Raw genomic sequence first — 115,000 nt, forward strand, 5'->3', positions numbered from 1 at the left:
ACACCCACCCCAAACGACAACGTCGGCCTTCAAGACCACAACCGGGTCTTGCCGGCCGACGTCACGCGAGCCCCCGAATTAGCCAACAGCATCCCGATGGTACCGGGGTGGTTGTCGTGCTCGCTTCGGCACCGCCTCGCCCCGGTCGAGTCCAGATGAAGGAAGGCGTGATGACAAGTGCGGGGCAGGCATGGCGAGGTGGGTTCGGCGCTGGCGATACCCGAAGCGTCTACGACACGCTGCCCAGCCACGGCGATACGGGAACCGACGCGGAGCGACCACGACGGGCTGAGCCACCGCGCGGCAGCAGCTGCTCCCCTCCCGCCATATCCGGGGCAGCGCATCTGCTCACGCAGCCGCATGCGTGACGGGGACAGTACGGCGGCCGGCCACATCGAGCCGGGGCCGACGACCGACATGCCTGTCCCCCGGCCACCCCTCCCTCGCCGCTGGCCGTTCCTGCGCGCACAACAGCGATGGACGCAGTCGGCAGGCGGCTGGCCATGTAAACCGCCTTGCGTAGCCGCCGCTCGGCAGCCGCCCGGTCGGGCACGTGGGCCTGGCCGTGCCGCTGCCTCTGCGCGTCCGTTGCGATCGCCGGAGCGTACGAAGACGGCCGTTCTCGATGTTGACTGTGTCTGTTGGCTCGCTGATGCGGGGTGGCGCGCTGAGCGGCCCGGGGGCGCCACTGAGACGGCGCCGCTCTGTCTGCTCCGGCAGGGCGGCCACAGGGCCCGAACGCCCCCGCGACCGTCGTCGTCGCCGACTGCGCCATGCCTTCCGTCGCCCGGTCGCTCCCGCACCCGGCGACGGAAGGCAGCTGAACAAACAGAGCACCGCGCCCCTTCCCTCTCGCCACTGGCTGCAGCGGACGTGGCTACGCGTGCCATGCGGCGATTGCCGTTCTAGGGCCCGCGCCTGAGGACGAGTCGAGTCACTCTGTCGTGGCATTGTCGGGGGATTCCCGAGCCCAGTACGTTGCGCATCTGACTGGACACAATATGTGACCAGCCCGAAGGGGAGGAAATCCTTCATGCGCATTCGATCTGCGGCCGTCATGGTCACCGTAGCGCTCAGTGCGACCGTGCTCGGGGTGGGCACCGCCGACGCGGTGGGGCCGTTGAGCGGCACCAAGGTCCGCGCCTGGCAGAGCGGTTACGTCCTCGGCGTCGCAGGCAACTCGACGGTCGGCGGTGCCACCGTCCAGTACCAGACTGACACCGACGACTTGGCCCAGAAGTGGGCCATCGACCCGGTCACCAGCGACACCTTCATGCTGCGCAACCTGAACAGCGACATGTGCGTCACCGCTGTCGACGGCGGCGCCACGGAAGCCCTCCAGCAGCGTCCGTGCGATTCCCGGTGGCAGGAGCAGACCTTCACCATGGCGGCCTCCAGCAAGCCCAACCGGCACCTGCTGCGCAACCTGGCCCACAACAAGTGCATGCAGCAATACAACACCACCACGCCCACCTTCGCCTTCGTGAGCGGCTGTAGCACCGCCAACAACTACCAGGCCCACTCGTTCGACGTCCGCTGACCCCACATCAGGGCGGGGCCGCACAGCAAACCAGCGCCATCTGAGCAGGCCCGGCCCGAAGAAGGGTGCCCGAAGCCATATGAGGTGGCTTCGGGCACCCCTTTCGACTCCAGCAACGGGGCACGGCCCGTCAGGGCCTTCCTCCGAGGAGAGGCCCAACGACTCCACCAAGCTGCTTCCTCGCGCAGCCAATAAGCGGGCGTCCCACACATGGCCCAAACCGCCTGGTGAGAGACCTGGTGCGGGCAGCAATCTGGTCCACACCTGGTCCACACGCGCTGGTCAACGGTGGGATTCCGGCGGCACAGGGTGAGACAGCGGACATGCGGAAGGGGTGCCCCTCAACTCAGGGCACCCCTTCTGACCAGCTAGTTCGCTGACCTCGGCGGAGGCTGAGGGATTTGAACCCTCGGTGACATCGCTGCCACGACGGTTTTCAAGACCGTTCCCTTAGGCCGCTCGGGCAAGCCTCCCCGCGCCACCTTGGTGGCGCGGGGATCAGCCTAGCGTGTCAGCTGTCTCCCTTGCGCTGGCCCAGGGTGACGTCGACCGTTGACGTCTTGCCGTCGCGCTTGTAGGTGAGGGTGACCTTGTCGCCGGGCTTGTGGGTCCAGATCTCGCTGATCAGGGTCGGGCCGCTGTCGATCACGGTGTCGTCGAGCTTGGTGATCACGTCGCCGGACTTGAGGCCCGCCTTGGCGGCCGGGCCGTTGGGGACGACGGCGGGGCTGCCGCCGGTGCCGTTGGCGGCGATGGTGGCGCCTGCGCTGCTGTCCTTCATGCTGACCGTGGCCTCGATCACCGGGTAGACCGGCTGGCCGGTCTTGATCAGCTGCTGGGCGACGTTCTTCGCCGTGTTGATCGGGATGGCGAAGCCGAGGCCGATGCTGCCGGACTGCTGGGATTCGCCGAGGCCGCTGCCGCTGCCCGCGGACTGGATGGCCGAGTTGATGCCGATGACGCCGCCGTCGGCGTTGAGCAGCGGGCCGCCGGAGTTGCCGGGGTTGATGGAGGCGTCGGTCTGCAGGGCGCTCATGTAGGAGGCGTTGCCTCCGCCGCCGTCGCTGGAGGCGACCGGCCGGTTCTTGGCGCTCACGATGCCGGTGGTGACGGTGCCGGACAGGCCGAAGGGGGCGCCGATGGCGACCGTGGCGTCGCCGACGACGGTCTTGTCGGAGTTGCCGAGCGGCAGCGGGTCGAGCTTGGCGCCGGAGGCGTTCTTGAGCTTGATGACGGCGACGTCGTAGCCCTGGGCCTTGCCCACGACCTCGGCGGCGTACCGCTTGCCGTTGGAGAAGGTGGCGGTGAGCTTGCCGTTGTCGGCGGCGGAGGCGACGACGTGGTTGTTGGTGAGGATGTGGCCCTGCTTGTCGTAGACGAAGCCGGTGCCGGTGCCGCCCTCGCCGTTGTTGCCCTGCGCCTCGATGGTGACGACGCTGGGCAGGGTCTTGCCCGCGATGTTGGACACGGAGCCGGGGGCGCGGCTCTCCGCCTTCGGGTTGCCGACGGCGGAGACGGTGGTGGTGTCGCCGCTGTTGTTCTCCCGGTCGGCGGCCCAGAAGCCGACACCGCCGCCGATGCCGCCCGCGACCAGCACGGCGGCCAGGGCGGCGGCCACGAGCCCGCGGGGCTTGCGCTCCGGTGTGCCGGGGGGCGGCGGTACGGGGGCGCTGCCCCACGGGCCGCCGGGGCCGCCGGGGCCGCCGCCCTGGGGGCCCGGGCCCGGTCCGCCCGGCTGTCCGCCGTCGGAGGGCCACGGTCCGGCGCCGGAGCCGGGGGCTCCGTATCCGGGGGCACCGGCGGGGGCGCCGTAGCCGGGGGCACCACCCGGGGCGCCGTAGCCGGGGGCACCGCCGGGGTCGCCCGCGCCGGTCGACGCGAACGCCGCCGGGGGCTGGGTGGGGGCCGGGGGCTGGGCCGGAGGGGTGGGGGCCGGCGCGGGGTCGCCCGCCTTCGCCATCCGGTCCGGTGCCGACTGGTCCGGCGCCGTCTGGCCCGCGGCCGGGCCTATCGGCGCGTCCGGGGCGGCCGGTGCGGTCGGCGCGTCCGGCTTCGCGCCCGCCGTGGGCTCGAAGTCCGGCGCGGGGGGCACCGCGGGGTTCGGGTGCGGCGCCGGAGGGGCCGGGTGCGGCCCGGCCGCAGGCGGTACGGCAGCGCCCTCGTTCTCGGTGCTCACAGCTGTCTCCTCAGGTGCACGACAGTTTTTCCATGACGGCCCACGCGTACGTATTACCGTTGTCAGCTTTTCCCACGGCGCGTCAGACCGCCGTAAGGAGCGGCGGCCGTGTGGACTACCACCCTTTATCCCGGACAATTCGCCCTGCCGCCATTCCGGGCAACGGCCGGAAGAAGAACCTTCCACCGAGGGACACCGGGCGGTGGCACCATAACGCGGTGACCTATGCGCGTTCTGACCGGGACATCCGCCCGGGGCCGCACACCGTGTCCGTCGTGGCCCACCGCGGGGCCTCCGAAGACGCGCCGGAGCACACGCTGGCCGCGTACCGCAGAGCGCTCGAGGACGGCGCTGACGCCCTTGAATGCGATGTCCGGCTGACCGCCGACGGCCATCTCGTCTGCGTCCACGACCGGCGCGTCGACCGCACCTCCAACGGCCGCGGCGCGGTCTCCGGGCTGGAGCTGGCCGATCTCGCGGCCCTCGACTTCGGCTCCTGGAAGGGGCAGGCCACCGACAAGGAGGCGCCGGACCGGAAGAGCCGCGACAGTACGTCCGTCCTCACCCTCGAACGGCTGCTGGGGCTGATCGCCGACGCCGGACGCCACGTCGAACTGGCCATCGAGACCAAGCACCCCACCCGGTGGGCGGGCCAGGTCGAGGACCGGCTGATCCAGCTGCTGCGCCGGTACGGGCTCGACGCGCCGCCGCCCGGCGAGCCGCCGCCGGTGCGCGTCATGAGCTTCTCGGCGCGCTCGCTGCACCGGGTGCGGATCGCGGCGCCCGCCATCCCCACCGTCTATCTGATGCAGTTCGTCCTGCCGCGCCACCGGGACGGACAGCTTCCGCCGGGGGTGCGCATCGCGGGGCCCAGCATCCGGATCGTGCGCAACCACCCGGCCTATGTGGCGCGGCTGCGGCGCGCGGGGCACCGAGTGCACGTGTGGACCGTCGACGAACCGGCCGATGTCGAGCTGTGCGTGCGGCTGGGGGTCGACGCGCTGATCACGAATCGCCCCAAACAGGTACTGTCCCAACTCGGGCGCTCATAGTGGGCATTACAAGGCGTGCACCGGCGCGTTCGTTACGTATTCGATCGTGACGAGTGCGTCACACGATGCCACTTGGCCGGTTTCCGCTCCAGCCCATCGGGGCATTCATCCCCTGGCGTGGGGCTAAGGAGGTCTCGGGGGTGGCGTTGGTGGTGGCACAGAAGGTGCCGACGTCGTCGACCATGGCCGTACCCCATGGTCCTGCGGGCGTCCGCGCGGCACGACACTGGATGCGCGGCGATCTGGGCAGGACTGGGGTATCGGATTCGGTCATAGACGACGCAGTGTTGATCCTTTCGGAACTGCTCAGCAATGCGTGGCGGCATGGCAGCCCATGGCGCTCCGGCCCTGGCGGCGGGACGGTCCATGCGGCGTGGCGCGTCGATGAAGACGATCGGGTGACGATCGAAGTCACGGATGGCGGTGGCCCGACAAGGCCACTTCCGGCCAAACCTTCCGTCACGGCCCGTGGTGGCCGCGGACTGAACATCATCAGGTCCCTGGCGGACGACTGGGGCGTACGGGACGGCACGGGCGAGGTCACCGTATGGGCGCTCCTCCCCGCCGACACCGGCTTCTCCGGCCGGGTCGTGCTGGCGCCCGATATCGGCACGGAGCTGCGCACGGGCGCCGGGGCGGACCTCGTGACGAATGTGACGAATATGTCGAATGCAGCGAATATCGATACGAATATCGATCCTGATTTCGACCGTGAGCTGGGCTTCGCCGATCTGGACGAGCTGGCGTGAGCGACGCGGCGCATCTGGCCGACGACGTACGGCCGACGGGCTAGGCTCCCGCCCGTACGTGAAGCCGTACGACGGCGTACGTGCCGATACGAGGTACGTGCCGATACGAGCCGTAGCCGACACGAGTTGTAGCCGACACGAGTCGGATACGCGCCGTATACGGGCCGTACGCACGAAGCCCTGAGCCGCCACGATCGGGAGACAGCCACATCATGGCCAAGAAGCGCCGCCCCCAGACCAAGGCCGCAGGATCACGGGGCGCCACGGGCGACATCCCCGTGGTGAGCGCGCGGGAGCCCTGCCCGTGCGGTTCGGGCCGCCGCTACAAGGCCTGCCACGGCCGCGAGGCCGCCCACGCCGTCACCGAGCTGGTGCAGCGGCCCTTCGAGGGGCTCCCCAACGAATGCGACTGGGTGGCGCTGCGCGAGCTGGTGCCCGCCGCCACCGTCCACCTGACCCTCGCCGAGGGGCTGCCCGAGGGCGTGCCGTCGGTCACCCTGGCGACCGTGCTGCCGATGGCGTGGCCCGCGCTGCGCCGGGACAGCGGCGCCGTGCTGGTCGGGCTGCAGAACGACACGGCCTCCGGCGACCTCAGCCGCGATCTGGCCGACACCCTGCGGCGCGCGCTGATCGCCGACCCGGGCACGCCGGTGTCGGCCGAACGGGCGCCCGGCGACGGTCCGCGCCTCCAGGATCTGCTCGACCCGAACGGCGCTTTCACGCCGACCCTGCACGAGGGGTTCGAGTTCTGGCTGGAGGACGCCACGAACGCGACCGGGGAGGTCGCCGCGTCCCTGGAACGGGCCAACGCCGCCGCGATCCCCACCGCCCGGCTCACCGGTGTGGAGGCCGCCTACTGGTGCGAGACGCCGGAGAAGAACCACCTGCGCTGGGTGATGTCCCACCCGGAGGAGAAGCTGCTCGACGCGCTCGCGCGGCTGCACGCGGCGGGGGCGTCCTCGCTGGGCGAAGACACCCGTCTGGTGGGCTCTTTCCGGGCCCACGGGCTCACCGTGCCGGTGTGGGACCTGCCCCGCGGCATGGGCGCGGAGGACGTCGAGAAGCCGGCCGCGGAGCTGGCGGAACGGCTGGGCGAGGCGCTCGCCTCGGACGAGCCGCTCACCTCCGAACAGCGGCGCGCCCGGGGTGGTCTCACCAACCGTCAGGTGACGCTCAGCTGAGCTTCCGGGCGGGTTCGGCCGGGCGCCCCGGCCGCGTGACGCTGCTCACAACTCGCGGTTACGCCCTGGAAGTACGCGTCCGGAAATCCGCGATCGAATTTGCTTAGGGCCGATCTCTTGTTACGGTTCTAAAAGCCCGGTCGCTGGTGCATCCCCCGTCGCCAGCGACCGGGCGCTTCCATGTCCGGTACCGGAACGCACGAGTCCGGTACCGACCAACCGGCCGCGGTGCCGCGGGAGTTGCCCCACCCGGGCCCCCGCCGCAGACCCCGGCCGCAGGACCCCGCCGCAGACCCCAGCCGGGCCGCCACCGAAGATCACCCGAACGCACGACACGCGGCGAGGCCGTGGGCCCCGCCGCGTGTGGCGTTCGCAAGCGTTTCGTTGACAAGGCTGACAAGCGTGACGACGCCCGCCCGGGTCGGTCAGTAGGCGAGCCGGCTGCCCCCGTCTGGCGCGCTGCTGCTCGCCTCGACGAGCGCGTCCACCACGGTGGCCACCTCGGGCAGCCAGGGCTGCCCGCGGCGCTGCGGCGCCCGCTCCCAGCGCACCCGGCCAAGACCCGTCTGCGACGGCGGCAGCACCAGATAGCCGCCCTCGCCGTGGAACCGCAGGGAGCTGGGCACCCAGTCCTGGCGGTTGAGGAGCTCGCCCAGCTCTTCGAGGGAGTACGGGGCCACCAGCAGCGACCAGCGGGTGGGCGTGGCGACCACCGGGCCGAGCCGGACGCCCGCCCGGTCGAACGCGGCCAGCGCCCGGGCCCCGGCGACCGCGGGCAGGCTGAGCGCGCAGGGCGCCGTACCGCCGGTGGCCAGGAGGAGCGGCGCACCGGGGCGGTTGGTCCACCACCAGCGCACCATGCGCGGATCGGTGGTGGCCGCGAGGAGAGCGGGGTCGAAGGGGTGCCCGCCCGGCACCGCGCAGTCGGGGTCCGGGCAGCCGCACACCCGCATGCGTCCGCCGCCCGTCTGGAGGCCGATGCCCGGCAGGACGGGCCACTGCCACTCGGTGGCGCAGGTGAGCGCCGCGCGGAGCAGCGGCGAGCGTGCGCCGCGCCGCAGCGAGAACTTGCGTCGCCTTCCGAGGATCTCGCGCATGAGCGCTCGTTCCTTTCCGTTAACGCCGAGGGCTGTATCCGTTCGCACTACATGGCACTTCGTGGCACTTCACATGGCACTACGTGCGCGCTGCCGGGCGTCGTTCGGCCACTCACAGCACGTGGATCACAAGTCACTGCGCGTACAAGGCAGCGCATCACGCCGCGGGCCGAGCGTGGAACGTGGCGAGGGGTGGCGCGCACCTGGCGCTTACCGTCCTGGATGGTGCGCTTCCTCGCCACCCGAAGAGGGGCGCGGCCGTTGTGGTCTATGACGCCTGGACCGGCCGCGGGGTTCCGGGGCGGTCAGAACTGCCCCAGGCCCTCTCCGAATGTGTACCCGCCGCGATGGAGACGACGCGCTGTCGAATGACGTCAGTCGACCTCAAATTGGCAGCGTGGCGACTTTTTTTCGGCCAAGTTCAATTCCCCCCAGACACTAACAAGACCACCGGGACAATGCTGGACATCGGCTCTCCCGTGCGTGTACATCTTGAGACAGTAGCGGCACAGTAGCGGCGCAGCATGACAGGGGGTTTGCGATGCTATTGAGCAAGCTGGGCGCAGCGGGTGAAGGCAGCGGACCATGAACTCGGCCTATCCGCCGAAAGTGGCTGGAATCGATTCTTCCCTCCCCGCACCCACGCAAACTGCCGATCCCATCAGCCCGCCCCTCGCCGCGCCGGAACCCGGCGTTCAGGACCGGCTGGCGGGGTGGGTATCGGATCTCACCACCCTTCACGAACTCACCGAGCGGCTGGTCCATACCAGCGCTCTCGATGAGGCGCTGAGGGAACTGCTGCGCGCGGGCGCCGCGCTCGTGGGCGCGCAGCGCGGGCTGGTCGCGCTCGAACCGGCGGACGGGCAGGGTCCGGTGACCACCGTCGGACTCGGCCTCGGCCGCGCCGACCTCGGCCAGATCGAGACGATCCCGGGCGGCTCCGCCCCCGCGGGCCATCTCCTCGACGGGCTGCCCGAACCGGGCGGCGAGCGGCGCCCCGATGTCACCCACCCCGACATCCCGGGCGAGCCCGGTCTCCATCCCCGCCATCGTGAGGTCGCCGCCCGTCTCGGCTTCGCCGCCAGCTACGCGGTCCCGCTGGACCCCTTCCCCGGCCCCGGCCCGGGCCCCGGGCTCACCGGCGTGCCCGCCCCCGCCGCCGAGGACGCGTCCCCGGGCGCGGGCTCGGGTGACCGTACGGCGCGGGGCGCACCGGGCACACCGGGCACACCGGGCGGCGCGGGGCAGGGCGCGGCGCAGGCGTCCGTCCCGGCAAGTGCCCCCGGCATGCCGGATGTGCCCGCCGGGCGGCTCGGCGCGGTCGCCTGGCTCTACGACGAACCGGCCGAGCCCGAGGAGCACCAGCGCCATCTGGTGGCCCTGTACTGCCGTTACGCGGCCGCCCACATCACCCGGCTGATCGAGCTGGCCCGCGCCCGCGCGACGGTGGCGACCGTCCGGGAGGAGCTGCTGCCCACCCGGCTGCCGCGGCTTCCCGGGGTGCGCCTCGCCGTCCGCCACCGCCCCGGCTCGCGGGGCGGCGGGGACTGGTACGACGCGCTGCCGCTGCCGGACGGCGCCCTCGGCCTCTCGGTCGGCGCGGTCACCGGTTCCGGGCCGAGCACCATCGTCGCGATGGGGCGGCTGCGGGCGTCGCTGCGCGCGTACGCCGTGATGGAGGGCGAGGACCCGGTCGCCGTGCTCTCCGACCTGGAACTGCTGCTGCGGCTCACCGAGCCCGCCCGCTCCGCGACCGCCCTGTTCGCGTACTGCGAGCCCGGGGCGCGCCGGGTGCTGCTGGCCGGGGCGGGGCACTGCCCGCCGCTGATCACCGGGGAGCGGCGTACGGAGTTCGTGGAGACCACGCTGTCCGCGCCGCTGGGCATGCTCTCCTGCTGGGAGGCGCCGAGCGTGGAAATCGAGCCCGCCTGCGGAGAAACGCTTTTGTTCTACAGCGACGGGCTGCTCCACCGCACCGGTGAGCCGACGGACCGCGCCTTCGCCCGGCTGCGCGCCGCCGCGGCGGGTGCCCCCAGGGCGGTGCGCGCCGATCCGGACGCCTTCGCGGACCATGTGCTGCTGGCGATGCTCCCGGACCACGCAGCCGACACCGGCGGCACGGGCGAAACCCGCGTGACCGGCGTGACCGGGGGCGGCGCGGGGGACGCCGCGGAGGATGTCGTCCTGCTCGTCGCCCACTTCGACTGATCGGCGGCGCCCGGGACGCCTCCCGGGCGCCGCACCCCCGGACCTACGATGGAGAGGTCCAGTTCGAGGAGGATGACGTGACCGAGGAGCCCACTCCTGACGCCCTGGAGACCCCGGAGGCCGAGGAGCAGCCCATCAAGCAGCGGAAGAACGGCCTCTACCCGGGTGTTTCCGACGAGCTTGCCGAGAGCATGAAGTCCGGCTGGGCGGACACCGAGCTGCACGACCTGAGCCCCATCGAACAGGCCCCGGACACCGCCCGCCGCCGCGCCGCGCTCTCCGCGCGCTTCCCCGGCGAGCGCCTGGTCGTCCCCGCGGGCAGCCTCCGCACCCGCTCCAACGACACGGAGTACGGCTTCCGCGCCGCGACCGAGTACGCGTACCTCACCGGCGACCAGACGGAGAACGGCGTCCTGGTGCTGGAGCCGGACGCGGGCGGCGGCCACCAGGCGACGGTGTACCTCCTGCCGCGCTCCGACCGGGAGAACGGCGAGTTCTGGCTGGACGGCCAGGGCGAGCTGTGGGTCGGGCGGCGGCACAGCCTCGGCGAGGCCGAGCAACTGCTGGGCCTGCCCGCCAAGGACGTGCGCGAGCTGGCCGGCCGGCTCGGGGACGCGACCGGCCCGGTGCGCGCCGTACGCGGCCATGACGCGGGGATCGAGGCGGCGCTGACCGACAAGGTCACCGCCGAGCGCGACGAGGAGCTGCGGGTCTTCCTCAGCGAGCAGCGCCTGGTCAAGGACGAGTTCGAGATCGCCCAGCTGCAGCGGGCCGTCGACTCGACCGTGCGGGGCTTCGAGGACGTGGTGAAGGTCCTCGACAAGGCGGAGGCGACCTCGGAGCGCTACATCGAGGGGACGTTCTTCCTGCGCGCCCGCGTCGAGGGGAACGACGTCGGCTACGGCTCGATCTGCGCGTCCGGTCCGCACGCCACCACCCTCCACTGGGTGCGCAACGACGGCCCGGTCCGCTCCGGCGACCTGCTGCTCCTCGACGCGGGGGTCGAGACCACCACCCTCTACACCGCCGACGTCACCCGCACCCTGCCGGTCAGCGGCACGTACACCCCGCTCCAGCGGAAGATCTACGACGCGGTGCACGAGGCGCAGGAGGCGGGCATCGCGGCGGTCAAGCCGGGCGCGAAATACCGCGACTTCCATGACGCCGCCCAGCGCGTCCTGGCCACCAGGCTGGTCGAATGGGGCCTGGTCGAGGGCCCGGTCGAGCGCGTCCTGGAGCTGGGGCTGCAGCGCCGCTGGACGCTGCACGGCACCGGCCACATGCTCGGCCTGGACGTGCACGACTGCGCCGTGGCCCGCACCGAGACCTATGTGGGGGGCACGCTGGAGCCCGGTATGTGCCTCACCGTCGAGCCCGGCCTCTACTTCCAGCCGGACGACCTGACCGTGCCCGAGGAGTACCGGGGCATCGGCGTCCGGATCGAGGACGACATCCTGGTGACGGAGGACGGCAACCGCAATCTGTCGGCGGGGCTGCCGCGGTCCGCCGATGACGTCGAGGCGTGGATGGCCCGGATCGTCGCACAGCGGAGCTGAGACGGGGCGTGACGGCGGGGGAGCGGCTGGACCGCTCCCCCGTCGTCATGTCCGTCACCACACCCCGGGCGCCTCGCTACGACGCCCTGAGCAAGGAGTCCTCACGCCACTTGAGGATCTTGTCGAAGCTCACCACCACCCCGCCGCGGCCCGGTCGGTCGCGGTAGCGGACGTGATCGGTGAGCGCCTCGATGAGAAAGAGCCCCCGTCCGTGCTCCGCGTGTGCGGGAGCCGGACTCTGCGGGTGCTGCGGCCTCGGCGCCGACGCCGGACGCCGCTCGCTGCGGGTGCGCGACTCGCGGCGCACGGTGCCACGGCCGGAGAAACCGGGACCCGAGTCGGTGACCTCGATACGGCAGGTGTCGCCGTCGATGAAGGCCGTGACGCGGTAGTCCCCGCCCGTACCGTCGCTGCCGCCGTGCTCCACCGCGTTGGCGCATGCCTCGGAGAGGGCGACCGACAGGTCGTAGGAGATTTCCGGATCGACTCCGGCCGTCTCCATGGTGCCGAGGAGCAGTCGCCGTGCGAGCGGAACGCTCGCCGCCTCGCGGGGCAAATGGAGTGACCACCAGATGCTCATGCTCCAGCCTCCCGGCCGCGGCTCGACATACCGTTACGTATTGCCTGGGTCCATGGTCCGTAAGCGTCCGATTGACGTGACTCCGCTCATTCGGCGGACGCGCGCGGTAGGCGCATCGGTGTATAGGCCTGTCCCGGTGTGCGCCGGTACGCCCTACCCGCCGTGGGGAACGCGTTTACCCAGTGGGATGATGGCGCGGCCATGGCTTCCCCTGTCGCCCGTGCGGCTGCCGATCTGCGCATGTTGCGGGCCGCGGTGTTCACCGCGGTCTGTGTCGTGCTGTCCGCGGCGGGGCATGTACTGGCGTCCTGTACGACGGTGCCGCTGTGGACGCTCGGCGCGGGGGCCGCGGCGATGTTCGCGGTGGTGCTGCCACTGGCCGGGCGGGAGCGGTCGCTGCCCGGGATCGCGGCGGTGCTGGCCCTGGGACAGCTCGCGCTGCACAGCCTCTTCGGCTACGGACAGCAGCAGGCGGCCGCCGCCGCGGAGGCCGCCCATCGCGCGGACGCCGACGGCCGCGTCATCGGCATGGCGGCCAAGCTGCTGTGCACCACACTCCCCGGCCGCCTCGACGCGGCCATGGCGCACCGGATCGTCGCCCGGTCGGGCATCGACCCGGCGTCCCTCCACTCCGCGCCGTCCGCACAGTCCGCACCGGCGACGGGGATGACCGGCCCTGAGCACCACATGGGTCTGACGGCCCTGCTGCCGTCGCTGCCGATGACGCTGGGGCATCTGCTGGCCGCGCTCGCCGTCGGCTGGCTGCTGCGGCGCGGCGAGAGGGCCGTATGGCGGGCGGTACGGCTGTCGCTGGACGGGGCGCGCGGGGTCGCGGAGGCCGCGCTCGTACGCTCCCTGCGCGCCGCCCTGGGGCTCGTACGAACGCTGCTCACCGGGCTCACGGACGCCGCGGCCGGTACCGGGCCGCCCCGCCCGCGCCCGGACGGGGCGGACGAGGGCGGGACGACGGCCGTCGTCCTCCAGCACAGCGTGATCAGGCGGGGACCGCCGTCTTACGACCTCGCGGCCTGACCGACGCGACACTCCTCCAGCGGGAACGGAGGGTGGCCGTGCCGGAGCCGCACGCGCGCCCACCCCATCGTTCACTCCTCATCTGGAGCGTTTGACATGAACGCCACGCGTCTTCGTCGTCTGCCGGTTCTCGGCGGCCTCACCGCGGGTGCCCTGGTGCTGCTCGCCGCGGGCCCCGCCTTCGCGCACGTCACCGTGCAGCCGGAGCAGGCCGAGAAGGGCGGCTACAGCACCGTCGACTTCAAGGTGCCCAACGAGCGGGACGACTCCTCGACCGTCAAGGTCGAGGTCAACCTGCCCACCGACCATCCGCTCGCCTCCGTGATGCCCGAGGCGGTGCCCGGCTGGGACGTGAAGGTCACCAAGTCCAAGCTCGCCAAGCCCATCGAGACCGACGACGGCAAGGTGACCGAGGCGGTCACCAAGATCACCTGGACCGGCGGCAAGATCGAGCCGGGCATGTTCCAGCAGTTCCCGGTCTCGGTCGGCCCGCTCCCCAAGGACGCCGACCAGCTCGCATTCAAGGCGCTCCAGACGTACGACGACAAGCAGGTCGCGCGCTGGATCGAGGAGCCCGAGAAGGGCGCGCCCGAGCCCGAGAACCCGGCGCCGGTCCTCAAGCTCACCGACGCGGCCGAGGGCTCGGACGGGCACGGCAACGGCTCGGCGAGCGCGGGCGCGGGCGACGCCAAGGGTACGAAGGCCACGGCGTCCGGCGACACGGCGAAGACCGCCTCGGCGTCGGATGACGACAGCACCGACACCACCGCACGGGTGCTGGGCATCGTAGGCATCGTCATCGGCGCCGCCGGAGTCACCTTCGGGGTGCTCGCGGGCCGCCGCCGCTCCGCCTGACCAGCCGGAACCCCGCGTGACGGCACGGCGTGACCGCGCGTCCCGACCGGGCGCCGCGGTCACGCCGGGCGGCGGGCCCCCGGGTCCCCGCCGCCGTCACGCACCACCGATCCGACGATCTCTTTTGGAGAACAGCTCCATGCGCACCAAGATTCTGGTCCCCGTCCTCGTCGCCACCGCCGCGCTCACCCTCACCGCCTGCGGCGGTTCCGGCGACGGCGGGGACAAGGGGGACAACAGCGCCGCCAGCGTCTCGGGCGGCCGGAAGACGGGACAGGCGATCGTCCTGAACGGCGACGCCAAGACCAAGCCCGACCTCGTCCTCACCGACACCGAGGGCAAGAAGTACGACCTGCTCAAGGAGACCAAGGGCCACCCGACCCTGGTCTTCTTCGGCTATACCCACTGCCCGGACGTCTGCCCGCTGACCATGAGCAACCTCGGCATCGCCGTGTCCAAGCTGTCCAAGGCCGAGCGGGAGAAGCTGCGGGTCGTGATGGTCACCACCGACCCGGAGCGCGACACCCCGCAGCGGATGCGCAAGTGGCTGGACGCCCAGGGCGGCAAGGACTTCGTCGGGCTGACCGGCGACTTCAACACCATCCAGGCCGGAGCCAAGCCGCTCGGCATCTTCATCGAGAAGCCGAAGAAGGAGAAGGACGGCAGCGTCACCGTCAACCACGGCGCCCAGGTGATGGGCTTCTCGCCCAAGGACGACAAGGGGCACTGGATCTACACCACGTCGACCTCGCCCCAGCAGTACGCCAAGGACCTTCCGAAGATCATCAAGGGGGAGAACCCGTGACCGCCCGGCACCGGGCCGCCGCCGCGGCCGCACTCGCCCTCGGACTGACCGGCGCGCTCACCGCCTGCGGCGGCGACGACGGCGGCAGCGGGGACCGCCCCGACCTGTCCGTCGGCGGCGCGTACATCCCGCGGCCCGCGATGGCCGACATGGCGGCGGGCTTCCTGACCGTGACGAACAAGGGGGGCGGCGCCGACAAGCTGACGTCCATCACCACCCCGCTCGCCCGCGACGTCACCCTGCACACCACCAAGGGCACCCAGATGAAGCAGGTCAGCTCGCTCGACGTGCCCGCGGACGGCGAACTGAGGCTGAGCAGCGGGGGCGATCATCTGATGCTGACAAAACTGGCCCACAAGCCGAAGGTCGGTGAGAAGGTCGAATTCACCCTGCACTTCGCCACGTCCGACCCCATCAAGATCAAAGTCCCGGTCGAGCCGATGACGTACCGTCCCAAGGACTGACAGCCGATGCCCTCGCTGACCTTCCCGACCGCCAGGACCGGGACCGACGCCCGGATCTCCGTCACCGCCCGGCGGCTGCTGTCGGTCCTCGGCACGCTGCTCGCCGCGCTGCTGTGCGCGCTGAGCTTCGGCGCCGGGCCCGCGTCCGCGCACGCGGCGCTCACCTCCACCAGCCCCGGCGAGGGCGCGGTGGTGAAGTCCGCGCCGGGGGACGTCGCGCTCACCTTCACGGAGGGCGTGCTGCTCGGCCGGGACGCGGTGCGCGTCCTGGACCCCAAGGGCAAGCGCGTGGACGCCGGGAAGGCCGCGCACGTGGACGGCAAGGCGTCGACCGCGACGGTCGCGCTGCGCTCCGGGCTGCCCAAGGGCACGTACACGGTGGCGTGGAAGGCGGTCTCGGAGGACAGCCACCCGGTGAGCGGCGCGTTCACCTTCTCCATCGGCGCCCCGTCCAAGACGTCGGTCAAGGCGCCGACGGGCGAGAGCGGCGACAGCACGGTCACGACGCTGTACGGCATCGGGCGGTACGCGGCCTACGGCGGGTTCGCGGCGCTGGTCGGCGCCTGCGTGTTCGCCGGGGTGTGCCGGTCCTCCCGCCCGGTCCGGAAGATCGCCGTCGGCGGCTGGGCGACGCTCTTCGGGGCCACCCTGGCGCTGTTGCTGCTGCGCGGCCCGTACGCCAACGCCGAGGGGCTCGGCAAGGTCCTCGACCTCGGCGGGCTCGGCGATGTCCTCGACACCAAGCCGGGCGCGGCGCTGCTGTCCCGGCTGCTGCTGCTCGGCGTAGCGGCGATCTTCCTGGCCGTGCTCTTCGGCTCGTACACCCGCCATACCGAGGCGGCGGAGGAAGACGCCAAGCGCCGCCATGACCTCGCCTTCGGGCTGGGCTTCGGCGGCGTCGTCGTCACGGTGGGCCTCGCCGCGACCTGGGCGATGGCCGAGCACGCCTCGGTCGGCATCCAGCGGCAGCTGGCCATGCCGGTCGACGTGATCCACCTGGTCGCGGTCGGGGTGTGGCTGGGCGGTCTGGCCTCGCTCGCGGTGACGCTCCGCGCGGGCGTGCCGATCGAGCGGGCGGCCGTGCTCCGCTTCTCGCGGCTCGCCTTCGGCTCCGTCGTCGCCCTGGTCCTCACCGGGCTGTACCAGTCGTGGCGGCAGGTCGGCTCCTGGAAGGCGCTGACCGGCACCGATTACGGGCGCTGGCTGCTGATCAAGGTGGCCCTGGTGGCGGTGCTCGTCGGCATCGCCGCCTTCTCGCGCCGCTGGACGAGCCGTCTTACGGACGTCACGGCGACGGGGGGCGAGGGCGAGCGTACTGAGAATGCGCGGGTGACGGCGGAGGCGGGAGCCCGGACCGGGGCCAGGGCGGTGGTGAAGGCCGGGCAGCCGGTCGGTACGGGCGCCTCCGGGGCCGGTACCGGCGAGAGTTCCGATGAGGACTCCGCGTCCGCTGACGAGGCCGGGGCCGAGGACGGGGACGGGGACGGGGACGGGGACGGGGCCGGGGACGAGGCCGCTGACGGGGCCGGGGACGACCCCGTGCGCACCGCCCAGCTCGCCCGTCAGCGCGCGGCCAAGGACAAGACCGCCGCCCGGCGGGAGCGCGACGCCGATCCGCAGCGCAGCGGACTGCGCCGCTCCGTGATCGCCGAGACCGTCGTGGCCGCCGTGCTGCTCGCGGTGACCACCATGCTGAGCGGCACCCAGCCGGGCCGGGCGGAGACCGGGAAGCCCACGGCAGTCGCCGCGGACCCCGGGGCGCTGAACGTCGATCCGGTGAGCGTGGCGATCCCGTACGACACCGGTCCCAAGAGCGGCCGCGGCAAGGCCATCGTCATGCTCGACCCGGCGCTGCCCGGCGACAACGCCCTCAACGTCTTCATCAGCGACTTCGCCGACCGCCCGATCGACGTGCCCGAGGTGAAGGTCTCCCTGACCCTCAAGCAGAAGGGCCTGGGCCCGCTGTCGATCCCCCTCAAGCACCGCTCCACCGGACACTGGAGCGCCCAGAGCGTGCAGCTCCCCATGGCCGGGAAGTGGCTGCTCTCCCTGACCGTACGGACCTCCGACATCGACCAGGTGACGGAGACCAGGAACGTGAAGATCGCGCAATGAGCACATCGCAAGTCCCGAAAGCCCCCGAAACCACTCAGGATCAGCAGAGCCCCTCGTCCGGGGTGTCCCGGCGCCGTCTGCTGGGCTCGGCCGGCGCCGCGGGCGCCGCCGGGCTCGTCGCCGGCGGGGCGGCGGGCGCGTACGCCGCGGAGGCGACGCGTGACACGCCCCGGCCGCTCAGCTCGGTCGGTTCGACGGCCGTCTCCTTCTATGGCAAGCGCCAGGCGGGGATCACCACCCCGCTGCAGGCCCACGGCCAGCTCGTCGCCTTCGATCTGGCGCCCGGTGCGAACCGTAAGAAGGCCGCCGCGCTGCTGCGCCGGTGGTCGAGGACGGCGCGCGAGCTGACCGAGGGCAAGGCGCCGCCGGACGACACCGGCATCGCGCTCGACGCCGGACCGTCGTCCCTCACGGTCACCTTCGGCTTCGGCCGCTCCTTCTTCGCCAAGGCGGGCCTGGCGGACCAGCTCCCGGAGGCTCTCGCCCCGCTCCCCGACTTCGCCTCGGACGCACTCGACGCGAAGCGCAGCAACGGCGATCTGTGGGTCCAGATCGGCGCCGACGACGGACTCGTCGCCTTCCACGCGCTGCGCGCGCTCCAGCGGGAGGCCGGGGACACCGCCCGGCTGCGCTGGCAGATGAACGGCTTCAACCGCACCCCCGGAGCCACCGGCCACCCCATGACCGTGCGCAATCTGATGGGCCAGGTCGACGGGACGAACAACCCCAAGCCGGAGGAGTCGGACTTCAACCGGCGGATCTTCGTACCGGACAAGGGGGAACCGGCCTGGATGGCGGGCGGTTCGTACGCCGTGGTGCGCCGTATCCGGATGCTGCTCGACTCCTGGGACAACCTGTCCCTGGAGCGGCAGGAGAAGGTCGTCGGCCGCCGCAAGTCGGACGGGGCCCCGCTGTCCGGCGGCACCGAGACGACCCCGGTGCGGCTCGACAAGCTGGGCCCGGACGGCGGCCTGGCCATCGGGGGCGCCGCCCACGTACGGGTCGCGGCCCCCGAGTCGAACCAGGGCGCGGCCATGCTGCGCCGCCCGTTCTCGTACCACGACGGCTTCCGCGAGGACGGGGCGCCGGACGCGGGACTGCTGTTCATCGCCTGGCAGGCGGACCCGATGAAGGGGTTCGTCCCGGTACAGCGGAAGCTGGACCTCGGGGACGATCTGTCCCGGTTCCTGCGGCACGAGGCGAGCGCACTCTTCGCGGTGCCGGGCGGCTGCGCCCCGGACGGTTACGTGGGTCAGGCACTCTTGGAAGGGTGAGCACGGGATGAACCTCCTCGCCCCCGGCCGCCGCTGGGTATCGTGGCGGCTCTCATACGATTACAGGGAGCCACCGTGATGTCGGCCAGCCACTATGCCTACCTCGGCCCCGAGGGCACCTTCACCGAGGCCGCGCTGCGGTCCTTGCCGGAGGCTGCCACCCGCGAGCTGGTCCCGATGGTCTCGGTGCCCGCGGCGCTGGACTCCGTGCGCGGCGGTACGGCGGCTGCCGCGCTGGTGCCCATCGAGAACTCGGTCGAGGGCGGGGTCACCGCGACCCTCGACGAGCTGGCCACCGGCGAACCGCTGACGATCTACCGCGAGGTGCTGCTCCCGATCAGCTTCGCGCTGCTGGCGCGGCCGGACACCACGATCGCGGACGTCAAGACGGTGACCGGGCACCCGGTGTCCCAGCCGCAGGTCCGCAACTGGCTCGCGGCGAACCTGCCGGACGCCCTGTGGGAGTCGGCCGCCTCGAACGCGGACGGTGCGCGGCTGGTGCAGGAGGGGCGCTACGACGCGGCGTTCGCGGGCGTGTTCGCGGGGCCGAAGTACGGGCTGGAGCCGCTGGTCACCGACATCCACGACGCGCCCAACGCGATGACCCGCTTCGTACTGGCGGGCCGCCCGGCCCGGCCCGCCGCCCGGACCGGCGCGGACAAGACGTCCGTGGTGATCTGGCTCGGCGACGACCACCCGGGCGCGCTGCTGGAGCTGCTGCAGGAGTTCTCGGCGCGCGGCGTCAACCTGATGCGGATCGAGTCGCGCCCGACCGGCGAGGGCATCGGCCGCTACTGCTTCTCGATCGACTGCGAGGGGCACATCACCGACCGGCGGGTGGGGTCGGCCCTGATGGGGCTGAAGCGGGTCTGTCCGAAGGTGCGTTTCCTGGGTTCGTACCCGCGCGCGGGCGTGGACGCGGCGGACCTGGCCCCGCTGCGCGACGGCACCTCGGACGAGGCGTTCGCGGAGGCGGCGGAGTGGCTGGCCCGCTGCCAGGACGGGCGCGGCTGAGCGGAGACACCGGGCCCGTCAACCACGGGCCCGGGCGGCCGCCGCGGAAAGTTATCCACAGGCTCGGCTCCACGCTGGGGACAAGTCGACAACGCCAACCCGGCAATGTCGACACATCACCACAGTCACCTCATCGGCTCACATCACCGGACATTGCACATTCGTCACCGCAATTCCAATGATCCGCTCTTTGGAGTGAGGGATTCTTCTCCCAAAGAGTGTGTGAACGCGGTTCGATAGGGGGATCTATCGCCGAGCACTCGGCGGACTAAACGATCACCGCGACATCCACAGATCTCACACACAGGCTGTGGATAACTCGCGAGTATCCCAACAGCCCTGTGGACAACCAACCGCCAACTCGCCCCACACACAGGGGAAGCCGGTCATCTCTTTGCCCCTTTTCGGGGAATGCGCACACATTCCTTGACGGCGGTCCACACAGGAATTCCCCGGTTTTCCCACAGCCATAAACAGGGGCAAATAGGGGCACACCGGAATATCGCGTCGAGCCCCCGAGGTCACACCGGTAACCTGGGGGGGTGATTGACCTTCGCCTGCTCCGTGAGGACCCCGACCGTGTGCGCGCCTCCCAGCGCGCCCGTGGAGAAGACGTCGACCTCGTCGACGCGCTCCTGGCAGCCGACGAGCGGCGCAGGTCCTCCAGCGTCCGCTTCGACGAACTCCGCGCCGAACAGAAGGGGCTCGGCAAGCTCATCCCCAAGGCATCCGGGGACGAGAAGGCCGAGCTGCTGAAGAAGGCCGGTGAGCTCTCCGCCGCGGTCAAGGCGGCCGACGCCGAGCAGCACGCGGCGGCCGACGAGACCCAGGACCTGCTGCGCCGGCTGGGCAACCTGGTCCACCCGGACGTCCCCATCGGCGGCGAGGACGACTTCACCGTCCTGGAGACGGTCGGCACCCCGCGCGACTTCGCGGCCGAGGGCCTCACCCCCAAGGACCACCTGGAGCTGGGCGAGCTGCTCGGCGCGATCGACACCGAGCGCGGCGCCAAGGTCTCCGGCTCGCGCTTCTACTACCTGACGGGCGTCGGCGCGCTGCTGGAGCTCGCGCTGGTGAACGCGGCGATGGCGCAGGCCGGCGCGGCGGGCTTCACCCCGGTGCTCACCCCGGCGCTGGTCAAGCCGAAGGCCATGGAGGGCACCGGCTTCCTGGGCCAGGCCGCGGAGGACGTCTACCACCTGGACAAGGACGACCTCTACCTGGTCGGCACCTCCGAGGTCCCGCTGGCCGCGTACCACATGGACGAGATCCTGGACGCGGAGCAGCTGCCCCGGCGCTACGCGGGCTTCTCCTCCTGCTTCCGCCGCGAGGCCGGGTCGTACGGCAAGGACACCCGGGGCATCTTCCGGGTGCACCAGTTCGACAAGGTCGAGATGTTCGTCTACACGACGCCGGAGGAGGCCGAGGCCGAGCACCAGCGGCTGCTGGAGTGGGAGAAGCAGTGGCTGACCTCGCTGGAGCTGCCGTTCCGGGTGGTCGACCTGGCCTCGGGTGACCTGGGCTCGTCCGCGACGCGGAAGTTCGACTGCGAGGCGTGGATTCCGACCCAGGGGAAGTACCGCGAGCTGACCTCGACGTCCAACACCACCGAGTTCCAGTCGCGGCGGCTGTCGATCCGGATGCGCGAGGGCAAGAAGGTCCGTCCGCTGGCCACGCTGAACGGCACGCTGTGCGCGGTCACCCGGACCATCGTCGCGATCCTGGAGAACCACCAGCAGGCCGACGGTTCGGTGCGGGTGCCCGAGGTGCTGCGGCCGTTCCTGGGCGGCCGCGAGGTCCTGGCACCGGTCGCCCGGTGAGCGCCGGCACCCTTCCGTATCGCCTGGTCGCGACGGATCTCGACGGCACCCTGCTCCGTCCCGACCACACCGTCTCGGCCCGTACCCGCGCCGCGCTCGCCGCGGCCACCGCGGCCGGTGCCGCCCATATCGTCGTCACCGGGCGCACCGTCCCGGTGGCCCGGCACATACTGGACGACCTCGGCTACGAGGGGCTCGCGGTGTGCGGCCAGGGCGCGCAGCTCTACCACGCGGGCGAGCACCGGCTGCTGACCTCCGTCACGCTGGACCGCAAGGTGGCCATGCTGGCGCTGGAGAAGATCGAGGCCGAGACGGGTCCGCTGCTGCTGGCCGCGGCCCGCGACGGCCTCGACGGCGAGGTGCTGTTCGGCCCGGGGTACCGGGTGGGGCACGGGGAGCTGCCGGTCAGCTCCTTCAGCGACCCGGACGAGGTGTGGTCCGCGCCCATCAGCAAGCTCTACATCCAGCACGCCGAGCTGGGCGACGACGCCCTCGCGGACGCCGCGCGGAACGCCGCCGGGGGTCTGGTCGGGGTGACGATGGCGGGCGCGGGGCTGGTGGAACTGCTGCCGCTGGGGCTGACCAAGGCCACGGGGCTCTCGCTGGCCGCCCGCAGGCTGAAGATGACGGCCGCGGACACCATCGCGTTCGGCGACATGCCCAACGACATCCCGATGTTCGGCTGGGCGAAGCACGGGGTCGCGATGGCCAACGCGCACGACGACCTGAAGGCCGCCGCCGACGAGATCACCGCCTCCAACGAGGAGGACGGCATCGCGGTGGTGCTGGAGCGGCTCCTCGGCTGAAGCCGGTGAGCGGATGACGCCGGACGACACGGACGACACGACGACGGGGCGGCCCACGGCGGGCCGCCCCGTCGTCGTGCGGGGTCAGCCCAGGTTCTTCACGGCCTGGTAGTACGTCCACGCGGTGCCGTCGCAGGTGGTCTTCTTCGCACCGGTGTAGGCGGTGCACACCCGCTTGAGGTCCTCGTAGAAGGCGCTGTCGATACGGGCCTTGTTGGCGTCGAAAATGCCGAGCGCCTTGTGGTTGCGGTACCCGAAGTCATGCCGGGCGCACGAGGTCTGGAAGGGGAAGCCGAAGGGGTTGTCGGGCGAGCTGCTGCAGTAGTCGGTGGACCAGTCGAACCCGTACGCGGCCCACGCGGCCTGGTTGTTACGGGCCGCGAGCCAGGCGTTGTAGCTGCCGGAGCTGGTCTGGGTCCAGTTCGCGAGCACCTGCGCCTTGTCGGCGGGGGCGGCCTGGGCGGGGGCGGCCAGGGCGACGGTGGCGGCCGCGGTGACGGCGGTGGCGGCAAGACTCGTGGCAAGACGACGCATTTCGGTTCCCTCCGTTGGTTGCTGACGGCAGCTCAAACCGCCCGCGCGAGGCGCGGGTTGCGGGGCGGTGTGAGGTGGCGCACATCCAGAGTTCGGCAGGTTCCTGACAAGCGTCAAGATCTAGACGGGCGTATGGATGAACAGACTTCAACCAACGGAGGTTCGGAGCTTCCTCCAAGTGGGCGAGGAGAACGGCCAGTTCAGGAGGGAGGGAGGGCAGGGCAGGGCGGCTCGTACTTCCGGGACCGACTCCGTCCGTCAACACGGCGGAGTCGCGTAACCGTCCTGCGGTCGGATCGTTGTTCTAGATGACGCGTGATGCGCGGAGGCAACGCGGGCTTGAAGCTTCGGCCGGGCGACGGATCGACGGACAGCGATGTCACGGCGGTTGGGTCCGAATGAGGTAGGCAGCCTCCGCTCCTGGTCCCTGGATACGGGCGGCCAATCGCCCCTGGCTTGTGGGGCACGCCATCACCCGTATCCACACCGGAAGGCACACCCATGCCACCCGAGACCGCACTGCTGGAGTCGCGCACGCTGCGCGACAGCGTGATCGAACGGACCGACGTCCTCGACATGGTCAAGATCCTGGCCATGCTCCCCGACGGGGTTCACGTCACCACGCGCATCGTCGCGATGTACTTCGAGGTTGGGGAAGAAGCCATCAAAAGCCTGGCCAAGCGACACCGGGAGGAGTTCCACAGCAACGGGATGCACACACTCCGAGGCTCTGACCTGCAAATCTTTGAAAGGTCCAACTTGGACCTTTCAGATTCGAGTTATCCACAGGGGCGCGCCCACCTCACCCTCTACCCCCGGCGCGCGGTGCTCAACGTGGCCATGCTGCTGCGGGACAGTGATATCGCCAGGCGGGTACGGACGTATCTGCTCGACGTCGAGGAGCGCACCCGGGCGGGGCAGGAATCCGGGTCGGGGCGGCTTCCGCTCGAACAGATCCTCACCGAGCGGCTGCTGGAGGGGCCGATCGGTGCCCGGCTCGGTGCCGTCGAATCGCGTCTGGCCGATGTCGGCTCCGCGCTGCGGGAGCTGACCCCGTGGCTGGCCAGGATGTCGGCCCGGCTGGACGGTATGGACCAGCGGCTCGACGCGCACGGCCGGGTGATCTGCGCCATGAGCGAGCGGCTCTGCGACCTCGGCGAGGACATGAAGGAGGTCCGCCGCGATGTCGCCCGGCTCAAGGCCGCGGCGGAACCGGGGCGTCCGGCGCGGGGCAAGGGGCGGCGTCGGCGGTAGCCGTCTGATCGGCGGGTCGGCACCCGCCCGCGGGACGCGTACGACGCGTCCGCGGGCGGGTTGCCGCTTCGGGCCCGCAAGATTTAGGTGGCATAGGCATCTAAGTTGTAGGATGACTGGGCAACCGGTTGACTTGAGGGGAGCCACAGCACATGGCCTTGCGTGCCGCCGGACGGCAGTCGCTCGTCGACACCGTCGTGGAGCAGCTGCGCGCGCAGCTCACCGAGGGCGAGTGGAGGGTCGGCGACCGCGTCCCGACCGAGCACGCGCTCGCCGAGCAGCTCCAGGTCGGCCGGAACACGGTCCGCGAGGCGGTGCGCGTCCTCGCGCACGCCGGAATGCTTCAGTCCAGGCAGGGCGAGGGCACCTTCGTGGTCTCCACCACCGACCCGGCCGAGGTCATGCGGGACGTACGGCGCGCCGGTATCCGGGACGTGCTGGAGCTGCGCATCGCGCTGGAGGCCGAGGGCGCCCGGCTCGCCGCGCTGCGGCATCGCCCCGCCGACCTGGAGCGGATGCGTGCGGCGCTGGCCTCGCAGGCGGCCTTCGGGGACGCCGAGGGGCAGCCGGAGTCCGGCAGCCATGAGCTGTACGCGGCGCATGACGTCGCGTTCCACACCGCCGTGGTCGACGCCGCGCACAACGCCGCGCTGAGCGCCACGTACGGCTGGTTCAGCAGCTCGGTGCGCGAGGCGCTGGTGGCCTCGCTCGGCGACCGCGAGATGCCGCGCGTCGTGCCCAGCGACCACCACGCCGTCATCGACGCCATCGCGTCGGGCGACCCCGCGGCCGCCGAGGACGCGGCGCGGGCGCTGCTGGAGACGCCGAAGCGCGCCGTCGAGCTGCTGCTCGGCGCGAACTGATCCGCCCCCACACCCTGTACCACCGAACGGAGTTGTCCTTGTCCGGTCCGCCCACCCCCGGCCCCGAGGCCGAGCCGCTGCTCGTCGACGCCGAGACGGATCTGCGGCCGACCCCGGAGGTGACCGCCGCCCGGCGCGGGCTGCGCGCCCGTCCGGCGCTCGTCCTGGTCGGCATCGTGCTGGCGTCCCTCAACATGCGCGCCTCGCTCGCCGGGGTCTCCCCGCTGCTCGGCGAGATCAGCGGCGACTTCGGGCTGAGCGCGACCACGGGCAGCCTGGTGACCACCATTCCGCTGGTCTTCATGGGCCTGGCCTCGCCGCTCGCGCCACGGCTGGCCCGGCGCTGGGGCACCGAGACCGTGCTGCTGGCGGCGCTGGTGCTGCTGGGCGGCGGGGTACTGCTGCGCGTCGCTCCGCCGCTGGTCGCTCTGTTCGCCGGCAGCGCCCTGGTCGGCAGCGGGATCGCGCTGCTCAACGTGCTGATGCCGGGCCTGATCAAGCGGGACTTCCCGGACCGGGCGGCGGCGATGACCGCCCTCTACACGACCGCGATGATCGCCGGAGCGACCACCTCCGCCGCGGCCGCCGTCCCGCTGGAGAACGCGCTCGGCGGCTGGCGCGGCTCGCTCGCCTCCTGGTCGCTGCTGGCCGCGGTCGCGGCGCTGCTGTGGATACCGCAGGCGGTGCTCGCCCGGCGCGGTACCCACCACGGCCAGGCCGCGGCGACCCCGGCCCGCACCGGAAACGGGAGCGGGACAGGGAACGGAAACGCGACCGGGGGCGGCCGGGCGCTGTCCCGTTCGCCGCTGGCCTGGCAGGTGACGCTGTTCATGGGGCTGCAGTCGCTGATCGCGTACGTCACCGTCGCCTGGATGCCGACGATCCTCACCGACCACGGCATGGACAAGGCCACCGCCGGTCTGGTCTTCGCCTTCAGCACGCTGGTGCAGATGTCCGGTTCGTTCGTGGTGCCGCTGCTGGCCGGGCGGATGCGCGCGCAGCGGCTGCTCGCGGTCACGGTGGCCGGGCTGATGGCGGCCGGGATCGCCGGGCTGCTGGTGGCCCCGGTGCCCGGGGCCTGGGTCTGGGCGGCGCTGCTCGGTGTGGGGCAGGGCGGCTCGGTAGGGCTCGCGCTCACCATGATGGTGCTGCGGACCGGGGATGCCCACACCTCGGCGCGGCTCTCGGGGATGGCGCAGACCTGGGGTTATCTGCTGGCCGCTGTGGGCCCGCTGACGCTCGGCGCGGTGCACCAGGCCACCGGCGGCTGGACGCTGCCGATCACGCTGATGCTCGCGGTGTGCGCGGCGCTGGCGCTGCTGGGGCTGGGCGCCGGGCGCGACCGCAAGATCGCTTCCTGACGCGGGGCCCGACTGACGCGGGGCCCGACCAACGCGAGACCCGACGCGGGACCCGAGCACCTCGTTCACAGCTCGTCCGCAGGCGGCGGAGGGGAAACCGACAACTCCGGCCGTCACGCTCGCTGTCATCAGACACCGACGAGGATCGGAGGACGAGATGAACGGCGGGAAAGTGACAGCCGCGCGGTCGTGGCGGCGGGTGCTGCGGGCGCCGTGGATCGTGGCCGGTGCGGTCGCGACGGTACTGCTCGGCTCGTCCGCGACCGTGGCCTCCGCCCTCGACCAGGCCAACGCCGCCCCCGGACACACCGTGGCGGCGGTCGTCACGCCGACCGCCGCCACAGATGGGACCGGCCGCTTCGTCAATCGCTGGCGGCCGTGATCGCCGTACCCCCGGCGCTCACTCCTCCCCGGCGAGAGTGAGGGAGCGCATCTTGTGCCCGGCGTACCAGGTGGCGGCGCCGGTCACGGCGATCAGCAGGATGACGGAGGTGGTCAGGCCCACGTCCGAGGTGACCGCCTCGTCCGTGATCTTCTGGGCGATCGCCAGCGACCACTGCTGGACGCTGAGGGCCCGGGCCCCGGCCACCAGGCTGCCGAAGAACGCCTCCCAGACCAGGGCGTAGACCAGGCCGAACACCACCGCGTGCCGGGTGATGGTGCCCAGCAGCAGGAAGATGGCGCTGTACGCGACGGACGCCACGGCGGCGGCCACGGCGTAGCCGACCGCCAGATTGTGCGCGCCGCCGCTGAGGATGTAGCCCGCCAGCAGTGTGGGAACGGCGGAGAAGGCGGCCGTGACGCCGATCGCGACGATCAGCTTGGTGACGATGATCGTAGGCCGCTTCACCGGCTTGGCCAGCAGATAGATGACCGAGCCGTCGTCGATCTCCGGGCCGATCGCCCCGGTTCCGGCGATCACGCCGATCAGCGGGACCATGGTGGCGATCGCGAAGTCGCCCAGGATGGCGTTGGCGGTGGAATCGTCGACGCCGGTCAGCAGCCGTACGGCGAGCGAGATGGCCACCAGCAGCGCGGGCAGCAGGAAGAGGATCAACGCGCGGCGGCGGCCGAGCAGGGCTCGGTAGGTGAGCCGGGCGACGGTGGGGTGGTAGAGCGCGGGCATCGCAGGGACTCCTTTCAGGCCGCGACGAGGTAGGAGAACACGCTCTCCAGGGACTCGTCGGAGGGCGAGACCGTGAGGAGCCGGATGCCCTGTTCACGGGCGACACGGGGCAGCAGTTCGGTGAAGCGCGTGAAGTCGACGGCCTGGATATGCAGTCCGCCGTCCGCGCCGCCGCTCGCGTCCACCTGGATGCCGGTGGTCGACGGGTCGGCGATGAGGGCGGCGGCGAGCGCGCGGTCGTCGCTGGACCGTACGAGATAGCGGTGCGGACGGTCCGTCATCAACCGGCGGATCTTGCGGAAGTCGCCGGAGGCGGCGTGCCGTCCCGCGACGATCACCTCGATGTGCGCGGCCAGTTGCTCGACCTCCTCCAGGATGTGCGAGGAGAACAGCACCGTACGGCCCTCCGCGCCCATCCGCCGCAGCAGCTCCATCAGCTGCATCCGCTGGCGCGGGTCCATACCGTTGAACGGCTCGTCGAGGAGCAGCACCGACGGCTCGTGGACCAGGGCGGAGGCCATCTTCACGCGCTGGCGCATGCCCTTGCTGTACGTGGAGATCTTGCGCGCCCCGGCGTAGTCCATCTCGACGGTGTCGAGCGCCTTGCGGGCGGCGGCACGGGGGTCGGGCAGCCCGTGCAGTTCGGCGTTGGCGATGACGAACTCGCGGCCGGTGAGGAAGTCGTACATCCCCTCGCGCTCGGGAACGATGCCGATGTGGCGGTAGGCCTGCTCGTTGCGCCAGATCGTGGCGCCGTCGAGAGTGACGCTCCCGGTGGAGGGGGCCAGGAAGCCGCCCATCATGTTGATGAGGGTGGACTTTCCCGCGCCGTTGGGGCCGAGAAGGCCGGTGACCCCGGGGCCGATGGTCATGGTCACGTCGTTGACGGCCACGACGTTCCCGAACCAGCGCGAGACGTTGTCGATGGCGATCGTGGTCACAGCCCGACCTTTCGGTAGCGGCGCAGCAGCAGCCCGAACGAGCCGGCGATCAGGCCGAGGAGGACGAGGACGTAGACGGCGCCGGGCCCGGCCCCCGGGCCGAAGCCGCCGGGGAACGAGGAACTGGAGCCGAGGAACGCCGTCTGCACCCCGTCGATGATCGTGATCGGCGAGAACAGCCCGAGCCAGCGCACCGCGCCGGTGGAGTCCTGGGCGAACGCGATGGCCTGGACGGTGGACACCGCGCCGTAGGAGATGGTCAGGACGGCGATGACGGCGGCGACACCGAAGCCGCGCCGCGGCGTGGCCGCGGCGATGACCAGGCTGATGCCGGCGAAGAGGAGCGAGAGCAGACCCACGGAGACCAGTCCTTGCGCGAAGCCCTTCGTCTGGTCGGCGAAGTCGAGCTTGGCGAGCAGGGCCCCGGCGTAGAGGATCACCAGGGGCGAGGCGGTGAGCAGGAAGAGCGCGGAGGCCATGGCGCCGAACTTGGCCACCACGTAGTCCACCGTTTCGATGGGGCGCGAGAAGTACAGCGGGATCGTCTTGAAGCGCAGATCGCGGGAGACGGCCTGCGGCGCCTGGGCGGCGATGTACAGGCCGATGACCGCCTGGAGCATGACCGCGTAACGGGTGTACTTGACCGGGAGGTCCTTGAGGTCGGTGGCGATGGCGACCGAGACGATGATCGCGGCCGGCGCGCACATGACGGCGAACAGCAGCATCGGCGCGACCTTGGACTTCGCGGAGCGGCCGAGGCCGTAGGCGCCGCGCAGGGTCTGGACGAAGAGCGAGCGGCGGGCGTACGCACGGCCCAGCCGGGGGCCGTCGTAGTGGCGGTAGCCGATGTTGTGAATGACGTCGGCACGCTGCTGGGGCACGGTCTCAGACGGCATCGACGGCACCTCCGTTTCCCTTGCCTTCACTGTCGCTGCCGCTTTCGCTGTCGCTGCCGCTTTCGCTGTCGCTGCGGCTTTCGCTGCCGCTTTCACTGTCGGAGCTGAAGATCTCCGCGATGCGGTGGCGGCGCTGTTCCATGCGGACCAGGCCGAGGCCGAGACCGGCGATGGCGTCCCGGACCGTGTCGTACGTCTCCTCGCCCGCGACGTCCACGAGCAGCAGATGCTCGGAGGCGGGCGCGCCGTCCAGACCGCGGCGCGCGGGCGAGGCGGTGAGCCCGGCCCGGTCGAGGGCGGCGCGCAGCGCGGCGGTGCCGTCCGGGTGGGTGTCGGTGTCGGTGACCTCGACCGCGAGGGAGGCCGTCATCTGGGTGAAGTCGCTGGTGGAGCTGGAGCGCAGCAGCTTGCCGCCGTCGATGACGACCACGTGGTCGCAGGTGCGCTCCAGTTCACCGAGCAGATGCGAGGTGACCAGGACCGAGATGCCGAAGTCGGTGTGGATGCGGCGGATCAGACCCAGCATGTCGTCGCGGCCGACCGGGTCGAGGCCGTTCGTCGGCTCGTCCAGCAGGACCAGCTTCGGGTCGTGCACCAGCGCCTGGGCGAGCTTGACGCGCTGCTTCATACCGGTCGAATAGCCGCCGATGGGGCGATATCGCTCCTCGTACAGCCCGACATGGCGCAGGGTGTCGGCGGTGCGCTCGCGGGCGGCCGACGGCGGCAGACCGGACATGCGCGCCATGTGGACGACGAACTCCGTCGCCGACACATCGGGCGGCAGGCAGTCGTGCTCCGGCATGTAGCCCACGCTCTCGCGGATGGCGCTGCCGTCGGTGGCCACGTCGAGGCCGAGGACGGCGGCACGGCCCTCGCTGGCGGGGGACAGCCCGAGCAGGATCTTGATCAGAGTCGACTTGCCGGCGCCGTTCGCACCCACCAGGCCTGTGACGCCCGGTGTGATGTCGACGGACAGCCGGTCGAGCGCGGTAACCCTGGGGAACCGCTTGCTCAGGCTTTCGGTGGCGATCACAGTCACGTGTTCGACGGTAGTGGTGTGAGCCATAGTCCACGTCACCCCAGACGGCTGGATCTCCCTACTCCTCGGGTCTGACACGCCCGTAGGGGGGGAGGGGGTGCGTCCCGGGCCGTCACGCCCGCGCGGCGTCCGGGGCCGTCACGCCCGCGCGGCGTCCGGGGCGAGACGGGCCCGGGCGCGCTCGGGGTAGCGGGCGGTGAACAGGACGGGCAGCACGAACCCGGCGGCCTGCACCGCCAGCGGCACCCAGGTGTCCAGACCGGCCGCCACCGAGGCGGCCAGCGCCGCGGCGGTCAGGGTGAAGGCGACCGCCCAGACCGAGGTGATCACCACGTTGATCTTCCGGAACACCGTGGTGTGCCACACCTCGCGCGGCGCCTGCCGCCGGGCGATACCGGTGGTGAACGGGTGCCCGGCCGCGAGCGTCGCCCAGGCGGTGACGGCCAGCCAGCCCATCGACAGAGCGCCGCCGTACTCCTTGAGGCCGCTGTCGGGGCGGACGAAGGCGTACGCGGTCAGCACCGCGAAGAACAGCACCGTGCTGGCCTCCAGGATCAGGGCGTGCCCCTGACCGGCACGGAAAAACCCCTGCCGTGGGCCCCGGGCGTCAGTGGAGCCCGGGCGCGCCCCAGACCGGGAACCAGCGGCTCAGGTCCTGCTCGATCCGCAGATCGTCCCCGAGCAGCGCCCGCACCTGGAGTTCCAGCGCGTTGTCCCGCTTCTCGGTGGCGCCCGGCAGCGGTGCGAAGGGATAGAACGTCCCGCGCTTGTAGAGGTAGACGAGCGCGAGCGAACGCCCCGCCGCCTCCTGGAATCCGAGCAGCGAGCACAGCAGCTGCGGGCCGAACCCCCCGTCCTGGAGCAGCGTGTTGACCGCGTGCAGGTCGTTCACCAGGCCCGCCACGTCGTCCGGCGGCTGCTGGGCCAGCAGCCAGGTGTAGCCGTATCCGTCCCGGCTGAACTCCACGGGCACCCCGCCCCGGTCGGTGTCCGCGTCCAGCAGTTCCGTGACGTCCTGCTGGAGGCGGCCGAAGGCGCCGCCCTCGACGCTGGCGAAGCAGACCGACCCGAGCCCCGTCGGGGTGAACCCCGCGCCCGCCTCCAGGGTGACGGCGGCGGACGGCAGCCCGAAGAGCTGGTCGAGGTCGGGCCGTACGGGCTTGCTGCGGCCCAGGATGACGTCGAGGAATCCCATCGGCCCTCAGCCCCTCCCCGCCTGGCCCAGCTGGGCGGAGATGCGCCCGAGCTGGTCGAGCCGCCGCTCCAGTGTCGGATGCGAGGACAGCAGCGTGCCGAGGCTCTGTCCGGAGAGCGCCGGGGCGAAGAAGAAGGCGTTGAACGGCTCGACCTTGCGCAGATCGCGGGTCGGAATGCGGGCCATCTGGCCCGTCACCTTGGTGAGGGCGGCGGCGAGCGCCGAGGGACGGCCGGTCAGCAGGGCACCGGCCCGGTCGGCGGACAGCTCGCGGTAGCGGGACAGCAGCCGGGTCAGCAGAAAGCTGATCGCGTACACCACGGCGCTGATCAGTGGGATCAGCAGGACCGCGATGCCGACGTTGTTGTTGCGGCTGCTGCGGGACAGCCCGCCCCACAGGGCGGCCCGGGTCATGATGCCCGCCAGGACGCCGAGGAACGAGGCGATGGTCATGACCGCCACGTCGCGGTGCGCGACATGGGACAGCTCATGGGCGAGGACGCCCTCCAGCTCGTCCGGCTCCAGCCGCCGCAGCAGCCCCGTCGTCGCGCACACCAGCGCGTTCTTCTGGCTGCGGCCGGTCGCGAACGCGTTCGGCACATCGGTGTCGGCGATCGCCACCCGCGGCTTCGGCATATCGGCCAGCGCGCACAGCCGGTCCACCGCCCCGTGCAGCTCGGGCGCCTGCTGCGGGGTGACCTCCCGGGCGCCCATGCTGAACGCCGCGATCTTGTCGCTGAACCAGAACTGCGCGATGAACAGCCCGCCCGCGATGAGCAGGATCAGCGGCCAGGCACCGCGCAGCAGCGCGATCAGCACACCGACGAAGACCACGTAGAGCAGGCCGATGAAGAACATGGTCACGACCATGCGGGTGGTCAGCCCTCGGTCGGGGGCATAGCGGGTACGCGGCATGGGTGCCTCCACAGTCACTGCGGCAGCGGGAGCCTCTCTACCCGATTCTGCTCCTCATTCCGGCCTTCGGGGCATCCGCGGCGCCCACGGGATACATCGGCACATACCGGAAGACGGGGTCAGGGCTGCGCTCGGAGGGTGGGCTCAGAGATCGGCGACCCGCTCCGCACCCTCCGTGGCGATCTCCTCGAAGACACCCGGGTCGGCCGCGAAGACCGAGTCGGCGATCGGCCAGTGCAGCACGATCTCGTCGATGCCCAGCCGCGCGTGCTCGCCCGCGAAGTCGACGAACGCCTCCACCGAGCTGAGCGGACGGGTCCCGTCCGGGGTGAAGCCGGTGAGCAGGATCTTGTCCGGCGCGTCCGCCTCCCGCCCGGCGTCGGCGCACGCCTTGCCGAGCCGCTCGACCTGGCGGCCGATGGCGGCCAGCGAATCGGCGGGCGTGCCCGTCGCGAAGAGCTTCGGATCGCCCGTGGTCACCCACGCCTGCCCGTACCGCGCCGCGAGCCGCATGCCGCGCGGGCCGGTGGCCGCGACCGCGAACGGCAGCCGGGGGCGCTGCGCGCAGCCGGGGATGTTGCGCACCTCGCGCGCGCTGTAGTGCTCGCCCTCGTACGTCACCACGTCGTGCGTCAGCAGCCGGTCGAGCAGCTCGGTGAACTCGCCGAACCGGTCCGCCCGCTCCCGCGGCGTCCACGGCTCCTCCGCGCCGCGCAGCAGCGCCGTCGCGTCGAAGCCGGAGCCGCCCGCGCCGATGCCGAGCGTGACGCGCCCGCCGGAGATGTCGTCCAGCGAGATCAGCTCCTTGGCGAGCGTCACCGGGTGCCGGAAGTTGGGGGAGGTGACCAGCGTGCCCAGCCGCAGCCGGGACGTCGCCGCGGCGGCCGCCGTCAGCGTCGGCACCGCCCCGAACCAGGGCCCGTCGCGGAAGCTGCGCCAGGACAGGTGGTCATAGGTGTACGCCGCGTGGAAACCCAGCTCCTCGGCGCGCTGCCATAGCTCCCTGCCGCCGTCGGCCCAGCGGTGGACGGGCAGGATCACGGTGCTCACTCGCATGGCGTCGAGCCTAAGCGGTGCCACCGACAGCGGCGTCGCGAGGCCCGTACGGAACGCAGTCGAGCGCCCTTCCCGCACCGATGAGCGGCCCATGCGGGAGGATGGTTGCCGTGACCCCAGCGATCGAGCAGCCCGAGAACCCGGCCCCTGACCGTTCCGCCGCCGCCACACCCCGGCCCCGGCTGATCGCCACCGACCTCGACGGCACCCTGCTGCGGGACGACAAGACGGTCTCGGACCGCACCGTCGCGGCCCTCGCCGCGGCCGAGCGGGCGGGCATCGAGGTGTTCTTCGTCACCGGCCGCCCGGCCCGCTGGATGGACGTCGTCAGCGCCCATGTGCACGGTCACGGCCTGGCGATCTGCGCGAACGGCGCCGCCGTGGTCGACCTGCACCAGGGCGGCCTGCTGGTCGACGTCCGCCCGCTGGCCGCCGACCGGGCGCTGTCCGTCGTGGAGGCGCTGCGGCAGGCCGCCCCCGGTACGTCGTTCGCGGTCGAGCGCAGCGGCGGCATCTTCTACGAACCGGAGTACCCGCCGTTCCACCTCGACCCGGGTGCGGTCATCGCCCCCGCCGAGAAGCTGCTCGACGGCGGTTTCCCGCACGCCGACACCCCGGTCCTCAAGCTGCTCGCCCACCACAAGGAGCTGGCGCCGGACGCCTTCCTCCGGCTCGCGCGCACCGTCGCGGGCGACCACGGCGACTTCACCCGCTCCAGCCCGTCCGCCCTGCTGGAGGTCAGCGGGCTCGGGGTCAGCAAGGCGTCCACCCTGGCCCGGTGCTGCGCCGAGCGCGGCATCGCAGCGGACGAGGTCGTGGCGTTCGGCGACATGCCCAACGACCTGGAGATGCTGACCTGGGCGGGCACCTCGTACGCGATGGCCAACGCCCACCCGGATGTGCTCGCCGCGACGACGCACCGCGCCGGCGCCAACACCGAGGACGGCGTCGCCGCCGTCATCGAGCGGATTCTCGCCGGATAGCCGGACGACGACACGGAACCGCCCCCGGCACAGTGTGCCGGGGGCGGTCGTGTCCGACCGGGGTCGGTTTACCAGAAGACGACGGCGTACCCGTTGCCGCCCGCGGTGCCGTTGGTGCCCGTGGCACCCGGGGCGGTGCCGCCGCCGGCGCCGCCGCCGGCGCCGCCGTTGCCGCCCTGGCTGGTGTTGGTCGGGGGAAGCTCCACGATGCCGTCGACCGCGTCGCCGCCCTCACCGCCGTCGACGCCGTTCTCACCGTTCTCGCCGGTCCGGTTGACCACGTAGATGCTGTTGCAAGCACCGGTGCCTCCGGTGCCTCCGGCGCCCGACGTGCCCTGGGTCGCACCGGTCGCTCCACCGCCGCCGGCTCCACCGAGACCGCCGCCGGCGATGAGCTGGGGACCGAGGATGGAGGCCAGGCTCGTCGAGCCGCCGTTACCACCGGCCGTACCCGCGGTGCCGTTCGTGGTGCCACCGGGACCACCGGGGCCGGCGGTGCCGCCGGTGCCCAGGTCCACCGTGTAGGTGGCGAACGGCGTGACCGGAATGACGCACCAGGTGAAGCCGCCGGCCCCACCGCCACCGCCGGGGCCGCCCGCGGCGGCGCTGCTCCCGCCGCCACCGCCGCCGCCACCGCCGCCCGCGCCCCATGCCTGGATGTGCACCGAGGTGACTCCCGGGGGCGGCGTGAAGGTGCCGTCTGCGGTGAACTCCTGCACCCCGTGGATGATGGTCGGCGGCTTCGGAGGCTTGGGGTGGCCACCGCCCCCGGTCAGCGTCAGGTCATCCGCCTGGACAGGCGCCATGGTCAGCAGCTGGCTGGAAATGGCCGCCGCTGCCGCGACGGAGGCGAAGAAGACCCGGCGGCGCGTCCGGGATCGCTGAGGAGTAGGGCTCTGGCTGTTCACGTCATGACTTCCTTCCCCGCAAGAAGCTGTCGCGGAGTGTGAAGGGATACAAAGGGCCGGGCGGCCCGCGAGGCTCATCCCACCCGCGGGTTCGGCGCCGCGCATTCTGACGGGCTGATAGTTGGACCGCGTAGGTGAGGAGTTGGGCCGCCCGGGCTACGCACGCCGCTACAACGGCACCTGCCAGAGCACCGTCGTGCCGCCCCCGCCCGGCCCGCCGCCCAGCCCGTCGTCCGCTGTGTTCCGCAGTCCGAGCCCCGGCCCGTAGGTGCTCGACCCGCCCAGTGCCTCGGCCCGCCGGGCCAGGTTCGCCAGCCCGCTGCGCCGCCCGCCCGCCGCGACGCCCACCCCGTCGTCCGCGACCGTCAGCCGCAGCGCGGGCCGCCCGTCGGCGAGCCGCGCCGTCACGTCCACGACCACCTCGATGCGCGCCGCCCTGGCGTGCCGGAAGGCGTTCGACAACGCCTCGCGCAGCGCCGCGACGAGGCTGCTTCCGGCCGGTTCGCCGACCCGCGTGTCGACCGGGCCGACGAAGCTGAGCGACGGCTGGAAACCGAGCGGCACCGCGGCCGCCCCGACCTCCCGCAGCACCCTGGTGCGCAGCCCGGACGGCGCCCCCTCCGGGCCCCGCTGCAGCGCGAAGATCGCCGTCCGTATCTCCCGGATGGTGGCGCCCAGTTCGCCGGCGGCCCGCTCGACCTGGTCCCCCACCTCCGGCGCCTCCGTGTGCCGCCGCACGCTCTCCAGCAGCAACCCCGTCGCGAACAGCCGCTGGATGACCAGATCGTGCAGATCGCGGGCGATCCGGTCCCGCTCCTCCAGCACCGCCAGCCGCTCCCGGTCACGCTGCGCCTCGGCGAGCACCAGCGCGACCGCCGCCTGCGCCGCGAACTGGGTGGCGAGCCTGCGCTCGGTGGCGGTGAACGGCCGGGCACCGGGGCCGCGCGGGGTGGCCAGCACGCCCAGCACCCGGTCGCCGCTGCTCAGCGGAAGCATCATGTTCGGCCCGTAACGGCCCAGGACACCGGCGGCCAGCCGGGGTTCGGCGGCCGGGTCGTCGCCGAAGAGGGGCTCCCCGGCCAGCAGCCGCGGCACGGCGGGGGAGCGGGCCGGGACGACCGCGCCGAGCAGCGCGGCCCCCTCCGGACGGTTCGCGGCGTCCACCGCCACGATCTCCAGCCCGCCGCCCTCCTCCGGCACCAGCACGATGCCCGCCGCCGAACCGGCCAGATGACGGGCCTTCTCCGCGACGACCACCAGGGCGTCCTCGGCGTCGCCGGACAGCAGGGAGTGGGTGACGGCCACCGAACCGTCGATCCACCGCTCGCGCTGCCGGGTCGCCTCGTGGAAGCGGGCGTTGCCGATGGCGATCCCGGCCTCCGTCGCCAGCACCTTGACCAAGTGCAGATCGGGCACGCTGAACTCCCCGCCGTCCCGCTTCTCGGCGAGGCACAGATGGCCGAAGACCTCCTCCCCGACCCGGATCGGCACCCCCAGGAAGGACCGCGGCAGCGGTTCGGCCGGCAGCAGCCCCTCCCCGGCGGACCGACGCCCGGCGAGCAGCTCGCCGCACCGCGCCCGGTCCGCCTCGGTCGCCCCGTACGTGACGACGTCGGCGAGCCCCTGGCCCGCCGCGTCGATCACGCCGATCGCCGCGCACCGGGCGCCCGCCAGCTCGGCCGCGGTCTCGGCGATGCGGTCGAGGACCACGCGCAGCTCCAGGCCGGTGCCGATGGAGCGCATCGCCTCCAGCAGCCGCGGTACGCGCGCGGTCAGCTCGGTGGACAGCCCCTGGAGCCCGCGGGTCGCCTCCGCGGCGACGTCCAGGGGGTCCGGTGAGGGTGCCGAGGCGGCCATGGTCCGAGCGTAATGAATGGCTTTTGCCCGGGAAAGCGGAGGTTTTACCGCCGGGAGGTCCCGGGGGACGGTCAGCCGGGGACTCCGGAGCGCGCCGGGACCCCCTCCTCGACACTCCGCGGACCGGCCTCCGCCGCCTCCCGCTCCAGCATCCGGCGGAACGGCCCGTCCCCAGCGGCCAGTTCGCCGTACGTGCCGCGCTGCACGGCCCGGCCGCCGTCGAGCACGATCACTTCGTCGACCGCCTCCAGGCCCGCGAGGCGGTGGGTGATCAGCACGGTGGTGCGGCCCCGGGTCGCCGTCAGCAGATCGGCGGTCAGGGCGTCGGCCGTCGGCAGGTCCAGGTGCTCGGCTGGCTCGTCCAGCACCAGCACCGGGAAGTCCGCCAGCAGCGCGCGGGCCAGCGCGAGCCGCTGCCGCTGGCCGCCGGAGAGCCGGGCGCCCAGCTCGCCGACGTGGGTGTCGAGACCGTCCGGCAGCCCGTCCACCCACGCCAGCAGCCGGGCGGCGGCCAGCGCCGCGCGCAGCTCGTCGTCGCCCGCGCCGGGGCGTGCGAGCCGCAGGTTCTCCCGCAGCGAGCTGTCGAAGATGTGCGCGTCCTGGGCGCACAGCCCGACCAGCCGCCGCACCGCGTCCCCGTCCACGGCCGCCGCGTCCCGGCCCGCCAGGGTGTACGTACCGTCCTCGGCGTCCAGGAAACGCAGCAGCACCTGGGCCAGCGTGGTCTTGCCGGACCCGGACGGGCCGACGACCGCGACCCGGCGGCCCGGACGCAGCTCCAGGTCGAACCCGTCCAGCGCACGGGTGCGCTGCCCCGCGTGGCGCGCCGACAGCCCGCGCACCACCAGCGGAAAGGCCGACGAGGGCGGCTCCTCGGCGCCGCCGTCCCGGACCGGAAGCGGCGCGTCGATCACCTCGTACAGCCGCTCGGCGGCCCGCCGCACCCGCTGCCGGTGCTGCACCGCGAGCGGCAGCCCGGCGACCGCCTCGAAGGCGGCCAGTGGCGTCAGCACGACGACGGCCAGCCACACCCCGTGAATACGCCCCTCGGCCACCGCCCCGACCCCGGCCCACGCCGCGACGGCCACGGTCAGCCCGCACACCAGGGCGGACAGCCCGGCGCCCGCGCCGGTGGCGGCGGCGCCCCGCCGGGCGATCCGGGTGAGCACCCCGTCGGCCCGGCGCACCGCGTCCAGCCGACGCGGCAGCGCGCCCGCCACCGTCAGCTCGGCGGTTCCGGCCAGCAGATCCACCACCTGCGCCGACAGCGCGCCGCGCGCGGGCGACAACCGGCGCTCCGCACGCCGGGCGAGCGCCCCCGACACGGCGGGCACCCCGGCCCCGGCCACCAGCAGCCCCACCGCGAGCACGGCCCCCGCCTCGGGCAGCACCCACGCGGTGAACCCGACCGAGGCGGCGCTCACCACCAGCGCCGCGCCGACCGGTAGCAGCCAGCGCAGAAAGTAGTCCTGGACGGCGTCCACGTCCGCCACCAGCCGGGAGAGCAGATCCCCCCGCCGGGTCTCCTTGAGCCCCGCGGGCGCCAGCCGCTCCAGCCGCCGGTAGACGGCGACCCGCAGCTCGGCCAGCACCCGGAGCACCGCGTCGTGGCTGACCAGCCGCTCCGCGTAGCGGAAGACGGCCCGGCCGATCCCGAACGCCCGGGTCGCGGTGACCGCCACCATCAGGTACAGCACCGGCGGCTCCTGCGACGCCCGCGAGATCAGCCACCCGGACACGGCCATCAGCCCGACGGCGCTCATGAGCGCGAGACTCCCGAGCCCCAGCGCCAGCGAAAACCGCCCCCACGCCCCCCGCGCACCCGCCCGAACCCGCCGCAGCACACCGGGCACGCCCGATCCCCCGGTTCGCGCCACGGGCCCGGCGCCCGTAACGCCGTCGCGGTCACCGTCCGCCGCCGGGTCAGCCGATGCCCAGGCGTCCACCGCCGCATCGTGCGTCACGACGCGCGCCTCGGCGCGCGCAGGCGCGGTCGTCCGAGCGGCGGCTGCGGCGCCACCGACACCGCCCCCGGTTCGCCCGAGCCCGCCGCCCCCGGCAGCCTCGCTCTCGCCACCCGCCGCGTCACCGGACCCGGCCCGGCCCGCGTCGGTCCGTTCGCCCCTGGCGCCCGGGCGGCCCGCCTCCGGCTGGTACGACACGGCGGACGCGCCCGCATCCGCCCCCGCGAGCCCGGTGCTCGTGGCTTCCGCGCACGACACCGCCGACTCGGCGGGCGGAGTGCCCCGTACCGGGCCCGCGCCCGGGTCAGCCGACGCCCCGGCGTCCGCCGCCGCACCGTCCGCCGCCACGCGCGCAGCGGGAGCGGCCGCGGGGCCCGGCAGTTCGACGGTCCGGTCGGCCAGGGGAAGCAGCGCCGGGCGGTGGATGACCAGGAGGACCGTGCGGCCCTCGGCGAGCCGCCGTACCGCGTCGACGACCGCCGCCTCCGTCGCGCCGTCCAGGTTCGCGGTGGGCTCGTCGAGCAGCAGCACCGGGCGGTCGGCCAGGAAGGCGCGGGCCAGGGCGATGCGCTGGCGCTGGCCGGCGGACAGGCCCGCGCCCATCTCCCCGAGCCGGGTCCCGGCACCCTCCGGCAGGGCGGAGACGAAGCCGAGGGCGTCGGCCTGCCGCAGGGCGTCGTGCACCGCGGCGTCGTCGGCGTCGGGGCGCGCCAGCCGTACGTTCTCGGCGATGGTGTCGGCGAAGAGGTACGGGCGCTGCGGCACCCAGGCGATCTGGCGGCGCCAGCTCTCGGGGTCGAGCGACGCCAGGTCGCGGCCGCCCACCAGCACCCGGCCCTCGGACGGTTCCGCGAAGCCCAGCACGGCGTTGAGCAGGGTCGTCTTGCCCGCGCCGCTGGGCCCGGTGATCGCCACGGTCTCGCCGGGGCGGACCTCGAACGAGGCCGGGGCCAGGGAGGGGGCCGCGCGCCCGGGGTGACGGACGACCAGCCCGTCGATCGTGAGCCCGGCGTTCCGGGCATCGGGCGCGAGCGCCATACCGGCGGACGCCATACCGGCGGCGGCCGGTTCCCGCTCCAGCACGGCGAACGCCTCGTCCGCCGCCGCGAGCCCTTCCGCCGCCGCGTGGTACTGCGCGCCCACCTGCCGCAGCGGCAGATACGCCTCGGGCGCGAGGACGAGCACCATCAGCCCGGTGTACAGGTCCAGTTCGCCGTGGACGAGCCGCATGCCGATGCCGACCGCGACCAGCGCGACGGACAGCGTGGACAGCAGCTCCAGGGCGAAGGAGGACAGGAAGGCCAGCCGCAGCGTCTTCAGCGTGGCCCGCCGGTAGTCGGCGGTGATGGACCGGATCGCGGTGGCCTGGGCCTTGGCGCGGCCGAAGACCTTGAGGGTCGGCAATCCGGCGACGACGTCGAGGAAGTGGCCGGACAGCCGGGACAGCAGCCGCCACTGACGGTCCATTTGGGACTGAGTGGCCCAGCCGATGAGCACCATGAAGAGCGGGATCAGCGGCAGGGTGGCGACGATGACCACCGCCGAGACCCAGTCGGCGGTGACGATACGGGCGAGCACCGCCGCCGGGACCACCACGGCCAGCCCCAGCTGGGGCAGATAGCGGGCGAAGTAGTCGTCCAGCGCGTCGACGCCCCGGGTGGCGAGGGTGGTGAGCTCCCCGGTGCGCTGGGAGTCCAGCCAGCCGGGCCCCAGCCGCACCGCCCGCTCCAGCAGCCTCAGCCGCAGCTCCGACTTGACCGCGGCGCTCGCCCGGTGCGCGGCCAGCTCGGTCAGCCAGGAGACGGCGGCCCGGCCCCCGGCGACCAGCGCCAGCCAGATCAGCGGCGCGGTCAGGGCGCCGGTCGCCTCGCCCCGCTGGAACGCGCCCACCACGATCTCGGCGATCAGCATCGCCTGCGCGATGACGAGCCCGGCTCCGGCGAGCCCCAGCGCCACGGAGGCGGCCAGGAAGAACCGGGTCGCCCGCGCGTACCGGAGCAGCCGGGGGTCGATTGGTTTCACGTGAAACACACCACCTGAGGCAGTAGCCGTATCAGTGGGCGGCGGGGATGTGCTGGGTGCCGATGCGCTTGCGGAAGACCCAGTATGTCCACGCCTGGTAGGCCATGATCAGCGGCATCATGATGACCGCGACCCACGTCATGATCTTCAGCGGATAGGCGCTGGCGGCCGCGTTCGCCGCCGTCAGGCTCCACTTCGGGTCCAGCGAGGACGGCATGACGTCCGGGAAGAGCGCCAGGAAGAGCATCGCGACCGCCGCCGCGATGGCCACCCCGGACAGACCGAACGCCCAGCCCTCACGCCCCCGCGCGTTCATCACCAGGGCCGCGGCCAGAGCCGCCACCACGAGGACCGCCGCCACCAGGCTGCGCCCGTTGCCGCTGTCGGCCTGGGTCCAGCCGAGGAACGCGATCGCGGCCACGGCCGCGACGGGGCCGAGCCAGGCCGCGTACCGGCGCGACCGCGCCCGGATGTCCCCGGCCGTCTTGAGCGCGGCGAAGACCGCGCCGTGGAAGGTGAACAGCACGAGCGTGACGACGCCGCCGAGCAGGGCGTACGGGGTGATCAGGTCACCCAGGCCGCCCGCGTAATTCTTGTCCGGGCCGATCGGCACCCCGTGCACCAGGTTGGCGAAGATCGCGCCCCACAGGAACGCGGGGAGCAGCGAGCACCAGAAGATCGTGTGCTCCCAGTTGCGCTGCCAGCGGTCCTCGCCGCGCTTATGCCGGTACTCGAAGGCGACACCGCGCAGGATCAGACAGACCAGGATGGCCAGCAGCGGCAGGTAGAAGCCGCTGAAGAGGGTCGCGTACCAGTCCGGGAAGGCGGCGAAGGTGGCGCCCGCGGCGGTGATCAGCCAGACCTCGTTGCCGTCCCAGACCGGCCCGATGGTGTTGATCAGCACACGGCGCTCGGTGCGGTCCCGGGCGAGCAGCTTGGTCAGCACTCCGATACCGAAGTCGAAGCCTTCGAGGAAGAAGTAGCCGGTCCACAGGAAGGCGATCAGCAGGAACCAGAAGTCGTGAAGGTGCATGAGTCTCTCCGGCCGTCGTGACGCGTCAGTACGCGAAGGTCAGCGGCTTGTCGGCGTCGTCCTCCGCGGCGGACCCGCCGCCCGGACCACCGCCGGGACCGCCCGGGCCGCCCGAGGGCAGCCGCAGCTTCGGGTCCTCGGCGGGCGGCTTCTCGTCGGTGTCCGGCCCGGCCTTGGCGTACTTGGCCAGCAGCCGCACCTCGATGACGGCGAGCACGCCGTACAGCAGGGTGAAGACGCCGAGGGAGATGAGGACCTCGGTCTGGCTGACGCCGGGGGAGACCGCGTCGGAGGTCTTCATCAGCCCGTACACCGCCCAGGGCTGGCGCCCCATCTCGGTGAAGATCCAGCCGAAGGAGTTGGCGATCAGCGGGAAGCCCATGGTGAGGATGCCGATCCGCCAGGACCACTTGGTCAGCAGCGGGCTCATCTCGCGCCTCTTGGTGAGCATGAGCCGCGGGATCTCGTCGTCGGCGGTGCGGAAGGCGGGGTCGAGCCAGCGCTTCTTCCGGGTCGTCCACAGCCCGATGACACCGGCGGCGAACGAGGTCATGCCGAAGCCGATCATCAGCCGGAAGCCCCAGAAGGTCATGAAGATGCTGGGGATGTAGTCCTCGGGCTGGCCACCGTAGGCGGCGGCCTCCTTCTGCGCGACGTCGTTGATGCCGGGGACGGCGTCGGTGAAGTTGCTGTGCGCGAGGAAGGACAGCGCCGCGGGAACCTCCAGCTCGACGCTGTTGTGCCCCTCGCTGACGTCGCCCACCGCGAAGACGGAGAAGGGCGCGGGCGCCTTGGTGTCCCACAGCGCCTCCGCCGAGGCCATCTTCATCGGCTGCTGCTCGAACATCACCTTGCCGAGCGAGTCGCCGCTGATCGCCGTACCCAGTCCGGCGACGACGGCCACGATCAGACCGACCCGCAGGCTGGCCCGCATCGCCCCGATCTGCTTCTTCTCCTTCTCGCCCGGCTCCTCGCCGCGCAGCTGCGCGCGCTTGGCCCGCCACAGGTGCAGAGAGGCGATGCCGACCACGAACGCGCCACCGGTGAGGAAGGCGGCGGTGAGCGTGTGGAAGACCACGACCAGGGTGGTGTCCTGGGTCAGCACCGCCCAGATGTCGGTCAGCCGGGCCTTGCCGGTGGCCTTGTCGATGGCGTAGCCGGTCGGGTGCTGCATCCAGGAGTTGGCGGCGAGGATGAAGTACGACGACAGGACGGTGCCGAGCGAGACGATCCAGATGCAGGCGCAGTGGATCTTCTTCGGCAGCTTGTCCCAGCCGAAGATCCACAGGCCGATGAAGGTGGACTCGAAGAAGAAGGCGAGCAGCGCCTCCATCGCGAGCGGGGCGCCGAAGACGTCACCGACGAAGCGCGAGTAGTCGGACCAGTTCATGCCGAACTGGAACTCCTGGACGATGCCGGTGACGACACCCATCGCGATGTTGATCAGGAAGAGCTTGCCCCAGAACTTGGTGGCGTGGAAGTACTTCTCCTTGCCCGTGCGCACCCAGGCGGTTTCCAGCCCGGCGGTGATCGCCGCGAGAGAGATCGTCAGCGGAACGAAGAGGAAGTGGTAGACGGTCGTGATCCCGAACTGCCATCGCGCCAGGGTCTCCGGCGCCAGAGCCAGCTCCACGTGAATCTCTCCTTACGGTCTTGCCGTGCCGCACGGTCGTGCCGTGCTGCTCCCCGAAGCGAGCTTGTGAACGTATTCACATTCACAAGCAATAATACGCACATGCCTTCGCCCCCTCCCACCTGGGGGTGGGAGGGGGCGAATGGGTCACGCCTGGGTATCCTTCGCCGTTCAGGAAGGCACCGCGCTCACAGCTCCTTGCGGAACTCCTCGGCGGCCCGCAGGAAGAGGTCGTTCGCCTCCCGCTCGCCGATCGTCACGCGCGTCCCCTCACCCGGGAACGGCCGCACGACCACGCCCGCCGCCTCGCACGCCGCCGCGAAGTCGGCCGTACGCTCCCCCAGCCGCAGCCAGACGAAGTTGGCGTGCGAGTCCGGCACCGTCCAGCCCTGTCCGGTCAGCGCCCCGGCCACCCGCGCCCGCTCGGCGACCAGCGCCTCCACCCGCTCGCGCAGCGCGTCCTCGCTGTGCAGCGAGGCGACCGCGGCGTCCTGGGCGAGCTGGCTCACGCCGAAGGGGACCGCGGTCTTGCGCAGCGCCGCGGCGACCGGCTCATGGGCGATCGCGAAGCCGACCCGCAGCCCGGCCAGGCCGTACGCCTTGGAGAAGGTGCGCAGGACGCAGACGTTCGGCCGGTCCCGGTAGAGGTCGATGCCGTTGGGGACCCGGTCGTCCCGGATGAACTCGATGTACGCCTCGTCCAGCACCACCAGCACATCGGACGGCACCCGGTCCAGGAACCGCTCCAGCTCCGCCCGGCGCACCACGGTGCTGGTCGGATTGTTGGGGTTACAGACGAAAATCAGCCGGGTGCGGTCGGTGATCGCATCCGCCATCGCGTCCAGGTCGTGGACCTCCGCGTCGGTCAGCGGGACCCGCACCGAGGTCGCGCCCGCGATCTGAGTGATGATCGGATATCCCTCGAAGGACCGCCAGGCGTAGATCACCTCGTCGCCCGGCCCGGCCGTCGACTGGACGATCTGCTGGGCCAGGCCGATCGAGCCGGTCCCGGTGGCCAGGTGCTCCAGCGGTACGTCGAAGCGGCTCGCCAGCTCGGCGATCAGCGCGGTGCAGGCGAGGTCGGGGTAGCGGTTGAAGGACGCGGCCGCGTTCGCGACCGTCTCCAGCACCCCGGCCAGCGGCGGATACGGATTCTCGTTGGAGGACAGCTTGAAGGACCGCGGTCCGTCCCCGGCGGCCGGCTTACCGGGCTTGTACGTCGGAATCCCGTCCAGCGCGGCGCGCAGCTTGGGGTTCTTCTCACTCACCGGCAGTCCTCCTCGACCCGTCCCTTCGGCTCCGTGCGCAGGCTTCGCACACGGCAATACCGCACACCTTATGAGGATTACCCGCCCCGCGTACCCGCCGGGGCGCCCGCGTACCGGGCGGGGGCGCCCGCGTATCCGCCGGGGGGAGCGCTCCGCGCTTTCGCGCGCGCCGGTGGCGAGCGCCGTGGCGCGCATCCCTCGTGCAGGTGAGTTGAGACCTCTTCGAGACATCGAGCAATCGCCAGGCGTGGATATGCCAGAGGCGACCAGACCCCTCCCCGACACCCCAACTGGCTTCACTTCCAAGGGAATTGGGCGGAGCACTCATGCAGAAACGTGCCTTCCGAATACCGATGGCGGAATCGCGCAGACCGGGCACTCGGGCCCTACTATCGGCTGGCCATGACAGCAGCAGGGAAGCACCAGGTGAGCCGGTCGGCCGGCCGCCGGTTAGGCAGGGCGGGCATCCGGGATGTAGCCGCCGCCGCCGGGGTCTCGATCACGACCGTCTCCGACGCGCTCAACGGCAAGGGACGGCTCCCGGATGCCACCCGCCGCCACGTCCGCGAGGTCGCCGAGCGGCTGGGCTATCGCCCGTCCGCCGCGGCTCGTACCCTCCGTACCGGCAAGTCCGGCCTCCTCGGCCTGACCGTGACCACGTACGGGGATGAACCTTTCACCTTCACCGAGTTCGCCTACTTCGCCGAGATGGCACGGGCCGCGACCTCCGCCGCGCTGGCCCGCGGCTACGCCCTGGTCATCCTCCCGGCCACCTCCCGCCACGACGTGTGGTCCAACGTCGCGCTCGACGGCACCATCGTGGTCGACCCGTCCGACCACGATCCGGTGGTCGCCGAACTGCTCCGCCAGGGCCTCCCCGTGGTCAGCGACGGCCGCCCGGCCGGGACGCTCCCGGTGACCGCCTGGGTCGACAACGACCACGAGGCGGCCGTGCTCGGCCTCCTGGACCACCTCGCCGAGGCCGGCGCCCGCCGCATCGGACTGCTCACCGGTACCACCACCGACACCTACACCCGGCTGTCGACCGAGGCGTATCTGCACTGGTGCGAGCGGGTGGGCCAGGACCCCGTCTACGAGGCGTACCCGGCCCACGACCCCTGTGCCGGGGCCGTCGCCGCCGACCGGCTGCTCGCCCGGCCGGACCGCCCCGACGCGGTCTACGGGCTCTTCGACCCCAACGGCACGGATCTGCTCGCCGCCGCGCGCCGCTACGGGCTGCGCGTCCCGGAGGATCTGCTGCTGGTCTGCTGCAGTGAATCCACGGTCTACCGCACCACCGAACCGCCCATCACGACGCTTTCGCTCAAACCGCGCCGGATCGGCACCGCCGTCGTGCAACTGCTCATCGACGCCATCGAGGGGCTCGACAGCGACCGCCCAGTCGAGCAGGTGATACCCACCGAACTGATCGTGCGGACCTCGTCCCAGAGGCGTCCGCCGCGTACGACGGTCAGCCCGCCGCGCAGCCGCGCCGGAGGATGATCGAGGATGATCTGAGAGCGACTCAAAAATGACCGGAGGAGAACCCGACGCCCATGGGCTTCCCCTACCGGGCCAATCCGGGATAAAAGACCGTCCAAGCGGGACCGAGTACCGATTGACGGCACCCTGGTGCGTCACAAGCCCTCACGGTCATTCCTATGATGGGCGGACGACACCGTGGACCGCCGTCGACCAGGCAAGGTCCACAAGGTGGCACGGCGGCGCGATGGTGGAGGGGTCGATGACTCAGGGGGCCGGTCTGGAAGCCACGGCAGGGACCATGGCGGCACCTCCGCCCGTGCCCGCGTACGGGGCGTCCACGCCGCCCGGTCCGGTGCCTCCGGAACCCGCGCCCGCCCCGATGCCCGACGGGTACACACCGACCGAGAAGTTGCCGGTCATCGGCCCGGGGCACACCATCGCGGACACCCGGCTGGTGCCTCCGCAGGACCGGCCGACGATCGCGCTCGCCTCGGTGACCGACCCCGAGGCCGACCCGGAGGACGACGGCGAGGGCCCGGGCCCGCTGTTCGTCGTGGGCGACGTCCACGGCTATTACGACGAGCTGCGCGAGGCGCTCGCCGCCCAGGGTCTGATCGACGACAAGGGCAGCTGGGCCGCCGGGAAAGCGCGGCTGTGGTTCCTCGGCGACTTCACCGACCGCGGCCCGGACGGCATCGGCGTCATCGACCTGGTGATGCAGCTCTCCGCCGAGGCCGCGGCCGCGGGCGGCTACTGCAAGGCGCTGATGGGCAATCACGAACTGCTCCTCATCGGCGCCAAGCGGTTCGGCGACACCCCCGTCCATTCCGGGGCCGGTACCGCCTCCTTCCAGGCCGCCTGGCTGCTCAACGGCGGCCAGCGCACCGACATGGAGCGGCTGGAGGACCATCACCTCCAGTGGATGTCCCGGCTGGACGCGATGGCCAAGGCGGACGGGCATCTGCTCGTGCACTCCGACACCACCGCCTATCTGGACTACGGCGACTCGATCGAGGCGGTCAACGACACCGTCACCGAGACGCTGCAGCGCAGTGACGCCGACGAGTGCTGGGACCTGTTCCGCAAATTCACCAAGCGCTTCGCCTTCCGCGACGAAGACGCCGGACCGATGGCCGTGCGCGAATTGCTCGGCGCCTACGGCGGGGAGCGCATCGTCCACGGGCACAGCCCGATCCCGTATCTGCTGGGCGAAGTCGGCTCGGAGGACGGCGAGGACGATGGCCCGCCCGCGGTCGACGGCCCGCACCTCTACGCGGACAATCTCGCGGTCGCGATGGACGGCGGCGTCACCATGGCCGGAAAACTGCTGGTCGTACAACTGCCGCTCGACAGCTGAGGGTGAGGCGGACGCACACGGGAAGAGCCGGACGGCACCACCGGGGCTGAGCAAATCACGAAACTTGCTGTCACCTCGCGCCGGATCGGCTCTACCATCGGTTTATCCGTCGCAGGCTCTCCTCCGTTTCCGCCCGACTGCCGGTGAAAGCCGGACACGAAGGCCCTACGGAGTATCGGGGGATGCACCATGAAAAGCGCTCCGCACCTGTTCGCCGAGGACCGCCCGGAGTTCGAGCGAGTTCTCGACGAGGTGCTGCGTACCGCGGACCGCCAACCGGATCTGAAGGGCATAGGACAGCGGCTCACCGCCGAGCAGCTGCGCACCATGGCGCTCAGCGCCTCGGCCGCCATCACCGCGTGCGCGGCCGCCGAATACCAGGATTACGTCGTCGCCCGCACCAGACTGCGGGAGCCCGCCCCGCCCCTCCCCATGACCGGGGACCCGCGGGACGACGACGAGCACGCGCACTCCGCCGGGTTCGGGGGCACCCTCCTGGACGCCTCAGGAGCCGGGCTGGTCCCCATGCTCGCCGTCCTGGCCCCGGTCCTGGCCGGGACCGCCGCGATCATCTTCCTGCTCGTCGGCTATGTACTGCACGTCCTGGACCCCTCGCCGTCCATCGCCCAGCCGATGATCACCGCGGGCTGGTTCTTCGCCGCGCTCACCGCCGCGGGCATCCTCCTCGCCGGCGTCGGCCTCCTCATCACCGCGCTGCGCAACGGCTCCAGCGCGATCCGCGGCGAGGCCCTGGCCGAGCAGCTGGAAGAGGTGGACCGGGCCAGAGAGGCCTGGCGCCTGGCCCTGCTGGAGCGGGGCGTGCTGCCCTTCCTCCACGAGGCCCTGGCCAACCCCTCGGCCCCCGCCCCATGGGCCCCGACGGCCTACGTCCCCGGCCGCTCCGAAGCGGCGGGCCGCACCCCCCACCTCGGCTACAGCCGCCCGGGCTTCAGCACCGACGACGAGGCCCCCAGAGCCCGCCCCCGCTACACCAGCCCGGACTACACCAGCCCCGAATACGGCGGCCCGGAAAACCAGCCGGACTAGCCGGTGGTGGCCCGACGATGATCGCGCCGCCGGGCTCCCGGAAACGTGTTTCGGGGAGCCCGGCGGCCGTAGACCGTGAGCCGTGGCTCAGTCCGCGAGGGGGAGGTAGACGCGGTTGCCCGCGGCCGCGAACTCGCGGGACTTCTCTGCCATTCCGGCCTCCGCTTCCGCCTCGTCCATCGCGGCGCCGTGCTCGCGCCGGATGTCGTGGCTGATCTTCATGGAGCAGAACTTGGGCCCGCACATGGAGCAGAAGTGCGCCGTCTTGGCCGGTTCCGCCGGGAGCGTCTCGTCGTGGAAGGAGCGCGCCGTGTCCGGGTCGAGGGCCAGGTTGAACTGGTCCTCCCACCGGAACTCGAAGCGGGCGTCGGAGAGCGCGTCGTCCCAGGCCTGGGCGTCGGGGTGGCCCTTGGCCAGGTCGGCGGCGTGGGCGGCGATCTTGTAGGTGATCACGCCGGTCTTCACGTCGTCACGGTCCGGCAGCCCCAGGTGCTCCTTGGGGGTGACGTAGCAGAGCATCGCCGTGCCCCACCAGGCGATCATCGCGGCGCCGATGCCTGAGGTGATGTGGTCGTAGGCGGGCGCGATATCCGTGGTGAGGGGGCCCAGGGTGTAGAAGGGGGCCTCCTCGCAGATCTCCTGCTGGAGGTCGACGTTCTCCTTGATCTTGTGCATCGGGACATGGCCCGGGCCCTCGATCATCGTCTGGACGCCGTGCTCCTTGGCGATCCGGTTGAGTTCGCCGAGCGTGCGCAGCTCCGCGAACTGCGCCTCGTCGTTGGCGTCGGCGATCGATCCGGGGCGCAGTCCGTCACCGAGCGAGTAGGTGACGTCGTACGCCGCGAGGATCTCGCACAGCTCCTCGAAGTGGGTGTAGAGGAAGGACTCCTGATGGTGGGCCAGGCACCAGGCGGCCATGATCGAACCGCCCCGGGAGACGATGCCGGTCTTGCGGCGGGCGGTCAGGGGGACGTACGGCAGCCGTACGCCCGCGTGGACCGTCATGTAGTCGACGCCCTGCTCGGCCTGTTCGATGATGGTGTCCTTGTAGACCTCCCAGGACAGCTCCTCGGCCTTGCCGTCGACCTTCTCCAGCGCCTGGTAGAGCGGCACGGTGCCGATGGGCACCGGAGAGTTGCGCAGCAGCCACTCGCGGGTGGTGTGGATGTTGCGTCCGGTCGAGAGGTCCATGACCGTGTCGGCGCCCCAGTGGGTCGCCCAGGTCATCTTGTCGACCTCTTCCTCGATGGACGAGGTGACGGCGGAGTTGCCGATGTTGGCGTTGACCTTCACCAGGAACCGCTTGCCGATGATCATCGGCTCGATCTCCGGGTGGTTGACGTTGACGGGCAGCACGGCCCGCCCCGCCGCGATCTCCTCGCGGACCACCTCGGGGGAGACGTTCTCGCGGAGCGCCACGTACTCCATCTCCGCCGTGACCTCGCCCCGGCGGGCGTAGCTGAGTTGGGTGACGGCGGCGCCGTCGCGGGCCCGGCGGGGCTGGCGCGGCCGTCCGGGGAAGACCGCGTCGAGGTTGCGCAGGCCGTCGCGGGGCGCGGTGGGTTTGAGCCCGTCGTCCTCGGGACGGGCCGGACGGCCGGAGTACTCCTCGGTGTCGTCGCGGGAGATGATCCAGTTCTGCCGCAGTGGCGCGAGGCCACGGCGGACGTCGGTTTCGATGTGGGGGTCGGTGTACGGGCCGGACGTGTCGTACAGCGTCACGTCCTGGCCATTGGTGAGGTGCACGCGGCGAACCGGGACCTGGAGGTCAGGGCGGGAACCCGTGACATATCCCTTGTGCCAGCCGAAATCGGCAGCGTTTTCGCGCATGTGTGCATCCTGCTGAGTCATGAGACCCACTCCCTACGCCGGCATTACCCGGTAACAGGTTCAGCGGTCGGCGCAGCTCTCTGGCGTCAGCGCCCTCTCAGCCCGGTGCTCCGAGCTCCCGCGATTGCAAAGGTGCCCCTACGCTAACGGTTTCCCGGCATCCCTGAACAGGGGGCCATCCACTCTTGCGATGATGCGACGGTGACCGCGACACAGCAGGACCACCCGCCCGAGCAGTCCCACCCGTCCGGCCAGGCCCACAGCCAGGCCCACGGACACGGCCACAGCCACGCCCACTCCCACGGCCCGGCCGCACCCGTCTCCGCACGCCTCCGCAAGGTCATCGCGGCGGTGCTCATCCCCTTCGCCGTCGCCGTCGTCGCCGGGCTGATCGCGCTGTGGCCGGGCGGCCCCGAACACACCACGCAGGGCCGCAGCGGGCTCGGCTTCGACCAGGAGACGGTCTCCGGGCGGGTGGTGAAGGTCGAGGAGGTCAACTGCGCCGACGTCAACGCGCAGCCGCAGGCACCCACCGAACCGGGTCAGCAGGGCGGCTCCGCCCCGAACCCCGGCGGCGGAACCGGGGGCGGAACCGAGGGCGGCTCCGGCGGCGGGAAGACCGTCTGCGAGAGGGCCACCATCGAGGTCACCTCGGGCAAGGACAAGGGCCGTACGTTCCCCGAGATCGTCCAGCCGAACGCCTCACGGCAGTTCAGCGCCGGGCAGGAGCTGAAGCTGTCGTACGCGCCCAAGGCGCCCAAGAACCTCCAGTACTCGGTCTCGGACATCAACCGCTCGTTCCCGATGGCGCTGCTCGCCGGGCTGTTCGCGCTCGTGGTCGTGGCCGTCGGGCGGCTGCGCGGGGTCTTCGCGCTGGTGGCGCTGGCCATCAGCTTCGGGGTGCTGACGCTGTTCATCCTCCCGGCGATACTCCAGGGTTCGAATCCGCTGGTGGTCGCGGTCGTCGGGGGCAGCGCGATCATGCTGCTGGCGCTCTATATGTGCCACGGGCTGAGCGCCCGGACGTCGGTCGCGGTGGTCGGCACCCTGGTCTCGCTGCTGCTGATCGGCGTGCTCGGCTCGCTGTTCATCGGCTGGGCGTCGCTGACCGGCAACACCGACGACCAGACCGGTCTGGTGCACGGCCTCTATCCCGATATCGAGATCAAGGGACTGCTGCTGGCAGGGGTCATCATCGGTTCGCTCGGGGTGCTGGACGATGTGACGGTCACCCAGACCTCGGCGGTGTGGGAGCTGCGGGAAGCGGACCCCACCACGAGTCGACGGGGGCTCTACGCGGCCGCGATGCGCATCGGGCGGGACCACATCGCGTCCGTCGTGAACACCCTGGTGCTGGCGTACGCGGGCGCCTCGCTGCCGCTGCTGCTCCTCTTCTCGATCGCGGACAGCGGGGTGGGAACGGTGGCGACGAGCGAGATCGTCGCGCAGGAGATCGTCCGCACGCTGGTGGGCAGCATCGGGCTGGTCGCCTCGGTGCCGGTGACCACGGCCCTGGCCGTGCTGGTCGTCTCCGCGGACCACGCGCCGAAGGAAGCCACGGCGGCGAGCGGCAGCGGGCCGAGTGGGAGCGGGCCGAGCGGCGGCGGACGGGGGCGCGGGCGGCGCCGCCGGGCGCGCGCACGCTGAGAAGCGCTGCGGGCGACGGCCGGCCGAGGACCGCTACGCGTAGCGGTCCTCGGCCAGGATGCGGTCCAGTTCGGCGTCGAGGTCACCGACCGGATCGCAGGCCGCGGGCTCCTCACCGAACGGGACGAGCCGGTCCGTACGGTCCAGGAAGGCCACCAGCGGCGCCGCCCCGGCCCGGAACAGGGCTCTCTCGGACCCCACCTGCAGCTTGATGAACACATCCGAGAGCCCTTCGGGCGAGGCCGGTGCGATCCGCACATCGCCCTCGCCGGAGGGTTTGCTCAGCCCGTCCAGCAGCAGCTCACGGGCGAAGGCCCAGCTCACCGGCGCGTCGCCGGGCAAGTGGAAGGTGATCTCGACCGCGTAGGGATCGCCGCTGTCGTACGACAGCTCGACCGGAATCCGGAAGGACAGTTCCTGCGAGACCAGAAAGGTCATCGTCACTTCCGCCTGGACTGTGTCACGCATGTCACGCATCGTTCGCCGCCCCGGGTAGTTCAGACTTGGCCGACTCTGGAGCGTAGCGACTCGACTGCGGGGCGGAGTCGCTTTGCCTCATGTGAGGGAACGGAAATGGCCAGTGTTGCCGTGGTGGAACCCACGGGGCCGGGCGCCGCCGGCCCGGTGCGCGGGCGATCAGGGCCGGTTCAGCGGCCGTGTCGATGTTCGCTGTCGTCAACAGGCACCCCCGGGGTGTTGTTGCGAGGCAGACGCCGAGATGGGGAACGTCGCGGACTCGCACTCTAACCACAGTGGTGCCGTGGGGCCGATGTTTGGCTCCCCGGTATCCCTCGCGCGGCGTACCCGCCGCGCGGGGTCACGGGGCCGGAGTCACCCGGCCCGCGGGGTCACCGTCCGCGGGTCACCAGTCGCGGGTCACCAGTCGCCGCGGGACGACGACGAGGTGAACTTCCGTACGACGTAGATCAGACCGCCGATCAGCGCCACCAGCAGCAGCGCCTTGAAGAGCAGGCCGATGACGAAGCCGACCACGCTCATGATCAGCCCGCCGAAGACGGCGAGGACGAGAACCGGCACCGCGATCCATGTCACCCACCACGGCAAGCCCTGGAATATGCCCTTCGCGGCCACGTCTGCTCCTTGCTCTCTCCTGGCTGACGGGGCCGGTCTGCGGCACCGGTCCCCCTGCCCTCGATGCTAGGGCGGACAGGAAGCGGACGGAGGGCTTCCATCCCCCGTCCGTCCCTGACCGTACCCGTAGGGGACCGGAGCGCCGCCGTCAGCTTTCCGGGGGAGAGAACACCACCATGACCCGCAGGTCCTCGGTGATGTGGTGGAACTTGTGCGCCACGCCCGCCGGTACGTACACGACGCTGCCCCGCGCCACCTGGGTCGTCTCCATGCCCACCGTGATCGACGCCCGGCCGCTCACCACCAGGTACACCTCGTCCTGGCCGTGCGGCGCCTGCGGATCGGCCTGGCCCGCGTCCAGCGCGTACAGCCCGACCGACATGTTCCGCTCACGCAGGAACTGCAGATACGCGCCCTCGTTCGCGGCCCGCTCCGCCTCCAGCTCGTCCAGCCGGAACGCTTTCATTCGCTTCTCCACCCCTGCCTGCCATGCCCCTGCCCGTCTCCGGGCCTGTCTGCGACGATCTCAACCATGAAGAATTTGCTCGTCAAGACGCTCGCCAACGCCGGCGCCCTCGGCGTCGCCATCTGGCTGCTCAAGGACATCACGCTGACCGGTGACAACACCGGACGTCAGACGATCACCCTCATTCTCGTCGCCCTGCTCTTCGGCGTGGTGAACGTGGTGGTCAAGCCGGTCGTCAAGCTGCTGGCATTTCCCCTGTTCATCCTCACCCTCGGACTGATCACCCTGGTGATCAACGCCCTGATGCTGCTGCTGACCTCCTGGCTGGCCGGGAAATTGGATCTCAGCTTCCATGTCGACGGCTTCGGCGCCGCCTTCCTCGGTGGCCTGATCGTTTCCATAGTCGCCTGGGCGCTGCACGTCGTCCTTCCCGATGACAAGGACTGACCGCGGCCGGGGATGATGACAGGTATGAGAGCCCCGTCGCCCTATCGTGTCTGCTTCGTCTGCACCGGCAACATATGCCGGTCGCCGATGGCCGAATCCATTGTCCGCGCCCGTGCCGGGGAGGCCGGACTCGACGGCCTCGTCGCATGGGACAGCGCGGGCACCGGCCCCTGGCACGAGGGCGACGGGGCCGACCGTCGCGCGATCGCCGTGCTCACCGACCACGGATATGGGCAGGATCACACCGCGCGCCAGTTCCAGCCCGGCTGGTTCGCCCACCTCGATCTGGTGATCGCGCTGGACAGCGGCCATCTGCGGGAGCTGCGCGCCCTGGCACCGACCCCGCGGGACGCCGCGAAGGTGCGGCTGCTGCGCGACTACGACCCGGACGCCTCCCCGGACGCACCGGGCGGTCTGGACGTACCGGACCCCTTCTTCGGCGGGACGGACGGCTTCGAAGAGGTCCTGGAGATGATCGAGGCCGCGAGCGGCGGACTGCTGGACGCGGTCGCCGAGGCCCTCGACGGCGCGTCCGCAGATCCCGACGAGCCCGTCGAGGAGCGCGTATGACCGGCGACGGCACCCGGGCCGTACGGGCCGGACTCCCCGAGGCCGAGGCATACGAACCGGCGCTGCCCGGTCCCGTCTTCGCCGCGCACTACCACCTCCCCGGCGACGCCTCCGGGCCCTTCGTCTACGGCCGCGACACCAACCCCACCTGGTCCCGGCTGGAGCGGGCGATCAGCGAGCTGGAGTCGCCGGACGCCGACGCCGAGACCGTCGTCTTCGCGTCCGGCATGGGCGCGATCGCGGCCGTCCTCCTGTCCCAGCTGCGGCAGGGCGACACCGCCGTCCTGCCGTCAGACGGCTACCAGCTGCTCCCGGCGCTCGGCGAGCGGTTGCGGAGCTTCGGCATCCGGGTGCGTACCGCCCCGACCGCCGACGACGGCCAGCTGACCGCCCTGGACGACAGCACCGGGCTGCTGTGGCTGGAGACGCCGTCCAACCCCGGCCTCGACGTGTGCGACATCCGCGGGCTCGCCGAGGCCGCGCACGCGCGCGGCGCCCTGGTCGCCGTCGACAACACCCTCGCCACCCCGATCGGCCAGCGCCCCCTGGAGCTGGGCGCGGACTTCTCCGTGGCGAGCGGCACCAAGGCGCTCAGCGGCCACGGCGATGTCCTGCTCGGCTACGTCACCTGCCGCGATGCGGAGCTGGCCGCCGCCGTGCGCGGCTGGCGCAAGACCGTCGGCGCGATCCCCGGGCCCATGGAGGCCTGGCTCGCCCACCGCTCCCTGGCCACCCTCCCGCTGCGCGTCGACCGGCAGGCCCACACCGCCCTCGCGCTCGCCGGGGCGCTGCGCGACCGGCCCGAGGTCACCGGGCTGCGCCACCCCGGGCTGCCGGACGATCCGGCGCACCCGGTCGCGGCCGGGCAGATGCGCGGCGGGCGCTTCGGCTGTGTGGTGTCCTTCACCCTGCCCGGCAAGGAGCACGCGGAGCGGTTCCTCGCCGCGCTGCGGCTGGTCGACGACGCCACCAGCTTCGGCGGCGTGCGCTCCACCGCCGAGCGGCGCGGCCGGTGGGGCGGCGACGCGGTCGCCGAGGGCTTCATCCGCTTCTCGGTGGGTGTGGAGGACCCGGACGATCTGATCGCGGATGTGCGGCGCGCGCTCGACGAGGCCCGCGACGGGAACCTCGGCGAGACACGCGGCGCGCGCGAGAGCGAGTGAAGGCGGCCGAAACTCGCCGTACGGCTTATGCGCGGGTACGCCTGACGGGCGTCTCAAGCCTCCCCCCTCGTGGCTTGAGACGCCCCGGTTCTCTCGTGGAGAACCGCTTGAACAAGGCTAGTTGACTCAGCGTCAGTGTCCAATCACAGTAGCGACATCGACCTATCGGCATATTTATAGTTGGCATGCGGCGGGGGTGCGTCGACGCGAGGGGAACCGCATGGATCTGGCCCTCTTACGCACGTTCGTCACGGTGCACCGCGCCGGGTCCTTCACCCGTGCCGCCGCGCTGCTCGGCCTCTCCCAGCCCGCCGTCACCGGCCAGATCCGCACCCTGGAACGGCAGGTGGGACGGCCGCTGTTCCTCCGTACGGCGCGCGGGGTCATCCCCACCACCGTCGGCGAGGAGCTGGCCCACAAGACCGCCCCGCACCTCGACGCGCTCGTGGAGATCACCGAGGCCGGGCTGGACGACCACTCGCCGCTGCGCACCCTGCACCTCGCCGGTCCCCCGGAGTTCACGGCGCTGCGCGCGCTGCCCGCGCTCACCACGCTCGTCACCCAGGGGCTCGCGCTGCGGTGTGCGTTCGGCAGCTCCGAGGAGCTGTTCAAGGGGCTCGGGTCCGGCCACCACGACCTGGCCATCAGCACCGCCCGGCCGCGCGGCCGGCTGCTGGCCGCCACACCGCTGTGCGACGAGGAGCATGTGCTGATCGCGTCCCCGCGCTGGGCGGCCCGGCTCGGCGGCTCCGCGGTGCTCCAGGTCAAGGGCGCGAGCGCGCTGGAGGCGCTGCCCGTGGTCGAGGTGCACGAGAGCCTGCCGCTGGTCAGCCGCTACTGGTCGGCCGTCTTCGACACCCGCCCGGTCACCTCCGGCACGGTCATCGCCCCCGATCTGCGAGCGGTGCTGGCGTGCGTCGCGGAGGGCGCGGGGCTCGGCGTACTGCCGCGCTACCTGTGCATGGACGCCCTCGACGCCGGGGAGGTGGTGGCGCTGCTCAACCCGCCGGTGCCGCCGCTGCGCACCTACTTCCTGGTGGTGCGGACCGGTGGGCTCGCGGTACCGCACGTCGCGCGGGCGCACGAGTGGCTGCTGCGCGCCGCTGTCGACTGGTGAGCTCCTGTCGGCTGGTGAGTAGAGGGTTTCAGCCGGGGACAGCTGCGGCAGATGTCCAGCATGACCGAACGACCCGTGGTCAAACGCACCGCCCGCGCCATCCTGCTCGACGGCGACACCGACCCGCGGATGATCCTGATCAAGCGGACCAAACCCGGTCAGCAGCCGTACTGGATCACCCCCGGCGGCGGTGTGGAGCCCGAGGACACCAGCGTCGTCGAGGCGCTGCACCGCGAGGTGGACGAGGAGCTGGGCGCGAAGGTGACGGATGTGGTCCCCGCCTTCGTCGACACCGTCCCGCATTCCGAGGGGGACGCCCCGGACGGGGGTGTCGGCGTCAAGGTGCAGCACTTCTTCGTCTGCAGACTCGCCTCGATGGACCTCAGCAGGCGGCACGGCCCCGAGGTGGACGAGCCCTGCGGCGAGTACGAGGTGGTGCGGATTCCGTTCACCCGCGAGGGCATCGCCTCCGTCGGGATGGTGCCGCCGTCGCTGCGCGCCTACCTCGACGCCAACGTCGAGGGCGTGCGCGCACTACTCGCGGACGACCTCGGCTGACCAGCCTGATCAGCCTGATCAATATTGATCAGGATCGATCGGGGCTGATCAGCGGAACCAGCCGCTGAACGGCTGCGGTCTCTTCTGGGCCGCGCGGCGGCGTGCTTCGGCGAGCACCCGCTCGGCCTCTTCCAGCCACTCCCCGGGACGCGCCGCCGGAATCTCCGGCTCCGGCTCCGGAACCGGCGCGGCGGGGGGCGTACGGCGCCGCTCGCGCGCGTCGGCGGCGGCACCGAAGAAGTCTCCGCCCTTGCGCTTCACGTCGTCCGTCCCCCAGGCCCGGCCCCGCTCCGGGCCGCGGGGCCGGTCGTTGCCCGTCCCGTCCACGGCGCGGGCGCGCCGCCCCGCCGCGGGCACCTTCTGCAGATGGGGGATGTGCTTGGCGCAGTGGATGTACGCCTCCTCGACGGTCACCTCGACCCATACGACCGCCCGGCGGCCGGGAACCGGGTCGACCGGCAGGCCGGGATGGCGGGCGCGTATCTCGTCGTCCTCGACCACCCGGGCCCGGCCGTTGACGTGCAGGCCGATCCGGTCGCGGAAGAAGTCGACCATCAGGATGCCCAGGTGCGGGTTCTCCTTGATGTTGCCGAGGCTGGCCAGCACGCCGTTCCCCCGGTATTCGGGGTAGGCGAGGGTGCGTCCGTCGAGCACCCTCAGAAAGCCGGGCGGCCCGGCCCGGAAGGTGCTGTCGCACTCGCCGTGCCGGTCGGAGGTGGCCAGGAAGAACATCTCCTGGCGTGCGATGAACTCCCGCATCCGGCCGTTGAGGTGGTCCAGCACCTGCTCGTCGTAGAAGCGGTCGGCGCGGTCGGCCGTGCCCAGGTGCTGCTGGAGGAGATGTTCGCCGTCGCTCCCCGGACGGTCCGTGCGCTCGGCTCGTTCCAGGCTCTCCGCACGGTGGCCGGGTTCCGGCGCGGCCGCCCGTTCGTGCCCGACGTCGTCCACAGTCCCTTGTCCCCGTTCTGAGTTCTCACATCTCGCCTACGCCGCGCCGGCGTCTGCTCGCCGCTCTACTCCGCCGCCGCCATCAGCTCTTCGATGGAGTCGTGCCGTATGCGATGCGACGGGACGCCGACGCCCATCAGGGCGTCCACACCGCTGCGGATCATCCCGGGCGGGCCGGAGAGATACGCGTCGTACGCGTTCCACGGGCCGTACTGCCGCACGGCGTCGGGAAGTCTGCCGCTGAGTCCGCTCGTCGGACCGTCGGAGACCACCGGACGGACCGAGAGCCAGGGGTGCCGCTGGGAGAGCCGCAGCATGGTGTCGATGTCATAGAGGTCGTGGTCGCTGCGGGCGCCGTAGAAGACCTCGACCGTGCGCTGACGGCCGTACTCGGCGACGTCCTCGACCAGCGCCTTGATCGGCGCTATACCGGTGCCGCCGCCCAGGCACAGCAGCCCGTTGTCGGTCGAGTGGTCGACCGTCATCGAACCGGCGGGCGGCCCGAGCCGGATCACATCGCCGGGGCGGGCGCGGTGCACCAGCGCGGAGGAGACCCAGCCCGCCGGAATCGCCTTCACATGGAAGGACAGCAGCCCGTCCGCGCGGGGCGCGGAGGCGAAGGAGTAGTGCCGCCACACCCGCGGCCACCAGGGGGTCTCCAGCGAGGTGTACTGGCCCGCGAGGAAGGGGTACGGCTGGTCCGGGCGGACGGTGACGACGGCGATGTCGGAAGTGCGCGGCTCGTGCCCGACGACCTCGGCCTGCCACCACGCGGGCGCGCGCAGCTCGTCCTCGGCCGCCGCGTCGATCATGATCTGGGAGATCGCGGTATAGGCCCGGACCCATGCCGCCTCGGCCTCGCCGCTCCAGGTGGTGGTCGCGTACCGGGTGAGCGCGGCGAGCAGGCACTCGCCGACGGCCGGATAGTGCTCGGGCTGGGTGCCGTACTTACGGTGCCCGCGGCCGAGCCGGGAGAGGAAGTCGCCGAGGATGTCGGGGTCGTCGATGAGCCGGGCGGCGGTGAGGATCGCCTTGAACAGCCGGTCGCGCTGGGCGTCCATGGCGGCCGGGAAGAGCGGCCGCAGCTCGGGGTGCTGGACGAAGAGCAGCGCGTAGAAGTACGAGGTGACCTTGTCGCTCACCGGCTCGATCTCGGCCATGTTGCGGCGCAGCAGGATCGCGTCGGGCGAGGCGGTCTCGGGGGCGGTGAAGACGGACTCGGCGGCCGGGCGCGCGCCCTGCGGGGCCGGTGCCTCGTCGGGCCGCTGATGCTCCTCGCGCCCGGCCCGGGGCGGCACGGCGGACGCGGGGGCGACGGGGGACGCGGGCGGCGGCACGGCGAAGGCGGGCGGCACGGCGGACGCCGGGGGCACGGCGGACGCGGGAGGCATCGGGAACGCGGGGGCCGGTGCGGGGGGCGCCGGTCGGCGCTCCGCCTCCGTACCGGCCGGGCGTATCGGGTTCACCGGGCGGGCCGGATTCACCGGGCGGGCGGCCGCCCGGTCGTCCTCCGCGCCATCCGTCTCAGGGGAAAGCGGCTGGTCATCGGGGCGTTTCCTGCTCGGGGTGAACCAACCCCAGTCGCCACTGTTTCCCCCGCCGTCGTTACCGGCCGACGATGTGGTGGTCGGAGCGTCCATGGTTGCCTCGCCTCGAACATCTTTCTGTCGGTCTTCGCACTTCCGCTGGCGGAATGTGCCCGCAATTCCCCGCTCTGGTCGACTGGTTCATGTGAGATTGGTCCTGTCGGCCCGCTCCGTACTCTGTGCCGGGCAGCATGCCACGCTCCTTCCGCACCCCGAGAAGTTCGCCCGAAGTCCGGGTAACGGGGGCTGTGTTCCCGATATGCTGGTTGGAGCGGGTTGCCCGGTTGTGGCCCCGTCACAGCTTCCCGGGACGGAACTGACCCGACCCTACCGGGCCCGGACGAATGTACAAGCCCTGTGGATGACACATCGGTTACACCCGGCAACTAGGGTAATTACCAGTAGTTACTTGCAGTTTCCCGTCAATTCGTAGGCCTCTCGGAGATCGTTGCCGCTATACCGGCTGGATGCGATTTCGCTCACATGGTGATCCGCGTTCACCGCGACCGAGAAGGGCACCACCGCGAAGAGCTCGGCGTCGGACATCGAATCCCCATAAGCGACGCAGTCCGCCCTGGTCAGCCCGAACTTCCCGCAGAGTTCATCCGCGATCCGCACCTTAGCGGCCGGGTTCAGGATGCCCGCGGGATTCAGCCGCTCCCGGAACGGCACCGGCGGCCACGCCGACCCGTGCGCCGCGTCCGCGCCCCAGTCCAGCAGCCGCTCCACGAAGAACCCGGGCGAGAGCGAGATCACCGCACACCGCTCACCGCGCGCCCGGATATCCGCCCACACCTCCCGAATCCCCCTCAGCCACGGCGCCCCCTCGAACGCCGCCGCCACCTGCGCCTGCGTCAGTTCTCCCCACAGCGCACAGGCCCGCTCCGCGAACCGCGCGGGCGCCAGCCCGCCCGCCGCGAACTCCCGCTCCAGCTCCCCGATCTCCCGCTCCACTCCGAGCTGACGCGATATCTCGACGGCCGCGGCCGAACCGTGGATCAGCGTCCCGTCCAGATCGAACAGATGCAGTCTGGTCATAGGGACCGAGCGTAGAGGCAGCCTTCACCGAGCCCCCACGGAGCCGTCCGCGAAGCAGTCAGCAGAGCCGTCCACGCAGCCGTCCCGGAGCCCGGGAGTAGCCGTGGATACTCCCGCCGTCGGACGCGGCGGCGGCCCGGCGCGCGCGACCGTGAGCGCATGCGACAGCTGAAACGGCCCGTGCGCCGGGCCCTCCTCGTCATGCATGTGGTCGTCTCCGTCGGCTGGCTCGGACTGACGCTCGGCGTGCTGGCCCTGGGCCTCGCCGGGGCCACGGCCGGGTCGGCCGAGGCCGCGGCGGGGGCGTACCGGTCGATGAACGTCCTCGGGGACTGGCTGCTCATCCCGGTCAGCCTGCTCTCCCTGATCAGCGGGGTGGTGCTGTCCCTCGGCACGCCGTGGGGCCTGGCCCGGTACCGCTGGGTGTATGTGAAGTTCTGGCTGACGCTGGTGACCACCGCCGCGACCGCCTTCGCGCTGCGCGCCCGGATCGACGCGGCGATGGCCGACGTCGCGGCGGGCCGGGCGGTCGGAGCGGCCACCGATCTGATCGTGGCGCCGTCGGTCAGCCTGGGCGTCTATGCCTTCCTCACCGCGATCTCGGTGGTCAAGCCGTGGGGCCCGACCGCGCGGGGGCGGCGGCTGCGCGGCCCGCGGCGCGACCGGGCCGCATCGCGCCGGTACGCGAGGGAGCCGATACGCGAGGGATAGTTGCATACGCGGGCATTTTCATCGACAGGGCTATCCTGGGAGCCGATCCACCCGCCGACGCCATCGAGGGAACCGGCGGAAACCGACGGAAGGGGCCCCATGCCGGACGAGCCGCACGGCACCACCGCCGCGCCGCCCGGGCAGGTCCTCGCCCAGGGCTGGTGCGCGCTGTCCTCCCTGCACGGGCGGATCGAGGCGCATATCGAGCGCGCGCTGCAGGCCGGGCACGAGCTGAGCGTCCGCGAGTTCTCGGTGCTGGGCGTGCTCAGCGGCCAGCACGACGGCGACGGCGGACATCTGCAGATGAAGCAGCTCGCCGACTCCGTCGTGCTCAGCCAGAGCGCCACCACCCGGCTGGTCACCCGGCTTGAGGACCGCGGTCTGCTCTCCCGCTACATCTGCCCGAGCGACCGCCGCGGCATCTATACGAACGTCACCCCCGAGGGGCTGACGCTGCTGGAGGAGGCGCGTCCGACCAACGACGCCGCCCTGCGCGAAGCCCTCCAGGAGGCCGCCCGGCGGCCCGAACTGGCGCCTCTCGTCGCGGCCGTGGAGCGGCTGTGAGCGGCCGCGTACGCTCGCAGGCGTGACCGACTTCGAGATCCGACGCGCGACCGCCGAGGACATACCCGCGATCGTCGCCCTGCTCGCCGACGACCCCCTGGGCGCCCGGCGGGAGTCACCGGACGACCCGGCTCCGTACCGGGCCGCGTTCGCGCGGCTGGACCAGGACCCCAACCAGCACCTGGTCGTCGCCGTCCGGGGCGGGCGTACGGTCGGCACCCTCCAGCTCACCGTGGTGCCCGGGCTCTCCCGGCGCGGCGCCACGCGCTCGATCATCGAGGCCGTCCGCATCCACGCCGACGAACGCGGCAACGGCCTCGGCACCCAGCTGATCGAGTGGGCGGTCGAGGAGTCGCGCCGCCAGGGCTGTGCGCTGGTGCAGCTCACCACGGACGTGACCCGCCTCGACGCCCACCGCTTCTACGAGCGGCTCGGCTTCGAGGCCAGCCACATCGGCTTCAAGCTGCCGCTCGGCGGCTGATCAGGCGCGCTTCTCCGGCGGACCGGGACGCCAGCCCACCGGACCGGGACGCCAGCCCTCCGGGTCGACGCCCCCGGGCACCGCGCCGTCCGGGGCGTACGGCTCGCGCGTCAGCACGAAGGTGCCGAGGTCGAGGTGGCCGGGCGTACCGTCCTCGCGCCCCGCGACCGCGCGCAGCGTCTCCCCCGCCCAGTAGCCGTCGAGGCCGGTCCAGGTGCCATCCGGCTCGGCCCGGAAGCGCGAGCCGCGGCCCGTTCCGGCGACCGGCGACAGCTCCAGGCCGCGGTCGGCGCGCAGCCGCAGCAGGAACGGGGTCGGGCCCCAGTACCAGGGCCCGGTCAGCGCCAGCAGCGCCGGATCGGCCTCCGGCAGCGGCCGCCAGGGGGCGGGAATCCGCGGCTCGTGCTCCGCCGTGATGGTGACGAGGTCGGCGGCGACGGAGGCGATGTAGGCCCCCGAGGTGACGTTGGCCAGCGCGATCCCGGCCAGCCGGTCGTCCGCGCTGACCCACAGGGCGGCGAGGAAGCCGGGCATGGAGCCGACATGGCCGTACAGGAACCGGCCCTCGCCCCGCGCGAGCTGCACCCCGAGGCCGTAGCCGCCGTCCCAGTCCCGGCCCTCGGGCGGGGCGGCGGGCCTGCGCATCTCGGCGAGCGTGGCCGCGCCGAGCACCCGCTCGTCCCCGTCCAGCAGGAAGGCGGCGAAGCGGGCCAGGTCGGCGGCGGTCGACCACAGCTGTCCGGCGGGCGCCATCCGCCCGGTGTCCTCGGCGGGTTCCGGCAGCAGCACATCGGCCCAGGGGTGAACGGCCCAGCCCCCGGCGTACGGAGCGCGCGGCTCCACGGACGTACGCGTCATCCCCAGCGGCTCCAGCACCTCGCGGGCGAGCACATCGGCCCAGGCCGCGCCGCGCAGCCGTTCGACGAGCGCGCCGAGCAGGGCGAAGCCGGTGTTGGAGTAGTGGTGGCGGCGTCCGGCGGGGTGCACGAGGGGGCGCTCGCCGAAGATGTCCGCCGTCTCGGGGCGCAGCGCGCCCGGTGTGCGCTCCCACCACGGACCGCGCGCCTCGGCGGCCAGTCCCGAGGTGTGGGCGAGGAGCTGGGCGATGGTGGCGCCCGCCGCCTCGGGCACCTCCAGATGTTCGGCCAGCGGGTCCTGGAGGTCCAGCAGCCCCTCGTCGCGCAGCCGCATCACCAGCACCGCGGTGAACGTCTTGGTCAGCGAGCCGATCCGGTACTGGGTGTCGGCGCCGGGTTCCTGCCCGTCCGTACCACCGCGCGCCCCCGTCCACACCAGCTGCCCCTCCCGCACCACGGCCCCCACCAGGGAGGGCGCCCGGCCCTCGGACTGGCCGACGGCGATGCGGTGGAGCAGGGCGCGGCGGGTGGCGGGCAGCAGCTCCGTGAAGTCCTCGGATGCGGTCATGGCCGCACCCTACGGGCCGGATTCCGCACGGTCAGGGCGATGGGAAAGCTCTGGCCTTGACGTCGGCGGCAAGGTCTACCGTCGAAGCCATGCGGATCGGAGAGCTGGCCGAACGGGCGGGTACCACCACCCGCACCCTGCGCTACTACGAGTCGATCGGACTGCTGCCCGCGCGCCGCGCGGGCAACGGGTACCGGGCGTACGACGAGGACGACGTCCGGCTGGTCCGGCAGATCCGCACCCTGCAGGACTTCGGCTTCGGCCTGGAGGAGACCCGTCCGTTCGTGGAGTGTCTGCGCTCCGGCCATCCGGCCGGTGACTCCTGCCCGGCGTCGCTGGAGGTCTACCGGCGCAAGCTGGCCGAACTGGACGACTGCATCGCGCGGCTGGGCGACGTACGACGGCAGGTCGGGGCGCAGCTCGCCCAGGCGGAACGGGCCCGGGCGGCGCTGGAGACGGCGGCGACGGCCCCCGGCGGGGCGCCGGAGCCGCGCTGCGAGCTGACGCCGCACGCCCCACCCGGGAGCGATGTTTAACAACGTAAACAACAAAAGGAGATGAACGGGATGACACGGACTACACGGACTCGGACCGGGGAAGTGCCCGCGGTCACGGACGCCACCTTCGCCGAGGAGGTGCTGACGGCCGGGCTGCCGGTGCTCGTGGACTTCACCGCCTCCTGGTGCCCGCCGTGCCACATGATCGCGCCGGTGCTGGCCGAGATCGCCCGGGAGGAGGGGCACCGGCTGAAGGTGGTCCAGCTGGACGTGGACACCAACCCGGAGACGACGGCGGCGTACAGCGTGCTCTCGATGCCGACGCTGATGCTGTTCCGGGCGGGCGAACCGGTGCGGTCGATGGTCGGGGCCCGGCCCAAGCGGCGGCTGCTGCAGGAGCTGGCGGACGCGCTCTGAGCCGCCGCCGCACGGGCCCGTCCCGCTACCGCGTTCCCACAGGGCGCGCTCCCGGCTTACGGGCCAGGAGAACGGCCTGCGGAACCACCTCCCTGCCGTCCGGCTCGCGCACCTGCCGGGCCCGTACGGCGAACCCGGCCCCCTCCAGCAGCGCGGCGATCCCGTCGGGCGACAGCCTCCGGAAGTCGAGCGACACGGCGTGGCCGAACGGCTCGGCCACCCGCAGCGGTTCGTCGCCGACCTGGAACGCGACCAGCAGATTGCCGCCCGGGGCCAGCAGCCGGTGGAACTCGGCCAGCACCGCGGGCAGCCGCTCGGCGGGAGTGTGGATGAGGGAGTAGTAGGCGACCGCAGCCGAGATCGGCGACCGGCCCGGCCGCCTCGCCCTCCCGCACCAGGTCGGCGAACGCACGCAGCATGGCCCGGTCCAGCGGCTTGTCGTCCAGCGTGGCCTTGAACATCTCCGCGTAGTCGTCGGCGATGGTGTCGTAGAAGGTCCGGGTGGTCAGCAGATCGGTCGGCTCGGTCATGGAGGCGGAGACTGGCGGCCCGCGCTCCGCGCTCCATGCGGTGCGGCGTATTCCGGACGTCCGGTTCACCGCAGGCGCCGCGCCCGCAGGACGGTGTCGCGGGTGTGGTGGGTGCCGGGCGGGGCGGGCGCGGTGCGCGGGCGGGTTTCATCGGCCAGGACCGTCCAGTCGTGGCCGAGGAGCCCGGCGATCTCGGCGGGCTGGTAGAAGTCGCCGGGGACGATCCCGTTCTCCAGGCGCGCGGGCACGTCGGCGAGGTCGTGGCCGACGTAGAGCAGGGTGCCGCCGGGAGCGACGGCGTCCAGCAGGCCGCGCAGCGCCGCGTGCTCCGGCTGACGCAGGAGCGGGAAGTACTGGGCGGACACCAGGTCGAACGCGGCGCCCGGGGGCGGTGTGACGGCCAGGTCGGTCCGGGTCCACGTCATCTGGCCGGAGAGGTCCGCGGCCGCGGCGGCGCCGCGCTCCAGAGCGGTCCGGGAGATGTCGATCGCGGTGACCTGCCAGCCGCGCCGGGCCAGCCAGACGGCGTCGGCGCCCTCACCGCATCCGACATCGAGCGCCCGCCCCGGAGCCAGCTCGGTGACCTCGGTGACGAGCACTCCATTGGGATTGCCGCTCATGACCTGCTCGGCGCTGCGGTACATGTCGTCCCAGAACTGTGCGTCCATCGACTCCGCCTTCGGTAGGGGCCGGGGACCGCGGTACCGATCGCCCACGGCCGTGTGCGGACACCGTGGCCGCCCCCACACCCCCATGACAAAGTTCTTTGCGGAAACGGCAAACCGCCCGGCCGCCGCTCAGCCCTGCTCCGCGCCGTCCGGGGTGTGGGGCAACAGAGGGAAGAGCCGGGTGATGAGAGCCACCGGCCGGGCGCCCTCGGGCCGGGCCAGAGGGCGCTGTTCGCGGTCCTGGTAGGGCACGAGCGCCCGTCGGACGACGTCCGCGACCCGGCGCATCTCGTCGGGCGTCAGATAGGCGACGGCGCTGAAGGCCTCGTCGTGACGCCAGGCCGACGGCGCCTCGTCCCGCCGGCTCACCCATCGCCGCCAGCTCTCGTCCTCCAACCCCCGGGCCAGGTCACCGAACTGCTCCTCCGCGACCCCGGCGGCCGCGGACGCGGGCCGCGTCAGCCGCCAGGGCCGCGCCCGGCCGCCGCTGTGGGGCGCCTCCTCGATGTACCCGTGGCGCGCGAGCTGCCGCAGATGAAACGAGCAGAGCCCGGAGCTGTACCCCAGCCGCGCGGCGGCCTCGGTCGCCGTGACGGTACCGACTTCGGCGAGCAGGTCGAGCAGGTCGGTGCGGACGGGATGGTCGCGCAGGTTGACGTCATCTTCAGTCACTTTGCAAAGCCTGCTACTTTGCAAAGCACTTGGCAAGCAGTGCGCGAAAGGGGAGACGCCATGGAACGGGGCTCGGTCCGCAGGGTCACAGTGGTGGGCGAGGAGGTGCTGAGCCGTCCGTGCCGGGAGGTGACCGCGTTCGGCACTCCGGAGCTGTCGGTGCTGATCGACGACATGTTCCTGACCATGTACGTGGCCGACGGCGCCGGACTGGCCGCCAATCAGGTGGGCGTCTCCTTACGGCTGTTCGTATACGACTGCCCGGACGACGAGGGCGTCCGGCATGTCGGCCACATCGTCAACCCCGTTCTGGAGCTGCCCGGTCCGCGTGACCGCCGGCTCGTCGACGACAGCGAGGGCTGTCTGTCGGTGCCCGGTGCCACCATGGCGGTCCCCCGCACCGATCGGGCCGTCGTCCGCGGGTTCGACAAGGACGGCGCCCCGCTCGTCGTCGAGGGGCGCGGGTACTTCGCCCGGTGCCTGCAGCACGAGACCGACCACCTCGACGGCCACACCTACCTCGACCGGCTCTCCCAGCGGGACCGCAGGGACGCCCTGCGGCAGATGGAAGAGCGCCGGGAGGACGTCTTCGCGCGCCGCGCGCTCAAGGCCGCCGCACTGCCACCCGGCCGCGATCAGGTCTGAGCCATGTCCACGAAGCGGGAGTAGTGGCCCTGGAAGGCGACGGTGATGGTGGCCGTCGGGCCGTTACGGTGCTTGGCCACGATCAGGTCGGCCTCGCCCGCGCGCGGGGACTCCTTCTCGTACGCGTCCTCACGGTGCAGCAGGATGACCATGTCGGCGTCCTGCTCGATGGAGCCACTTTCACGCAGGTCGGAGACCATCGGCTTCTTGTCGGTGCGCTGTTCGGGGCCACGGTTCAGCTGGGAGAGCGCGATCACCGGCACCTCCAGCTCCTTGGCCAGCAGCTTCAGGTTTCGCGACATGTCCGAGACCTCCTGCTGACGGCTCTCGGGGCGCCGGGCGCCACCGGACTGCATCAGCTGGAGGTAGTCGATGACGACCAACTGCAGATCGCTGCGCTGCTTGAGCCGACGGCACTTGGCGCGGATCTCCATCATCGACAGGTTCGGGGAGTCGTCGATGAACAGCGGGGCCTGGGAGACGTCCGGCATGCGCCGGGCGAGCCGGGTCCAGTCGTCGTCGGTCATGCTGCCGGAGCGCATATGGTGCAGCGCCACCCGGGCCTCGGCGGACAGCAGACGCATCGCGATCTCGTTGCGCCCCATCTCCAGGGAGAAGATGACGCTCGGCAGGTTGTTCTTGATCGAACAGGCGCGGGCGAAGTCGAGGGCGAGGGTGGACTTACCCATGGCGGGCCGGGCGGCGATGACGATCATCTGGCCGGGGTGGAGGCCGTTCGTCAGCGAGTCCAGGTCGGTGAAGCCGGTGGGCACCCCGGACATCTGGCCGCTGCGCGAACCGATCGCCTCGATCTCGTCGAGCGCGCCCTCCATGATGTCGCCGAGCGGCAGATAGTCCTCGCTGGTCCGCTGCTCGGTGACGGCGTAGATCTCCGCCTGGGCGTTGTTGACGATCTCGTCGACGTCCCCGTCCGCCGCGTATCCCATCTGGGTGATGCGGGTGCCGGCCTCGACCAGGCGGCGCAGCACGGCGCGCTCGTGGACGATCTCCGCGTAGTACTCGGCGTTGGCCGCGGTGGGGACGGACTGGACCAGGGTGTGGAGGTACGAGGCACCGCCGACCTTGGCGATCTCGCCGCGCTTGGTCAGCTCGGCCGCGACCGTGATCGGGTCGGCCGGCTCGCCCTTCGCGTAGAGGTCCAGGATCGCCTGGTAGACGGTCTCGTGGGCGGGCCGGTAGAAGTCCTTGCCCTGGAGGACCTCCACCACGTCGGCGATGGCGTCCTTGGAGAGCAGCATGCCGCCGAGCACGGACTGCTCCGCGTCGAGGTCCTGCGGCGGGACCCGCTCGAAGCCGGACCCTTCCCAGGAGCCGCCGCCGTCGCGGCCGCGGTCATGCTGGTCGTCACGGCCCCGGCCGCCCTCGCCACGGCCGCCGCCCTCGCCGCGGCGGAAGCGGGGGGACGGGAAGTCGGCCGGACCTGAGTCCGCCCATGGGTCGTCCATGGGCTCGGGCACGCTCACCCCGCCCACCTCCTCCCGTCCGCGGCTACGGACCTCGCCGCGACGTCTTCAGTCTTACGGCACGGCTATGACAAACAGGGCGCCCGGCTTCCGCTCACGACACGTCGAGTTCTGGTGGAATCGAGGCCGGAACAGATGGCGGGCGCCGCATAACGGTAGGCCTGTCGGGGCCACCGGCCAACTCGGTTATCCACAGGCCATGTGGATGATGCGACCCATCCTGTGGAGAAGTCCCGCGAACCTGTGCACGGGCCGGGGGACAGTGCTGTGGACAAACACACAATCACCTCAGAGCCACTGCCCTGACCTGCGATTTCTCCATCCAGGGGCTGTGCAGAAGAAAAACTTCCACGCCCGATGCAAGATCACGACAAACGGCGCAGAGAAGAGTGTCGCGAGCGCCGCCATGTAAGGGCTGCGGATGGCTTGTGTCTCTTACCTGTGGAAGATTAGATTGCCTCCATGACACAGGCCCCCGCGAGCGCGCGGAGCACCGTCCGCCGGCATGACCGCGAGATCGTCGCACTCGCCGTACCCGCCTTCGGCGCACTCGTGGCGGAACCCCTCTTCGTCATGGTCGACAGCGCCATCGTCGGCCATCTCGGCACCCCGCAGCTCGCCGGTCTGGGAGTCGCCGCCGCCCTGCTGACCACCGCGGTCAACATCTTCGTCTTCCTCGCCTACGCCACCACCGCCGCCGTGGCCCGCCGGGTCGGCGCGGGCGACCTCCCCGGCGCGATCCGGCAGGGCATGGACGGCATCTGGCTGGCCCTGCTGCTCGGCGCCGCCGTCATCGCCGCCGCCCTCCCCACCGCACCCGGCCTCGTCGACCTCTTCGGCACCTCCGACACCGCCGCCCCGTACGCCATCACCTATCTGCGCGTCAGCGCCCTCGGCATACCCGCGATGCTCGTGGTGCTCGCCGCCACCGGGGTACTCCGGGGCCTCCACGACACCCGTACCCCGCTCTACGTGGCCATCGGCGGCTTCACGGCCAACGCCGCGCTCAACGCGGGCCTCGTCTACGGCGCCGGGCTCGGCATCGCGGGCTCCGCCTGGGGCACGGTGACAGCCCAATGGGCCATGGCCGCCGTCTACCTCGCGGTGGTCGTCCGGGGAGCCCGCCGCCACGGCACCTCGCTGCGTCCCGACGCCGCCGGAATCCGGGCCTGCGCCCACGCCGGGGCACCGCTCCTGGTCCGGACGCTCTCGCTGCGCGCCGTGATGCTGATCGCGACGGCGGTGGCGGCCCGCCTCGGGGACGCCGACGTCGCCGCCCACCAGATCGTGCTGACCCTGTGGAGTCTGCTGGCGTTCGCCCTGGACGCCATCGCCATCGCGGGTCAGGCCATCATCGGGCGCTATCTGGGGGCGGAGGACGCCGAGGGGGCGCGCGTCGCCTGCCGCCGCATGGTGCAGTGGGGCATCGCCGCGGGCATCGTGCTCGGGCTGCTGGTGATCGCCTCCCGCCCGCTGTTCATCCCTCTCTTCACCACGGACACCGCGGTCAAGGACGCCCTGCTGCCGGTACTGCTGGTAACGGCCCTCGTCCAGCCCGTCTCGGGTGTGGTCTACGTCCTCGACGGGGTGCTGATGGGCGCGGGCGACGGTCCGTATCTCGCCGGAGCCATGATCGTCACGCTCGCGGTCTTCGCCCCGGTCGCCCTGCTCGTTCCCGCCTGGGGCGGGGGACTGACCGCCGTGTGGTGGACCATGGCGCTCATGATGACGCTCCGGCTGGCGACCCTCTGGCTGCGCGCCCGCTCCGGGCGTTGGATCGTCACCGGCGCGACCCGGGCCTGAAGCCGCACGCACAGCCCGGAGCCGACCCGGGGCCGCACCACGCGAGGACGCAACACGAAGGCACAGCGCGAGGGCACAACACGAAGACGCAACGCGAAAGGGCCGCACCCCCGTGGAGTGCGGCCCTCTCACATGCTCGGCTCAGCCGAGCACCGCGTCAGGCGGCGACAACCTCGACGCCGACCTTGGCGGCAACCTCGGCGTGCAGCCGGATCGACACCTGGTGAGCACCCAGGGTCTTGATCGGCTGCTGCACCTCGATGCGGCGCTTGTCGACGTCCGGGCCACCCGCGTCCTTGATCGCCGAGGCGATGTCGGCCGGGGTGACGGAGCCGAACAGCCGGCCGGCCTCGCCGGCGCGGGTCTTCAGCTGGACCTTGACGCCCTCGAGCCGCGCCTTGACCTCGTTGGCCTGCTCGATCGTGGCGATCTCGCGGATGCGACGACCGCGGCGGATCTGCTCGACGTCCTTCTCGCCCCCCTTGGTCCAGCGGAGCGCGAGGCCACGCGGAACCAGGTAGTTACGGGCGTATCCGTCGCGGACATCCACGACGTCACCAGCGGCACCGAGGCCGGAGACCTCGTGGGTGAGGATGATCTTCATGACTCGGTCACCCTTCCCTTATCGCGCGGTGGACGTGTAGGGCAGCAGCGCCATCTCACGGCTGTTCTTCACGGCCGTGGCGACATCGCGCTGGTGCTGAGTGCAGTTGCCGGTGACCCGGCGGGCACGGATCTTGCCGCGGTCGGAAATGAACTTCCGCAGCAGGTTCGTGTCCTTGTAGTCGACGTAGGAGATCTTCTCCTTGCAGAACACGCAAACCTTCTTCTTAGGCTTGCGAGCAGGCGGCTTCGCCATTGTCTCTCTCCAGTGTGATCAAGAAGTTTGTGCTGGTCGCCCTGGCCAGGTCGGGCGATGTTTCACGTGAAACCGCGTGAAACATCGCGTCCGGACCTAGAAGGGCGGCTCGTCCGAGTAGCCGCCGCCGCTGCCGGAGCCGCCGCCCCAGCCACCGCCGCCGCCCTGGCTGCCACCGGCTGGTGCGCCGGTCGCCCAGGGGTCGTCGGCCGGAGCGCCGCCGCCCTGCTGCTGGCCGCCGCCGGGGGCACCGCCCCAGCCGCCGCCACCGCCGCCCTGGCCGCCTTGGCCGCCTTGACCGCCCTGGCCGCCACCGCTGCCGTAGCCACCCTGGCCACCGCGCCCGGTGGTCTTGGTGACCTTGGCCGTGGCATTGCGCAGGCTGGCACCGACCTCGTCGACATCCAGCTCGTAGACCGTGCGCTTGATCCCCTCACGGTCCTCATACGACCGCTGCTTCAGCCGGCCCTGCACGATGACGCGCATACCGCGCTGAAGCGACTCGGCCACGTTTTCCGCGGCCTGCCGCCACACCGAGCACGTGAGGAAGAGGCTCTCGCCGTCCTTCCACTCGTTGGTCTGACGGTCGAACGTACGAGGAGTGGACGCGACACGGAACTTCGCGACCGCCGCACCGGAGGGGGTGAAGCGCAGCTCGGGGTCGTCGACGAGATTGCCGACGACCGTGATGACGGTCTCGCCTGCCATTGGGGAACCTCTCGGCGGGTACTGCTGGGCTGCTTGCTACTCGGGGCGATATGACCCGGTGATCGCTGAACGCTTACGCGGTCAGTGAGTCTCGGGACGGAGGACCTTGGTCCGGAGGACCGACTCGTTCAGGTTCAGCTGGCGGTCGAGCTCCTTGACGACCGCAGGCTCGGCCTGCAGGTCGATGACCGAGTAGATGCCCTCGGGCTTCTTGTTGATCTCGTAAGAGAGACGACGACGGCCCCAGGTGTCGACCTTCTCGACCTTGCCGTTGCCCTCACGGATAACGGAAAGGAAGTTCTCGATCAGCGGGGAGACAGCACGCTCCTCGAGATCGGGGTCGAGGATGACCATCACCTCGTAGTGACGCATGTGGAACCCACCTCCTTTGGACTCAGCGGCCACGGTCGTTCCGTGGCAGGAGGGTCGTGATGCGTTGTGCCGTGGCATCTGTACAGACACCACCGCAGACCGTACACAGTACCCGCCTCCCGCCTCCCGCTTGAAATCCGGGCGTCTCGGACCGCAATCTGTACACATCGGGTGTGAGCGGCGTTACAGTTCGCCGCCCTGCCTATATGGGCCTACCTGGAGGTGCCCCATGGCACAGGCAGCACGACCGCAGCACGGATTGCTCTCCTTCCTCGACACCGATGGCAAGTCTCATCCCGTCGAGAACGCCATCGCCGTGACGACGCTGATGATCGGTTTGATCTCCTTCGTCACGGCTCACTTCCCCGGTCTCCACCTGGTCAGCTCGTGGGTGGGACTGATCGGCATGCTCAGCGGGGCCTGGGGACAGCTGATCTCCGCGACCACCGGAGAGCGCTTCCTGTTGATCATCGGACTCGGTGCGTCGGCGTTCGGCTTCTACCTCGGTATGGCGCACGGCGGGCTCTTCGGCGGGCTGCTGGGCTGACTCCCCGAGGGCAGGTTGCCCCCAGGCCCAAACAGGGCGCGTCCCTGTCGCAGTAGGCTTCGGCGCGAGAGCCGGAGCCCCGACCCTGGGGACACACCTGCCGAGGAGCGCCCCGCAATGAGCCTGACCCTGAGGACGATCAGCCGAGAGCAGCATCTGGCGTACATCCAGAGCCTGCCCGCGGCAAGCCACATGCAGGTCCCGGCCTGGGCTGACGTCAAGTCGGAATGGCGCTCGGAGAGCCTCGGCTGGTTCGACGCCACCGGCCAGCTGGTCGGCGTCGGCCTCGTCCTCTACCGCCAACTGCCCAAGATCAAGCGGTATCTCGCCTACCTCCCCGAGGGCCCGGTCATCAACTGGTACGCGCCCAACCTGGAGGAGTGGCTGCGCCCGATGCTCGCGCATCTCAAGCAGCAGGGCGCCTTCTCCGTGAAGATGGGCCCGCCGGTCATCATCCGCCGCTGGGACGCCGGCGCCATCAAGTCCGGTATCCAGAACCCGGATGTGAAGCGGCTGCGCGATGTCGAGGCCACGCACATCGAGCCGCGCGCCTTCGAGGTCTCCGACCGGCTGCGGCGGATGGGCTGGCAGCAGGGCGAGGACGGCGGTGCGGGCTTCGGCGACGTCCAGCCGCGGTACGTCTTCCAGGTGCCGCTGGAGAACCGCTCCCTGGAGGACGTCCACAAGAGCTTCAACCAGCTGTGGCGCCGCAACATCAAGAAGGCCGACAAGGCCGGTGTCGAGGTCGTCCAGGGCGGCTTCGAGCACCTCGGCGAGTGGCAGCGGCTGTACGAGATCACCGCGGAGCGCGACCACTTCCGGCCCCGCCCGCTCAGCTACTTCCAGCGCATGTGGACGGCCCTCAACTCCGAGGACCCCAACCGGATGCGGCTGTACTTCGCCATGCACGAGGGCGAGGCGGTGGCCGCAGCCACGATGCTGGTCGTCGGCGGCCACGTCTGGTACTCCTACGGCGCCTCCGCCAACCACAAGCGCGAGGTCCGGCCCTCGAACGCGATGCAGTGGCGGATGCTCCGCGACTCGTACGCGCTCGGCGCGACCGTCTACGACCTGCGCGGCATCTCCGACTCCCTCGACGAGACCGACCATCTCTTCGGCCTGATCCAGTTCAAGGTCGGCACCGGTGGGCAGGCTGCCGAGTACCTCGGCGAGTGGGACTTCCCCCTCAACAAGCTGCTCCACAAGGCGCTCGACATCTACATGTCCCGCCGCTGACCCTGATTTCCTGATTCCCCGCAAACGCTGCATATCTCGAATACACCGCGGCAACGAGAAAGGTTCCGGGACCGGCCAATGGCGCTCACCCTCTACGTCGACACCGCGCGCTGGCGGGCGCACCAGCAGATGGTGCTCCAGCAGTTCCCGGGGATAGTCCCGGTCTGCAAGGGCAACGGCTACGGCTTCGGCCATGAACGGCTGGCAGAGGAAGCCGCCCGCATCGGTTCCGATGTCCTCGCCGTGGGCACCACGTACGAGGCCGCCCGGATGAAGGACTTCTTCAGCGGGGATCTGCTGGTCCTCACCCCGTTCCGCCGCGGGGAGGAGCCGGTGCCGCTGCCGGACCGGGTCATCCGGTCGGTCTCGTCCGTCGACGGCGTCTACGGCCTGGTGAACGCGCGTGTCGTGATCGAGGTCATGAGCAGCATGAAGCGGCACGGCGTCACCGAGGAGGACCTGCCCAAGCTGCACGCCGCCATAGAGAACGTGCGGCTGGAGGGGTTCGCCATCCACCTCCCGCTCGACCGGACCGACGGCATCGACGCGGTCGAGGAGGTCATCGGGTGGATGGACCGGCTGCGCGCGGCGCGGCTGCCGCTGCACACCATGTTCGTCAGCCACCTCAAGGCGGACGAACTGGCGCGGCTGCAGCAGCAGTTCCCGCAGACCCGGTTCCGCGCCCGCATCGGCACCCGGCTGTGGCTGGGCGACCACGAGTCGACGGAGTACCGGGGCTCGGTGCTCGACGTCACCCGGGTCGCCAAGGGCGAACGCTTCGGCTACCGCCAGCAGAAGGCCGCCTCCGACGGCTTTCTGGTGGTCGTCGCGGGCGGAACCTCCCACGGCGTCGGCCTGGAGGCGCCCAAGGCGCTGCACGGGGTGATGCCCCGGGCCAAGGGTGTCGCCCGGGCCGGTCTCGCGACCGTCAACCGCAACCTCTCGCCCTTCGTCTGGGCGGGCAAGCAGCGGTGGTTCGCCGAGCCGCCGCACATGCAGGTGTGCATCCTTTTTGTGCCGGGCGATGTGACGGCACCGCAGGTGGGGGATGAGCTGGTGGCGCATCTGCGCCACACCACGACACAGTTCGACCGCCTGCTCGACCGCTGAGCCCCGTCGCCGCGGGTGGGCTCCCACGAGGAGCTCACCTCCGGCCGCTGCTCCACTCCGTGAGCGCCGCGTCCTCGTATTGCGCCGTGCGCCGCGCCCGTCCCAGCACGAACACGTCCGGCGCCTGGTCGAGTACGCCGCCCGACGGGTCGTCCGAGCCGTCCCGGCGCACCGGGTCCCGGCCCGGCACCAGTGCGTCCCGCACGACCATCGCGCACAGGAAGAGCGTCCCCGCGAAGTGCAGCGCGGTCGCGAGCTGGTAGCCCTCGGGCGGCAGCCCCCGGTGCTGGTCGCCGCTGTTGGTGTACGCGAGGTACATCCAGACCCCGAGGAAATACATCACCTCGCAGGCCTGCCACACCAGGAAGTCCCGCCAGCGCGGCCGCGCCAGCGCCGCGAGCGGGATCAGCCACAGCACGTACTGCGGTGAGTAGACCTTGTTGGTGAGCACGAAGGCCGCGATGACCAGGAACGCGAGCTGGGCGAAGCGCGGCCGGCGCGGGGCGCACAGGGCGAGGGCGGCCACTCCGGCGCAGGCCAGCACCATGAGGATCATGGCGTAGTCGTTGACGTCGTCCATGGGGTTGCCGGTGCGCTGCGAGATGATCAGCCAGAGCGACCCGAAGTCGACCGGGCGTTCCTCACTGAACGTGTAGAACTGCTTCCACCCCTCGCGGAGGTGCAGCCCCCCGCCCTGCGTAGTGATCATCACGGGCACGTTCACCACCAGCCAGGCGGCCGCCGCACCGCCCGTCGCCTCCCAGAAGGCACGCCACCGGCCCGCGCGCAGGCACAGCACCAGCAGCGGGCCGAGCAGCAGCACGGGATAGAGCTTCGCGGCCGTCGCGAGGCCGAGCAGCACACCGGCGGCCAGTCCGCGGCCGCGGGACCACATGAGCATGGCGGCGGCGGTGAGGGCGACCGCGAGAAGGTCCCAGTTGATCGTGGCGGTGAGCGCGAAGGCGGGGGCCAGGGCGACGAGCAGCGCGTCCCAGGGGCGGCGGCGGTGCGTACGCGCCACACAGACCGCGATGACCGCGGTGCAGGCCATGAGCATGGCCGCGTTGGCCAGCCAGTAGACCTGTTCGCGGGTCTGGAGGCCGCCGCTGTGCGGGGTGAGCCAGGAGGCGACCTCCATCAGGAGGCCGGTGAGGACCGGGTACTCCAGGTACTCCATCCCGCCGGAGACGCTGTCCGGTATGCGGTCGAAGTACGGGACGAGGTCGTTGGCGAAGCCGCGGCCGTTGTAGAGGTGCGGTATGTCGGAGTAGCAGGCGTGGGTGTACTGGGCGGTGGCGCCGTAGAACCAGCCGCCGTTGTAGCAGGGCAGCTTCTGCACCATGCCCAGGGCGAACATCCCGATGGCGACGAGCGCGATGATCCGCACCGGGGTCCACCAGCTCGTGCCCAGCAGCGCCCGGCGCCCGGCCGGGCCGCCGATCAGCTCGCTGCCCCCCGCGGCCACCGAGTCCTCCGTGGTCGGCCGTACGGGCTGGGCCTGTGGGTCCTCGCGCACGCTCATGGGCCCATCCTGCCGTACGAGCCGGTCGCGAGGGGTGAGGACCGGCTCAGCGGCCCGCTGAGCGCCTCGGACCGTCCTGGCCCTCCCGGGGGCCGCCGCCCGCCCGTAAGGCGCCCAGAGAGCCGCAGAGGCCCACGAACGGCGGCGGCCGCGCCGGAGCGGGATGCTCCGGCGCGGCCGCCGATCGGTGTGGTGCGGGATGTCGGGACCAGTCGGGACTATTGGTCCTTGCGGGAGCCGGACGGGCCGCCGAAGATCCCGCCGCCCGGTGGCTCCGTGGTCGGTGAGGGCGAGGGTCCGCCCGGACCGCCGCCGGGGCCCGCGTTCTCGCCACCGGCGTTCTGGTTGCCCTGGTTGTCGCCGCCCGCGTTGTCGTTGCAGTTGAAGTCCAGCGGATCACACGACTGCGTGGGGCTCGGGCTGCCGGAGGACGTCGGGGTCGGTGTCTCCGTCGGCGTCTCCGTCGGCTTCTCCGTCGGCGTCGGGGTCGGCTTCTCGGTCGTCGGCGTCGGGCTCGCGTTCTCACCGTAGACCTTGTCACCGATCGGCTCGGCCGCCGGGAAGTCCTTCGCCGGCTGCCCCGCCAGCGCCTTGCGCATGTAGTCCGACCAGATCTCGGCGGGGAACGACGCGCCGTGGATGGTCTCCTGGCCGCCCACACCGCGCATGGAACGGAAGACCTGCCGCTTGGCCTGGTCGTTCACCCGCCACATGCCGATCGACGTGGACAGCTGCGGGGTGTAACCGGCGAACCAGGCCGACTTGTTCTGGTCGGTGGTTCCGGTCTTGCCCGCCGCCGGGCGGCCGATCTGCGCCGAGGTGCCGGTACCGCGCTGGACGACGTTCTTCAGCACGTCGGTGACGTTGTTCGCCACCTTCGCGTCGAAGGCCTGCGTGATCTTCGCCTTGTCCTTGTGGTTGTAGACCTCGCCGTCCTTGTCCTCGACCCGCTCGACCGAGTACGGGTCGGCCTGCTGGCCGCTGGCCGCGAAGGTCGCGTACGCCCCGGCGAGCCGGATCGCACTGGGCGCGGAGGTGCCGAGGGAGAACGTCGGCGTGATCGTGGCCAGCTGCTCCTTGCTGAGGCCCGCGTCCAGAGCCGAGTCCCGCACCTTGTCGGTGCCGACGTCCATGCCCAGCTGGATGAAGGGCGTGTTCACCGAGAACTGCATCGCGGTGCGCAGGCTGATCTTGCCCTTGTCCTCGTCACCGTCGTTCTTCTGGTGCCACTCCTGGTTGTTCCGGTCCTTCCAGATGGAGCCGTCGTAGTCGCGCAGGGTCAGCTTGTTGTCACCGTCGTAGACACTCGCCGGGGAGACCTTGGTGCGTTCCGCGTCCGCTTGGTCGCGTGGCCCGTTGCGGTCCCGGACACCGTCCCTCATCGCCGCGGCCAGCACGAAGGGCTTGAAGGTCGAGCCCACCTGGACACCGGTGTAGTCCGCGTTGTTGCGATAGTGCTCCAGCGCGTCGTTGCCACCGTAGATGGCCTTGATCTTGCCGGTCTTGGGCTCCACCGAGGCGCCGCCGAACTGAACATACTTGTCCACATCGCGCTGCTTCGGCTTGATATTCTCCTTGGTCACCTTGTTGACGGCGCCCTTCAGTTCCGCGATTTTCTTGCGGTCGAAGGTGGTGTGGATCTGATAGCCGCCCTTGTCCAGCTCCGTCTTGGAGATGTTGCTGTTGGCGACGACGTAGTTGTCGGCGAGGTCGGTGAGATAGCCGATCTGGCCCTGCTTGTTCGTCGCCACCTTCGGGCTCTTCGTCCTCGGGAAGCCCTTGTCGAGGTAGCTCTGGGCGTCGGCCTTGGACAGCCGGCCCACCTGCACCTCCCGCTTGAGAATCCAGGACCAGCGCGCCGTGGCCCGCTTGGTGTTGGCCTCCGCGCTCGCGGACGGTCCGTAGCCACCGTTCGGGTCGTACAGGTTGGGCCCGTTGAGCGTCGCGGCGAGGAAAGCGCTCTGGCTCGGGTTGAGCCCCGCGCAGTCCGTGTCGAAGTACGCGCGGGCCGCCGCCTGACAGCCGTAGGCACCGCGGCCGTAGTACGCGGTGTTCAGGTACCCCCGGAGGATGTAGTCCTTGCTCTTGGTCGTACCGACCTTGACGGAGATGAACAGCTCCTTGAGCTTTCGCGTCACCGTCTGCGACTGGTCGAGGTACGTGTTCTTCACGAACTGCTGGGTGATGGTCGACCCACTCTGGGTCGCACCGCCCCGCGCCATGTTGACGACGGCGCGCGCGATACCCATGGGGTCGACGCCCGAGTCCTGGTAGAAGCTGGCGTTCTCGGCGGAGATCACCGCGTTCTGCATGGACTTGGGGATCTTGTTGATCGGCAGGATCTGACGGTTGAGATCACCGCCGCCCGAGACCACCATCTGCTTGCCGTCGCCCCAGTAGTAGACGTTCTTCTGGGTCTGCGAAGCGGCCTGCTCGGTGGGAACGTCGACGATCATCCACCCGATGCCCACGGCACTGAGGAGCACCGCGAAGAAGAAGATGAAGGTTCCGGTGACGAGCCGCCAGGACGGCACCCAGCGGCGGAAGCCCGACTTGCCCCTGCGCGGGTAGTCGATGAACCGCTTCTTGCCGGGCGGCCCGTCGCCACCCGCATCATGTCCGCGGCCACCACCGGTGCCCCGCCGGCCACCACCGCGCCCGCCGTGGCCCGCACCACCGGTGCCGGGGTCGGCCGCTCTTCTCCGGCCGCCACCGCTGCGTTGCGCGGCGCGCCGGGCCTCGGCCCGGCCACCCTGGGAACTCTCTTCCTCATATGAAGCCGAGCCCGACTCGGCGGCGGCGTTGTGCGATGGTGCTGCGCGGCGGCCGGACGACTGTTGTCCGGCACGCCGGGCCGCTGCTCGACCGCCGCCCTGGGGCTGCGGCGACTTGCGACGGTGCTCGCTCATGGAACGACTACTCCTCGGGCAGGCGCTATCGCCTGAAAGCGGCAGGTGGCTTCCGGTCCCCCCGATGTGCAATCCGGCCACACCTGGCAACCGGACGCACTGCCTCCAGGACGAGGACGCAGGACAGCGTCACACGGTTCCCTTTGGTCTGCATGGCGAACAGAGTACGCACGGCCAAATCTTGTCCCCCCGGCGCCTTCACTCCATAACAGTCCGGTTGAGTCCCACGAACCGGTGATGTGACGCCGTTCACCGTGGTCCCTCTTGTCCCACCGGGAGCACGGATCTATCGTCTGGATGTATCGGGCCGATACATCGGCACGGCATAGTGGCCCCAGGAGACGGGAGAGGCGGGCGATGAGCAGACGCTCCGGCATCCTCGAGTTCGCCGTCCTCGGCCTGCTCCGCGAGTCCCCGATGCACGGATATGAGCTGCGGAAGCGCCTCAACACCTCGCTCGGGGTGTTTCGTGCGTTCAGCTACGGCAGTCTCTATCCCTGTCTCAAGACGCTGGTCGCCAACGGCTGGTTGATCGAGGAGCCCGGGAACGCCTCCGAGGAGGCCATCGCGGCAACCCTCGCCGGCCGCCGAGCGAAGATCGTCTACAGGCTGACCGCGGAGGGGAAGGAGCGGTTCGAGGAACTGCTCTCCCACACCGGTCCGGACGCGTGGGAGGACGAGCACTTCGGCGTCCGCTTCGCCTTCTTCGGACAGACGTCGCGGGACGTACGGATGCGCGTGCTCGAAGGGCGGCGCAGCCGCCTGGAGGAGCGCCTGGCGAAGATGCGGGCCTCGCTGGCCCGCACCCGCGAGCGGCTGGACGACTACACCCTCGAACTCCAGCGGCACGGCATGGAGTCGGTGGAGCGCGAGGTCCGCTGGCTGAACGAGTTGATCGAGAGCGAGCGGGCCGGGCGCGACCAGCGCGACGAGCCCGCCGGGCAGGACCGGATGCCCGAGCAGGGGCCGGACCGGTCGCCGGAGCAGGACCGGTCAGGAGATGCGGGCGGCCTGCCCCGGCACCGGGGTGGTACCCGGCCGGACCCGTCCGATGACACCGCCAAGTGAGGCCCCGCACCCCGCAGGGCTTCGTCGAGTACACACAGGGAGCAACCGGAATGGGTTCGGTTCGTGTAGCCATCGTCGGTGTGGGCAACTGTGCCGCGTCGCTGGTGCAGGGCGTCGAGTACTACAAGGATGCCGACCCGGACACCCGCGTGCCGGGTCTGATGCATGTGCAGTTCGGCGAGTACCACGTCCGTGACGTGGAGTTCGTCGCCGCCTTCGACGTGGACGCGAAGAAGGTCGGGCTGGACCTCGCGGACGCCATCGGCGCCAGCGAGAACAACACCGTCAAGATCTGCGATGTGCCGTCGGCCGGTGTCACGGTCCAGCGCGGCCACACGCACGACGGTCTCGGGAAGTACTACCGGCAGACCATCGACGAGTCCGACGAGGCCCCGGTCGATGTGGTCCAGATCCTCAAGGACAAGCAGGTCGATGTTCTGGTCTGCTACCTGCCCGTGGGCTCGGACGACGCCGCCAAGTTCTACGCCCAGTGCGCCATCGACGCCAAGGTCGCCTTCGTCAACGCCCTCCCGGTCTTCATCGCCGGAACCAAGGAGTGGGCGGACAAGTTCACCGAGGCGGGCGTGCCGATCGTCGGTGACGACATCAAGTCGCAGGTCGGCGCCACGATCACGCACCGGGTGCTGGCGAAGCTGTTCGAGGACCGGGGCGTCGTCCTGGACCGCACCATGCAGCTGAACGTCGGCGGCAACATGGACTTCAAGAACATGCTCGAGCGCGAGCGCCTGGAGTCCAAGAAGATCTCCAAGACGCAGGCCGTCACCTCGCAGATCCCGGACCGCGATCTGGGCGCCGACAACGTCCACATCGGCCCGTCGGACTACGTGGCCTGGCTGGACGACCGCAAGTGGGCGTACGTCCGCCTGGAGGGCCGGGCGTTCGGCGACGTCCCGCTGAACCTGGAGTACAAGCTCGAGGTGTGGGACTCCCCGAACTCCGCGGGCGTCATCATCGACGCGCTGCGCGCCGCGAAGATCGCCAAGGACCGCGGCATCGGCGGCCCGATCCTCTCCGCCTCCTCGTACTTCATGAAGTCGCCGCCGGTGCAGTACTTCGACAACGAGGCCCGGGACAACGTGGAGAAGTTCATCAAGGGTGAGGTCGAGCGCTGAGCCGTGGCATAGAGCCATAGCGGGGCGCCGTAGCGGTGCAGCGGACAGCGCGCCGTGACGTCGCGCCGTGCGGCGCCGGTCTCCGCCGCTTGATCACGGGCCTCCGGGAATCCCCCCGGAGGCCCGTGCGGTGTGTGAAGGTGGCGTCATGCCCGTTGTGCGTGATCTCCGCGTGCTGCTGCAACTGCGCGACTTCCGCCATCTTCTGGCCGTCCGTCTGCTGTCCCAGTCGGCCGACGGTGTCTACCAGGTCGCACTCGCCACCTATGTGGTCTTCTCCCCGGAGAAGGAGACATCCGCCGCGGCCATCGCCTCCGCCATGGCCGTCCTGCTGCTCCCCTACTCCCTCCTCGGCCCCTTCGCCGGTGTGCTGCTGGACCGCTGGCGCCGCCGGCAGGTCCTGCTCCACGGCAACCTGCTGCGCTCCGGCCTGGCCGCCGGGACCGCGGTCCTGGTTCTCGCCCAGGTACCGGAGTGGCTCTTCTACGTCTCCGCCCTGTCGGTGACGGCGGTCAACCGCTTCGTCCTGGCCGGCCTGTCCGCCTCGCTGCCGCGGGTGGTGGACAGCCAGGAACGTCTGGTCATGGCCAACTCCGTCTCCCCGACCGCGGGCACCCTCGCCGCCACCGCGGGTGGCGGTCTGGCGTTCGTGGTCCGGCTCTCCGGCCCGGGCGAATCCTCTTCGGACGCCCTGGTCGTCCTGCTGGGCGCCGCGCTCTACCTCCTCGCCGGACTCTCGGCGCTCCGTATGCCCTCCGGCCTTCTGGGGCCCGATCCGGCGGCCCTGCAACCGCACCTCGGGACGGCCCTGGTCAGCACCACCCGCGGGCTGGTGGCCGGGTTGCGCCATCTCCTGCAACGCCGGGACCCCACCATGGCCCTGACCGCGATGACGCTCATGCGCTTCTGTTACGGCGCCCTCACCGTCACGGTGCTGATGCTCTGCCGGTACGCATGGGCCGACACCGAGTCGGGCGGGCTGGCGCTCCTGGGTATCGCGGTCGGCGTCTCGGGCGCGGGTTTCTTCGCCGCGGCGGTGATCACCCCATGGGCGGTGGGCCGGCTTTCCTCGCTCGACGCCTCCCGGCCGGACGGCCAGCTGCACTGGGTGATGGTGTGCGCGGCGATCGCCGCCGTCCTGGAGCCGGGCCTGGGGCTCCCCTTCGAACCCGCCCCGATACTGATCGCCGCCTTCGTGCTCGGCCTCATCACCCAGGGCGCGAAGATCGCCACCGACACCGTCGTCCAGTCCGCGATCGACGACGACTTCCGCGGGCGGATCTTCTCCCTCTATGACGTGCTCTTCAACGTCGCCTTCGTGGGAGCCGCGGGGGTGGCTGCCCTGATGCTGCCGCCGGACGGGGCGTCGGCCGCGCTGGTGGCCGGAGTGGCACTGCTCTACGCGGCGACCGCCGTCCTGCTCATGTTTCACGTGAAACGCCGCCCCGGGAAACCCACCGGGGTCGATGTTTCACGTGAAACGTGACGCGTCGCGGGTGCGGCGTCAGCCCTGCGACTGAGCCGCCCACCACTCCTTGAGCGCCGCGACAGCGTCGTCCCGGCCCATGGGGCCGTGCTCCAGCCTCAGCTCCAGCAGATGCTTGTACGCCTTGCCGACCTCAGGCCCCGGAGCGATGCCGAGCACCTTCATGATCTCGTTGCCGTCGAGGTCCGGGCGGATCGCGTCCAGCTCTTCCTGCTCCTGCAGCCTCGCGATCCGCTCCTCCAGCCCGTCGTACGCCCGCGAAAGCGCCATGGCCTTGCGCTTGTTGCGCGTCGTGCAGTCCGAGCGGGTCAGCTTGTGCAGCCGGTCCAGCAGCGGCCCCGCGTCGCGCACGTAGCGCCGCACGGCCGAATCGGTCCATTCGCCCGTGCCGTAACCGTGGAAGCGCAGATGCAGCTCGACCAGCCGGGAGACATCCTTGACCAGCTCATTGGAGTACTTGAGCTTCGTCATCCGCGACTTGGTCATCTTGGCGCCCACCACCTCGTGGTGATGGAAGGAGACGCGGCCGTCATTCTCGAAACGACGGGTCTTCGGCTTCCCGATGTCATGCAGCAGCGCGGCCAGCCGCAGCACCAGATCGGGCCCGTTCTCCTCCAGATCGATGGCCTGGTCCAGCACGGTCAGCGAGTGCTCGTACACATCCTTGTGCCGGTGATGCTCGTCACGCTCCAGCCGCAGCGCGGGGATCTCCGGCAGGACGCGGTCGGCGAGCCCGCTCTCGCACAGCAGCCGCAGCCCCTTCCGGGGGTGGGCACCCAGGAGCAGCTTGTTCAGCTCGTCCCGCACCCGCTCCGCCGAGACGATGTCGATCCGTCCGGCCATCGACGTCATCGCGGCGACCACCTCGGGCGCCACCTCGAAGTCGAGCTGGGAGGCGAACCGCGCCGCGCGCATCATCCGCAGCGGATCGTCGGAGAAGGACTCCTGCGGGGTTCCGGGGGTGCGCAGCACCCGCGCGGCGAGATCTTCGAGCCCGTCGTGCGGGTCGATGAACTCCTTCTGCGGAAGCGCCACCGCCATCGCGTTGACCGTGAAGTCGCGGCGGACGAGATCTTCCTCGATGGATGTGCCGTAGGACACCTCGGGCTTCCGGGACGTCCGGTCATAGGCTTCCGACCGATACGTCGTGATTTCGATCTGGAAGTTCTGATGTGTCCCGTTGTCGCCCGGTCCTTCCTTCTGGCAGCCGACCGTGCCGAAGGCGATGCCCACCTCCCACACGGCGTCCGCCCAGGGCCGGACGATCTTCAGCACATCGTCGGGGCGGGCGTCCGTCGTGAAATCCAGATCGTTACCGAGGCGGCCGAGCAGCGCGTCCCGTACCGAGCCGCCGACCAGGGCCAGGCTGAACCCGGCCTGCTGAAAACGTCGGGCAAGATCGTCGGCGACGGGTGAGACCCGCAGGAGTTCGGCCACGGCGCGGCGTTGCACCTGGTTGAGCTCATTGGTGGACTGCGGGGATCGGCTGTCATTGTTGGCGTTCGGCACAACAGAACAGGGTACGTGGCCGCGCGCCCCGGGGCCTCCACGTTGATCGTCGGTTCCATCACGGTGACGATCTTGTGGAGCCGTCCACAGCACTTCGCCACAGCGGGCATCGTTACCATTTCGTGGACGCACAGAGCGACGACCACTGACGATCACTGACGATCACTGACGACAAGGGACGGGCGAGCGCGTGGCCGATGCGGCAGACCTCCGGGAGACGACGTCCTCTCGCGCCCGTCGATGGCTACGGCGGACCGGGACGCTGCTCGCAGCGGCGCCCGTGCTCGCGGGCGTACTGCAGGCCCCGGCGGCCCCCGCCGCCCATGCGGCGGGCAAACCCACCGGCTCGCGCTCCGTGGGCGTCGACATCACCTCGCTGACGCCCACCGCACCGACCAAGAGCGACACGCTCACCGTCAGCGGCACCGTCACCAACGACAGCGCTTCGACGGTCTCCGGCTCCCATGTCGGTCTCCGCGTCGGCCCCACCCTTGAGGGCCGCAATGCGATCGACAGCGCCGCCCGGCGGACCGGCTATCAGCAGGGCGCCGACGGCAGCGAGATCGGCGGCAAATACACCAAGAAGATCGGCAAGCTGGGCGCGGGCGTCAGCCGGGACTTCACGCTCTCCATACCGGTGAACGAGCTGCACCTCGGAGAGAACGGCGTCTATCAGCTCGGCGTCTCCCTCACCGGACAGACCCAGAGCCGCCCCTGGGAGCAGGTGCTGGGCATCAAGCGCACCTTCCTGCCCTGGCAGTCGGGTGCGCCGTCCAAGAAGACTCAGCTCACCTATCTGTGGCCGCTGATCTCCACGCCCCATGTGACCTCGCGCACCGACGCGGACGAGGACCGGACACCGATCTTCCGGGACGACCGTCTCAAGGCGGAGCTGGCCCCCGGCGGCCGGCTCCAGCAGATGGTCAGCCTGGGGAAGAACCTCCCCATCACCTGGGTGATCGACCCCGACCTGCTCGCCACGGTCGACGCGATGACGCGGGAGTACGACGTCCAGAAGCGGCACGGGGACGGCACCACGGCGGGCCGCGGCCAGGCGGTCGCCAAACGGTGGCTCAACGACCTGCAGAAGGCCGTGGAGGGCCATCAGGTGGTCGCCCTGCCGTTCTCCGACCCCGACATCGCGTCGCTCGCCCACCACGGCACGAGCGTCCCCGGCGCCCTCAGCCATCTCCGGGACGCCACCGAGCTGGCCTCGACGACCGTGCAGACGGTCCTCGGGGTGAAGCCGCGCACCGACTTCGCCTGGCCTGCCAACGGCGCGGTGGACTCCTCCATCGTCGACGTCGCCACCTCCGCGGGCGCCCACAACGTCATCGCGCGGAGCGACAGCCTCCGGGAGACCGGCAACCTCTCGTACACCCCCTCCGCGGCCCGGCAGATCGGCGGCGGCAATACGGCGGTGGTCTCCGATGCCCGGCTGTCCACCGCCTTCACCGGCGACATGTCCAAGGCGGACAACTCCACGCTCGCCATTCAGCGGTTCCTCGCCCAGAGCCAGATGATCAATCTGCAGTCGCCGGACAGGCAGCGCAGCATCGTCGTGGCTCCGCAGCGCACCCCCACCACCAGCCAGGCGCAGGCGATGGCGGCGGCCCTGGACGGCCTGTCCGGGCAGTGGACCCAGCCGATGAACCTGGGGCAGGCCGCGAAGGCCAAGCCCGACCCGAACGCCACCCAGCACGTGCCCAGCACCCGCGCCTACCCCGCTTCGCTCCGCCGCCAGGAGCTGCCGACCCAGGCGTTCAAGGACGTCGACAAGACCCAGGGCACGCTCAACAGGTTCGAGCCGATCCTCACCGCCAAGTACCGGGTGGTCACCCCCTTCGGCAACGCGATCCGGCGTGAGATGTCCACCTCGTGGCGGGGCAACGCGCTGGGCGCCACCCACTTCCGCGACGGCGTCCAGCACTATCTGGACGGGCTCACCAAGAAGGTGCGCCTGATCCCCAAGACGGACATGACGCTGTCCGGGCGGAGCGCGACCATCCCGGTGACCGTGCAGAACAACCTGGTGCAGGGCGTCCAGCTGCGGCTGGTCCTCAAGTCCCGGCAGGGCAACCGCCTGGCGGTCAGCGAACCCCAGGTGGTCAACGTCGAGGGCGGGCACAGCCAGTCCGTGAAGTTCGGGACGACGGCCAACGCGAACGGTCCGGTGTGGGTGGCGGCCCAGCTGGTCACGCCGGACGGGCAGCCGTACGGCGACGAGATGCCCTTCGAGGTGAATGTCACCGAGATCACATCGACCGTCATCCTCGTGATCGCGGGCGGTGTGCTGCTGCTGGTCCTCGCCGGAATCCGGATCTACCTCCAGCGCAAGCGGACGGTCACCGCGAACAGCGGCGATGAGGACGCCGAGGACGCGAACGAGGACGAGGCGACGGACACGGAGGCCGGTGGAGACGACCCCGCCTCCGCCCCCGTGCCCGAGCAGCCGAGTGACCCGGCGCCGGACACCGGTTCGCAAAGCGCCGGGGCGTCCGGCGCGGGTGAGAAAGTGGACCATTGAGCATTCCCGGGGCCGGCCGGCCGCAGCGGACGATGAGGTGGGGTAGCGATGAACGCGCCGTATGACGGTGAGAGGCGGATGCCACCGCCTTCCCCCCACGCGCCCCAGGAACCCTACGGACAGGACCCGCACCAGAACGATCCGCACCAGAGCGATCCGTACCTGGGCGACCCCCAGCAGGCACCCGCGAGCGATCCGCGCCAGGACTACGGGCAGTACTACGTGCAGGACCCGTACGGGGGCGACCCGTACGCGACCGGCAGCTTCACGCCGTACCCCTATCCGGTGCCGCAGGACGGATACGGACATGACCCGCTGACGGACCCGCTGTACGACCGCTCCGCCCCCCAGCAGGGCGGCTACCAGCAGCAGACGCCCTACCAGCAGCAGCCCGCCCCACCGCAGGGCGGCGACCCGCAGGTGTGGCCGGTGGCGCCCGGCTCCCAGGAGCCGGTGCGGCAGCAGTACGCGGCCGAGCCCGCCGCCCCGGGATACGGAGGCGATCAGGGCGGCTACGGGCCGGGGGAGCAGCCGCAGGCGGACGCCTTCGCGCACCTCTACCGCGACCAGCAGCAGCCCTACGACCCTCGGCAGCCCCAGGGCGCCCAGGGCTACTCGCCCGTGCCCCCGCCGGGCCAGCCGCCGGTGCCCGGGCCCGCGCGGCACGAGACCGCGCCCCCGTCGGCCAGTGCTCCCACGATGGCCGCTCCGGTGGTGAGCCCGCCCGGCCCCGCCGGGCCCCCCGGCCCCCCGGAGACGGACGAGAAGGCCGAGGACGCCCCGAAGCGCTCCGGCGGCCGTGCGGCCAGCCTGCTCCAGTCCAGCGCCCTCATGGCCGCCGGCACCCTGGTTTCCCGGCTGACCGGCTTCGTCCGGCAGATGGTGATCGTCGCGGGTCTCGGCGCCGCTTCCCTCGGCCAGGCGTACGCCGTCGCCTATCAGCTGCCCGCGATGATCTACTTCCTCACCGTCGGTGGCGGTCTGAACTCCGTCTTCGTCCCGCAGCTCGTGCGCGCGATGAAGGAGGACGACGACGGCGGCGTCGCCTACGCCAACCGTCTGCTGACGCTCGCGATGGTCGCCCTCGGTAGCCTGGTCGCCCTGTCCATGTTCGCGGCCCCGGCGTTGATCCGGATGCTCTCGGCGGACATCGCGAATGACCCGCCCTCCAACGAGGTCGCGGTCGCCTTCGCCCGCTACTGCCTGCCCACGATCTTCTTCATGGGCGTGCACGTCGTGGTCGGCCAGATCCTCAACGCCCGCGGCAAGTTCGGCGCGATGATGTGGACCCCGGTCCTCAACAACATCGTCGTCATCGCCACCTTCGGCCTCTTCATCTGGGTCTTCGGCACCTTCAGCACCTCTCGGATGGGCGTCACCACCATCACGGACGAGGGCGTCCGGCTACTCGGCATCGGCACCCTGCTCGGCCTCACCGTCCAGGCCCTGGCGATGTTCCCCTACCTCCGGGCCTCCGGTTTCCGCTTCCGTCCCCGCTTCGACTGGCGGGGCCACGGCCTCGGCAAGGCCGCCAAGCTCGCCAAGTGGACCGTACTGTTCGTGCTCGCCAACCAGGCCGGCAACATCGTGGTGACCCAGCTCGCCACGGCGGCCGGTTCCGACGCCGAGGACATGAACGCCCCCGGGGCCAGCTACGTCGGCTACACCAGCGCCCAGCTCATCTGGAACATGCCGCAGGCCATCATCACCGTCTCGGTGATGGCCGCCCTGCTGCCCCGGCTCTCCCGGTCGGCCCACGACGGCGACCCCGGAGCGGTCCGCGACGACATTTCCCAGGGCCTGCGCACCTCCGCCGTCGCCATCGTCCCGCTAGCCTTCGGCTTCGTGGCGCTCGGCGTCCCCCTGTGCACCCTGCTCTTCGGCACCTCGGGCACCGCGACCGCCCAGAACATGGGCTACATCCTGATGGCCTTCGGCCTCGGACTCATCCCGTTCTCGGTGCAGTACGTCGTCCTGCGCGGCTTCTACGCCTACGAGGACACCCGCACCCCCTTCTACAACACGGTGATCGTCGCCGCCGTCAACGCCGCCGCCTCCGCGCTCTGCTACTTCCTCCTCCCGACCCGATGGATCGTGGCCGGTATGGCCGCCTCCTACGGCCTGGCGTACGCCGCCGGTGTGGGCCTGGCCTGGAAGCGGCTGGGCAAGCGGCTGGGTGGCGACCTCGACGGCCGCCGTGTCGTGCGCACCTACACCCGCCTGGTGGGCGCCAGCATCCCCGCCGCTCTGCTGGGCGGTGCGGCGGCTTATGCCATCATTCAGGCGCTCGGGTCCGGCATGTCCGGTTCCGTAGCCGCATTGGCGGGCGGAGGTCTCGTTCTTATCGCGGTCTTCTACATTGCTGCGAAACGGATGCGCATTGAAGAGCTGACGGCCATGGTCGGTATGGTGCGCGGACGACTCGGACGCTGATCATTGAGCACAACCATCGTCCGTCATCGTGTGTCGTGCATAGCGGCGGACTGTGGGCACAATTGTCTTGGCTCGGAGTAGGCGCAACGGATGGGGAGGCAGGAACGACGGTGGCGGAACGGAGCACGGCTGCCGTCGACGTGGCCGACAGCGACGGCGAAGAGTCGCTGACCGCCGAGGCGGGAAAGGCCACGGCCGACGGGGCGGGGACGCAACAGAAGGCCGGTCAGGAAACAGAGGCCGCGGGCAACCGGGATAAAGGTGCCGCGGCTGACGTAAATCCCCCCGAGCTGCACAGCGGCCACAAGTTGGCCAGACGTTATCGTTTGGAGGAGTGCGTCACCCGACTGGACGGATTCAGCAGTTGGCGTGCGGTGGACGAGAAACTGCGCCGGGCCGTCGGCGTTCACGTCCTGCCCGCCGACCATCCGCGGGCCCGTCCGGTGCTGGCCGCCGCCCGCTCGGCGGCGCTGCTGGGTGACCCCCGCTTCGTCCAGGTACTCGACGCCGTCGAGGAGAACGACCTCGTCTACGTCGTCCACGAATGGCTTCCCGACGCCACCGAGCTCACCACGGTGCTCACCACGGGACCGCTCGAACCACACGACGCCTATCAACTCGTCAGCCAGGTCTCCCAGGCCATGGCCGCCGCCCATCGCGAGGGCCTGGCCCATCTGCGGCTGAACCCCGGCTCCGTGCTACGCACCGAATCGGGCCAGTACCGCATCCGAGGCCTGGCCGTCATGGCCGCGCTGCGCGGCATCAGCTCCGAACACCCGCAGCGCACCGACACCGAGTCGATCGGCGCGCTGCTCTACGCCGCGCTCACCCAGCGCTGGCCGTACGACAAGGACGCCCACGGCCTCTCCGGGCTGCCCAAGGGCGTCGGCCTGATCGCCCCCGACCAGGTCCGCGCGGGAGTCCACCGCGGACTGTCCGAGCTGGCAATGCGCGCGCTGGTCAACGACGGCGCCACCGCCTCCCGTCAGGACCAGCCCTGCACCACCCCTGAGGAGCTGTCCAAGGCGGTCGCGGCCATGCCGCGCATCCGGCCGCCCGAGCCCGTCTTCACGCCCTCCCCGGCGTACCAGCGCACCACGTACCAGCAGGGCTACGGCCAGCCGCCCGCCCACGGCGGCCCGTCGCGCGCGGCCGGCCCGGTCGCGGCCCCCATGGCACCGCCGCCGCCCTTGCAAAGCCGTGCTGGAAAGGCCCTCAAGTGGACCGTCTCGGCCCTGCTGATCGCGGCCCTGGGCCTGGGCAGCTGGCAACTCGCGGACACCCTTCTGAAGGAAGAGAACAAGCCGGACACCGGTAAGTCCACCAGTGAGAAGGACGACGACAAGGCCGGTCAGGTTGCCAGCAAGCCGATCGCGATCCAGGACGCCGCCGAGTTCGCCCCGGACGGAAGCCCGCAGCACCCCGGTCAGGCCGACCTCACTCACGACGGGAAAGCGTCGACTGCCTGGTATACCAAGAGCTTCATCGACGGCCCTGAGCTCGCCCCGAGCGTCAAGCGAGGGGTCGGCATCATCTACGACCTCGGCTCGGAGCAGAAGATCAGTGGCGCCTCGCTCTCGCTTCAGTACGGAGGCCCCTTCACGGAGGTCTCGCTGTACAGCACGAGTTCCCTCACGCCATCCGCGTCGGCAGTGGACCCCGTCGGCTCGTTCACGAAGCTTGCTTCGGGCCGGACTTCATCGACAACGTCCGATCTGAAGGTCGAGGGCACCAAGAAGAGCCGCTACGTCCTCGTCTGGGTGACCGCTATGCCGAGCGCACCGACCGACGGCTATAGCCAAGCTGGTCACAAGCAGGCCATCACTGAAGTGAAGTTCACCGGCTGACCCCAGGGCAGCCGGCCGACCGGGGAGGGGGCTCAACGTTGGACGACGCCACCATCGGCGGAGCAAGCGACGGCGAGCTCCTTGCTCAGCACGTGGCCGGCGATCCGCATGCCTTCGGTGAAATCGTGCGACGCCACCGCGACAGACTCTGGGCGGTGGCGCTGCGCACCCTCGGCGACCGGGAAGAGGCCGCCGACGCGGTCCAGGACGCGCTCGTCTCCGCCTACCGCGCCGCGCACACCTTCCGCGGCCAGTCCGCCGTGACGACCTGGCTCCACCGCATCACGGTCAACGCGTGCCTGGACCGGGCCCGCAAGGCCGCTTCCCGGCGCACCTCCCCCGTCGACGACACCGAGCGGCTCGAACAGCTTCTGGAGCCCCATGAGTCGGCCGCCGCGCCCGCCGAGCGCGGCGATCTCCATCGCGAGCTGCTGGGGGCGCTGCGCACCCTCCCGCCCGAGCAGCGCGCGGCCCTGGTGCTGGTCGACATGCAGGGCTATCCCGTGGCGGAGGCCGCGAAGGTCCTGGACGTCCCCACCGGCACCGTGAAGAGCCGCTGCGCGCGAGGTCGCGCCCGGCTGCTCCCACTGCTGTCGCATCTCCACCCCAACGGAAGGGGTAGCGTCCCCTCCGGCGGGGGAAGGAACCGGTCGCAGGGGACATCCGTCCCACCAGCGGCAGGACCGACTGACACAGATGCCGTGAAGGGCGGAGGTGGGCGAGCGTGACATCCTCGACGGACACGGACGAGCACCCGGAAGTCGCGGAGATCTCCGCACTCACCGAGGGACTGCTCCCTCCGTCCCGCACCGTCGATGTGCGCACTCACGTCGCCACCTGCGGGTTGTGCGCCGATGTACAGACGTCTCTGGACGAGATCCGCTCGACACTGGGCACCCTCCCGGGGCCGGTGCGGATGCCCGACGACATCGCGGGCCGGATCGACGCCGCGCTCGCCGCCGAAGCCCTCCTCGACGCGACAGCGCCCGATGATCGCGCTTCGGTTTCACGTGAAACCGAAGCAGCCGCGCCCACCGGACATGTTTCACGTGAAACCGAGCCTGCGGCTGCCCCTTCAGGCGCCTCCGGCCCCGCGGTCGAGGGGAAGCCCTCCCCGGCCGTGGACCGGCCCGCAGGGCGACCGCGGGCCGCCACCGGACCCGGGCGCAAGGCCACGCCCCGCGCGGCCGCAGGAGGCCGTGTGGGCCGCTCCCGGCGCTGGCCCAAGGTGCTGCTCGGCAGCGCGTGCGCCGCCGCCGTCATCGGCGTCGGCACCCTCTTCTTCCCGGGCGGCTCCGACCACGACAAGGGCGGCCCCGGCGCCACGGCCCATGCGGACCCCAGCTCCACGGGGAAGGCCACGCTCTCCACGGGGACCCTCAAGGGCCGGGTGCGGGAGATGCTCGCCGACCGCAAGACCTCGCCGTCGCGCGGAGTCACCACTCAGAACACTCCGGATATGCCGCTGCGCGCGGACGACCCGGTGGTGCCGTCCTGTGTCCAGCGCGGGACCGGCCGGTCCGAGCCGGTTCTGGCCGCGCAGCAGGACACCTACGACGGCAAGACGGCCTACATCGTCGTGCTGCCGCACCGCTCCGACAGTTCCCTCGTCGACGCCTTCGTGATCGAAGCCTCCTGCGTCTCCGCCTCTCACACCGGCCCCGGGGAGCTACTGGTGACCCGTACGTATCCGCGGGACTGAGGCACAGCCCACAACCACGGCCCGCTTGGCAGCACGCGGGAATGCCGGACCCGTAGGATTCCGTTGGGTGGGATGACAGCGCTTCTCCGGAAACCTGGGGAGGGCGCCGTCGTCCAGTCAGCAGTCGGCAGTCGGCAGAGACAAGGAAGACATCCGTGAGCGACGTCCGCAACGTGATCATCATCGGTTCCGGGCCCGCGGGCTATACGGCCGCCCTCTACACCGCCCGTGCTTCCTTGAAGCCGCTGGTCTTCGAAGGATCAGTGACCGCCGGTGGTGCCCTGATGAACACCACCGATGTGGAGAACTTCCCCGGCTTCCGTGAGGGCATCATGGGCCCTGACCTGATGGACAACATGCGGGGTCAGGCCGAGCGCTTCGGTGCCGAGCTGGTCCCGGACGATGTGGCCGCGGTCGACCTCAGCGAGGACATCAAGACCGTCACCGACTCCGCCGGTACGGTGCACCGCGCCAAGACCATCATCGTCAGCACCGGCTCCCAGCACCGCAAGCTGGGGCTGGCCCGCGAGGACGAGCTTTCGGGCCGTGGCGTCTCCTGGTGCGCCACCTGCGACGGTTTCTTCTTCAAGGACCAGGACATCGCCGTCATCGGCGGCGGTGACACCGCGATGGAGGAGGCGACCTTCCTGTCGCGGTTCGCCAAGTCGGTCACCGTGGTCCACCGCCGGGACACCCTGCGGGCCAGCAAGGCGATGCAGGAGCGTGCCTTCGCCGACCCGAAGATCTCGTTCGTCTGGGACAGCGAGATCACAGAGATCCACGGCGACGGCAAGCTCTCCAGCCTGACCCTGCGCGACGTCAAGAAGGACGAGACCTCGGAGCTGCCGGTCACCGGCCTGTTCATCGCGATCGGCCATGACCCGCGGACCGAGCTGTTCAAGGGCCAGCTGCACCTGGACGACGAGGGCTACCTGAAGGTCGAGTCGCCGTCCACCCGCACGAACCTGCCGGGTGTCTTCGCCGCGGGCGACGTCGTGGACCACACCTACCGTCAGGCGATCACCGCCGCCGGCACCGGCTGTGCGGCCGCCCTGGACGCCGAGCGGTTCCTGGCCTCCCTGGGCGACGGCGAAGACGCCACCGTCTGAATCCGCTTCCTTCCCTGCACCAACGATTAAGGAGATTAGCCATGGCCGGTGCCACGGTCACCGTGACAGACGCCGACTTCGAGGAGACCGTCCTCAAGAGCGACAAGCCGGTACTCGTCGACTTCTGGGCCGCGTGGTGCGGTCCGTGCCGCCAGATCGCCCCCTCCCTGGAGGCCATCGCCGCCGAGCACGCCGACAAGATCGTCATTGCGAAGCTCAACATTGACGAGAACCCGGCCACGGCCGCCAAGTACGGCGTGATGTCCATTCCGACGCTCAACGTCTACCAGGGCGGCGAGGTCGCCAAGACCATCGTCGGCGCCAAGCCCAAGGCCGCGATCGAGCGCGACCTGGCCGACTTCATCGGCTGAGCCACCACCCACACCGAAGGGGCTGCCCGAGAGGGCAGCCCCTTCGTGTTTCACGTGGAACCCTCAGAGAGGCCGGAGCGCCGGTTCCTTCTGGACCGCACCGAGCAGCCGGTCCAGGGCCAGCTCGACGTCCTCCTTCCAGGAGATCGTCGTCCTCAGCTCAAGCCTCAGCCGGGGATACCGCGGATGCGGCCGCACGGTCTTGAAGCCCACAGCCAGAAGGTGATCGGCGGGCAGCACACAGGCCGGTTCCTTCCAGGTGGCGTCCCCGAACGCCTCGATCGCCTTGAAGCCCCGGCGGATCAGATCCTTCGCGACGGTCTGCACCATCACCCGGCCCAGCCCCTGCCCCTGGTATCCCGGCATGAGCCAGGCGGTCATCAGCTGCACGGCATCAGCTGCGACCGGGCTCGTCGGAAAGGCCGTGGACCGTGGCACATAGGCGGGCGGCGCGTAGAGCACGAAGCCGACCGGCACCTCATCGACGTAGACCACGCGGCCGCAGGACCCCCACTCCAGCAGAACCGCCGAGATCCAGGCTTCCTTCTCCAGCTCCGGACGTCCGGCCCTTACCGCGGCCTCGCCGCTGACCGGGTCGAGCTCCCAGAAGACACACGCGCGACAGCGCTTGGGGATGTCCGAGAGGTTGTCCAGCGTGAGCGGTACAAGCCGACGCCCCATGAAGCCAGTCCCTCACTTCCGTGGCCAGCCGCGGCACGGGCGGCTGACAGCGCACTGCGCTCCCTGATCAGACTACCGACGAAACCGCCGACAGCACCCAGGCCCAACCCTGTGGCCACCAGTCCGGTACGGCTCACCGATCGCATGGCCCTGCCCTCCGCATGAGGTGCCTCCGCATGGATCGCCCTAGCTGATCGCATCGTATCCGTGCGGAGATTGCACCGATACCGCCCTTGGGCAAAGAGCGGGTCGTGTTCCGATGTCCTCGGAACACGACCCGCCCCCTGGACGCCTCCCCACGACTGGGCCGTAGGGTCAGCGCCTCATTCGTCCTCGTCCGCCGCGTCCTCGCCGGACAGCGGCTGCTCCAGCACCGGCCCCTCGCCCGGGGCCAGGGTGCCGATAATCCGCTCCAGATCGTCTATCGAGGCGAACTCGACGACGATCTTTCCCTTCTTCTGACCGAGGTCGACCTTCACCCGCGTCTCGAACCGGTCCGACAGCCGGGACGCCAGATCCGTGAGCGCGGGGGACACCCGGGCACCGGCCCGCGGCCCCTTCGCCTTCGGAGCACCGCCCGACCGCGACCCCATCAGGGTGACGATCTCCTCGATCGCCCGCACCGACAGCCCCTCGGCAACGATGCGATGCGCCAGCCGGTCCTGTTCGTCCGCGTCGTCCACGGAGAGCAGGGCCCGGGCATGGCCCGCGGAGAGCACCCCCGCGGCGACCCTGCGCTGGACGGAGGGCGAGAGCTTCAACAGCCGCAGTGTATTGGAGACCTGTGGACGCGAACGCCCGATACGGTCCGCCAGCTCGTCATGCGTGCAGTTGAAGTCCTTCAGCAACTGGTCGTACGCCGCCGCCTCTTCGAGCGGATTGAGCTGAGCCCGGTGCAGGTTCTCCAGCAGCGCGTCGAGCAGAAGCTTCTCGTCGTCGGTGGCCCGGACGATCGCGGGAATCTTCTCCAGCCCCGCCTCACGGCAGGCCCGCCAGCGCCGCTCGCCCATGATGAGCTCGTAGCGCTCCGACGCCAGCTGCCGCACCACGACGGGCTGGAGGAGGCCGACCTCCTGGATCGAGGTGACCAGCTCGGTCAGAGCGTCCTCGTCGAACACCTCGCGCGGCTGACGGGGGTTGGGCGTGATGAAGTCGAGCGGCAGCTCGGCGAAGTGCGCCCCGGCCACCTCCTCCACCGGGGGCGCCGGCGCGGCCTCGGGTTCCTTCTCCGGTGGGGCGGGCGGCTCGGTTTCACGTGGAACGCTCTGCGTGGACAGAGCGGCCACCTTGGCCGCCGCCACTCCGCGCTCCTGGGTGAGCACCGGTACCGCGGTCGGTGAGGTCGAAGCCCCTGACGACGTGGCCGTTCCCCCGCCCGTCGCGGGTCCGGCGTTATCGGCCCCCTTCGGCGCGGGAGGGATCAAAGCACCGAGCCCACGGCCCAGTCCTCTGCGTCGCTCACTCACTGAATCCCCTCCTGCATGCTGTGCTGGTCGTGCTGGCTGATCTCGGGCATGGGCAAGGCATGAGCGTGCTGAGGGTCGTACTGCACGTTGACCCCGCGCAGCGCGATCTCCCGGGCCGCCTCGAGATAGGAGAGCGCACCGCTCGATCCCGGGTCATAGGTGAGGACCGTCTGCCCATAACTGGGGGCCTCGGAGATGCGCACCGATCTCGGGATGCTCGTCCGGAGCACCTCGCCGCCGAAGTGGCTGCGGACTTCGTCCGCCACCTGGGAGGCCAGCCGGGTCCGGCCGTCGTACATCGTGAGCAGGATCGTCGAGACATGGAGCTTGGGGTTGAGATGACCCCGCACCAGATCGACGTTGCGCAGGAGCTGGCCGAGTCCCTCCAGGGCGTAGTACTCGCACTGGATCGGGATCAGCACTTCCGCCCCGGCGACCAGCGCATTGACCGTCAGCAGCCCGAGGGAGGGCGGACAGTCGATGAGGATGTAGTCCAGGGGCTGCTCATAGGCCTGGATGGCTCGCTCCAGGCGGCTCTCTCTCGCCACGAGGGAGACCAGCTCGATCTCGGCACCGGCGAGGTCGATCGTGGCCGGGGCACAGAACAGCCCCTCCACGTCCGGCACCGGCTGCACCACATCGGACAGCGGCTTGCTGTCGACCAGGACGTCGTAGATGGAGGGGACTTCGGCATGGTGGTCGATCCCCAGCGCCGTCGAGGCATTGCCCTGCGGGTCGAGGTCGACCACGAGAACTCGTCCGCCGTGCAGGGCGAGAGACGCCGCCAGATTGACCGTGGTCGTCGTCTTCCCGACCCCGCCCTTCTGGTTGGCGACCACCATCACCCGGGTCTGCTCCGGCCTGGGCAGCCCCTCACCAGCCCGGTCAAGCGCTTCCACCGCCAGTTGAGCGGCACGGCCAATTGGGGTGTCGTCCATCGGGGGCGGAGTTTCACGTGAAACATCCTCCCCCGCCGATTCGGTACGGGGGCCGGGGACCGGGTCGGTCATCGGCCCCGCGATGTTGGCGTCGGACCGCAAGGATTCACTCTCCTCGACATCAGGCTCGCGATACGCAGAGCCTGCCATGCTTTGGGGGTTGTGAACCAGCGAGGCCCGGTCTCCTGTGGATGAATCCACGTCTTTACGGGGGCGACGGTCGCGGGGCAGAGCTGCCGCACGACCGCGACTGATGATTCCATGCAGCAGGGAACGACGTTTCACGTGAAACACGATGCACCGGCAGGGCCGTCAATCTGTCGCGACACTCCGGTATGCGTAGTTTAGGCAGCTTGTATGGAGCACCCTGTGAGACCGGTCGGCCTACGTCAGCGGGGTCAGGGGCGACGCCGTGGCGCCTTGCGGGCGGCCTTGGCGCGTTTCGCGGCGAACCGCACACCGCCGGGGCTCTCCCCGACCTCGACCCGCACCACGGTGGCCAGCGGGTCCACGACGCCCTCGCCGACATGCAGCACCGAGGTGTCCACCACACCGAGCTTGCCCAGCGCCGCCCGGGCGTGCTTCAGCTCCTCCTCGGCCGTGTCGCCCTTCAGTAGCAGCATCTCTCCGTACGGCCGCAGCAACGGAACCCCCCAGCCGGCCAGCCGGTCCAGCGGGGCCACCGCCCGAGCCGTGACCACATGCACCGGGGGGAGCTTCCCCAGGACCTCTTCGGCCCGGCCGCGCACGACCGTGACATGGTCCAGTCCCAGCAGCTCGACCACTTCCCGGAGGAAGTTCGTACGGCGCAGCAGCGGCTCCAGCAGCGTGATCCGCAGATCCGGGCGGGTCAGGGCCAGCGGAATGCCGGGGAGGCCGGCACCCGAGCCCACATCGCAGACGGTGACCCCCTCGGGCACCACCTCGGAGAGCACGGCGCAGTTCAGCAGATGCCGCTCCCACAGCCGCGGCACCTCGCGCGGGCCGATCAGCCCGCGAGTCACGCCCACATCGGCCAGCAGCTCGCCGTACCGAACAACCTCCGGGAAGCGCTCACCGAATACATCCCGAGCCTCCTCGGGCGCCGGGGGGAGCTCCGCTGCTTCCGTCACGGGGACCGTCCTTCCGTACCGAGCACTCTGCTGAACGCTGATGCTGATGTAAGGCTGACAACATTCGGCCCCGTCTGCGCACAGACGGGGCCGGGTAGACCATGAGGCCGGGCCTGGTCAGGCCGGGAGGACGACCACACAGCGCTGGGGCTCCTCGCCCTCGGACTCGCTCTGCAGTCCGGCGGCGGCCACCGCGTCGTGCACCACCTTGCGCTCGAAGGGCGTCATCGCCTTGAGCTTCACCGGCTCGCCGGTGCCCTTCGCGTCTTCCGCTGCCTTGGTGCCCAGCTCGGTCAGCTCGGCGCGCTTACGGGCCCGGTATCCGGCGATGTCGAGCATCAGACGGCTCCGGTCGCCGGTCTCCCGGTGCACCGCGAGCCGGGTCAGCTCCTGAAGGGCCTCCAGCACCTCGCCGTCGTGACCGACCAGCTTCTGCAGGTCACGGCCGGTCGATTCGCTGATGATCGACACCGCTGCGCGGTCAGCCTCGACGTCCATGTCGATGTCACCGTCGAGGTCCGCGATGTCCAGCAGACCTTCGAGGTAGTCGGCCGCGATCTCCCCTTCCTGTTCGAGGCGGGAAAGGGTGTCGACACCCTCGGCGGCGGGGGTGGTGCCTTCCGTCACGGATGGACTCCTTCGTTACTTCTTGGACGGGTGCGTGGGACGCTGCTGGCCCTTGCGCTGCCCGGACTTCGTGTTCCGGGAGCCGGAGGCCGAGCCGCCGGCCGGCTTGCCGCCCTGCGAGCCCTTCTTCTCCGCCGCGCTCTGCTGCGTCTGCTCCTGGTCGGACTTGGTCAGGTTCGTCGCCTCGGAGTCCGACTGCGCCGTCGCCTTGCTGTGGCCGTGGCCGCCCGCGGTGGTGCGCTTCGACTTGGTCTGCCGCTTGGGCTGCTGGCGGTTGGCACGGGCCGTCTCGGCGGCCTCCTTGGCGGCGACCTCGGCCGGCTCTTCCTTCAGCTTGCCCTGAGCCCGCAGCCGCTCCTGGCGCGCCTTGAAGGCGACGCTGCCCGGGGTCGGGTTACGGCGGATGACGAACATCTGCTGGCCGAGTGTCCACACGTTGGTGGTCAGCCAGTAGACGAGGACACCGACAGGGAAGTTGATGCCGAAGACAGCGAACATGACCGGGAAGACGTACATCAGCATCTTCTGCTGCTGCATGAACGGCGTCTTCACCGTGAGGTCGACGTTCTTGGTCATCAGCTGGCGCTGGGTGAAGAACTGCGACGCCGACATCAGCACGATCATGGTGATCGTCACGACCCGGACGTCCGTCAGCGAGGCCCCGAGGGACTCGACCTTCGAGGCGGAGTCCAGGAACTTCACGGACAGGGGAGCGCCGAAGATGTGCGCGTTACGGGCGCTGTCCAGCAGCGACTGGTCGATGACGCCGACCGTCTTGTTGTTCGCGATGTGGTTGAGGACCTGGTACAGCGAGATGAAGAACGGCGACTGCGCAAGGATGGGCAAGCAGCTGGAGAGCGGGTTGGTGCCCGTCTCCTTGTACAGCTTCATCATCTCTTCGGACTGGCGCTGCTTGTCGCTCTTGTAGCGCTCCTGGATCGCCTTCATCTTCGGCTGGAGCGCCTGCATGTTCCGCGTCGACTTGATCTGCTTCACGAAGAGCGGGATCAGGCAGATGCGGATCAGCACCACCAGCGAAACGATGGACAGACCCCACGCCCAGCCACTGTTCCGGTCAAAAATGAGGCTGTAGAACGAGTGGAACTGGACGATGATCCAGGAAACTACGTCATAAAGAGGACCGAGGATCGTGTCCACGAATCAGGCTCCTTGGGCGTTGGGCTGGGTCTCGGGCTGTGCGGCAGGCTCCACAGCGGAGTGCCCGCCGAAGCGGTTCCGCAGCCGCTGGTGCCACACCGGATACTTCCGGGGCGGCACATGGTCGACGCCACCGGGCGACCACGGGTTGCAGCGCAGGATGCGCCACGCCGTCAGCGCCGTTCCTTTCACCGCGCCGTGCCGGTCAATGGCCGTGTAGCCATAGTGCGAGCACGACGGGTAGTACCTGCAGACCGGACCCAACATCGGGCTGATGGTCCACTGGTACAGCTTGATCAACCACAGCAGCGGGTACTTCATCGCGGCACCCCTCCCAGTAGCCGCTGCACTGCGGTGTCGAGGTCGCGGGCCAGCTGGTCGTGACCCGCCTCACCCGCACCGGGCAGGGCCCGTACGACCACAAGGCTACCTGCGGGAAAATGATCGAGACGGTCCCGCATGAGATGGCGCAGTCTGCGCTTCACAAGGTTGCGGACGACGGCACCGCCGACCGCCTTGCTGACGACGAAACCCGCACGCGCCAGGGGAGCACTCTCCCCAGGTGCGTGCGGGTCCGTGTCTTTGCTGGTGAGGCCGCTGCGGAAGTGCACGACGAGGAGTGGGCGACCAGCCCTGCGTCCTCGGCGTACCGCGGCGGCGAAGTCCTCGCGCCGCCTCAGCCGATGCTCGGTAGGCAGCACGTCATGGACCTTGAGTCAGGCTGCTCAGGCCGACAGGCTGGCGCGACCCTTGCTGCGGCGGGACGCAAGAATCGCGCGGCCGGCACGGGTACGCATACGCAGCCGGAAGCCATGGGTCTTGGCGCGGCGGCGGTTGTTCGGCTGGAAGGTGCGCTTGCTCACTCGGGGGCTCCAGAAATGAATCGGGTAGTGGCGGTACATCGCCTGGCTGTCACCGTGCGCCCACGAGTAGCTCGCAATACGCCCGAGTGCACCGCTTCACGATCACGGATCATGAAGTCCGTGACCCTTGCCCATCGGAGGCAGGCGGCAGCAGCCATCGACAACTCGACCTGGTTACGGTACGCGCGGTTACGCCATCCGGTCAAACCGACAGACGGCCCGGACGACGCCCCGGACAATCCGCTCGCGGGGGCAAGGGAACGACCGGCGACATCACATGGCACATTTGTACACACCCTGTGGACAACGACTTGAACCCGGAACCCCGGCCTGACTACCGTGGCCGGGCTCCGATTCTTCCCACCCGTCCCGAGAACCACCTTTCGTGGGACCTGTCGGCGTCCCACACCCAGCGAGTGAGAGAGCGTGCCCTGTGGCTGACGTACCTGCCGATCTTGCCGCAGTGTGGCCACGCGTGCTGGAGCGGCTTCTGGGAGAAGGCACGGGTCAGGGAGGGCAGGGCGTCGAGGCCAAGGACGAGCACTGGATTCAACGGTGCCAGCCCCTCGCACTCGTCGCCGACACCGCCCTGCTCGCCGTCCCCAATGAATTCGCCAAGGGCGTGCTGGAAGGCAGGCTGGCCCCGATCGTCAGCGAAACGCTGAGCCGGGAGTGCGGCCGCCCGATCCGCATCGCGATCACCGTCGACGAGTCGGCCGGTGAGCCGATCGTCCCGCAGCAGCCTCAGCAGCAGCCGCGCGACAACCGGGACAGCCGGGACGGATTCGAGAGCCGCCGCGATGGTCGCGAGGGCTACGAGAGCCGTGACGGCCGCGACGGCCGCAACGAATACGAGAGCTACGAGAGCCGCGACGGCTACGGCCGCCAGGCGCCCGACGAGCTGCCGACCGTACGCCCCGCGTACCCCGGCTATCAGCAGCCGCGCCCCGAGCCCGCCGCCTGGCAGCGGCCCCATGACGACTACGGCTGGCAGCAGCCCCGGCTCGGCGGTTTCCCCGAGGCCGATCCGTATGCCTCACAGCGCCCCTCGTCCGGCTACGACCAGCAGCCGTACGACCAGCAGCCGCGCGGCGACTACCGGGGCCCCGGCGCGGACCGCCCCGGCCCGGGCGGTCACGGCCCCGGAGGCCAGGGCGGCCACGGCTCCCACGGTGGCGGTCATGGCGCGCCGGAGCGTTCGCCGTACGCGCAGCAGCGCCACGATCTTCCCGACCCGCTGGAGCGCGGCCGCGGCGGACCGCCCGTCCTGCCCTCGCAGACCGGCGCCCCCGGCCCGCTCGCCGCGCAGCCCGCGCCCGCGTCCGGCCCCGGTGAGCCGACCGCCCGGCTGAATCCCAAGTACCTCTTCGACACCTTCGTCATCGGTGCCTCGAACCGCTTCGCGCACGCCGCGGCGGTCGCGGTCGCCGAGGCTCCGGCCAAGGCGTACAACCCGCTCTTCATCTACGGGGAGTCCGGGCTCGGCAAGACCCATCTGCTGCACGCCATCGGGCACTACGCCCGCAGCCTCTATCCCGGTACCCGGGTGCGCTACGTGAGCTCCGAGGAGTTCACCAACGAGTTCATCAACTCCATCCGCGACGGCAAGGCGGACGCGTTCCGCAGGCGCTACCGCGACATGGACATCCTGCTGGTCGACGACATCCAGTTCCTGGCGAGCAAGGAGTCGACGCAGGAGGAGTTCTTCCACACCTTCAATACGCTCCACAACGCCAACAAGCAGATCGTGCTCTCCTCCGACCGGCCGCCCAAGCAGCTGGTCACGCTGGAGGACCGGCTCCGCAACCGCTTCGAGTGGGGCCTGATCACCGATGTGCAGCCGCCGGAGCTGGAGACGCGTATCGCGATCCTCCGTAAGAAGGCGGTGCAGGAGCAGCTGAACGCGCCGCCGGAGGTGCTGGAGTTCATCGCCTCCCGTATCTCCCGCAACATCCGGGAGCTGGAGGGCGCGCTGATCCGGGTCACGGCCTTCGCGAGCCTGAACCGGCAGCCGGTGGACCTCGGCCTCACCGAGATCGTCCTCAAGGATCTGATCCCCGGCGGCGAGGACGCGGCCCCGGAGATCACCGCCACCGCGATCATGGGCGCGACGGCCGACTACTTCGGGCACACGGTGGACGACCTGTGCGGCGCCTCCCGCAGCCGGGTACTGGTCACGGCGCGGCAGATCGCGATGTACCTGTGCCGTGAGCTGACCGACCTCTCCCTGCCCAAGATCGGTGCGCAGTTCGGCGGCCGGGACCATACGACGGTGATGCACGCGGACCGCAAGATCCGGGCGCTGATGGCCGAGCGGCGCTCCATCTACAACCAGGTCACCGAGCTGACCAACCGCATCAAGAACGGCTGAGCGGGCCGCAGAACCCCCTGAAGGGCGCTCCGGGACGGACAACTCCCGGGGCGCCCTTCGTCGTTCGGCCGCCCCGGCTGTTCGATTCCATGCTCTGACAAGGCAGTTCTCCACAGATCCACAGCGAATGCGCCGTCCACACCTTGGGGACTTCTCCGTTGTCCAGAAACCGTCCACAGGCTTGGGGTGCAGGATGGGATCAGTCGAGGTCAGCCGGTTGTGGAATTGTGGCAAACCGAAGTCCACAGGCTGTGGATGAAGGGATGGCCCACAGGCCGTGCTTCGAGTTGTCCACCGGCCGCCCACAGGCAGAGGCGGGTTGCCCACAGCCTTTCCACACGCCTGTCCACTGTTCGGCAACGAAATGGCCACCCTCACCGGACCGAGTGAAAGGCGTCACACCAAGGAGCCGGGTTGGGCTGTGGGGAACGTGGGTAAACCTGGGGACGCCGCTGGGGAGAACCGGGCCTCTCCTGTGCATCGCGTGTGCAGAACTTTCCGGCGTCCACAGAAACGGCGAGTTGTCCACGGGTGTCGCCCACAGGACCGGTGGACAAAAAAGCTGCTCTGACCTGGGCAAAGTCAGTTTTCCACGGTTTCCACAGGCCCTACTACTACGACCACAGAGTTAGAGCAGGGAAATCGCTTCGAAGTGGGGCCTGTGCACAACTTCGGGCCGGGCCGCCCGACACGTCTCGCACCGACTTGACCCCGAGCCGCGCCGACTGTCAGCGACGTGCGTCAGACTGGTCTCCGGCACATCAGCCGACGACGAAGGCCAGCAGGGCGAGCCAGCAACAGCAGGAGGCGGTTACCGGTGAAGATCCGGGTGGAGCGCGATGTACTCGCGGAGGCAGTGGCCTGGACGGCCCGCAGCCTCCCGGCCCGTCCGCCGGTGCCCGTCCTCGCGGGCATCCTGCTGAAGGCGGAGGAAGGCGCTCTCAGCCTCTCCGGCTTCGACTACGAGGTCTCGGCCCGCGTCTCCGTCGAGGCCGACGTGGAGGACGACGGCACGGTCCTGGTCTCCGGCCGCCTTCTCGCCGACATCTGCCGCGCTCTCCCCAATCGCCCTGTGGAGATCTCCAGCGACGGTGTGCGCGTGACCGTCGTCTGCGGCTCGTCGCGCTTCACCCTCCACACACTGCCTGTGGAGGAATACCCCGCTCTGCCGCAGATGCCGACCGCCACCGGCACCGTCCCCGGTGAGGTCTTCGCCTCCGCTGCCGCCCAGGTCGCCATCGCCGCCGGCCGGGACGACACCCTGCCGGTGCTCACCGGTGTGCGCATCGAGATCGAGGGCGACACCGTCACGCTGGCCTCCACCGACCGCTACCGGTTCGCCGTCCGCGAGTTCCTGTGGAAGCCGGAGACGCCGGACATCTCCGCCGTCGCGCTGGTCCCCGCCAAGACGCTGCTCGACACCGCCAAGTCGCTGACCAGCGGCGACACGGTCGCCCTGGCGCTGTCCGGCTCGGGTGCGGGCGAGGGGCTGATCGGCTTCGAGGGCGCCGGGCGCCGTACCACCACCCGGCTGCTCGAGGGTGACCTGCCGAAGTACCGCACGCTCTTCCCGACCGAGTTCAACTCCGTCGCGGTGATCGAGACCGCCCCCTTCGTGGAGGCCGTCAAGCGTGTGGCCCTGGTCGCCGAGCGGAACACGCCGGTGCGGCTCAGCTTCGAGCAGGGCGTGCTGATCCTGGAGGCCGGTTCCAGCGACGACGCACAGGCTGTGGAGCGGGTCGACGCCCAGCTCGACGGCGACGACATCTCCATCGCCTTCAACCCGACGTTCCTGCTCGACGGGCTCAGCGCGATCGACTCGCCGGTCGCCCAGCTGTCGTTCACCACGTCGACGAAGCCCGCCCTCCTCAGTGGCAAGCCCGCCATGGACGCCGAGGCGGACGAGGCGTACAAGTACCTGATCATGCCGGTGCGGCTGAGCGGCTGAGCATCCGCGAATCGAGCGAATGAGCGGGAGTAGCCCACATCTGTGCGGACACCCGCGGGCGTAGGCTCGGTCCCCGGGTACGAACCGCACTGACTACGGCATAAGGATCATTGATGGACCTCGGTCTCGTCGGCCTCGGCAAGATGGGCGGCAACATGCGCGAGCGCATTCGCCGCGCAGGCCACACCGTCATCGGATACGACCGGAACCCGGACGTCGCCGATGTTCACAGCCTCGGCGAGCTGGTGAGCAGCCTCAAGGGCCCGCGAGTGGTGTGGATCATGGTTCCGGCCGGTGTGGCCACCCAGACGACCATCGACGAGCTGGCCGAACTTCTGTCGCCCGGTGACGTCGTCGTGGACGGCGGCAACTCCCGCTGGACGGACGACGAGAAGCACGCCGAGGAGCTCAAGGCCAAGGGCATCGGCTTTGTCGACTGCGGCGTCTCCGGCGGGGTCTGGGGCCTGGAGAACGGCTACGCGCTGATGTACGGCGGCGCGGCCGAGCACGTCGCCAAGGTCCAGCCGGTCTTCGACGCGCTCAAGCCCGAGGGCGACGTCGGCGCCGTCCACGCGGGCAAGGTCGGGGCGGGCCACTTCGCCAAGATGGTCCACAACGGCATCGAGTACGCGATGATGCAGGCGTACGCCGAGGGCTGGGAGCTGCTGGAGGCCGTGGACTCGGTCACCGACGTCCGCGAGGTGTTCCGTTCCTGGCAGGAGGGCACCGTCATCCGTTCCTGGCTGCTGGACCTGGCCGTCCGCGCCCTGGACGACGACGAGCACCTCACCCGGCTGCGCGGATACGCCGAGGACTCGGGCGAGGGCCGCTGGACCGTGGAAGCCGCGATCGACAACGCGGTGCCGCTGCCCGCGATCACGGCGTCCCTGTTCGCCCGCTTCGCCTCGCGCCAGGACGACTCCCCGCAGATGAAGATGGTCGCCGCGCTGCGCAATCAGTTCGGCGGTCACGCGGTCGAGAACACCAAGTAACCAGCACCTCAAGGGTGTAGTACTGCCGGGGGAGGTCGGCGCAGCCCACTATGCACGTCACGCATCTGTCGCTCGCCGACTTCCGCTCGTACACGCGGGCCGAGGTCGCCCTCGGCCCGGGCGTCACCGCCTTCGTCGGGCCCAACGGCCAGGGCAAGACCAATCTGGTCGAGGCCGTCGGCTATCTCGCCACCCTCGGCAGTCACCGCGTCTCCTCGGACGCCCCGTTGGTGCGCATGGGCGCCGAGCGGGCGGTCGTCCGGGCCTCGGTCACCCAGGGAGACCGGCAGCAGCTGGTCGAGCTGGAGCTCAACCCCGGCAGGGCCAACCGCGCCCGCGTCAACCGGTCCTCGCAGGTCAAGCCGCGGGATGTGCTCGGCATCCTGCGCACGGTGCTGTTCGCCCCCGAGGATCTGGCCCTGGTCAAGGGCGACCCCGGTGAGCGCCGCCGCTTCCTCGACGAGCTGATCACCGCCCGTGCGCCGCGCATGGCCGGAGTCCGCTCGGACTACGACCGGGTCCTCAAGCAGCGCAACAGCCTGCTGAAGACCGCCGCGTTGGCCCGGCGGCACGGGCGCGGCAGCGGCGGAAGCAGTGGCGACGCGGCGCTGTCCACCCTCGACGTCTGGGACCAGCACCTGGCCCGCACCGGCGCCGAGCTGCTCGCCCAGCGCTTCGACCTGATCGGTGTGCTGCAGCCGCTCGCCGACAAGGCGTACGAGCGACTGGCCCCGGGCGGCGGCCCGGTCCTGCTGGAGTACCGCGGTTCGGCCGGTGAGGACCTGACCGCGGCCGGCGGCCGCGAGGAGCTGTACGAGCGGCTGATGGCCGCCCTGGCCGACGCGCGCAAACAGGAGATCGAGCGCGGCGTCACGCTGGTGGGACCGCACCGGGACGACCTCGTCCTCAAGCTCGGGCGGCTCCCGGCCAAGGGCTACGCGAGCCACGGCGAGTCCTGGTCGTACGCCCTGGCGCTGCGTCTGGCCTCGTACGACCTGCTGCGCGCGGAGGGCGCCGAACCGGTGCTGCTGCTCGACGACGTCTTCGCCGAGCTGGACAGCCGGCGCCGGGAGCGGCTGGCCGAGCTGGTCGCCCCCGGTGAGCAGGTGCTGGTCACCGCGGCCGTGGAGGAGGACGTTCCGGAGGTGCTGGCGGGCGTGCGCTACGCGGTGGCCGACGGGGAGGTGCGGCGGGTATGACGGACCAGCCCCCGAAGACCCCCGAGCCCTCGGGCGTCGATCTGGCGCGCGTCGCGCTGCGCGCCGCCAAGGAGCAGGCGCGGGCCCGCGGCGCGGCCGCCCAGCAGAAGAAGCAGGCGCGCCGAGGGGGCTTGCGCTCCGGCGCGCGCGCCGATGGACGTGATCCGCTTCCGCTCGGTGCGGCGATCAACCGGCTGATCACCGAGCGGGGCTGGGAGGCCCCGGCGGCGGTCGGCGGGGTGATGGGCCGCTGGCCCCAGATGGTCGGCCCGGAGGTCGCCCAGCACTGTGAGCCGCAGCGGTACGACGAGGACGCCCGGGTGCTGACCGTGCGCTGCGACTCCACGGCGTGGGCGACCCAGCTGCGGCTGCTCGCACCGCAGCTGGTGGCCCGGCTCAACGCCGATCTCGGGCAGGGCACGGTGCGGTTGATCAAGGTGCTGGGCCCGGGCGGGCCGCCCCGGCGCTACGGTTCGCTGCGCGCCCCCGGCAGCACCGGCCCGGGTGACACCTACGGCTGAACCTGGCGCCCGGAGTCCGTACGGATGCGCCCCCGACGGGCCGGTCCGGACCCGCGCACGGGACCTGTCAGGACCCGTCCCAAGGCCTGTATGGACGCCTGAGCACAGGGTGACGGCTGAGACCCCGGTCACGGTAGCCGGTGGTTGACAGCTCGAAGCGCTGAGTGGCGGTGTGAGCCTCCTGGAGCCCGTCCCCGCATATGGGGAGTCGCTGCCGACCGGTTCAGGGCGGCACATGCGGACTCAGGCGCCAGCAAGCCCCCATTCTTGTCGGCGCTACCGGTAGACTGAGCGAGTACACCGTCGCCGCCGGCGCACCGAGCGCTTGCGGACACATGTTGAACGACGCAGCCGCTCCTGCCTGCCCGGAGACGGCATGTGCTGTGCCAGAAAGGGCGCTTCGTGGCCGATTCCGGCAACCCCATCGAAAACATCACGTCCACCCCCGGCGGCGAGGCCCTGGCTCCGCCGTCGTACGACGCCAGTGCGATCACCGTCCTGGAGGGGCTGGACGCGGTCCGCAAGCGACCCGGTATGTACATCGGTTCCACCGGTGAGCGCGGCCTGCACCACCTCGTCCAGGAAGTCGTCGACAACTCCGTCGACGAGGCCATGGCCGGTCACGCGGACACCATCGACGTGACGATCCTCCCCGACGGCGGCGTCCGCGTCATCGACAACGGCCGCGGTATCCCGGTGGGCATCGTCCCCTCGGAGGGGAAGCCGGCCGTGGAGGTCGTGATGACCGTCCTGCACGCGGGCGGCAAGTTCGGCGGCGGCGGCTACGCCGTCTCCGGCGGTCTGCACGGTGTCGGCGTCTCCGTCGTCAACGCCCTGTCGTCGAAGGTCTCGGTCGAGGTCAAGTGTGACGGCCACCGCTGGACCCAGGACTACAAGACCGGCGTGCCGACGGCGCCCCTGGCCAGGAACGAGGCCACGGAGGAGACCGGCACGACGGTCACCTTCTGGGCCGACGGGGACATCTTCGAGACCACCGAGTACTCGTTCGAGACGCTGTCCCGGCGCTTCCAGGAGATGGCGTTCCTGAACAAGGGGCTGTCGATCTCGCTGCGGGACGAGCGCGAGGCCCACGTGGACGAGGAGGGCAATCCGCTCTCCGTGAAGTACCACTACGAGGGCGGCATCGTCGACTTCGTCACGTACCTCAACTCCCGCAAGGGCGAGCTGGTTCACCCCACGGTGATCGGCTTCGAGGCCGAGGACAAGGAGCGGCTGCTCTCCCTCGAGATCGCGATGCAGTGGAACACCCAGTACTCCGAGGGTGTCTACAGCTTCGCGAACACCATCCACACCCATGAGGGCGGTACGCACGAGGAGGGCTTCCGGGCCGCGCTGACGTACCTGATCAACAAGTACGCGCGCGACAAGAAGCTGCTCCGCGAGAAGGACGACAACCTCACCGGTGAGGACATCCGCGAGGGTCTGACCGCGATCATCTCGGTCAAGCTGGGTGAGCCGCAGTTCGAGGGCCAGACGAAGACGAAGCTGGGCAACACCGAGGCGAAGACCTTCGTCCAGAAGATCGTCAACGAGCACCTGACCGACTGGCTTGACCGGAACCCCAACGAGGCGGCGGACATCATCCGCAAGGGGATTCAGGCGGCGACGGCCCGGGTGGCGGCCCGCAAGGCGCGCGATCTGACCCGCCGCAAGGGGCTCCTGGAGACCGCGTCGCTGCCGGGCAAGCTGAGCGACTGCCAGTCCAACGACCCGTCGAAGTGCGAGATCTTCATCGTCGAGGGTGACTCCGCCGGCGGCTCGGCCAAGTCCGGCCGTGACCCGCAGTACCAGGCGATCCTTCCGATCCGAGGCAAGATCCTCAACGTCGAGAAGGCCCGGGTCGACAAGATCCTCCAGAACAATGAGGTCCAGGCGCTGATCTCGGCCTTCGGCACCGGTGTGCACGAGGACTTCGACATCGCCAAGCTCCGCTATCACAAGATCATCTTGATGGCGGACGCCGACGTCGACGGTCAGCACATCAACACCCTGCTGCTGACGTTCCTCTTCCGCTTCATGCGTCCGCTCGTCGAGGCCGGGCACGTCTTCCTCTCCCGCCCCCCGCTCTACAAGATCAAGTGGGGCCGGGACGACTTCGAGTACGCGTACTCGGACCGGGAGCGGGACGCCCTGATCCAGGCCGGCCGCGAGCAGGGCAAGCGCATCAAGGACGACTCGGTGCAGCGCTTCAAGGGTCTGGGCGAGATGAACGCCGAGGAGCTGCGCGTGACCACCATGGACCTCGAAAGCCGGGTCCTCGGCCAGGTCACGCTGGACGACGCGGCGCAGGCCGACGACCTGTTCTCGGTCCTGATGGGCGAGGACGTCGAGGCCCGGCGTTCGTTCATCCAGCGCAACGCCAAGGATGTCCGCTTCCTCGACATCTGAGTCGGCCACCCGCAGCCGCAGACGACAGAAGGACTTGACCAGCAATGGCCGACGAGAACAACCCCACCACCCCCGACGAACTCGCCGACGGCGCCGCCATGCGCATCGAGCCGGTCGGCCTCGAGACCGAGATGCAGCGCTCGTACCTCGACTACGCGATGAGCGTCATCGTGAGCCGTGCGCTGCCCGACGTCCGGGACGGCCTCAAGCCGGTGCACCGGCGTGTGCTGTACGCGATGTACGACGGCGGCTACCGCCCTGAGAAGGGCTTCTACAAGTGCGCCCGCGTCGTCGGCGACGTGATGGGCACGTACCACCCGCACGGTGACTCGTCGATCTACGACGCCCTCGTGCGGCTGGCCCAGTCGTGGTCCATGCGCATGCCGCTGGTCGACTCCAACGGCAACTTCGGCTCCCCGGGCAACGACCCCGCGGCGGCCATGCGGTACACCGAGTGCAAGATGGCCCCGCTGGCCATGGAGATGCTCCGGGACATCGACGAGGAGACCGTCGACTTCCAGGACAACTACGACGGCCGTAACCAGGAGCCGACGGTCCTGCCGGCCCGCTTCCCGAACCTGCTGGTCAACGGCTCGGCGGGCATCGCGGTGGGCATGGCCACCAACATCCCGCCGCACAATCTGCGCGAGGTCGCCGAGGGTGCCCAGTGGTTCCTGGCGAACCCGGAGGCCAGCTCGGAGGAGCTGCTCGAAGCCCTGATCGACCGGATCAAGGGCCCCGACTTCCCGACCGGCGCGCTGGTCGTGGGCCGCAAGGGAATCGAGGAGGCGTACCGCACCGGCCGTGGCTCGATCACGATGCGCGCGGTCGTCGAGGTCGAGGAGATCCAGGGCCGGCAGTGCCTGGTGGTCACCGAGCTGCCGTACCAGACCAACCCGGACAACCTGGCGCAGAAGATCGCCGACCTGGTGAAGGACGGCAGGATCGGCGGCATCGCGGACGTCCGCGACGAGACCTCGTCGCGCACCGGCCAGCGCCTGGTCATCGTGCTCAAGCGGGACTCGGTCGCCAAGGTCGTCCTCAACAACCTCTACAAGCACACCGATCTGCAGACGAATTTCGGCGCCAACATGCTGGCGCTGGTCGACGGTGTGCCGCGGACCCTGTCGCTGGACGCGTTCATCCGCAACTGGGTCACCCACCAGGTCGAGGTCATCGTCCGCCGGACCCGCTACCGGCTGCGCAAGGCCGAGGAGCGGGCGCACATCCTGCGCGGTCTGCTCAAGGCGCTGGACGCGATCGACGAGGTCATCGCGCTGATCCGGCGCAGCGACACGGTCGACACCGCGCGCGGCGGCCTGATGGGGCTGCTGGAGATCGACGAGATCCAGGCGAACGCGATCCTGGAGATGCAGCTGCGGCGACTGGCCGCCCTGGAGCGTCAGAAGATCGTCCAGGAGCACGACGAGCTGCAGTCGAAGATCAATGAGTACAACGCGATCCTCGCCTCGCCCGAGCGGCAGCGGCAGATCATCAGCGAGGAGCTGACCGCGCTCGTCGAGAAGTTCGGCGACGACCGGCGCTCCAAGCTGGTCCCCTTCGACGGCGACATGTCCATCGAGGACCTGATCGCCGAGGAGGACATCGTCGTCACGATCACCCGCGGCGGCTATCTGAAGCGCACCAAGACCGAGGACTACCGCTCGCAGAAGCGCGGCGGCAAGGGCGTGCGCGGGACGAAGCTGAAGCAGGACGACATCGTCGACCACTTCTTCGTCTCGACCACCCACCACTGGCTGCTGTTCTTCACCAACAAGGGCCGGGTCTACCGGGCCAAGGCCTATGAACTCCCGGACGCGGGCCGGGAGGCGCGCGGCCAGCACGTCGCGAATCTGCTGGCGTTCCAGCCGGATGAGCAGATCGCCCGGATTCTGGCGATCCGGGACTACGAGGCGGTGCCGTACCTGGTGCTGGCCACCAAGTCGGGTCTGGTGAAGAAGACGCCACTGAAGGATTACGATTCGCCGCGTTCCGGCGGTGTGATCGCGATCAATCTCCGGGAGATGGACGACGGCCGCGAGGACGAACTGATCGGCGCCGAGCCGGTCTCCGCCGAGGACGATCTGCTGCTGATCAGCAGGAAGGCGCAGTCGATCCGGTTCACGGCGACCGACGATTCGCTGCGGCCGATGGGGCGCGCGACCTCGGGCGTGAAGGGCATGAGCTTCCGCGAGGACGATGAGCTGCTCTCGATGAATGTCGTCCGGCCCGGTACGTTCGTGTTCACCGCCACCGACGGTGGGTACGCGAAGCGTTCGAACGTCGACGAGTACCGCGTCCAGGGTCGCGGCGGCCTCGGAATCAAGGCCGCCAAGATCGTGGAGGACCGGGGTTCGCTGGTCGGAGCGCTGGTGGTCGAGGAGAGCGACGAGATCCTCGCCATCACGCTCGGGGGCGGTGTGATTCGTACACGGGTCAGCGAGGTCAGGGAGACGGGCCGTGACACCATGGGCGTCCAACTGATCAACCTGGGCAAGCGCGATGCCGTCGTCGGCATCGCCCGGAACGCCGAGGCCGGTCGTGAGGCTGAAGAGGTCGAGGACGTCATCGAGACCGCGATCGAGGCAGCCGAGGAGGCCGCGTCCGAGGCGGTCGGGGGCACGCCGTCCCCGGCCGATGAGACGACCGAGGAGTAAGTCGTGAGTGGAGCCACGGGCGGAGCGGGTGGCGGCACGGGAGCCGAGGGGCGTCCGGGGTCGAAAACCCCGTCCTCCGCGGGCGGCGCGTCCGCCGCGAAAGACGCCCGTGGTCCCGCCTCCGGCTCCCAGCCGGAAGCCGACGACTCCCACGGGGGCACGGTGACGGACACCCGGAAGCTGCGTCCCG

Annotated in this window: 102 protein-coding genes, 1 tRNA gene, 1 pseudogene and 1 riboswitch (1 of these 105 cut by a window edge); of the genes and pseudogenes, 57 read left to right on the plus strand and 47 right to left on the minus strand. The window is 70.7% G+C overall.

The window, feature by feature from the left end; translation table 11 throughout:
• Positions 1–1,033: 1,033 nt before the first annotated feature.
• Positions 1,034–1,540, plus strand: a complete 507-nt coding sequence (locus ABZ370_RS10275; protein WP_358618809.1) for an RICIN domain-containing protein — start codon at positions 1,034–1,036, stop codon at positions 1,538–1,540.
• Between the two features lie 386 nt (positions 1,541–1,926).
• Here ABZ370_RS10275 and ABZ370_RS10280 read toward each other — a convergent pair.
• Positions 1,927–2,013, minus strand: a tRNA-Ser gene (locus tag ABZ370_RS10280).
• Between the two features lie 38 nt (positions 2,014–2,051).
• Positions 2,052–3,716, minus strand: coding sequence for a trypsin-like peptidase domain-containing protein (locus ABZ370_RS10285; protein WP_358618811.1), 1,665 nt, complete (start codon positions 3,714–3,716; stop codon positions 2,052–2,054).
• Positions 3,717–3,934: 218 nt separating this feature from the next.
• Here ABZ370_RS10285 and ABZ370_RS10290 point away from each other — a divergent pair, with 218 nt between their 5' ends.
• The 3 genes from ABZ370_RS10290 to ABZ370_RS10300 all read left to right on the plus strand — a co-directional run bounded on the left by ABZ370_RS10290 (position 3,935) and on the right by ABZ370_RS10300 (position 6,698).
• A complete protein-coding gene (locus ABZ370_RS10290; RefSeq protein ID WP_358618813.1) occupies positions 3,935–4,768 on the plus strand; it encodes a glycerophosphodiester phosphodiesterase in 834 nt (277 codons plus the stop codon).
• A 140-nt stretch (positions 4,769–4,908) separates the two neighbouring features.
• The gene (locus tag ABZ370_RS10295) at positions 4,909–5,517 is read left to right on the plus strand and encodes an ATP-binding protein (protein ID WP_358618814.1); all 609 of its coding nucleotides are present in this window, start codon (positions 4,909–4,911) and stop codon (positions 5,515–5,517) included.
• Between the two features lie 212 nt (positions 5,518–5,729).
• Positions 5,730–6,698: a DUF5926 family protein gene (locus tag ABZ370_RS10300; RefSeq protein WP_358618816.1), complete on the plus strand. Its 969-nt coding sequence runs from the start codon at positions 5,730–5,732 to the stop codon at positions 6,696–6,698.
• 425 nt (positions 6,699–7,123) lie between these two features.
• Here ABZ370_RS10300 and ABZ370_RS10305 read toward each other — a convergent pair whose 3' ends face one another.
• Positions 7,124–7,795: a bifunctional DNA primase/polymerase gene (locus ABZ370_RS10305; RefSeq protein ID WP_358618818.1), complete on the minus strand. Its 672-nt coding sequence runs from the start codon at positions 7,793–7,795 to the stop codon at positions 7,124–7,126.
• 585 nt (positions 7,796–8,380) lie between these two features.
• Here ABZ370_RS10305 and ABZ370_RS10310 point away from each other — a divergent pair.
• Together ABZ370_RS10310 and ABZ370_RS10315 are read left to right on the plus strand one after the other, a co-directional pair.
• Positions 8,381–10,003: a PP2C family protein-serine/threonine phosphatase gene (locus ABZ370_RS10310; protein WP_358618820.1), complete on the plus strand. Its 1,623-nt coding sequence runs from the start codon at positions 8,381–8,383 to the stop codon at positions 10,001–10,003.
• 77 nt (positions 10,004–10,080) lie between these two features.
• Complete coding sequence (locus ABZ370_RS10315) at positions 10,081–11,559, plus strand: aminopeptidase P family protein (protein ID WP_358618821.1); 1,479 nt, start codon at positions 10,081–10,083, stop codon at positions 11,557–11,559.
• Positions 11,560–11,635: 76 nt separating this feature from the next.
• Here the strand turns inward: ABZ370_RS10315 and ABZ370_RS10320 are convergent, their stop codons facing one another.
• Positions 11,636–12,139, minus strand: a complete 504-nt coding sequence (locus ABZ370_RS10320) for an ATP-binding protein (protein WP_358618823.1) — start codon at positions 12,137–12,139, stop codon at positions 11,636–11,638.
• A gap of 201 nt (positions 12,140–12,340) precedes the next feature.
• Between ABZ370_RS10320 and ABZ370_RS10325 the strand changes: the two genes are divergently transcribed.
• From ABZ370_RS10325 to ABZ370_RS10365, 9 genes are all read left to right on the plus strand, one after another.
• Positions 12,341–13,171, plus strand: a complete 831-nt coding sequence (locus ABZ370_RS10325; RefSeq protein WP_358618825.1) for a hypothetical protein — start codon at positions 12,341–12,343, stop codon at positions 13,169–13,171.
• 96 nt (positions 13,172–13,267) lie between these two features.
• A complete protein-coding gene (locus ABZ370_RS10330) occupies positions 13,268–14,026 on the plus strand; it encodes a YcnI family protein (RefSeq protein ID WP_358618826.1) in 759 nt (252 codons plus the stop codon).
• 139 nt (positions 14,027–14,165) lie between these two features.
• The gene (locus ABZ370_RS10335) at positions 14,166–14,831 is read left to right on the plus strand and encodes an SCO family protein (protein ID WP_358618827.1); all 666 of its coding nucleotides are present in this window, start codon (positions 14,166–14,168) and stop codon (positions 14,829–14,831) included.
• On the plus strand, positions 14,828–15,295 hold the full coding sequence (locus ABZ370_RS10340) for a copper chaperone PCu(A)C (protein WP_358618829.1): 468 nt from the start codon (positions 14,828–14,830) through the stop codon (positions 15,293–15,295). The genes ABZ370_RS10335 and ABZ370_RS10340 overlap by 4 nt, the downstream gene beginning before the upstream one ends.
• Before the next feature lie 6 nt (positions 15,296–15,301).
• Positions 15,302–17,410 (plus strand): copper resistance protein CopC, encoded by a 2,109-nt coding sequence (locus tag ABZ370_RS10345; RefSeq protein ID WP_358618830.1) that lies wholly within the window; start codon positions 15,302–15,304, stop codon positions 17,408–17,410.
• Positions 17,407–18,684 carry an iron uptake transporter deferrochelatase/peroxidase subunit gene (gene efeB / locus ABZ370_RS10350; protein ID WP_358618832.1) on the plus strand — a complete coding sequence of 426 codons (1,278 nt, stop codon included), beginning with the start codon at positions 17,407–17,409 and terminating at the stop codon, positions 18,682–18,684. Before ABZ370_RS10345 ends, efeB begins: the two co-directional genes overlap by 4 nt.
• 78 nt (positions 18,685–18,762) lie before the next feature.
• On the plus strand, positions 18,763–19,698 hold the full coding sequence (gene pheA / locus ABZ370_RS10355; protein ID WP_358618834.1) for a prephenate dehydratase: 936 nt from the start codon (positions 18,763–18,765) through the stop codon (positions 19,696–19,698).
• Between the two features lie 542 nt (positions 19,699–20,240).
• A complete protein-coding gene (serS, locus tag ABZ370_RS10360; RefSeq protein WP_358618836.1) occupies positions 20,241–21,518 on the plus strand; it encodes a serine--tRNA ligase in 1,278 nt (425 codons plus the stop codon).
• Positions 21,515–22,324 carry an HAD family hydrolase gene (locus ABZ370_RS10365; protein ID WP_358618838.1) on the plus strand — a complete coding sequence of 270 codons (810 nt, stop codon included), beginning with the start codon at positions 21,515–21,517 and terminating at the stop codon, positions 22,322–22,324. The genes serS and ABZ370_RS10365 overlap by 4 nt, the downstream gene beginning before the upstream one ends.
• A gap of 84 nt (positions 22,325–22,408) precedes the next feature.
• Here the strand turns inward: ABZ370_RS10365 and ABZ370_RS10370 are convergent, their stop codons facing one another.
• Positions 22,409–22,858 carry a phospholipase gene (locus ABZ370_RS10370; protein WP_358618840.1) on the minus strand — a complete coding sequence of 150 codons (450 nt, stop codon included), beginning with the start codon at positions 22,856–22,858 and terminating at the stop codon, positions 22,409–22,411.
• A 501-nt stretch (positions 22,859–23,359) separates the two neighbouring features.
• On the opposite strand from ABZ370_RS10370, the gene ABZ370_RS10375 reads away from it, so the two are divergent.
• The 4 genes from ABZ370_RS10375 (at position 23,360) to ABZ370_RS10390 (ending at position 26,718) form a co-directional block, all read left to right on the plus strand.
• Entirely contained in the window at positions 23,360–24,112 is a 753-nt protein-coding gene (locus tag ABZ370_RS10375) for a hypothetical protein (RefSeq protein WP_358618841.1), read from the plus strand.
• A 152-nt stretch (positions 24,113–24,264) separates the two neighbouring features.
• On the plus strand, positions 24,265–24,975 hold the full coding sequence (locus tag ABZ370_RS10380) for a FadR/GntR family transcriptional regulator (RefSeq protein ID WP_358618843.1): 711 nt from the start codon (positions 24,265–24,267) through the stop codon (positions 24,973–24,975).
• Between the two features lie 38 nt (positions 24,976–25,013).
• Complete coding sequence (locus ABZ370_RS10385) at positions 25,014–26,336, plus strand: MFS transporter (RefSeq protein ID WP_358618845.1); 1,323 nt, start codon at positions 25,014–25,016, stop codon at positions 26,334–26,336.
• Between the two features lie 157 nt (positions 26,337–26,493).
• A complete protein-coding gene (locus tag ABZ370_RS10390) occupies positions 26,494–26,718 on the plus strand; it encodes a hypothetical protein (RefSeq protein ID WP_358618846.1) in 225 nt (74 codons plus the stop codon).
• Positions 26,719–26,736: 18 nt separating this feature from the next.
• Here the strand turns inward: ABZ370_RS10390 and ABZ370_RS10395 are convergent, their stop codons facing one another.
• The 8 genes from ABZ370_RS10395 to ABZ370_RS10430 form a co-directional block, all read right to left on the minus strand.
• Positions 26,737–27,462 (minus strand): ABC transporter permease subunit, encoded by a 726-nt coding sequence (locus ABZ370_RS10395; protein WP_358618847.1) that lies wholly within the window; start codon positions 27,460–27,462, stop codon positions 26,737–26,739.
• A gap of 14 nt (positions 27,463–27,476) precedes the next feature.
• Positions 27,477–28,403: an ABC transporter ATP-binding protein gene (locus ABZ370_RS10400; protein WP_358618849.1), complete on the minus strand. Its 927-nt coding sequence runs from the start codon at positions 28,401–28,403 to the stop codon at positions 27,477–27,479.
• Positions 28,400–29,299 carry an ABC transporter permease subunit gene (locus ABZ370_RS10405; protein ID WP_358618850.1) on the minus strand — a complete coding sequence of 300 codons (900 nt, stop codon included), beginning with the start codon at positions 29,297–29,299 and terminating at the stop codon, positions 28,400–28,402. The genes ABZ370_RS10400 and ABZ370_RS10405 overlap by 4 nt, the downstream gene beginning before the upstream one ends.
• Positions 29,289–30,365 (minus strand): ABC transporter ATP-binding protein, encoded by a 1,077-nt coding sequence (locus ABZ370_RS10410; RefSeq protein ID WP_358618852.1) that lies wholly within the window; start codon positions 30,363–30,365, stop codon positions 29,289–29,291. Before ABZ370_RS10410 ends, ABZ370_RS10405 begins: the two co-directional genes overlap by 11 nt.
• Positions 30,366–30,476: 111 nt before the next feature.
• On the minus strand, positions 30,477–30,875 hold the full coding sequence (locus ABZ370_RS10415; protein WP_358618854.1) for a hypothetical protein: 399 nt from the start codon (positions 30,873–30,875) through the stop codon (positions 30,477–30,479).
• Between the two features lie 70 nt (positions 30,876–30,945).
• A complete protein-coding gene (locus ABZ370_RS10420) occupies positions 30,946–31,533 on the minus strand; it encodes a hypothetical protein (RefSeq protein ID WP_358618856.1) in 588 nt (195 codons plus the stop codon).
• A gap of 6 nt (positions 31,534–31,539) precedes the next feature.
• Positions 31,540–32,448: a zinc metalloprotease HtpX gene (htpX, locus tag ABZ370_RS10425; RefSeq protein WP_358618858.1), complete on the minus strand. Its 909-nt coding sequence runs from the start codon at positions 32,446–32,448 to the stop codon at positions 31,540–31,542.
• Between the two features lie 144 nt (positions 32,449–32,592).
• Positions 32,593–33,504 (minus strand): LLM class flavin-dependent oxidoreductase, encoded by a 912-nt coding sequence (locus tag ABZ370_RS10430; RefSeq protein ID WP_358618860.1) that lies wholly within the window; start codon positions 33,502–33,504, stop codon positions 32,593–32,595.
• 101 nt (positions 33,505–33,605) lie between these two features.
• Between ABZ370_RS10430 and ABZ370_RS10435 the strand changes: the two genes are divergently transcribed.
• Positions 33,606–34,487 carry a Cof-type HAD-IIB family hydrolase gene (locus ABZ370_RS10435; protein WP_358618861.1) on the plus strand — a complete coding sequence of 294 codons (882 nt, stop codon included), beginning with the start codon at positions 33,606–33,608 and terminating at the stop codon, positions 34,485–34,487.
• 68 nt (positions 34,488–34,555) lie between these two features.
• Here the strand turns inward: ABZ370_RS10435 and ABZ370_RS10440 are convergent, their stop codons facing one another.
• The 6 genes from ABZ370_RS10440 to hisC form a co-directional block, all read right to left on the minus strand.
• Positions 34,556–35,395, minus strand: coding sequence for a hypothetical protein (locus ABZ370_RS10440; RefSeq protein ID WP_358618863.1), 840 nt, complete (start codon positions 35,393–35,395; stop codon positions 34,556–34,558).
• A gap of 168 nt (positions 35,396–35,563) precedes the next feature.
• Positions 35,564–37,252: a GAF domain-containing protein gene (locus tag ABZ370_RS10445; RefSeq protein ID WP_358618865.1), complete on the minus strand. Its 1,689-nt coding sequence runs from the start codon at positions 37,250–37,252 to the stop codon at positions 35,564–35,566.
• A 71-nt stretch (positions 37,253–37,323) separates the two neighbouring features.
• Positions 37,324–41,238, minus strand: coding sequence for a thiol reductant ABC exporter subunit CydD (cydD, locus tag ABZ370_RS10450; RefSeq protein ID WP_358618867.1), 3,915 nt, complete (start codon positions 41,236–41,238; stop codon positions 37,324–37,326).
• A gap of 31 nt (positions 41,239–41,269) precedes the next feature.
• Positions 41,270–42,271, minus strand: coding sequence for a cytochrome d ubiquinol oxidase subunit II (cydB, locus tag ABZ370_RS10455; protein WP_358618868.1), 1,002 nt, complete (start codon positions 42,269–42,271; stop codon positions 41,270–41,272).
• A 25-nt stretch (positions 42,272–42,296) separates the two neighbouring features.
• Positions 42,297–43,904 carry a cytochrome ubiquinol oxidase subunit I gene (locus tag ABZ370_RS10460; RefSeq protein WP_358618870.1) on the minus strand — a complete coding sequence of 536 codons (1,608 nt, stop codon included), beginning with the start codon at positions 43,902–43,904 and terminating at the stop codon, positions 42,297–42,299.
• A gap of 188 nt (positions 43,905–44,092) precedes the next feature.
• A complete protein-coding gene (gene hisC, locus ABZ370_RS10465; RefSeq protein WP_358618871.1) occupies positions 44,093–45,172 on the minus strand; it encodes a histidinol-phosphate transaminase in 1,080 nt (359 codons plus the stop codon).
• A 402-nt stretch (positions 45,173–45,574) separates the two neighbouring features.
• Between hisC and ABZ370_RS10470 the strand changes: the two genes are divergently transcribed.
• The 3 genes from ABZ370_RS10470 to ABZ370_RS10480 all read left to right on the plus strand — a co-directional run bounded on the left by ABZ370_RS10470 (position 45,575) and on the right by ABZ370_RS10480 (position 49,061).
• Positions 45,575–46,675: a LacI family DNA-binding transcriptional regulator gene (locus ABZ370_RS10470; RefSeq protein WP_358618872.1), complete on the plus strand. Its 1,101-nt coding sequence runs from the start codon at positions 45,575–45,577 to the stop codon at positions 46,673–46,675.
• A gap of 226 nt (positions 46,676–46,901) precedes the next feature.
• Positions 46,902–48,014 carry a metallophosphoesterase gene (locus tag ABZ370_RS10475; RefSeq protein WP_358618873.1) on the plus strand — a complete coding sequence of 371 codons (1,113 nt, stop codon included), beginning with the start codon at positions 46,902–46,904 and terminating at the stop codon, positions 48,012–48,014.
• Positions 48,015–48,203: 189 nt separating this feature from the next.
• Positions 48,204–49,061, plus strand: a complete 858-nt coding sequence (locus ABZ370_RS10480) for a hypothetical protein (protein ID WP_358618875.1) — start codon at positions 48,204–48,206, stop codon at positions 49,059–49,061.
• Between the two features lie 87 nt (positions 49,062–49,148).
• On the opposite strand, the gene thiC is transcribed toward ABZ370_RS10480, so the two are convergent.
• A complete protein-coding gene (thiC, locus tag ABZ370_RS10485) occupies positions 49,149–50,912 on the minus strand; it encodes a phosphomethylpyrimidine synthase ThiC (protein ID WP_358618876.1) in 1,764 nt (587 codons plus the stop codon).
• A riboswitch (TPP riboswitch) is annotated at positions 50,905–51,023 on the minus strand. (Overlaps the previous gene by 8 nt.)
• Before the next feature lie 69 nt (positions 51,024–51,092).
• On the opposite strand from thiC, the gene ABZ370_RS10490 reads away from it, so the two are divergent.
• Entirely contained in the window at positions 51,093–52,538 is a 1,446-nt protein-coding gene (locus tag ABZ370_RS10490; RefSeq protein WP_358618878.1) for a YibE/F family protein, read from the plus strand.
• A 33-nt stretch (positions 52,539–52,571) separates the two neighbouring features.
• Here ABZ370_RS10490 and ABZ370_RS10495 read toward each other — a convergent pair whose 3' ends face one another.
• The 3 genes from ABZ370_RS10495 to ABZ370_RS10505 all read right to left on the minus strand — a co-directional run bounded on the left by ABZ370_RS10495 (position 52,572) and on the right by ABZ370_RS10505 (position 54,096).
• Positions 52,572–53,006, minus strand: coding sequence for an SsgA family sporulation/cell division regulator (locus tag ABZ370_RS10495; protein WP_358618880.1), 435 nt, complete (start codon positions 53,004–53,006; stop codon positions 52,572–52,574).
• Positions 53,007–53,414: 408 nt separating this feature from the next.
• Complete coding sequence (locus ABZ370_RS10500; protein ID WP_358618882.1) at positions 53,415–53,630, minus strand: DUF5326 family protein; 216 nt, start codon at positions 53,628–53,630, stop codon at positions 53,415–53,417.
• A gap of 148 nt (positions 53,631–53,778) precedes the next feature.
• Entirely contained in the window at positions 53,779–54,096 is a 318-nt protein-coding gene (locus ABZ370_RS10505; RefSeq protein WP_358618884.1) for a cupin domain-containing protein, read from the minus strand.
• A gap of 66 nt (positions 54,097–54,162) precedes the next feature.
• On the opposite strand from ABZ370_RS10505, the gene ABZ370_RS10510 reads away from it, so the two are divergent.
• The 5 genes from ABZ370_RS10510 to ABZ370_RS10530 all read left to right on the plus strand — a co-directional run bounded on the left by ABZ370_RS10510 (position 54,163) and on the right by ABZ370_RS10530 (position 57,951).
• Positions 54,163–54,543: a phage holin family protein gene (locus tag ABZ370_RS10510; RefSeq protein WP_358618886.1), complete on the plus strand. Its 381-nt coding sequence runs from the start codon at positions 54,163–54,165 to the stop codon at positions 54,541–54,543.
• Between the two features lie 24 nt (positions 54,544–54,567).
• On the plus strand, positions 54,568–55,113 hold the full coding sequence (locus tag ABZ370_RS10515; protein WP_358618887.1) for a low molecular weight protein-tyrosine-phosphatase: 546 nt from the start codon (positions 54,568–54,570) through the stop codon (positions 55,111–55,113).
• Positions 55,110–56,276, plus strand: a complete 1,167-nt coding sequence (locus ABZ370_RS10520) for a cystathionine gamma-lyase (protein WP_358618889.1) — start codon at positions 55,110–55,112, stop codon at positions 56,274–56,276. The genes ABZ370_RS10515 and ABZ370_RS10520 overlap by 4 nt, the downstream gene beginning before the upstream one ends.
• A gap of 220 nt (positions 56,277–56,496) precedes the next feature.
• The gene (locus ABZ370_RS10525; RefSeq protein WP_358618890.1) at positions 56,497–57,393 is read left to right on the plus strand and encodes a LysR family transcriptional regulator; all 897 of its coding nucleotides are present in this window, start codon (positions 56,497–56,499) and stop codon (positions 57,391–57,393) included.
• A 60-nt stretch (positions 57,394–57,453) separates the two neighbouring features.
• Positions 57,454–57,951 (plus strand): NUDIX hydrolase, encoded by a 498-nt coding sequence (locus tag ABZ370_RS10530; protein ID WP_358618892.1) that lies wholly within the window; start codon positions 57,454–57,456, stop codon positions 57,949–57,951.
• Between the two features lie 48 nt (positions 57,952–57,999).
• Here the strand turns inward: ABZ370_RS10530 and ABZ370_RS10535 are convergent, their stop codons facing one another.
• The 3 genes from ABZ370_RS10535 to ABZ370_RS10545 form a co-directional block, all read right to left on the minus strand.
• On the minus strand, positions 58,000–58,776 hold the full coding sequence (locus ABZ370_RS10535) for a pyridoxamine 5'-phosphate oxidase family protein (RefSeq protein ID WP_358619317.1): 777 nt from the start codon (positions 58,774–58,776) through the stop codon (positions 58,000–58,002).
• Between the two features lie 188 nt (positions 58,777–58,964).
• Entirely contained in the window at positions 58,965–60,539 is a 1,575-nt protein-coding gene (locus tag ABZ370_RS10540) for a globin domain-containing protein (protein ID WP_358618894.1), read from the minus strand.
• A gap of 351 nt (positions 60,540–60,890) precedes the next feature.
• Positions 60,891–61,523 carry an HAD-IB family phosphatase gene (locus ABZ370_RS10545; RefSeq protein WP_358618895.1) on the minus strand — a complete coding sequence of 211 codons (633 nt, stop codon included), beginning with the start codon at positions 61,521–61,523 and terminating at the stop codon, positions 60,891–60,893.
• Positions 61,524–61,682: 159 nt separating this feature from the next.
• Here ABZ370_RS10545 and ABZ370_RS10550 point away from each other — a divergent pair, with 159 nt between their 5' ends.
• The 3 genes from ABZ370_RS10550 (at position 61,683) to ABZ370_RS10560 (ending at position 63,279) form a co-directional block, all read left to right on the plus strand.
• Complete coding sequence (locus ABZ370_RS10550; protein WP_358618897.1) at positions 61,683–62,234, plus strand: DUF2269 domain-containing protein; 552 nt, start codon at positions 61,683–61,685, stop codon at positions 62,232–62,234.
• Between the two features lie 99 nt (positions 62,235–62,333).
• Positions 62,334–62,798, plus strand: coding sequence for a MarR family transcriptional regulator (locus ABZ370_RS10555; RefSeq protein ID WP_358618898.1), 465 nt, complete (start codon positions 62,334–62,336; stop codon positions 62,796–62,798).
• 22 nt (positions 62,799–62,820) lie between these two features.
• Positions 62,821–63,279 (plus strand): GNAT family N-acetyltransferase, encoded by a 459-nt coding sequence (locus ABZ370_RS10560; protein ID WP_358618900.1) that lies wholly within the window; start codon positions 62,821–62,823, stop codon positions 63,277–63,279.
• Here ABZ370_RS10560 and ABZ370_RS10565 read toward each other — a convergent pair whose 3' ends face one another.
• Positions 63,280–64,704 carry a serine hydrolase domain-containing protein gene (locus ABZ370_RS10565; RefSeq protein WP_358618902.1) on the minus strand — a complete coding sequence of 475 codons (1,425 nt, stop codon included), beginning with the start codon at positions 64,702–64,704 and terminating at the stop codon, positions 63,280–63,282. It abuts the gene before it with no gap.
• Positions 64,705–64,793: 89 nt separating this feature from the next.
• On the opposite strand from ABZ370_RS10565, the gene ABZ370_RS10570 reads away from it, so the two are divergent.
• Both ABZ370_RS10570 and trxA (ABZ370_RS10575) read left to right on the plus strand, forming a co-directional pair.
• Entirely contained in the window at positions 64,794–65,240 is a 447-nt protein-coding gene (locus ABZ370_RS10570; protein WP_358618904.1) for a MerR family transcriptional regulator, read from the plus strand.
• A 30-nt stretch (positions 65,241–65,270) separates the two neighbouring features.
• Entirely contained in the window at positions 65,271–65,618 is a 348-nt protein-coding gene (gene trxA / locus ABZ370_RS10575; RefSeq protein ID WP_358618906.1) for a thioredoxin, read from the plus strand.
• Between the two features lie 25 nt (positions 65,619–65,643).
• Here trxA (ABZ370_RS10575) and ABZ370_RS10580 read toward each other — a convergent pair.
• From ABZ370_RS10580 to ABZ370_RS10590, 3 genes and pseudogenes are all read right to left on the minus strand, one after another.
• A pseudogene (locus ABZ370_RS10580) lies at positions 65,644–66,148 on the minus strand (class I SAM-dependent methyltransferase).
• Between the two features lie 65 nt (positions 66,149–66,213).
• Positions 66,214–66,816: a class I SAM-dependent methyltransferase gene (locus ABZ370_RS10585; protein ID WP_358618907.1), complete on the minus strand. Its 603-nt coding sequence runs from the start codon at positions 66,814–66,816 to the stop codon at positions 66,214–66,216.
• A 129-nt stretch (positions 66,817–66,945) separates the two neighbouring features.
• On the minus strand, positions 66,946–67,488 hold the full coding sequence (locus ABZ370_RS10590; RefSeq protein WP_358618908.1) for a winged helix-turn-helix domain-containing protein: 543 nt from the start codon (positions 67,486–67,488) through the stop codon (positions 66,946–66,948).
• Between the two features lie 60 nt (positions 67,489–67,548).
• Here ABZ370_RS10590 and def point away from each other — a divergent pair, with 60 nt between their 5' ends.
• Positions 67,549–68,133, plus strand: coding sequence for a peptide deformylase (gene def, locus ABZ370_RS10595; protein WP_358618910.1), 585 nt, complete (start codon positions 67,549–67,551; stop codon positions 68,131–68,133).
• Here the strand turns inward: def and dnaB are convergent.
• Positions 68,124–69,617: a replicative DNA helicase gene (gene dnaB, locus ABZ370_RS10600; RefSeq protein WP_358618912.1), complete on the minus strand. Its 1,494-nt coding sequence runs from the start codon at positions 69,615–69,617 to the stop codon at positions 68,124–68,126. The genes def and dnaB overlap by 10 nt on opposite strands.
• Before the next feature lie 462 nt (positions 69,618–70,079).
• Between dnaB and ABZ370_RS10605 the strand changes: the two genes are divergently transcribed.
• A complete protein-coding gene (locus tag ABZ370_RS10605; RefSeq protein ID WP_358618913.1) occupies positions 70,080–71,420 on the plus strand; it encodes an MATE family efflux transporter in 1,341 nt (446 codons plus the stop codon).
• A 157-nt stretch (positions 71,421–71,577) separates the two neighbouring features.
• On the opposite strand, the gene rplI is transcribed toward ABZ370_RS10605, so the two are convergent.
• The 4 genes from rplI to rpsF all read right to left on the minus strand — a co-directional run bounded on the left by rplI (position 71,578) and on the right by rpsF (position 73,359).
• Positions 71,578–72,024, minus strand: coding sequence for a 50S ribosomal protein L9 (gene rplI / locus ABZ370_RS10610; protein ID WP_358618915.1), 447 nt, complete (start codon positions 72,022–72,024; stop codon positions 71,578–71,580).
• Positions 72,025–72,042: 18 nt separating this feature from the next.
• Complete coding sequence (rpsR, locus tag ABZ370_RS10615) at positions 72,043–72,279, minus strand: 30S ribosomal protein S18 (RefSeq protein WP_003978893.1); 237 nt, start codon at positions 72,277–72,279, stop codon at positions 72,043–72,045.
• 96 nt (positions 72,280–72,375) lie between these two features.
• Entirely contained in the window at positions 72,376–72,987 is a 612-nt protein-coding gene (locus ABZ370_RS10620) for a single-stranded DNA-binding protein (RefSeq protein WP_358618921.1), read from the minus strand.
• An 81-nt stretch (positions 72,988–73,068) separates the two neighbouring features.
• Entirely contained in the window at positions 73,069–73,359 is a 291-nt protein-coding gene (gene rpsF, locus ABZ370_RS10625; protein WP_009716508.1) for a 30S ribosomal protein S6, read from the minus strand.
• A gap of 229 nt (positions 73,360–73,588) precedes the next feature.
• Here rpsF and ABZ370_RS10630 point away from each other — a divergent pair, with 229 nt between their 5' ends.
• The 3 genes from ABZ370_RS10630 (at position 73,589) to ABZ370_RS10640 (ending at position 76,252) form a co-directional block, all read left to right on the plus strand.
• Positions 73,589–73,906 (plus strand): hypothetical protein, encoded by a 318-nt coding sequence (locus ABZ370_RS10630; protein WP_358618922.1) that lies wholly within the window; start codon positions 73,589–73,591, stop codon positions 73,904–73,906.
• 117 nt (positions 73,907–74,023) lie between these two features.
• Complete coding sequence (locus ABZ370_RS10635; protein WP_358618924.1) at positions 74,024–75,142, plus strand: peptidoglycan bridge formation glycyltransferase FemA/FemB family protein; 1,119 nt, start codon at positions 74,024–74,026, stop codon at positions 75,140–75,142.
• A 78-nt stretch (positions 75,143–75,220) separates the two neighbouring features.
• A complete protein-coding gene (locus ABZ370_RS10640) occupies positions 75,221–76,252 on the plus strand; it encodes an alanine racemase (RefSeq protein ID WP_358618926.1) in 1,032 nt (343 codons plus the stop codon).
• Between the two features lie 34 nt (positions 76,253–76,286).
• On the opposite strand, the gene ABZ370_RS10645 is transcribed toward ABZ370_RS10640, so the two are convergent.
• Both ABZ370_RS10645 and ABZ370_RS10650 read right to left on the minus strand, forming a co-directional pair.
• Positions 76,287–77,774 carry a glycosyltransferase 87 family protein gene (locus ABZ370_RS10645; RefSeq protein ID WP_358618928.1) on the minus strand — a complete coding sequence of 496 codons (1,488 nt, stop codon included), beginning with the start codon at positions 77,772–77,774 and terminating at the stop codon, positions 76,287–76,289.
• A gap of 218 nt (positions 77,775–77,992) precedes the next feature.
• Complete coding sequence (locus ABZ370_RS10650; RefSeq protein WP_358618929.1) at positions 77,993–80,683, minus strand: transglycosylase domain-containing protein; 2,691 nt, start codon at positions 80,681–80,683, stop codon at positions 77,993–77,995.
• Positions 80,684–81,040: 357 nt separating this feature from the next.
• Here ABZ370_RS10650 and ABZ370_RS10655 point away from each other — a divergent pair, with 357 nt between their 5' ends.
• The 3 genes from ABZ370_RS10655 to ABZ370_RS10665 all read left to right on the plus strand — a co-directional run bounded on the left by ABZ370_RS10655 (position 81,041) and on the right by ABZ370_RS10665 (position 84,370).
• Positions 81,041–81,751: a helix-turn-helix transcriptional regulator gene (locus ABZ370_RS10655; protein ID WP_358618931.1), complete on the plus strand. Its 711-nt coding sequence runs from the start codon at positions 81,041–81,043 to the stop codon at positions 81,749–81,751.
• Positions 81,752–81,801: 50 nt separating this feature from the next.
• On the plus strand, positions 81,802–82,884 hold the full coding sequence (locus ABZ370_RS10660) for an inositol-3-phosphate synthase (protein ID WP_358618932.1): 1,083 nt from the start codon (positions 81,802–81,804) through the stop codon (positions 82,882–82,884).
• A gap of 148 nt (positions 82,885–83,032) precedes the next feature.
• Positions 83,033–84,370: an MFS transporter gene (locus ABZ370_RS10665; protein WP_358618934.1), complete on the plus strand. Its 1,338-nt coding sequence runs from the start codon at positions 83,033–83,035 to the stop codon at positions 84,368–84,370.
• Between the two features lie 18 nt (positions 84,371–84,388).
• Here ABZ370_RS10665 and ABZ370_RS10670 read toward each other — a convergent pair whose 3' ends face one another.
• Complete coding sequence (locus ABZ370_RS10670) at positions 84,389–85,879, minus strand: CCA tRNA nucleotidyltransferase (RefSeq protein WP_358618935.1); 1,491 nt, start codon at positions 85,877–85,879, stop codon at positions 84,389–84,391.
• Between the two features lie 190 nt (positions 85,880–86,069).
• Here ABZ370_RS10670 and ABZ370_RS10675 point away from each other — a divergent pair, with 190 nt between their 5' ends.
• The 7 genes from ABZ370_RS10675 to trxA (ABZ370_RS10705) all read left to right on the plus strand — a co-directional run bounded on the left by ABZ370_RS10675 (position 86,070) and on the right by trxA (ABZ370_RS10705) (position 95,868).
• The gene (locus ABZ370_RS10675; RefSeq protein ID WP_358618937.1) at positions 86,070–88,406 is read left to right on the plus strand and encodes a DUF6049 family protein; all 2,337 of its coding nucleotides are present in this window, start codon (positions 86,070–86,072) and stop codon (positions 88,404–88,406) included.
• Positions 88,407–88,454: 48 nt separating this feature from the next.
• Entirely contained in the window at positions 88,455–90,839 is a 2,385-nt protein-coding gene (murJ, locus tag ABZ370_RS10680) for a murein biosynthesis integral membrane protein MurJ (protein WP_358618938.1), read from the plus strand.
• A gap of 110 nt (positions 90,840–90,949) precedes the next feature.
• Positions 90,950–92,686, plus strand: a complete 1,737-nt coding sequence (locus ABZ370_RS10685; protein ID WP_358618939.1) for a protein kinase family protein — start codon at positions 90,950–90,952, stop codon at positions 92,684–92,686.
• 38 nt (positions 92,687–92,724) lie between these two features.
• Positions 92,725–93,414 (plus strand): RNA polymerase sigma factor SigM, encoded by a 690-nt coding sequence (sigM, locus tag ABZ370_RS10690; RefSeq protein WP_009716495.1) that lies wholly within the window; start codon positions 92,725–92,727, stop codon positions 93,412–93,414.
• Positions 93,411–94,388 (plus strand): hypothetical protein, encoded by a 978-nt coding sequence (locus ABZ370_RS10695; RefSeq protein ID WP_358618941.1) that lies wholly within the window; start codon positions 93,411–93,413, stop codon positions 94,386–94,388. The genes sigM and ABZ370_RS10695 overlap by 4 nt, the downstream gene beginning before the upstream one ends.
• 155 nt (positions 94,389–94,543) lie before the next feature.
• A complete protein-coding gene (gene trxB, locus ABZ370_RS10700; RefSeq protein ID WP_358618942.1) occupies positions 94,544–95,497 on the plus strand; it encodes a thioredoxin-disulfide reductase in 954 nt (317 codons plus the stop codon).
• A gap of 41 nt (positions 95,498–95,538) precedes the next feature.
• The gene (gene trxA, locus ABZ370_RS10705) at positions 95,539–95,868 is read left to right on the plus strand and encodes a thioredoxin (RefSeq protein WP_009716492.1); all 330 of its coding nucleotides are present in this window, start codon (positions 95,539–95,541) and stop codon (positions 95,866–95,868) included.
• Positions 95,869–95,931: 63 nt separating this feature from the next.
• On the opposite strand, the gene ABZ370_RS10710 is transcribed toward trxA (ABZ370_RS10705), so the two are convergent.
• The 9 genes from ABZ370_RS10710 to rpmH all read right to left on the minus strand — a co-directional run bounded on the left by ABZ370_RS10710 (position 95,932) and on the right by rpmH (position 102,713).
• Positions 95,932–96,549, minus strand: coding sequence for a GNAT family N-acetyltransferase (locus ABZ370_RS10710; protein WP_358618944.1), 618 nt, complete (start codon positions 96,547–96,549; stop codon positions 95,932–95,934).
• 323 nt (positions 96,550–96,872) lie between these two features.
• Positions 96,873–98,015: a ParB/RepB/Spo0J family partition protein gene (locus tag ABZ370_RS10715; RefSeq protein ID WP_358618946.1), complete on the minus strand. Its 1,143-nt coding sequence runs from the start codon at positions 98,013–98,015 to the stop codon at positions 96,873–96,875.
• Positions 98,012–99,103 (minus strand): ParA family protein, encoded by a 1,092-nt coding sequence (locus ABZ370_RS10720; protein ID WP_358618948.1) that lies wholly within the window; start codon positions 99,101–99,103, stop codon positions 98,012–98,014. The genes ABZ370_RS10715 and ABZ370_RS10720 overlap by 4 nt, the downstream gene beginning before the upstream one ends.
• A gap of 248 nt (positions 99,104–99,351) precedes the next feature.
• Entirely contained in the window at positions 99,352–100,065 is a 714-nt protein-coding gene (rsmG, locus tag ABZ370_RS10725) for a 16S rRNA (guanine(527)-N(7))-methyltransferase RsmG (protein WP_358618950.1), read from the minus strand.
• Positions 100,066–100,182: 117 nt separating this feature from the next.
• Entirely contained in the window at positions 100,183–100,692 is a 510-nt protein-coding gene (locus ABZ370_RS10730; protein ID WP_358618951.1) for a R3H domain-containing nucleic acid-binding protein, read from the minus strand.
• 15 nt (positions 100,693–100,707) lie between these two features.
• Complete coding sequence (gene yidC / locus ABZ370_RS10735; RefSeq protein ID WP_358618953.1) at positions 100,708–101,850, minus strand: membrane protein insertase YidC; 1,143 nt, start codon at positions 101,848–101,850, stop codon at positions 100,708–100,710.
• A 3-nt stretch (positions 101,851–101,853) separates the two neighbouring features.
• Positions 101,854–102,171, minus strand: coding sequence for a membrane protein insertion efficiency factor YidD (gene yidD / locus ABZ370_RS10740; protein WP_358618955.1), 318 nt, complete (start codon positions 102,169–102,171; stop codon positions 101,854–101,856).
• Positions 102,168–102,551 (minus strand): ribonuclease P protein component, encoded by a 384-nt coding sequence (rnpA, locus tag ABZ370_RS10745; RefSeq protein WP_358618956.1) that lies wholly within the window; start codon positions 102,549–102,551, stop codon positions 102,168–102,170. The genes yidD and rnpA overlap by 4 nt, the downstream gene beginning before the upstream one ends.
• Before the next feature lie 24 nt (positions 102,552–102,575).
• The gene (gene rpmH / locus ABZ370_RS10750; protein ID WP_006348049.1) at positions 102,576–102,713 is read right to left on the minus strand and encodes a 50S ribosomal protein L34; all 138 of its coding nucleotides are present in this window, start codon (positions 102,711–102,713) and stop codon (positions 102,576–102,578) included.
• 433 nt (positions 102,714–103,146) lie between these two features.
• Between rpmH and dnaA the strand changes: the two genes are divergently transcribed.
• The 8 genes from dnaA to ABZ370_RS10790 form a co-directional block, all read left to right on the plus strand.
• The gene (gene dnaA, locus ABZ370_RS10755) at positions 103,147–105,084 is read left to right on the plus strand and encodes a chromosomal replication initiator protein DnaA (protein WP_358618957.1); all 1,938 of its coding nucleotides are present in this window, start codon (positions 103,147–103,149) and stop codon (positions 105,082–105,084) included.
• 817 nt (positions 105,085–105,901) lie between these two features.
• The gene (gene dnaN / locus ABZ370_RS10760) at positions 105,902–107,032 is read left to right on the plus strand and encodes a DNA polymerase III subunit beta (RefSeq protein WP_358618959.1); all 1,131 of its coding nucleotides are present in this window, start codon (positions 105,902–105,904) and stop codon (positions 107,030–107,032) included.
• Positions 107,033–107,145: 113 nt separating this feature from the next.
• On the plus strand, positions 107,146–108,024 hold the full coding sequence (gene gnd, locus ABZ370_RS10765; RefSeq protein ID WP_358618961.1) for a phosphogluconate dehydrogenase (NAD(+)-dependent, decarboxylating): 879 nt from the start codon (positions 107,146–107,148) through the stop codon (positions 108,022–108,024).
• A gap of 50 nt (positions 108,025–108,074) precedes the next feature.
• The gene (gene recF / locus ABZ370_RS10770) at positions 108,075–109,223 is read left to right on the plus strand and encodes a DNA replication/repair protein RecF (RefSeq protein ID WP_358618963.1); all 1,149 of its coding nucleotides are present in this window, start codon (positions 108,075–108,077) and stop codon (positions 109,221–109,223) included.
• Complete coding sequence (locus tag ABZ370_RS10775) at positions 109,220–109,744, plus strand: DciA family protein (RefSeq protein WP_358618965.1); 525 nt, start codon at positions 109,220–109,222, stop codon at positions 109,742–109,744. Before recF ends, ABZ370_RS10775 begins: the two co-directional genes overlap by 4 nt.
• 378 nt (positions 109,745–110,122) lie before the next feature.
• Complete coding sequence (gyrB, locus tag ABZ370_RS10780; RefSeq protein ID WP_358618967.1) at positions 110,123–112,153, plus strand: DNA topoisomerase (ATP-hydrolyzing) subunit B; 2,031 nt, start codon at positions 110,123–110,125, stop codon at positions 112,151–112,153.
• 44 nt (positions 112,154–112,197) lie between these two features.
• The gene (gene gyrA / locus ABZ370_RS10785) at positions 112,198–114,810 is read left to right on the plus strand and encodes a DNA gyrase subunit A (protein ID WP_358618968.1); all 2,613 of its coding nucleotides are present in this window, start codon (positions 112,198–112,200) and stop codon (positions 114,808–114,810) included.
• Between the two features lie 3 nt (positions 114,811–114,813).
• On the plus strand, positions 114,814–115,000 hold the 5' portion of the coding sequence (locus ABZ370_RS10790; RefSeq protein ID WP_358618969.1) for a DUF3566 domain-containing protein. 668 nt of this gene lie beyond the right edge of the window; the window shows 187 of its 855 coding nt (coding positions 1–187); its start codon is at positions 114,814–114,816; its stop codon lies off the right edge, out of view.

The organism is Streptomyces sp. NPDC005962 (assembly GCF_040629205.1).
In the GTDB taxonomy this organism is placed as follows: Bacteria; Actinomycetota; Actinomycetes; order Streptomycetales; family Streptomycetaceae; genus Streptomyces.

Bases quoted from the DNA above. Each gene is read 5' to 3' on its own strand.
- def (WP_358618910.1), top strand. From the start codon at position 67,549: ATGGAACGGGGCTCGGTCCGCAGGGTCACAGTGGTGGGCGAGGAGGTG.
- ABZ370_RS10325 (WP_358618825.1), top strand. From the start codon at position 12,341: ATGGCTTCCCCTGTCGCCCGTGCGGCTGCCGATCTGCGCATGTTGCGG.
- ABZ370_RS10335 (WP_358618827.1), top strand. From the start codon at position 14,166: ATGCGCACCAAGATTCTGGTCCCCGTCCTCGTCGCCACCGCCGCGCTC.
- ABZ370_RS10410 (WP_358618852.1), bottom strand. From the start codon at position 30,365: ATGGCTCACACCACTACCGTCGAACACGTGACTGTGATCGCCACCGAA.
- ABZ370_RS10275 (WP_358618809.1), top strand. From the start codon at position 1,034: ATGCGCATTCGATCTGCGGCCGTCATGGTCACCGTAGCGCTCAGTGCG.
- ABZ370_RS10640 (WP_358618926.1), top strand. From the start codon at position 75,221: ATGGCGCTCACCCTCTACGTCGACACCGCGCGCTGGCGGGCGCACCAG.
- ABZ370_RS10720 (WP_358618948.1), bottom strand. From the start codon at position 99,103: ATGGCAGGCTCTGCGTATCGCGAGCCTGATGTCGAGGAGAGTGAATCC.
- pheA (WP_358618834.1), top strand. From the start codon at position 18,763: ATGTCGGCCAGCCACTATGCCTACCTCGGCCCCGAGGGCACCTTCACC.
- ABZ370_RS10515 (WP_358618887.1), top strand. From the start codon at position 54,568: ATGAGAGCCCCGTCGCCCTATCGTGTCTGCTTCGTCTGCACCGGCAAC.
- ABZ370_RS10530 (WP_358618892.1), top strand. From the start codon at position 57,454: ATGACCGAACGACCCGTGGTCAAACGCACCGCCCGCGCCATCCTGCTC.
- ABZ370_RS10300 (WP_358618816.1), top strand. From the start codon at position 5,730: ATGGCCAAGAAGCGCCGCCCCCAGACCAAGGCCGCAGGATCACGGGGC.
- ABZ370_RS10540 (WP_358618894.1), bottom strand. From the start codon at position 60,539: ATGGACGCTCCGACCACCACATCGTCGGCCGGTAACGACGGCGGGGGA.
- rplI (WP_358618915.1), bottom strand. From the start codon at position 72,024: ATGAAGATCATCCTCACCCACGAGGTCTCCGGCCTCGGTGCCGCTGGT.
- ABZ370_RS10775 (WP_358618965.1), top strand. From the start codon at position 109,220: ATGACGGACCAGCCCCCGAAGACCCCCGAGCCCTCGGGCGTCGATCTG.
- ABZ370_RS10330 (WP_358618826.1), top strand. From the start codon at position 13,268: ATGAACGCCACGCGTCTTCGTCGTCTGCCGGTTCTCGGCGGCCTCACC.
- ABZ370_RS10445 (WP_358618865.1), bottom strand. From the start codon at position 37,252: ATGGCCGCCTCGGCACCCTCACCGGACCCCCTGGACGTCGCCGCGGAG.
- trxA (WP_358618906.1), top strand. From the start codon at position 65,271: ATGACACGGACTACACGGACTCGGACCGGGGAAGTGCCCGCGGTCACG.
- ABZ370_RS10520 (WP_358618889.1), top strand. From the start codon at position 55,110: ATGACCGGCGACGGCACCCGGGCCGTACGGGCCGGACTCCCCGAGGCC.
- ABZ370_RS10475 (WP_358618873.1), top strand. From the start codon at position 46,902: ATGGTGGAGGGGTCGATGACTCAGGGGGCCGGTCTGGAAGCCACGGCA.
- ABZ370_RS10555 (WP_358618898.1), top strand. From the start codon at position 62,334: ATGCCGGACGAGCCGCACGGCACCACCGCCGCGCCGCCCGGGCAGGTC.
- ABZ370_RS10430 (WP_358618860.1), bottom strand. From the start codon at position 33,504: ATGCGAGTGAGCACCGTGATCCTGCCCGTCCACCGCTGGGCCGACGGC.
- ABZ370_RS10405 (WP_358618850.1), bottom strand. From the start codon at position 29,299: ATGCCGTCTGAGACCGTGCCCCAGCAGCGTGCCGACGTCATTCACAAC.
- ABZ370_RS10390 (WP_358618846.1), top strand. From the start codon at position 26,494: ATGAACGGCGGGAAAGTGACAGCCGCGCGGTCGTGGCGGCGGGTGCTG.
- ABZ370_RS10645 (WP_358618928.1), bottom strand. From the start codon at position 77,774: ATGAGCGTGCGCGAGGACCCACAGGCCCAGCCCGTACGGCCGACCACG.
- ABZ370_RS10310 (WP_358618820.1), top strand. From the start codon at position 8,381: ATGAACTCGGCCTATCCGCCGAAAGTGGCTGGAATCGATTCTTCCCTC.
- ABZ370_RS10305 (WP_358618818.1), bottom strand. From the start codon at position 7,795: ATGCGCGAGATCCTCGGAAGGCGACGCAAGTTCTCGCTGCGGCGCGGC.
- ABZ370_RS10435 (WP_358618861.1), top strand. From the start codon at position 33,606: ATGGTTGCCGTGACCCCAGCGATCGAGCAGCCCGAGAACCCGGCCCCT.
- cydB (WP_358618868.1), bottom strand. From the start codon at position 42,271: ATGCACCTTCACGACTTCTGGTTCCTGCTGATCGCCTTCCTGTGGACC.
- ABZ370_RS10570 (WP_358618904.1), top strand. From the start codon at position 64,794: ATGCGGATCGGAGAGCTGGCCGAACGGGCGGGTACCACCACCCGCACC.
- efeB (WP_358618832.1), top strand. From the start codon at position 17,407: ATGAGCACATCGCAAGTCCCGAAAGCCCCCGAAACCACTCAGGATCAG.
- ABZ370_RS10375 (WP_358618841.1), top strand. From the start codon at position 23,360: ATGCCACCCGAGACCGCACTGCTGGAGTCGCGCACGCTGCGCGACAGC.
- ABZ370_RS10395 (WP_358618847.1), bottom strand. From the start codon at position 27,462: ATGCCCGCGCTCTACCACCCCACCGTCGCCCGGCTCACCTACCGAGCC.
- ABZ370_RS10345 (WP_358618830.1), top strand. From the start codon at position 15,302: ATGCCCTCGCTGACCTTCCCGACCGCCAGGACCGGGACCGACGCCCGG.
- ABZ370_RS10660 (WP_358618932.1), top strand. From the start codon at position 81,802: ATGGGTTCGGTTCGTGTAGCCATCGTCGGTGTGGGCAACTGTGCCGCG.
- rpsR (WP_003978893.1), bottom strand. From the start codon at position 72,279: ATGGCGAAGCCGCCTGCTCGCAAGCCTAAGAAGAAGGTTTGCGTGTTC.
- gnd (WP_358618961.1), top strand. From the start codon at position 107,146: ATGGACCTCGGTCTCGTCGGCCTCGGCAAGATGGGCGGCAACATGCGC.
- ABZ370_RS10585 (WP_358618907.1), bottom strand. From the start codon at position 66,816: ATGGACGCACAGTTCTGGGACGACATGTACCGCAGCGCCGAGCAGGTC.
- ABZ370_RS10545 (WP_358618895.1), bottom strand. From the start codon at position 61,523: ATGACCAGACTGCATCTGTTCGATCTGGACGGGACGCTGATCCACGGT.
- recF (WP_358618963.1), top strand. From the start codon at position 108,075: ATGCACGTCACGCATCTGTCGCTCGCCGACTTCCGCTCGTACACGCGG.
- ABZ370_RS10495 (WP_358618880.1), bottom strand. From the start codon at position 53,006: ATGCGTGACACAGTCCAGGCGGAAGTGACGATGACCTTTCTGGTCTCG.
- ABZ370_RS10370 (WP_358618840.1), bottom strand. From the start codon at position 22,858: ATGCGTCGTCTTGCCACGAGTCTTGCCGCCACCGCCGTCACCGCGGCC.
- ABZ370_RS10380 (WP_358618843.1), top strand. From the start codon at position 24,265: ATGGCCTTGCGTGCCGCCGGACGGCAGTCGCTCGTCGACACCGTCGTG.
- ABZ370_RS10550 (WP_358618897.1), top strand. From the start codon at position 61,683: ATGCGACAGCTGAAACGGCCCGTGCGCCGGGCCCTCCTCGTCATGCAT.
- ABZ370_RS10655 (WP_358618931.1), top strand. From the start codon at position 81,041: ATGAGCAGACGCTCCGGCATCCTCGAGTTCGCCGTCCTCGGCCTGCTC.
- ABZ370_RS10665 (WP_358618934.1), top strand. From the start codon at position 83,033: ATGCCCGTTGTGCGTGATCTCCGCGTGCTGCTGCAACTGCGCGACTTC.
- ABZ370_RS10470 (WP_358618872.1), top strand. From the start codon at position 45,575: ATGACAGCAGCAGGGAAGCACCAGGTGAGCCGGTCGGCCGGCCGCCGG.
- rpsF (WP_009716508.1), bottom strand. From the start codon at position 73,359: ATGCGTCACTACGAGGTGATGGTCATCCTCGACCCCGATCTCGAGGAG.
- ABZ370_RS10420 (WP_358618856.1), bottom strand. From the start codon at position 31,533: ATGGGATTCCTCGACGTCATCCTGGGCCGCAGCAAGCCCGTACGGCCC.
- ABZ370_RS10510 (WP_358618886.1), top strand. From the start codon at position 54,163: ATGAAGAATTTGCTCGTCAAGACGCTCGCCAACGCCGGCGCCCTCGGC.
- murJ (WP_358618938.1), top strand. From the start codon at position 88,455: ATGAACGCGCCGTATGACGGTGAGAGGCGGATGCCACCGCCTTCCCCC.
- ABZ370_RS10635 (WP_358618924.1), top strand. From the start codon at position 74,024: ATGAGCCTGACCCTGAGGACGATCAGCCGAGAGCAGCATCTGGCGTAC.
- ABZ370_RS10525 (WP_358618890.1), top strand. From the start codon at position 56,497: ATGGATCTGGCCCTCTTACGCACGTTCGTCACGGTGCACCGCGCCGGG.
- thiC (WP_358618876.1), bottom strand. From the start codon at position 50,912: ATGACTCAGCAGGATGCACACATGCGCGAAAACGCTGCCGATTTCGGC.
- gyrA (WP_358618968.1), top strand. From the start codon at position 112,198: ATGGCCGACGAGAACAACCCCACCACCCCCGACGAACTCGCCGACGGC.
- trxA (WP_009716492.1), top strand. From the start codon at position 95,539: ATGGCCGGTGCCACGGTCACCGTGACAGACGCCGACTTCGAGGAGACC.
- ABZ370_RS10505 (WP_358618884.1), bottom strand. From the start codon at position 54,096: ATGAAAGCGTTCCGGCTGGACGAGCTGGAGGCGGAGCGGGCCGCGAAC.
- yidD (WP_358618955.1), bottom strand. From the start codon at position 102,171: ATGAAGTACCCGCTGCTGTGGTTGATCAAGCTGTACCAGTGGACCATC.
- ABZ370_RS10320 (WP_358618823.1), bottom strand. From the start codon at position 12,139: ATGAGCATCTGGTGGTCACTCCATTTGCCCCGCGAGGCGGCGAGCGTT.
- ABZ370_RS10630 (WP_358618922.1), top strand. From the start codon at position 73,589: ATGGCACAGGCAGCACGACCGCAGCACGGATTGCTCTCCTTCCTCGAC.
- htpX (WP_358618858.1), bottom strand. From the start codon at position 32,448: ATGCCGCGTACCCGCTATGCCCCCGACCGAGGGCTGACCACCCGCATG.
- ABZ370_RS10710 (WP_358618944.1), bottom strand. From the start codon at position 96,549: ATGGGGCGTCGGCTTGTACCGCTCACGCTGGACAACCTCTCGGACATC.
- ABZ370_RS10565 (WP_358618902.1), bottom strand. From the start codon at position 64,704: ATGACCGCATCCGAGGACTTCACGGAGCTGCTGCCCGCCACCCGCCGC.
- ABZ370_RS10650 (WP_358618929.1), bottom strand. From the start codon at position 80,683: ATGAGCGAGCACCGTCGCAAGTCGCCGCAGCCCCAGGGCGGCGGTCGA.
- ABZ370_RS10620 (WP_358618921.1), bottom strand. From the start codon at position 72,987: ATGGCAGGCGAGACCGTCATCACGGTCGTCGGCAATCTCGTCGACGAC.
- ABZ370_RS10605 (WP_358618913.1), top strand. From the start codon at position 70,080: ATGACACAGGCCCCCGCGAGCGCGCGGAGCACCGTCCGCCGGCATGAC.
- ABZ370_RS10480 (WP_358618875.1), top strand. From the start codon at position 48,204: ATGAAAAGCGCTCCGCACCTGTTCGCCGAGGACCGCCCGGAGTTCGAG.